The following is a 115343-nucleotide window of genomic DNA, read 5'->3' on the forward strand; positions in this document are numbered from 1 at the left end:
CGCGCGCGCTTTACCAGCGGTGTTGACGTGCTCCACCGTCATGCCCTGGGCCGTCAGCCCGGCCACAATTCCGCTGGCAATCAGTTCATCGTCTTCGCAAACCAATACGTGCATGCAGATACCCGCGTAAAGAGGCCGATTTAAGGGCGCTGGGATTAAGGGCCGATTATGCCGTTTTTAACACTCGGTTAATCAAGTGCCGCCAAGGTAGCGTCAATTCGAATATCCAGGGTCTGGCGCATGTCTCGTTTGATGGTGTTTTTTTTCCTGCTGCTGACGGGCTTGAGTCAGGCGTACGCCAGTGACAACCCGTTTGAACAAAAAGCCGATTTCCTGCCGGCCAACAAAGCCTTCGTGTTCACTTCCGAGCTGTTGCCTTCAGGCGAAACCCGGCTGCACTGGCAAATCACCGATCAGTACTACTTGTACAAAAAACGCTTCAAATTCGACGGGCTGGATGCCGCGCAGACGCCCGTGCTTCCTCAAGGGCAAGAACACAGCGACGAGTTTTTCGGCGCCACCCAGGTGTACCGCAACAGCCTAGAACTGCTAATCCCGGCAGGGGCCAGCGGTCAGGTCAAAGTCAGTTGGCAAGGCTGCGCCGATGCCGGGCTGTGCTACCCGCCACAAAGCCAGACCGTGGACCTGGGCGGCACACAGCCCGCTGCCGAGCAGGGGCAAGCTCAAGACCAATCACTGGCGTCCAGCTTGCAGCAGCGTTCTTTGGGCTGGAGCTTATTACTGTTTTTCGGCCTCGGCCTGCTGCTGGCGTTCACCCCGTGTTCCTTGCCCATGCTGCCAATTCTCGCCGGTCTGGTGGTCGGCAGCGGCGCCAGCCCCGGCCGCGGCTTTGCGGTTGCCGGCAGTTATGTGCTCAGCATGGCGCTGGTGTATGCCAGCCTCGGCGTACTGGCCGCGCTGCTGGGTGCCAATTTGCAGGCGCTGTTGCAACAACCCTGGCTACTGGGCAGTTTTGCCGCGCTGTTTGTCCTGCTCGCTTTACCGATGTTCGGTTTTTTCGAACTGCAATTGCCTGGCGCCTTGCGTGACCGGCTGGAAAGCGCCGGACGCGGACGCAAAGGCGGCAGCCTGATCGGGGCCGGGGTCCTGGGTGCCCTTTCGGGCTTGCTGGTCGGGCCGTGCATGACCGCTCCGCTGGCGGGCGCGCTGCTCTACATCGCGCAAAGCGGCAATGCCGTGCAAGGTGGCCTGGTGCTGTTCACCCTGGGCGTCGGTATTGGCATGCCGCTGTTGCTGCTGGTCACGGTCGGCAGTCGTTTCCTGCCCAAGCCGGGGGCCTGGATGAACCTGATGAAGGGGCTGTTTGGCTTCCTGTTCCTGGGGACCGCGCTGCTGCTGGTGCGGCCGGTGCTGGATGAATCGCTGTGGCTGGCCTTGTGGGGCGTGCTGTTGCTGATTGTGGCCGGCAGCCTGTGGCAACAGGCGCAACAGTTTCTGCGCGTCAAAGCGCTGTTTGCCCCCCTGGGCCTGCTGGCCGGTCTGTGGGGCAGCCTGATGCTGATCGGCGCCGCGGGCGGCAGCACCGACCCATGGCAACCCTTGCAGGTGTACACCGCGAAAACCGTGGCCGGCAGCCCTTCGCAAACGGCCCACGACGCGTTCATAACGGTTAACACCCCGGCCGATCTTGAGCGCGAACTGGCAGCCGCCAGGGCGCAAGGCCAATGGGTGATGCTCGACTACTACGCTGACTGGTGCGTGTCCTGCAAAGTGATGGAGAAAAAAGTCTTCGGCCAGCCGCACGTCATGCAAGCCCTCAACGGTGTACGTTTGTTGCGCCTGGACGTGACCGACGATACTGTCGCCAGCCGCGACCTGCTCAGCCGCTATCAAGTACCCGGTCCACCCACGTTTATCTGGATCGGGCCGAACGGGATTGAGCGTCGCGCACAGCGCATCACTGGCGAAGTGAATGCCGAAACCTTTTTGAATAACTGGCAAGCCACCCGGGAACTCCTCTAAATGCTGACCCTGACCATCGGTTCGTTTGCGCTGGCAATCAACCACCTGCTGCTGATCCTGGCCCTCGCTCTGGCGACGCTGGTGGGGTGGCGGGTGGCCAAACGCGGTGGCGAAAACCCGGAGTCAGTCCTTTTCAGCCTGTTCCTGTTGGGTTTACTGGCGGCGCGTATCGGTTTTGTCATCGCTTACTGGCGTTACTTCCATCAAGACCCGTTGCAAATGCTCGACCTGCGCGACGGCGGCTTTGTAGTGTGGGCGGGGCTTTTGGCTGTGGTGGTGGGCGCCGTGATCTGGGGCTGGCGCCGCGCCGGACTGCGACGCCCGCTGGGCTGGGGGCTGTGCAGCGGCCTGGCGTTCTGGCTGCTGGCGAGCTTGTCTTCCAACCTGTACGAAAAAGGCACGCAGTTGCCCGACATGGTGCTGCGCAATGCCAACGGCGAATCGGTGCAACTGGGCAGCTACAAAGGCGGCCCGCTGGTGATCAATCTGTGGGCCACCTGGTGCCCGCCATGCCGACGCGAAATGCCCGTTTTGCAGAACGCCCAGCATCAGCACGAGAACGTGACCTTTCTGTTCGTCAATCAGGGCGAGAGCATGCAGAGTGTCAGCACCTTCCTTGAAACCCAAGGCTTGAACCTCAGCAACGTGCTGTTCGACAGCGGCGGCCAGTTGGGGCAGAAAGTCGGCTCCATGGCCCTGCCCACCACCCTGTTCTACAACGCGGACGGCCGTCTGCTGGCCAGCCATCTGGGTGAGTTGTCCGAAGCCAGCCTGGCACGAGCCCTCGAACGTTTTGACCCGAACATTTCACCGTCAGCCCGCCAGGGCGACCCTGCAAGGAATACCCAATGCGTAACCGCACACTGTTAAACCTGAGCATGAGCACCCTGCTGGGCGCAGCCCTGCTGCAATCCCCGTTGTTGCACGCCGAAGAACTGCCACCGGCAATCAAGAAAATCGAAGCCAAGGGCGCGAAAATCATCGGCAGCTTTGATGCCCCGAGCGGCCTGCGCGGGTATGCCGCGCAGTATGAAAACCGCGGCATGGCGCTGTACCTGACGAAGGACGGCAACGTGTTGGTGGGCAATTTGTATGACGCCAACGGCAATGACCTGAGCCTGGCGCCGCTGCAAAAGATGGTCTACGAACCGATGGCCAAGCAAGTCTGGGCCAACATGGAAAAGACCCACTGGATTGCCGACGGCAAAAAAGATGCCCCGCGCATCGTGTACTTGTTCAGTGACCCCAACTGCCCGTACTGCAACATGTTCTGGGAACAGGCCCGCCCGTGGGTGGACGCAGGCAAGGTGCAGTTACGCCACATCATGGTTGGCATCATCCGTGAAGACAGCCCCGGCAAGTCGGCCGCACTGCTGGCGGCGAAAAACCCGCAACAAGCCCTGCACGACCACGAAAAGGCCGGCAAGGCCAGCACCCTCAAAGCACTGGGCAGCATCCCGGCTGACGTGCAGGCCAAGCTCGACGCCAATATGCAGTTGATGTCCGAACTGGACGTCGCCGCCACCCCGGCGATTTTCTACCTCGACGAACACGGCAACCTGCAACAACAGCAAGGCGCGCCATCGCCGGAAAAACTGGAGAAAATCCTCGGTCCCAAGTCGTAGTGCATGTAAAACGCAATCGACTGGAAATATCCTGTAAATGACTGCGTGAATCCCTGCTGAATCGTTTCAAGACAAGAGAGCGGCCTACTTGTTATGTTCGCCGCCCTGACGTCAAACGATGAAAAAACAGGGACACCCGTGACAAACAATACCGATAAAGGCGCAGCGGTTTATTCCCCACTGACGTTAAAACTCTATGACGCTTGGGTGCTGGGCGTATCTAACCGTTATCCCTGGAAATGCAAGACGCGCCAGGTTCTTTTGCCTTTCTTTCAGAAGAACTTGAGCGCAAGGCATCTGGATATAGGCGTCGGCACAGGTTATTACCTTGCCAAAGCGCGACTTGAAACCGGCAGCCGGGTCACGTTGATGGACCTTAATGCAAGCAGTCTGTGTGCCGCTCAGGGCCGCCTCAAGCACCTTGCGGTCCACACTGTTCAGCATGACGTCATGACGGCCTTGCCTTCACAGTTTGAAGGCGGTTTCGACTCCATCTCCATGTTCTACCTGTTGCATTGTTTGCCCGGTAACTTCGCGGATAAAGGTAAAACCTTTGCGCATTTAAAGAGCGCACTGAGCAAGCATGGCGTCCTGTATGGGGCCACCATTTTGGGCGAAAGCGTTGAACACAACGGATTCGGTCGCACACTGATGCAGCTCTATAACCGCAAAGGGATTTTCGGCAATCAGCGTGATGACCTGGAAGGCTTGCGGGAACAATTGCAGCAACACTTTGCTCAGGTGCAGATTCGCCTGGAAGGCAAAGTTGCCCTGTTCGAAGCGCGCCAACCCATCGTGTAGCCTGAAAAAAGTGGAGGCCCATCGACCTCCACGCTCAGGTTTAATCCGCGATCATTTCAATCCCTGCCCCCTTGCAGGCCAGGGCATGTGCGTTTTGAACGCGCTCCAGCCACTAGAGCCCCTCCAGTTCCGCCATCAAGTCACTGAGACGGTCGACCTTCTCTTCGTTGATCTCGCTGTTTTCCAGCCCCTGGATGTACTGCGCCAACGCTTGTACGCAACTGCACTCAAACATCGCCCGCAGCGGTACGTTACGTTGCAACACCTTCTGCACCCGTGAGGCGATTTGCGTGGCCAGTAACGAATGCCCGCCCAACGCGAAGAAATTGTCGGTGACCCCCACCCGGTCCACCTGCAACACCTCGGCCCAAATATCGGCCAGGGTCTGCTCCAGCTCCGTGCGCGGCGCCAGGTAATCTTCGCGCGGCTGTTGGCCGATCTCGAGTGCCGGCAACGCCTTGCGGTCCAGCTTGCCGTTGGCATTGAGCGGCAGCCGCTCCAGCCACGTCCAGTGCAGCGGCACCATGTACTCCGGCAGTTCGGCACGCAGACGCTGCTGGATGCGCTGCAACGCCTCGCCATGGCTCAACGCCGACGGTGCGGCCACCAAATACCCCACCAGGTACTTGCCATTGGCGCCCTCCTGCACGCCAACCGCCGCGTCGCGCAACTGCGGCTGTTCATGCAGACGCGCTTCGATTTCCCCCAGCTCGATGCGGTAACCGCGAATTTTCACCTGATGGTCGATGCGCCCCACGTATTCCAGCACCCCGTCCAGGCGACGTCGGGCCAGGTCGCCGGTGCGGTATAAACGCTCACCCGGCGCGCCGTACGGGTTCGGCACAAAGGCGATGGCGGTGCGCAGCGGATCACTCACGTAGCCGCGCCCCACCCCGGTGCCCGCCACACACAACTCGCCCACGGCGCCCAGCGGTACCAGTTGCAGGGCGCTGTCCAGCACAAACAAGCGGTTGTTGTCGGTCGGGGTGCCGATCGGCAGATAGCTGCCCTGGGTCGATGCCTGATCGACACGGAAAAACGCCACGTCGTCCGAACATTCCGCCGGGCCATAGGCGTTGACCAGCCCGATCCCCGGATACCGCGCCAGCCATTGCTGGGCCAGTTCCGGCGGCATCGCCTCACCTGTCGGCAACATCCAGCGCAAGCCGTCGAGGGCCACAGGCGCCTGCGCCAGCATCCCTTGAATCAGCGACGGCACGCTTTCCAGCACGCTGATGCGCTGCGCAGTGACCTGCGCCAACAACGCCTGCGGGTCATGGGCAAGGGTGTTCGGCACGATCGCCACCCGCGCCCCGAACAACGGGGCCGCCAGGAACTGCCAGACCGAGATGTCAAAGCTTTGCGAGGCCGTCTGGGCAATCACGTCCCGCTCGGTCAGTTGCAGGTACGGCACTTTGCTCAACTGGTTGTTGAGCATGCCGCGCTGTTCCACCATCACGCCTTTGGGCAAACCGGTTGAGCCCGAGGTGTAGATCACGTACGCGAGCTGGTCGGGCTGGCTGTAGACCTGCGGGTTATCCCCGGCGAGCGCTGCGGCCTGTACCTCTTCCCAGACCAGCAGGCGCGGACGGATCGGGCACCCGGCGTCGTCGATCAACCCTTGGGCCTGTTCCCGGCACGCTTCGGTGCACACCAGTAACGGCGCGCGGCTGAGGTCGAGGAGTCGGCTCAGGCGCGCGCCCGGCAGCCCCGGGTCCAGCGGCAAATAACCGGCCCCGGCCTTGAAGCTGCCAATCATCATGCCCAGCAACGGCAAACCGCGCTCCGCCAGCAACGCCACAGGTTGGTCCGGGCGCACACCGGCGTTGATCAGGGCATGCCCCAGACGGTTGCTGACCGTATTGAGCTCGCGGTAGCACCATTGCTGATCGAGGCAGTTGGCCACAATCCGCTCCGGGTGCGCCGCCACCTGCGCTTCGAACAACTGGACATAACTGTGCTCCAGCGGATAGTCGCGCTGGCTCTGGTTGCAGCCGTCGATCAAGAAGTCACGCTCACGGTCGCCCAGCAAAGGCAACTGCGCCATGTCACCCTCCAGCCCGTCCATTAACGCCAGCAGCAGGCGCTTGAATTCCGACAACAGCCGTTCGACGCTGCTGCGCTCGAAGTAACGCTGGTCATAAGACAGATGCAGGCCCAGGTCATCACCGGGATAGCACACAGCCGTCAGCGGGAAGTTGGTATGGGTACGGCCCGAGTCCGAGGTGGCCTTCAGGTGCTGGGCCCGGTCCATGACCGACATGTCCACGGGCGCGTTCTCGAACACGAACAAGCTGTCGAACAGCGGTTGGCCTTTTGGCAACTCACTGCGCTCCTGAATCGTCACCAGCGGCAGGTATTCGTACTCGCGCAGCTCCATGTTGTGCGCCAGCAGTTGACTCAACCATTGACGCACGCCCAGCGCCTGACCGTCCTCCGGCATCTGCACCCGCAGGGCCACGCTGTTGATGAACAACCCGACCGTGTGTTGCATCTGTGGCAGCTCCACCGGACGACCGGCCACGGTCACGCCGAACAACACGTCACGCTCGCCGCTGAATCGGCGCAGCACCAACGCCCACGCTGCCTGAGCAAAGGTGTTGATGGTCAACTGATGCTGTTGCGCCAGTTCCCGCAGCCGCACGCCGTCCTGCACCTCAAGGCGGGTGTAGCAATCGCCCACCAGCATGCCGCCGCTGTCGCCCGCATGCTCGCGCAGGAATGGACGGTCGCTCGGGATGTAGGTGGTGTGTTCAAAGCCTTGCAGGTTGCGTTGCCACCACTGGTTGGCCTGGTGCAGGTTTTGCTGTTGCAACCAGCCGATGTAGTCACGGTAGCGCGGCGCCAGCGCCAACTGCGGCGCACGGCCCTCACCCAGCGCGCTGTAGATTTCAAAGAAATCACTCATGAGCAGTGAGCGGCACCACGCATCGATCAGGATGTGGTGGTTGCTCATCATGAACCAGTAGCGCGCCTCCCCGACCCGGATCAGCCGCAGGTGGAACGGCGCCTGGTTGAGCAAGTCGAAACCGGCTTCACGTTCCTGCTTGAGCAACGCTTGCAGCCGCGCTTCGTGGCCTTCCTGCGGCGCATCGCTCCAGTCCTGATAGTCCACGGCGGTGGCGCCGGGGCGATGAATGATTTGCAGCATGTGCTCACCGGCGTTCCAGCAGAACGAGGCACGCAACGCTTCATGCCGTGCGACCACGGCTTGCCAGGCCTGAGCAAATCGTTGCGGGTCCAGCGCGCTGTTGATGCGGTAGCGGTCCTGCATGTAATACAACCCGGTGCCCGGCTCCAGCAAGGTGTGCAACAGCATGCCTTCCTGCATGGGGGTCAGCGGGTACACGTCTTCGATGCACTCGGCGGGCACCGGCAGCGCGTCCAGCTGCGCCTGAGTGAGCGCGGCCAGCGGGAAGTCCGACGGCGTCAGGCCCCCGGCACCGTCGCTCACGCAATGCGCAATCAGCGCCTCAAGCTCGCGCAGGTAGTCCTGCGCCAGCGACTGCACGGTGGTCGTGTCATATCGGTCAGCGCTGAAGGTCCAGCGCAGCAGCAACTCGCCGCCGTAGACCTGACTGTCGATGCTCAACTCGTTGGGCAACGGCGCCTGCGGGTCATGGGCCGCTCCCACCGGTTCATCCAGCGGCCGGAATAACGCATCGCTGGCAAAACTCTGGTCGAACTGACCCAGGTAATTGAACGTGACCGCCGCTTCGGGCAATGCGGCCAGTGCCTGGCGGGTTGCGTTGTCGGTGAGGTAACGCAGCACGCCATAGCCCAGGCCCTTGTGCGGGATGCTGCGCAGGTGTTCCTTGATGGCCTTGATCGAAGCGCCCTGATCGTCGCTCAGCGGCGGGGTCAGGCGCACCGGATAGGCACTGGTGAACCACCCCACGCTGCGGCTCAGGTCGATGCCGTCGAACAGCGTTTCCCGGCCGTGGCCTTCCAGTTGCACCAACGCCGAGGGTTGCCCCGTCCAGCGGCACATGACCCGTGCCAACGCAGTCAGCAACACGTCATTGACCTGTGTGCGGTACGCGCTCGGCGCCTGTTGCAGTAATTGACGGGTACGCTCGGCATCCAGACGCACGCTGACCGTCTGCGCGTGCAGGTTTTGCCGGCTGCCCTGCGGCCGGTCGCAAGGCAACACGACCTGTGGCCCGTTGAGTTGCGCTTGCCACTGGCTCAGCTCTTCGCGCAAGGCGTCGCTGCCGGCATAGGCCTGCAAACGTTCGGCCCAGTCACGCAGGGCGCTGGTTTTGGCGGGCAGGTTCAGCGGCGCCTGCGCCGCCCGTTGGCGATAAGCGGTTTGCAGATCGTCCAGCAGCACCCGCCAGGACACACCGTCAACGACCAGATGGTGAATCACCAACAGCAGGCGTTGCTCACCCTGCGGCCCGTCGATCAATAGCGCCCGCAGCAACGGCCCGCGGTCCAGGTTGAGGCTGCGCTGGGCCTCGTCAAACAGGGCCTCGCAGGCGTGCCAGTCATTCACCTGGGCCTGCCACAGCAGCGCCTGATCGGCATCGCTCCGGTATTGGGCACGCCATTGCCCGGCGTGGCACTCAAAACCAAGGCGCAAGGCATCGTGATGCGCCCGCAATGCCACCAGCGTCTGTTCCAGCAGCTCGGGCTCAAGGCGCCGGGTCGGCTGCAACAGCACCGACTGGTTCCAATGCTCGCGGTGCGGCATGTCGGTGTCGAAGAACCAGTGCTGGATCGGGGTCAACGCCGATTCGCCCGTAAGTGGCCCTTGTTCGGCCGTGGTCTGCTCGGTGCGGGTGGCCACGCTCGCCAACGCTTGCACGGTTTGATGCCGGAACAAATCCCGCGGGCTGAAATGGATGCCCAGTTGCCGGGCGCGGCTGACCACCTGAATCGACAGGATCGAGTCGCCGCCCAACTCAAAGAAGTTGTCGTTGAGCCCAACCTGCGCCAGGTTCAGCACGTCACACCAGACCTGCGCTAGGTGCTGTTCCAGCGGGTTGCTGGGGGCCACGTATTGCTGACGGTTCAGCTCGGGGTCCGGGCTGGGCAAAGCACGCCGATCCAGCTTGCCGTTGGCCGTCAGCGGCATGCTGGCCAACAGCATCAGGTGGGTCGGCACCATGTAATCGGGCAACTGCACCTTGAGCCGGGCCTTCAGCGCTTCACGCAAGGCCGCTTGCCGGGCCTCGTCCTGCTGCGCCGGGTCGCACACCAGGTAAGCCGCCAGTTGTTTACCGCCGGGCAGGTCCAGCGCCAGCACCACGGCTTCGCGCACAGCCGGGTGTTCCAGCAGGCGACTTTCGATTTCTCCCAGCTCGATGCGAAAGCCTCGGATTTTGACCTGATGGTCGACCCGGCCCACGTATTCGACCTGCCCGTCGGCGCGTTGGCGCACCCGATCGCCGGTTCGGTAGAGCCGTCCGCCCACGTCAGAAAACGGGTCAGCCACAAAGCGTTCGGCGGTCATGCCCGGGCGTTGGTGATAGCCCTGCGCCAGACCGGCGCCGCCCACGTACAGTTCGCCCGTGGTGCCCTGCGGCACCTGTGCCAGCCCGGCATCGAGAATGTACGCCACGCGGGCACCGATCACGCGGCCGATGGCCACGCTGCCCGCGCCCTCCTCCAGTTGCTTGGGCGCCAAGCTAGCCAGCGGCATGACCACGGTCTCTGTCGGGCCATAGGCGTTGAAAAACTGTTGCGGCCGGAACGCGGCCCGAATCCGTTGCACATGTTCACCGGTCAGGGCTTCGCCGCCCGTGATGCACAGGCGCACCGGCAGGGTCTGCTGTTGCGTGGCCAGCCACTGCGCCAGTTGGCTGCCGTAGCTTGGGGTGAACCCCAGAATGTTGACCTGCTGTTCGCTAATCAGCTGGCAGATCTCTTGCGCGTCCCATTGCCCCTGAGCGCGCAACACCACCCGTGCGCCGCACAGCAACGGCACCAGCAACCGCTCGGTCGCCGCATCGAAGTTGATGGAGTAAAAATGCAGTTCACAGTCGTCCGGGCGCATGCCGAAGCTATCGATCACCGCACGGCAATGCATGGCGATTTCGCCGTGGGCCACCACCACCCCTTTGGGCTGGCCGGTGGAACCCGAGGTGTAAATGAGGTAGGCCTGATGCTGCGCCAGGCTGATAAACGGCAACTCGGCAGTCGGGTAGGCGGCCAGTTGCGCGCCGTCTTGCTCGGCACACCAGCGCGCCACGCCTTGCGGCAATGGCCCCAGGGCCTCAAACAAAGCGCGGTGGCTGAGCAGCAAGCCGATGCCGCTGTCTTCAATCATGTAATGCAAGCGTTCGAGCGGGTATTCAGGGTCCAGCGGCACGTAAGCGCCCCCGGCCTTGAGAATGGCCAGCAGGCCGACCACCATCTCCAGCGAGCGCTCCAGCGCCAGCCCCACCCGCACCTGCGGGCCCACGCCGCGTTCACGCAGCATCCACGCCAGACGGTTGGCGCGGCTGTCCAGCTCGCCGTAACTCAGGTGTTGCCCGGCAAAGGTCAAGGCAATGGCCTCGGGCCGCGCCAGCGCCTGTTCGGCAAACAGCGTGTGAATACACAGGTCCGGGGCGTAATCACCTGCCGGGGCGGCCATGGCCTCAACCTGTTGCTGTCGTTCGTCGGCGTGCATCAGCGGCAAGTCGCTCAGGCGTTGTTGCGGATCACCCAGCAACCCCTCCAACAGCGTGCGCCAATGCGCGGCCATGCGAGCGATGCGCGGTTCATCAAACAGGTCCGTGCTGTACGTCAGGCAGCACCCCAGCCGATGGTCGAGGTCGGTGACTTCCAGATTCAGGTCAAACTTGGTGGCCCGCGCGTCGTTGGCCAGGTACTCGACGGTCATGCCCGCCAGCTCCCGGCGCTGCTGGAATTCCCAGCGCTGGACGTTGCACATCACTTGAAACAGCGGGTTGTAGGCCGCGCTGCGAGGCGGTTGCAGCGCTTCGACCACGTGATCGAACGGCAAGTCCTGATGGGACTGCCCTTCAATCACCGTGTGGCGCACCTGTTCGAGCAACGCGCCGACACTCATGTGCGCATCGAGCTGGCAGCGCAGCACCTGGGTGTTGAGGAAGGCGCCGATCAGCCCTTCACTTTCGGGCCGAATGCGGTTGGCCACCGGCGCGCCGATGCGCACGTCGGTCTGGCCGCTGTAGCGATAGAGCAACACGGCCAGGGTGGCGGTCATGGTCATGAACAGCGTCAGGCCGTGCTCGGCATTGAAACGGCGCACGCGGGCCGCCAGCTCATCACTCAGGTCAAAGCGAAACAACTCACCCTGATGGCTCTGCACCGGGGGCCGTGGGCGATCACTCGGCAACTCCAGCAGCGGGTGCTCATGCCCCAATTGGGCGGTCCAGTAATCGAGCTGGCGCTGACGCTCGCCCGATTCCAGCCACTGGCGCTGCCACACGCTGTAATCCAGGTACTGCACGGCCAACGGCGCCAGCGGCGATAACCGGTCATCGAGAAAGGCTTCATAGAGCTGACCCAGCTCGCGGGCGAAAATATCCATCGCCCAGCCTTCGGTGACGATGTGGTGCAAGGTCAGCACGAAGTAGTGCTCGCGCTCCCCGGCCTTGACCATGCACGCCCGCAATAACGGGCCGGTTTCCAGATCGAACGGGCGATGCGCTTCGGTGTCGGCCAACGCCTGCAAACGCTGCTGTCGGGTGGCTGGGTCCAGGGCGCTGAGGTCGAGCCAGGCCATGTGCAGGCCGGTTTCACGGTGAACCTTCTGACAAGCCACCCCGTCCACGCTCGGGAACGTGGTGCGCAGGGTTTCGTGACGCAGGATCAGCGCCTGCAAGGCCGCCTCGAAACGGTCCACATCCAGCACACCGTTGAGCCGCGCCATTCCGCCGACGTTGTAAGCCGGGCTGTCGGGCTCCATCTGCCAGAGGAACCACATGCGCTGCTGGGAGTACGACAAGGGTACGGGCTGGCTGCGATCGACCGTTTCAATCGGCAAGTGCGTGTTGTGCGTGCCGGTGGCCTGAATCAGCGCCACGGCGTCCACGAACGCCCCCAGCTCACTGGCTTCAAACAGTGTGCGCAACGCCAATTCGACGTCACAGGCCTGCCGGACCCGCGACACGATCTGCGTGGCCAGCAGCGAGTGCCCGCCCAGGGCGAAGAAATCATCGCGCAGCCCGATGCGCGCCTGCCCCAGCACTTCGCGCCAGATGGCGGCAATGTGCTGTTGCAGCGCGGTGACGGGCTCGACGTGTTCACGCACGCACCATTGCGGTGACGGCAAGGCGCGCGGGTCCAGCTTGCCGCTGGGGCTCAAGGGCATGGCCGCCAGTTGCATGAGCTGCGCAGGCACCATGTACTCCGGCAGTTCCCGTGCCAATGCGGCACTCAGTGACTGGCTGTCGAGCGCGTGGTTTTCAACGCAGGTGTAGTAACCGATCAACTGCGGCCCGGCGACCGTGTCGCGAATCACCACGGCGGCGTGTGCCACGCCCGGCTGCGCCAGCAAGCGTGCTTCGATCTCCTGCGGTTCTACCCGGAACCCGCGCAACTTGACCTGCTGATCGAGCCGACCGAGGTATTCCAGCGCCCCCTCAGCGCCCCAGCGCACCCGATCGCCGGTGCGGTACAGGCGTGAGCCGGGCTCGCCCAGCGGGTCAGCGATGAACCGTTCGGCGGTCAGCCCCGGACGCTGCTGGTAACCCCGCGCCAGACCGATGCCGCCGATGCACAGCTCACCCGGCACCCCGGCGGGTAGCGGGTTGAGTTCGCTGTCGAGCACGCGGCACAGCACGTTGCCCAGCGGCCGACCGATGGGCGAGCGTTCTCCGTCGGCCGGGCTGCACGCCCAATGGGTGACGTTGATCGCGGTTTCAGTCGGCCCGTAACGGTTGTGCAATTGCACGTTCGGCAACTGCGCCAGCACCCGGTCACGCAATGCGGCGGGCAACGCTTCGCCGCCGGAAAACAGGCGACGCAAGCTATGGCAGTGCACGGTTTGGGGCTCGTCGACGAACACACGCAGCAGTGGCGGCACAAAGTGCAGCGTGGTCACGCCAAATTGCTGCACCAATTGCGCAATGCGCTGCGGGTCGCGGTGTTCGCCAGGCCCGGCCAATACCAGCGGGCAACCGGTCATCAGCGGCCAAAAACATTCCCACACCGACACGTCAAAACTGATCGGCGCTTTTTGCAGCAGCACGTCATCGGCCTGCAGTCCGTAGGTGGCCTGCATCCAGTGCAGACGCTCACTCAGCGCGGCATGGGTATTGCCCACGCCTTTGGGCAAGCCGGTGGAGCCGGAGGTGTAAATCACATACGCCAGGTTATCGCCGTGCAGGTGCAGGCCCGGCGCATGGCTGGGCCAGGTGTCGAGCTTGAGCAGGTCCATCGCAATCACGCTCACGCCTTGCACCGCCGGCAAGGCTTGCAGTAGCGGGCTCTGGGTCAGCAGCAACGCCGCGCCGCAGTCCTCCAGCATGTAGGCCAGACGCTCTGCAGGGTAATCCGGGTCCAGCGGCACATAGGCGCCGCCCGCCTTGATGATTGCCAACAGGCCGATTAACAGTTGCGGGGATCGCTCGGCCGCAATCGCCACCGGCACGTCCGGCCCCACCCCTTTGTCACGCAGGTAATGGGCCAAGCGGTTGGCCTGGGCATGCAGCCCGGCAAAGTCGAGGCTGCCGCCGTCCCACTGTAATGCCACGGCGTCGGGCGTGTGCTGGGCTTGTTGCTCCAGCAGTTGCGGCAACCACTCAGACGCCGGAGGGCAAGGCGCGGCGCCCCAGGCCTGTTGTTCGGCGGATTGCCCGGGCGTCACGAGGTGCAGGTCGCCCACTGCCTGTTCCGGGGCGTTGCTGACTTGGCGCAGCAGGCTGACGTAATGCTCGGCCAGGCGCGCAATGGTGCTGGCTTCGAACAGTTCGTCGGCGTAATCAAACGACAGTGTCAGCCGGCCCTGGCGATCTTCTTCACTGTGCAATTGCAGATCGAACTTGGCTTCGCGGCTGTGCCAGTCCAGCTCTTCGGCCAGCAACCCCGGCAGCCGGCGCAAGGCCGCCGGATCGCGTTGCTGGTGGTTAAACATGACCTGAAACAACCCCTGTTCGCGGGCCTGCGGCAGTGCCTCGATCAGTTGTTCAAACGGCACGTCCTGATGCGCCTGTGCCTCCAGGGTGACCTGCCGGGTTTGCGCCAACAGTTCAGTGAACGGCAAACGCCCGTCCAGTCCGGCCCGCAGCACCAGGGTGTTGATGAAGAAACCGATCAGGCCGTGGGTTTCCTGGCGCGCACGGTTGGCGCTGGGCACACCAATGCGAATGTCGCGCTGGCCGCTGTAGCGGTAGAGCTGCGTTTGAAACGTCGCCAGCAGCCACATGAAAGACGTGGCGTTGTGCGCATGTGCCGCAGTGCGCACCGCGTCGCTCAAGGCGGCATCCAGCTTGAGGGTGTGACGGGCCGCGCTGGACCGTTTAAGGGCCGAACGCGGGTGATCGGTGGCCAGACGCAACACCGGGTGTTCATCGCCCAATTGCCGGGTCCAGTAATCGAGCTGGCGCCCCGCCTCGCCTTGCGCCAGCCATTGACGCTGCCAACTGCCGTAGTCGGCATATTGCAGGGCCAAAGGGGCAAGTTGCAGCGACTGCCCCAGGCAAGCCGCCGCGTACAGCCGGGAGAACTCGTCGACCAACAGGTTCAGCGACCAACCGTCGGCAATGATGTGGTGCAGGGTCAGCAGCAGGTGGTGCTCGTGTTCATCGAGCTTGACCAGCATCACCCGATACAACGGCCCCTGCTCCAGGTCGAACAGGATGCAGGCTTCCTGCTCGCGGATCTGCCGCGCACGGGCCTCCTGCTGATCGGCTGGCAGATCGCTGATGTCGATGAGGTGCAGGTCGAAGCCAGCCGCTTCGTCGACGCGCTGCATCGCCTGCCCGTCCCGTTCGTAAAAGCGCGTTCGCAATGCCTCGTGGCGCTCGATCAACTGCGCAAAACTGCTGCACAGCGCGGCCTGATCCAGCTCACCGCGCAACCGCAACGCGCCGGGGATGGTGTACGCGCGGCTGGTCGGGTCCAGTTCCCACAAGAACCACAGGCGGTGTTGCGCCAAGGATTGCGGCAAGCCCTCTGCACGCGGCAACGCACGTATGGCGCCCTGCGCCGGGCCGCCTGCATGTTGCAACGCGGCAACCTGCGCCGCGAACGCGCCCAGCGTCGGTGCTTCGAACAGCAAGCGCAGGCTCAGCTCCAGCTTGAGTTCTGCTTGCAGGTGAGCGATCACCTGCGTGGCCAGAATCGAGTTGCCACCCAACAGGAAAAAGTGGTCGTCGGCGGCCACTTGCTCGACCTGCAAATGTTCGCACCACACCCACGCGATCAACGCTTCCAGCTCGCTGCCGCGCCCGGCGTCCGCTTCGTCCGCCTGCGCAGGGCCGCGGGAGGGGAACTGCGCATAACCGTCGAGGCTGCCATCGGCCAGACGATTGCGGCAGGCAGAACGTTGCAATTTGCCGCTGGAGGTTTTGGGCAATGCGCCGGGGTTGAGCAACACCACCACACTCGGCGCCTGCTGGCAGGCCTCGGCCACGGCCTGGCGAATGGCGTTGATCAGCGCATCGGGCGGCAGGATTTTTTGCACACTGCGGCTGATCTCGGCCGCAATGCCAATCCCCTCTTCGCCTCTGACATTCACCGCGAACGCCGCCACGCGACCTTTGCGCACCACCTCCACTTCGCGCTCGATGGTTTTTTCGATGTCTTGCGGGTAGAGGTTTTGCCCGCGCACGATCAGCAGGTCTTTCAGGCGTCCGGTGATAAACAGTTCACCGTCATGCAGAAAGCCCAGATCGCCGGTGCGCAGCCAAGTCTGACCTTCGAATTGAACGAAGGTGGTGGCGCTGGCTTCAGGGTTGCGCCAATAGCCGTGCGCAATGCTCGGGCCGCTGGCCCAAACTTCGCCCACGCAATCGTCTGCCAGTACGCACAGACGGTTGGGCTCCACGATCATGACTGCGTGTTCCGGCTGATGGGTGCCGCAGCTCATGACCGCGCTGCCGTCACCGGCCACGATGCGGTTGTCAGCCAGCGCCAGTTCGTCCAGACGCAACGCAGGAATGCCTTGCCCGCGCTGCCCGCCTGCCACAAACAGCGTGGCCTCGGCCAGGCCATACGAGGCGAAATAGCTGCTGGCACTGAACCCACAGGGCGCGAATTTTTCAGCGAAGCGCTCCAGGGTGTCCTGACGGATCGGCTCGGAACCCGAGTACGCGACGCGCCAACGGCTCAAGTCGAGACCGGCCAGCGCACTGTCGCTGACCCGCTCGCTGCACAGTCGATAGGCGAAATCAGGGCCGCCGCTGATGGTGCCGCCGTACTCGCTGATGGCTTCCAGCCAGCGCAGCGGACGGGTCAAAAAATACGCCGGCGACATGAGCACGCACGGCAAGCCGCTGAAAATGGGCTGCAACAGGCCGCCGATCAGGCCCATGTCGTGGTACAGCGGCAACCAGCTGACGATCACATCGTCCGGATTGAGGTCGATGCCGAAGCCGCGACGGATCAGCAGTTCGTTGGCAACCAGGTTGCCGTGGGTCACTTGCACACCTTTGGGCAAGGCCGTGGAGCCTGAGGTGTATTGCAAAAAGGCAATGTCATCGGCCTGCACCGCCACGGGCTGCCACTGTCGGGCCAGGCCGGGCTCAAGCGCATCCACACACAGCAACGGCGGCGCGTCGGCTGCGGTCAACGCGTCCAGCTGCATCAGCGGCGGGCGCAGGTCGCTGTGGGTCAGCAGGACGCGGGGTTGGGCGTCGGCCAGAATCGACAGCAAACGCTCCTGATGATGACGGCGCGCCGATTCAGGCGGATACGCCGGAACCGCAATCACGCCCGCATACAGGCAACCAAAAAACGCCACCACGTAGTCCGGCCCGCTGGGGAACAACAATACGGCGCGGTCGCCCGGCCCGGCCGTGGCCTGCAAGGCTGCGGCGATGGTCCGCGCGCGCTGGTCCAGGTCGCCATAGCTCAACACCTGCCCACCCTGCGGATCGTCTGCAAGAAAGCGTAAAGCCAGGCGGTCCGGGGTGCGGGCTGCGCGGTGTTGCAGGGCTTGAGCCAATGTACCGGGGAGTTCGAACGCGTCCATCTTGGGGTTTCCTGTAGAGGGCCGACGGGGTTTCGCGGTGACGGCGAAACGCCAACAGGCTCCAGGCTTGAAAAAAATCGGTCTGCTTGAAGTACGAGAAGCCGGGGCTGCGCTTTACACGTGGGGGCTGGCTATTGGCCGGGCCTGATGGTTGCGCCAGCGCGCCAGATGTTCTTCGGCGTAGCGGCGCAGGCAACGCAGCAAGGGTTGCTCCTGCTCCACCAGAAAGAAGTGATGCCCCTCAAACATGTCGAGGGAAAACCTGCAGCAGGTGTCGGCCTGCCAGTCGAGCAGTTGATCGGCGCGAACGCTGTCCTGCTTGCCGCCAAAGACGTGAATCGGCAGCGCCAGCGGCGTGCGCTGGCCATAGGTGAAACTGCCGCACAGCAAAAAGTCGGCGCGCAGGATGGGCAGCATCAATTGCATCAGTTCGGTATTGGCCAGCACGGCGTCGTCGGTGCCTTTCAACTCGCGCAGGCGGGCGAGCAGTTGCGCATCGGACTTGGCCACGGCGTATTCGCTGACATCGCGCCGGGCCGGGCCCGCCGTGGCCGACGCAAACAGCGCTAACGGCGCTGGCAGGCCGCGCTCACGCAAGGCATGCACCAGCTCGAAGGCCAGCAAGCCGCCGAGGCTGTGGCCGAAAATGGCGAAGGGTCGATCCAGCTCGGGGCTGATTTCGTCCGCCAGTTGATGGGCCAGGCGTTTGATGTCGCATTGCAGCGGTTCGTCCATGCGCATCCCGCGCCCCGGCAGCTCCAGCGCACGCACGTGCAGCCACTCAGGCAATGAACGCCGCCAGCGGTTGTAGGCCATGGCACTGGCGCCCGAGTGGGGCAGGCAAAACAGGCGCATGTTGATCACCTTACTCATCGCCCGACGCCACTGCCTGAGGCCTGATGGAGGTGCGCAAGGTGCACGTGTGCCCCCTCTAAACTCGCTGCGTGTTTACGGTCCTTTCCCATCTCGCCCTCCTGTCCGAGCCATTATTTGGCCAGCCCTGATCCCGACCCATGTCCATTGAGAACGGTTGGCCGACGCAAATAATTAGTCCCGCGAGAGGGGGTGATTTTGAACGGACGGTGCGTGATGTGAGGCGTTTCTCAAAGTGAGGTAATCGGCTTCATTAATTCTCTTTCTCAATTGACAATCATTATCATTCAACCTAATTTGTTGCGAGCTGTGTAGGACGCGGCTTGTCCAGACGCCCACACTTTTTCAATTGCAACAGGTGATTTCCATGACGGAACAAGTGTCCACAAGCAGGTGCGATTCACCCTTACTTCAGGCCTTTGTTGAAAACCGGCTCATCCTGGTCAAGATTGCAGCACGCATCACCGGGTGTCGGTCCAGGGCTGAAGATGTGGTGCAAGACGCCTTCTTCCGTTTGCACGCTGCGCCGCAGATCACCTCATCGTTCAAGGCGCAATTGAGCTACCTGTTTCAGATCGTGCGTAACCTGGCGATCGATCATTACCGCAAGCAGGCGCTGGAGCAGAAATACTCCGGCCCGGAAGAGGAAGGCTTGAATGTGGTCATCCACGGCGCATCGCCCGAAACCTCGCACATCAACTTTTCAACCCTGGAAAACATTGCCGACGCACTGACCGAACTGCCCAGCCGTACGCGCTATGCCTTCGAGATGTATCGCCTGCACGGGGTTCAGCAAAAGGACATTGCCAAGGAATTGGGGGTGTCACCGACGCTGGTGAATTTCATGATCCGCGACGCCCTGATCCACTGCCGCAAGGTCTCGGGCACCCCACGCGATACCTTCGCGCGCCGCTGAGCGTCAACGCCACTTGCAGGAGCGTGCCCGCCCCTGCAAGCCCCGGCCAGCCGCTAGACCAACTCGCACCCTTCGAAGAAACGCTCGCGGCTTTGCATCATCAGCGCTGCACGCTTGTGCGGGAAGTTGAACTCTTTCTCGCAGTGAAACCCGTGAGACTGCATATAGCCGATCATCTTCGCGTTATCGGCACGCGGCTCAGCCACCACGCGCTGAGTACGTGGGTCGTCCAGAAACACGTAGTGCGTCAGCGCCGACAGCCAACTGGCGACTTTATGCGGCCCGCGATGCGCCTGCTCCCCCACCAGCATGTGAATGCCCCGGTCGTAATCGTCCACGTCATAAAACGGCGCAATACGGTCTTCTTTCGCCCAGTACACTTCGAAATACGCAAACGGCTGGTCATCGATGCAGCCAATCAAGGTCACGGTGTGCGGGTCAGCGGCCAAGGTCTCGAGGAATTGGCGGTGGCGCCCAAGGGTGCCGCCCTCCTCCCAGAAATCCATGACCCGGGGCGTGTTCTGCCAGCGGTTGAAGCGTTCAAGGTCGGCTTCGATATCCAGGGTGCGCAGGGATATCCAACTGCCCAGCCGGGCATCAAAACGCCGATACACCTCGCCCACCGGTTTGGGTGCGCGCAGCGGATGACGTTTACCCCCGCTGATGACCATGTGCTGCGGGTACGCCGCCACGGGCGCATCGCCGGTCCATGGACGGGGCTGTTGCCAAAACAGACTGCGCAGGCATTGGTAGTGCCCGGCAACCTCGGTGGCACGCAACAGCCCGCTGCGCAATGCCGCGGGCGGGGGCGGATCGAGATGCCAGGTCAATTGCTGACACGCAGGATCACTGGCAAACAACCAGTAACAAGCCGCCCACACGCCTTGCAGCGAGGCGCCGGGTTGGCCGTCTTGCAGGTGCAGTTCAAGGGTGTCGCCACGCTCAAGGCGCAGGTCGATCAGTGGGTGTTGCCCGTCAGTCAGGCTCAGGCGGGTGTCGGTCAGGTCGGCACTCAGATCGCGCCAGCGGGGTTGAAACGGGAAAACAGCAGTCATGGCTTGGGCTCACGATTATCGTCAACAGTCAGGCTGTTTGACGTTAGCCGACCCGCAGAATTTAGGGCAGCACCTCAGCCAGTGGCCGACGCATGGGCACCACGGCCACTTGAAACGGCTCGAAGATCGCCTTGATCTGGCCGTTGTCACGCAGCTGTTGCAGCAGGGCCGCCAACTGCGGGGCGGCAATTGGCGCCTGTGGCCGCAGCAAGGCGTAGTGGTGGTAGATCTGGTCAATGCGCTGGGACACCAGCACCTGGGACTTGATCTTCGGGTTGCGGGCGAGCAGCTCGGTGAGGTTGGAACGGGTAATCAACGCCACATCGACCCGGCCACGCAGCACCATCAGCAGGTTACTTTCGTGGGAGTACGTGAGCGTGGCATTGAAGTGCTGCGCCAGGTAACGGGGTGAAGGGTTAAACCCGGCAAACGCGTAGTGATAGCCGCTAAACAGCGCCAGCCGTTTATTGCTCAAATCGTCGAAGTAATCCTGTTGGCGGTCCGGCTGTTGCCTGGCAACGAACACCTCGGCATCTTCAAGGCCCATGTCCACCGCGCTGTAGGCAATGTCCTGCCAGCCCCAGGCCGGGTTCTCGAACATCACCATATCGACTCGCCCCTGATCGAAATCACGGAAGCGACGGGGGATGGAACTGGGCACCGGAACAAAACGGAAGTCGTTTTGCAGTTGGTTGAGGGCATCGAGCAATTGCGGCAACAAGCCAGTGTCGACGCCGCTTTCGGGGCGCACTGTGTAGGGGGGAAAGTGAGCAGCACCGACCCTGACTTCCTGCACGGCCCACACGGGCGTCAGCAACGTCATGCCAAAGGCCAGCAACATGCTGTGAGCCATCCGTACTGGCAAACACTTCAAACCGTATACCTCTGGTTACGCCTTTGGCTGGAACTTATTGTTCTGTGCACGACCTTACATCGGGCGCGATGGCCATTCAAACCCGCGTAGCCTACCAAGGAAGCCCTTGACTGGCCCACACAAAAAAGAGCCTAGGCGGATCTCACTGCTTTGGCTACGCTCCACTGCTCAACACCGATGCTGTTTAAGGAAGCCGCACATGCCGCACTGGCTGGTAATTGATCTGGAAGCCACCACCGACGACGGCGGCTGGCCTCTGGAGGAAATGGAGGTGATTGAAATCGGTGCCAGCATCGTCACCCGTTCGGGCCGTGAGGTTGACCATTTTCAACGGTTTATACGGCCCGTGCGCCGCCCTTTACTGACGCCCTTCTGCCGCCAGCTGACGCGCATTACCCAGGCCAATATCGACTCCGCCATGCCGATGACGCAGGTCTGGGAGCAGTTTGAACGCTGGCTGGGCCAGCACTTGCCCCACCTTGAAGCCTGGGCCAGCTGGGGCGACTACGACCGCAAGCAACTGCAGCAGGAATGGCAGCAAAAACAGCTCAACAGTGCATTGGCGCATCTGGCGCATCACAACCTTAAACAACAGTTCGCACAGGCACGTCACTTGAAGCAGGCCTTGGGGCTCAACAGCGCGCTGCAACTGGCGGGCCTGCAGTTTCACGGCCAGCAGCACCGGGCACTGGAAGACGCGCGAAATACCGCACGTTTACTGCCGCTGATTCTGGCCGATTAGCACCCTTAAAAGGGCGTGACGGGATAAAACGGCTTCTGCATACTGGCCAGCCTTTTTAAGCCCCTACCGAGGAATCGCCATGTTTAAAGTCAACGAATACTTCGACGGCACCGTCAAGTCGATTGCCTTCACGCAAGCCGAAGGCAAGGCCACTATCGGCGTCATGGCCCCGGGCGAATACGAATTCGGCACTGCCGAGCGTGAAATCATGCACGTGGTGTCGGGCGAGCTGAACGTCAAATTGCCGGGCAGCGAGGCCTTCGAAACGTTCAAGACCGGTAGCCAGTTCAACGTACCGGCCAATAGCAAGTTCCAGCTCAAGGTCGTGGTTGAAACCGCCTACCTGTGCGAATACCGCTAACCGGCGGTTGAAGCGCCCCCCTCGCCAGCCATGACCCGGCATCCCGCCGCGGTGATCGCTGGCGAGGGCGGCGAAGGATGTCAACCCACTCCGCTCTCCCGACCTGATCGCTATCCGTTTACCCCTGCACATTGAACTGCAACGCTGCCAACCGCGCATACAGCGGGTTAGTGGCAATGAGCTGCGCGTGGGTGCCGATTGCTATCAACTTGCCCTGATCCATCACCGCAATGCGGTCCGCATTCTGCACGGTGGCCAGGCGATGGGCGATGACCAGCGTGGTCCGGCCTGACATCAGGCTGGGCAAGGCTTGCTGAATCAAGTGTTCGCTCTGGGCATCCAGCGCACTGGTGGCCTCATCGAGCAACAGGATCGGCGCGTCCACCAACAGCGCGCGGGCAATCGCCAGGCGCTGACGCTGGCCGCCGGACAATCCCAGCCCGCCCTCCCCCAAATGGGTGCTGTAACCCTCGGGCATTTGCAAAATGAAGTCATGGGCATGGGCAATGCGCGCCGCCGCTTGCACCTGTTCCAGCGTGGCGTCGGGATTGCCGTAGCGGATGTTGTCCTCCACCGAACCAAAGAACAGCGCCGGGCTTTGCGACACCAACGCGAAGCAGCGGCGCACGTCCTGCGGGTCCAGTTGCGTGACGGGTAGCCCGTCCAGCAGGATCTGACCGTGCTGCGGGTCGTAAAAGCGCAACAGCAAATCGAACAACGTCGACTTGCCCGCCCCCGACGGCCCGACCAGCGCCAGCGTCTCGCCTGCATGGACGGTCAGGGTGAGGTCTTCCAGGGCAAAGCGTTCCGGGCGCGAGGGGTAGGCAAACGACACACCTTGCAGCTGCAGAGTGCCCGCCACCTGTTCGGGCAGTGCGAGCAACCCGCTGGCCGGCGCCGAGATCAGGCTTTTGGATTGCAACAACTCGGCGATCCGCTCTGCGGCCCCGGCCGCTCGCTGCAATTCACCAATGACCTCACTCAAGGTGCCAAAGGCGCTGCCGACAATCAGGCTGTAAAACACAAAGGCTGCCAGTTCGCCACCGGTAATGCGTCCGGCAATCACGTCCATGCCGCCCACCCATAACATCACCCCGACCGCGCCCAGCACCAGCAGGATCACCAAGGTAATCAGCCAGGCACGCTGCACGATAAGCTTGCGCGCGGTGGCGAAAGCCTGTTCAACGGTGTGGGCAAAGCGCTGCCGGTCCTGCTGTTGGTGGTTGTAGGCCTGGACGGTTTTGATTTGCCCCAGGGCTTCGGACACATAGCTCCCGACATCGGCAATCCGGTCCTGGCTTTGACGCGACAGGCTGCGCACCCGGCGGCCAAAAATCAGGATCGGCGCCAGCACCAGCGGCAAGGCCACCACCACGATGCTGGTGAGCTTGGGGTTGGTGATGAACAACAGCACGATGCCCCCGATCACCATCAGGCTGTTGCGCAAGAACAATGACAGCGAAGAACCGATCACCGATTGCAGCAACGTGGTGTCCGCCGTCAGCCGCGACTGGATTTCCGAGCTGCGGTTGTTTTCATAAAAACCGGGGTGCAAGTCAATCAGGTGGTTAAACACCTGACGCCGGATGTCGGCCACCACCCGCTCACCGATCCACGACACCAGATAAAAGCGCACGAACGTCCCTACGGACAGCGCCAGCACCAGGAGCAGGAACACGCCGATGGACTGATTGAGCAGGTGCGGGGACTGAGTCATAAAGCCCTTGTCCACCAGCAGACGAATGCCCTGCCCCATCGACAGCGTGATGCCGGCCGTCACAATCAGTGCCAGCAAGGCGCCTGCGGTGTGCCAGCGATAAGGCGCTACAAAATGAGTCGCCAGACGAAGCGCCCGGCGATGACGAGAAGAAAGCATCCAGAACACCCGAATAAACAAGAAATGCCCCACATGGGCAGTGGACAGCCTACAACGAAAAAACGGCCTTCGATGTAAACCTTTCTCACTCGGTTTGAATATGACCGGCTCATGCCAACCCTAGGTCGGATTGGTCTAACGTGAGACTGGAAGTTTCAGGATATTTCTGTTTGAGTAAATGGCCGCCAAGGGTTGTCACAGCTTGGTCACTAAATGGAACTACATTAGCGCTACACCCTGATGAGGAGACAAGCCATGGATTTGCAACACAATGTTCAATCAGTACCGGTGATTCGTACCCAGCCCAACCAGTCTGTGGGGTGCGCAATCATTGATGCGCAAGGCAAAGAAGTCGAGATCACCGAAGCGATGATTCAACAGGCGTGCGAAGAGCTGGATAAACGCCTGGTCACACCCAAGCACAAGAACTGACAGACCCCCGTCTTTTGAAAACCGGCCCAAGTGGCCGGTTTTTTATACGCGGTTAAACCACCACGCAGCCGAGGGCGGCGGCCATTTTCGTCAACGCGGGGTTGTGCCCTTCGATGTGCACGGTCAGCCCTTCAATTTCACGCCGCACCGGGTAGTGCTTGCGCAAACCATCGAACGCCTGCTTTTGCTGATCGACCGGGCCAGTCAGGGTACGTCGAAAATCAGCGTCATCCCGACGCGGGTCATAGACGCCACGGCACACCATGGCCAAGGCCCACGCCTGATCGCTGTTGGCGCTCAATTCAACCTTGGCCAGCCAGGGCGCCGGCAGTAAATCCGCCAGTTGCACCTGCGGCGTCTGACCGAGGAACGCGCACAGCGCCTGATAGATCTGCGCGGTGCCGCGCTGCTTGCCGTCCAGGCTGTAACCGGCGATGTGCGGTGTGGCCAAGACGCACAAGTCGGCCAGTTCCACGTCAACCTGCGGCTCGCCTTCCCACACATCCAAGACGGCTTGCAGGTCTTCACGGGCGTTCAGCACGTTGCGCAGCGCAGCGTTGTCCACCACCGGGCCACGGCTGGCGTTGATCAGCCAGGTGCCGGGTTTGAGCCGGTTCAACCGGGTCTCATCCAATAAATGCCATGTCGCGAAATCGCCGCTTTTACTCAACGGGGTGTGCAAGCTGATGACGTCACACTGCTCAATGATCTGCTCCAGGCTGACGTAATCTGCGCCTTCAGCCGCCTGACGCAGGGGGTCACACACCTGGACCTTCCAGCCCAGATCACGCAACACCCGGACCAGCCGACCGCCCACCTCACCCGCGCCAATCACGCCATAGGTGCGCTGTGCAAGGTCGGCACCTTCGATGTCAGCCAGTGTCAGCAGGCTGCCAAGCACGTAATCCACCACGCCGCGGGCGTTGCAACCGGGGGCGCTGGCCCACTGAATGCCGGCGTGTTCGAAGTCGTCCAACGCCAGGTGATCGGTACCGATGGTGCACGTGCCGACAAACTTCACGGCGCTGCCTTCCAGCAGTTCGCGGTCGACCCGGGTGACCGAGCGAACCAGCAGCACATCGGCGTCATGCACGTCGGCGCGGGTGATCTGACGCCCCGGCAAACGGCGTATTTCACCGAATGAGGCAAAGAATTCTTCGATCAGCGGAATATTTTCATCAGCAACAATCAACATGGCAGGCTCCTTTGGCGGAGCAGCAGTGTAGGCGTTGTTGTACACAATGAGCCAGCAAGGTGTCGCACCGCTTCAGCCCCGGTGCTTACAAACGCACTACAACTGCACAGTTGCCCGGCGGTGCCGGGCGCGTACAATCCCCGCTTTTGCGCCTACTACACGCTGGATGCACACTTGTGAACGCTGTTTCTCCTGATTTTGCTACCCCCCCTGTCAGCCGCCCTGCGCGGGTGCGCACAGAAGTGCGCGCCCTGCTTGCCCTGGCGCTTCCCATCATCATTTCCCAAGTGGCCACGACGGCCATGGGGTTTGTCGACGCCGTGATGGCCGGGCGCGTCGGGCCGCGCGATCTGGCAGCGGTGGCGCTGGGCAACTCGGTGTGGGTGCCGGTGTTTCTGTTGATGTCTGGGATTCTGCTGGCCACCACCCCGAAAGTCGCCCAGCGTTATGGCGCCAACACCCACGGCGAAATCGGCCCGATTGTGCGCCAGGCCCTGTGGCTGGCGTTCATCACCGGGCTGTGCGCGGCCGGGATCCTGATGGTTGCCGAACCGTTGCTGCACTGGATGAAGGTCGCCCCCGACTTGATCGAGCCGTGCATGGGCTATTTGTACGGGATTGCCAGCGGCATGCCCGCGGTGGCGATTTACTGCGTCTTGCGCGGGTTCAGTGACGGGCTGGGCAAAACCCGGCCGAGCATGGTGCTGGGCCTGATCGCGCTGGCACTGAACATTCCGCTCAACTACATCTTCATCTACGGCCATTTTGGCGTGCCGGCCATGGGCGGCGTGGGTTGCGGCTGGGCCACGGCGATCGTGATGTGGTTCATGGCCCTGGGCATGGTGGTCTGGACGATGCGCGGTGCGATCTATCAGTCGAGTCAGGTGTACAGCCATTTTGAATGGCCGAAGTGGCCGATTCTCAAGCGACTGCTCAGTGTCGGCCTGCCCATCGGTATCGCCGTGTTCGCTGAATCCAGCATCTTCGCGGTGATCGCCCTGTTGATCGGCAGCCTCGGCGCCACCGTGGTGTCGGGTCATCAGATTGCGCTTAACTTCAGTTCGCTGGTGTTCATGATCCCGTATTCGCTGGGCATGGCCATTACCGTGCGCGTCGGTCAGGCACTGGGCCGCCAGCAACCGCGCGAAGCCCGGTTTGTGGCCGGCGTGGGCATGGGCACGGCGCTGATTTGGGCGTTCATCTCGGCCAGTTTGATTCTGTTGCTGCGCGGGCCAATTGCCAGTATTTACACCGCCGACCCCCAGGTGCTGGAAGTCGCCACGTTGTTGCTGGTGTTCGCGGCGCTGTATCAGTTTTCGGACGTGATTCAGGTCACGGCGGCAGGCGCCTTGCGCGGCTATCAAGACACGCGGGTGACGATGATCATGACCTTGTTTGCGTACTGGGGCGTGGGGTTGCCCGTGGGGTATGCGCTGGGCCTGACTGACTGGCTGGGCGAGCCGAGCGGCCCGAGCGGGTTGTGGCAAGGCTTGATTGCGGGCCTGACCTGCGCGGCGCTGATGCTCAGCGTGCGCCTGGTGAGCAGCGCGAAAAAACGCATTCGCGCCGCCGGCAAATAACCGGCTGGCGCTTCGACCAAACGCGTGCTTGGACGGGGTGCAGTGCAACCCTTCGCAGCCCTTGATAGCGGCTGCGGGTCACCTTGGGGTTCAGCCCTGCTTCTTACGGATCCAGTAGAGGTAAGTCCCCGCTTCTTCTGTCTGACCGATCAGTTCATGGTCGAGAAATGCGCAGAATTTTGGAATGTCCCGGCGCGTGGACGGATCGGTGGCGATCACCTTCAACAGGCCGCCCGGCACCAAGTCCCGGATGTGTTGGTGCAACATCATGACAGGCTCCGGACAGTTGAGCCCGGTGGCGTCCAGCGTGCCGTCAACCGGCAGGTCAGCAACATTCATCATGTGACTCCTGAATCAGCGAGATTTGGTTTTTTTGACGTCTATTCGACGCAAATGGCAGGTGACTTCTTCACGGTCGTGGTACAGCTGCTTGCAGCCGATCTCCACCGTGATGCCACGCGCCTTGAAGCCCTCAGCGATACGGTCGAGCAAACGCCGGACTTCGGCATAGCGCTGTTTCATCGGCAATTTGAGGTTGACCACCGCCTCACGGCAATGACCTTCGCCGATCCACTCTTCCAGCATCGCCGCATTGCGCGCGGGCTTTTCAACGATATCGCAGACCATCCAGTCCACCGGTTGACGCGGCTTGAAAGTAAAACCGTCGGCCATCAAGTGCTGGACCAGGCCGGTGTCCATCAGGCTTTCGGCCATCGGGCCGTTGTCGATAGCCGTGACCAGCATGCCGCGATTGACCAGCTGCCACGTCCAGCCGCCGGGCGCGGCGCCGAGGTCAACCCCGGTCATGTCGCTGTGCAGGCGCTCGTCCCACTGGTCGCGAGGGATGAAATGGTGCCAGGCCTCTTCCAGCTTCAAGGTCGAGCGGCTCGGCGCTTCACGGGGGAACTTCAGGCGCGGTATGCCCATGGGCCACATGGCGCTGTTGTCGGACTCAGCCAGACCGAGAAACAACTCACGGCCACTTTTGACCGTCAGCAACAGGCGCGGCTTGCTGTCATCGTCTTCCACCAATTTGCCGGCTTTAATCAGCGCCTTGCGTAAATGGGCGTCAAACTTTTTACAGAAATTGGACAGCTCTTTGCCGTCATTGGTGTCGACCATTTCCAGCCACAGACTGCCGCATACCGGAAAACCGTCCATGCGGTCGAGGATCACGCTGATACGGTCGGTTTCGGGCAGGTCGACGAACGTGCCCCGCGCCCACTGGCGGGGGAAAATCAACTCGGCAAAACGCAAACCGCGCATCAGCCGCTCAGCGCCGCCTTCTTCGGTGCACACAAATTCGGCGCAGGCACTGGCCGGTTTGGCTTTGGCGTAGCCGGACACATTGAGGCGCGCGGCGTGCTCGGCGATTTCCGAGCAGACTTCACCCTCAAAACCGGGGCGGCAGTGCATAAAAACGGTGTTCATTGAATCACTCCTGGGCAGCTGACAAGGATTGGTCCGCTGCACAACCCTGCTTTGGAGCAAGGACTGTCACAAAAAGGCCGGCATGATAACTGAGATTGGAACCTTGAACTTGCCTAGGCAGTCCAGTTATTAGCCAGTTTGATGAATCAGGGCTAGGGTCTGTTCACGTTGCATAGCCGCCGCCCTATACCCCGTGGGCTTTCGTCCCTTCGGAGCGCGGCGTGCAATGACACGCGACCAGCCCCTAGGTTAGAAGCTCAGTTTGTTCCACACGATCCGTTACCGTGCGGATCTAAGGAGTCATTTCATGTCCTCCCTCGATAGCCTGAAGACCCTCTCTACCTTAAAAGTCGACGATAAGACTTATCACTATTTCAGCCTGCCATTGGCCGCCAATACCCTTGGCGATTTGAGCACGCTCCCCATGTCGCTCAAGGTGCTGCTGGAAAACCTGCTGCGCTGGCAAGACGATAAAACCGTCACCGAGTCCGACCTCAAGGCGCTCGCCGCCTGGCTCAAAGAGCGCCGTTCGGACCGCGAAATCCAGTACCGCCCGGCGCGGGTGTTGATGCAGGACTTCACCGGCGTGCCCGCCGTGGTCGATCTGGCAGCCATGCGCGCCGCGATGGCCAAGGCCGGTGGCGACCCGCAGCGGATCAACCCGCTGTCGCCGGTGGACCTGGTGATCGACCACTCAGTGATGGTCGATAAATTCGCCAGCCCCAGTGCCTTTGAACAGAACGTTGATATCGAGATGCAGCGCAACGGCGAACGTTATGCGTTTCTGCGCTGGGGCCAAAGTGCCTTTGACAACTTCAGCGTCGTACCGCCGGGCACCGGCATCTGCCATCAGGTCAACCTGGAGTACCTGGGCCGCACGGTCTGGACCAAGGAAGAAGACGGCCGCACGTACGCCTTCCCCGACACGCTGGTGGGGACCGACTCTCACACCACCATGATTAACGGCCTTGGCGTACTGGGCTGGGGCGTGGGCGGTATCGAAGCGGAAGCGGCGATGCTCGGCCAGCCGGTGTCGATGCTGATCCCGGAAGTGGTGGGTTTCAAACTCAGCGGTAAGCTCAAAGAAGGCATTACCGCCACCGACCTGGTGCTGACCGTCACGCAAATGCTGCGCAGCAAAGGCGTGGTCGGAAAATTTGTCGAGTTTTATGGCGACGGCCTGGCGGATTTGCCACTGGCCGACCGCGCCACGCTGGCCAACATGGCGCCCGAATATGGCGCAACCTGCGGCTTTTTCCCGGTGGATGACATCACGCTGGACTACCTGCGCCTGTCAGGTCGCCCCGAGGCCACGGTAAAACTGGTCGAAGCCTATTGCAAAGCGCAGGGCCTGTGGCGCGAGCCGGGTCAGGAGCCGGTGTTCACCGACACCTTGTCCCTCGACATGGGCACCGTGCAAGCCAGCCTGGCCGGGCCAAAGCGCCCGCAAGACCGCGTGTCGCTGCCGAACGTGGGTCAGGCCTTCGATGACTTCCTGAGCCTGCAATTCAAACCCACCAATAAAGAAGAAGGCCGCCTTGAGAGTGAGGGCGGTGGTGGCGTGGCGGTGGGCAATGCCGATTTGGTGGGCGAGGCCGAATACAGTTGGGAAGGCAAAACCTATCGCCTGAAAAATGGCGCCGTGGTGATTGCCGCAATCACCTCTTGCACCAACACCTCCAACCCGAGCGTGATGATGGCGGCCGGTCTGGTGGCCAAGAAAGCCGTGGAAAAAGGCTTGATGACCCAGCCCTGGGTCAAAACCTCCCTTGCGCCCGGCTCCAAAGTGGTCACCGACTACTACAAGGCTGCCGGGCTGACGCCTTATCTGGATCAACTGGGCTTCTCACTGGTGGGCTACGGCTGCACAACTTGTATCGGCAACTCCGGGCCGCTGCCTGAACCCATTGAAAAAGCCATCACCCAGAACGACCTGACCGTGGCTTCCGTGCTGTCGGGCAACCGCAACTTCGAAGGCCGTGTTCACCCGTTGGTGAAAACCAACTGGCTCGCCTCGCCGCCCCTGGTGGTGGCTTATGCGCTGGCTGGCAGTGTGCGCACGGACATCAGCAGCGAGCCGCTGGGCATGGGCAAGGATGGCCAACCGGTCTACCTGCGCGACATCTGGCCCAGCCAAAAAGAGATCGCCGACGCCGTGGCGCAGGTCAGCACCGCGATGTTCCACAAGGAATACGCCGAGGTGTTTGCCGGGGACGAGCAGTGGCAAGCCATTGAAGTGCCGCAAGCGGCCACTTACGTGTGGCAAGAGGACTCGACCTACATTCAACACCCGCCGTTCTTCGACGACATCAGCGGACCCTTGCCGGTCATTACCGACGTCAAGGCCGCCCGGGTGCTGGCCTTGCTCGGGGACTCGGTCACCACTGACCACATCTCCCCTGCCGGCAATATCAAGGCGGACAGCCCGGCCGGGCGCTACCTGCGCGAAAAAGGCGTCGAACCCCGGGATTTCAACTCCTATGGATCACGCCGCGGCAACCATGAAGTCATGATGCGCGGCACGTTCGCCAACATCCGCATTCGCAACGAAATGCTCGGCGGTGAAGAAGGCGGCAACACGCTTTACATCCCCACTGGCGAGAAGCTGTCGATCTACGACGCAGCCATGCGCTATCAGGCCTCCGGCACGCCGCTGGTGGTGATTGCCGGTCAGGAATACGGCACTGGCTCCAGCCGTGACTGGGCCGCTAAAGGCACCAACCTGCTGGGGGTCAAAGCGGTGATTGCCGAAAGTTTCGAGCGTATTCACCGCTCCAACCTGGTGGGCATGGGTGTGTTGCCGTTGCAGTTCAAGCTGGACCAGAACCGCAAAAGCCTGAACCTGACCGGCAAGGAAACCCTCGACATTCTCGGCCTGACCGGCGCCCAGTTGCAGCCGCGCATGAACCTGACCCTGGTCATCACCCGTGAAGACGGGAGCCAGGAACAGGTCGAGGTGCTGTGCCGCATCGACACCCTGAACGAGGTCGAGTACTTCAAAGCCGGAGGCATTCTGCATTACGTGCTGCGTCAACTGATTGCCTCCTGACATCCGGGCGGCACTTACGACGTTTATTGATAAATCCGTAAAAGCCTGATCGTTATACTGACGCGCCCCGAACGCCCTTCGGGGCGTTTTTTTTAACGATCACTCAAGGGATTTTCATGCGTGCACTGCCTTGGCCTTATCTGGCCCTCTTAACCTTGGGCTACGGCCTGGCCCTGAGCTACGGCCAATTAAGCCTGCAAGTCATCACCGCCTTGTCATTGCTCATCATCAGCGGGCTCGCGGTGTTACAAACCCGTACTCCATACCTGCGCTATGCCGGGCACGGCCTGTTTGTGCTGCTGGCCCTGGCGCTGGCCCTGCACTGGCTGCCGGGTTTTCACAACGGCCGCGCCATCGCCCCCGAACGGCTGACCGCCGATGCGGTGCCCTTCTCGATGTACCTGAACCTGGACAAACCGCTGATCGGGTTCTGGTTGCTGCTGGTGTGCCCGTGGATTGCCACGCGCTTCAACTGGCGTGCCACGCTGGGCGCGACCTTGATGGGGCTGGCGCTGGCGGCAATGGGTGCGCTGGGCGGCGCCTTACTGCTGGGCATGATCGCCTGGGCACCGAAATGGCCAGCGCAGGGTTGGCTGTGGCTATTGAACAACCTGCTGCTGGTGACCCTGGTCGAAGAAGCGCTGTTTCGCGGCTATGTGCAAGGCGGACTGAGCCGCTGGTTCAAACAGCTGCCCTATGGCCAGACCCTCGCGCTGGTGATCGCCTCGCTGTTGTTTGGCCTGGCGCATTTTGCCGCAGGCTGGCAATGGATGCTGTTGGCGGGAATCGCAGGGCTCGGCTATGGTCTGGCCTACCGTTTTGGCGGCCTGGGGGCAGCGATTGCCACCCATTTGGGACTCAACGTGCTGCACTTTGTTTTTTTTACCTACCCGATGCTGATGCCCTGAGCACCGAATCGCGGCCTGCGCGGCGCCTTCAATGGCGCCCGTTGACTGAAATATAAATTAAACAAATCCCACCCGGCGCCGACACCCTTTCAAAGCCTTGCGGATTGAAACGACATGCGTAATAACCAGCCCATCACACAACGCGAACGCACATTCCCCGCTCAGCAACGGTTGATTTCCACGACCGATGCCAAAGGTGTGATCACGTATTGCAACGACGCCTTTGTCGAGATCAGCGGCTTCTCGCGTGATGAGCTGATGCGCGCGCCGCACAACCTCGTGCGCCATCCCGATGTGCCGCCAGCGGTCTTTGACCACATGTGGACCACCCTGAAAAAGGGCCTGCCGTGGATGGGCATCGTTAAAAACCGCTGCAAGACCGGCGACCATTATTGGGTCAATGCCTATGTCACGCCGGTGTTTGAAAACGAGCGTGTGGTGGGGTACGAGTCGGTGCGGGTCAAACCGACCGCCGAACAAATTCGTCGCGCCGAAGCCCTGTATTCGCGGATCAACCGCGGCAAGCCTGCAATTCCGCAGCGCGACAAGTGGCTGCCGGTGGTGCAGGACTGGCTGCCGTTCATTCTGGTCAGCCAGTTGAGCTTCATGATTGGCGCCCTGCTCACCTCCAGTTGGGGGTTTGCACTGGCGGCATTGTTGTCCATTCCGCTGGGCCTGCTGGGCCTGACCTGGCAGCAACGCGGGATCAAACGCTTGCTGCGCCTGGCGGAACAGACCACGTCTGACCCGCTGATTGCACAGATGTACACCGACAGCCGTGGCCCGCAGGCGCGACTGGAGATGTCCATTCTCAGCCAGGAAGCCCGCCTGAAAACCTGCCTGACGCGCTTGCAGGACACCGCCGAGCACTTGAGCGACCAGGCCCGTCAGTCCGACGCCCTGGCGCATCAAAGCTCCAGCGGGCTTGAGCGCCAGCGCCTGGAAACCGAGCAAGTGGCCACCGCCGTAAACCAGATGGCGGCCACCACGCAAGAAGTGGCCAGCCACGTGCAACGCACCGCGGACGCCACCCAGGAAGCCAATCGCCTGACCAGTCGCGGCCGCGACATCGCCGGGGAAACCCGCGAAGCCATCGAGCGCCTGTCGGTGGTGGTCGGTGAAACCGGCGCGACCGTTACCCAGCTAGCCAAGGACAGCGATGAAATCGGCGGCGTGGTCGACGTGATCAAAGGCATTGCCGACCAGACCAACCTGCTGGCCCTCAATGCCGCTATTGAAGCGGCCCGCGCCGGGGAAATGGGCCGTGGCTTTGCCGTGGTGGCGGATGAAGTGCGCCAACTGGCGCAACGCACCAGCACCTCGACCGGCCAGATCCACAGCCTGATTGCCAAGCTGCAACAGACGGCAGCCAGCGCCGTGCAAACCATGGACGCCGGGCATCGTCAGGCCGAAGAAGGCGTGGCACGGGTCCTGGAAGCCGATCAGGCGCTGGTGGGGATCAGTGAAGCGGTGGCCAACATCACCGACATGACCACGCAAATTGCCGCCGCCACCGAAGAGCAAAGCTCGGTCGCAGAAGAAATCAGCCGCAACATCAGCACCATCGCTGACCTGGCTGACCAGACCTCCGATCAGGCCCAGCGCTCGGCGCAATTGAGCGAAGAACTGACCCAGACCGTGAACGTGCAGTACTCGCTGGTGGAGCGGTTTAACCGCTAAAGCCGATACCGTGTCGCCGCCGAACGCAGCCTCGTGCTGCCCGGCCGCGACTAGGCGGGCTTCAACCCGCTCACAATCCTGTCTGCCGCAGCCTCCAGATGCTGTGCATGGCTATAGCCCGATGCTTTAAGCGGCTTCAAGTCATGGTCACCGGCCACTAACCAGTGCACCTCAATCGCCGGTGACAACGTATACGCCTCTACCGCTTCACGGTTGCCCAACGCATCGCGTTCGCCCTGCACGATCAGGGTCGGCGTCTTGACGTGCGCCAGGTGCGCCACCCGTGGTTTTTCCGGTTTGCCAGCCGCATAAAACGGGTAGCCCAGGCACACGAGCGCATCCGCGCCCAACTCATCTGCCAGCAGGCTGGCCATGCGCCCGCCCATGGACTTGCCACCGATGGCAATTGGCCCAGCGACATGCCGTCGCACCTCACTAAATACCTCACGCCAACATTCGAGTAACACCGGCTGCGGATTGGGAGGCCTTTTGCCACCATCGCGCCTGCGTTGCGCCATGTACGGGAACTCGAAGCGAAGTACGTTAACCCCGCGAACGGCAAGGCGTTCAGCCATTTCAGCCATCCACTGACTGTCCATCGGCGCGCCTGCACCATGGGCCAGGATCAAGGTCCAACCGGCGCCTTGTACAGCGCCATTCCAGAGCCAGCCGCGTTGCTGCACGCACTGCGCCCATTGATCCCCGTCAATACCGACATCACCCGCTACCCCCATGCTTGCCTCGCTTTTAGTCTGCCTATAACTCCAGGCGCGCGTTTGCACGCACCTGATCCGTGGATGGGGAACCATGAACACTTCTACAAGTACCGCCTACAACTACAAGGTGGTCCGCCAATTTGCCATTATGACGGTGGTTTGGGGCATCGTCGGTATGGGGCTCGGCGTTTTTCTCGCCGCGCAGTTGGTCTGGCCAGAACTTAACTTCAATTTGCCTTGGACAAGTTTCGGGCGCCTGCGCCCACTGCACACCAATGCTGTGATCTTCGCCTTCGGCGGATGCGCACTGTTCGCATCGTCGTTCTATTCGGTGCAACGCACCTGCCAGGCGACCTTGTTCGCGCCTAAAATCGCCGCGTTTACCTTCTGGGGTTGGCAGTTGGTGATTTTGCTGGCGGCAATCAGCCTGCCGCTGGGCTTTACCAGCTCCAAGGAATACGCCGAGCTGGAATGGCCGATCGACATCCTGATCACCATTGTCTGGGTCGCGTACGCCATCGTGTTCTTCGGCACGATCATGAAGCGCAAGACCAAGCACATCTACGTGGGCAACTGGTTCTTCGGCGCGTTTATCGTGACCGTGGCGATTTTGCACATCGTGAACAACCTGGAAATCCCGGTCAGCTTCACCAAGTCCTACTCCCTCTACGGTGGTGCCACTGACGCCATGGTGCAGTGGTGGTACGGGCATAACGCTGTAGGCTTTTTCCTGACAGCGGGCTTCCTGGGGATGATGTACTACTTCGTGCCGAAACAGGCCGAACGTCCGATCTATTCCTATCGTTTGTCCATCGTGCACTTCTGGGCGCTGATCACCCTGTACATCTGGGCCGGTCCGCACCACTTGCACTACACCGCGCTGCCGGACTGGGCACAGTCGCTGGGCATGGTGATGTCGCTGATTCTGCTGGCGCCAAGCTGGGGCGGCATGATCAACGGCATGATGACCCTGTCGGGGGCGTGGCATAAGTTGCGCAGCGACCCGATCCTGCGCTTTTTGGTCGTGTCGCTGGCGTTCTACGGCATGTCGACCTTCGAAGGCCCGATGATGGCAATCAAGACCGTCAACGCCCTCTCCCACTACACCGACTGGACCATCGGCCACGTACACGCCGGCGCTCTGGGCTGGGTGGCCATGATCTCGATTGGCGCGCTCTACCACATGATCCCGAAAATCTTCGGTCGCCCGCAGATGTACAGCCTGGGCCTGATCAATGCCCACTTCTGGCTGGCAACCATCGGCACCGTGTTGTACATCGCCTCGATGTGGGTCAACGGCATCGCGCAAGGCCTGATGTGGCGCGCCGTCAACGAAGACGGCACGCTGACCTACTCCTTCGTCGAAACACTGGTGGCCAGCCACCCTGGGTTTGTCGTCCGCCTGATCGGTGGTGCGATCTTCCTCAGTGGCATGTTGCTGATGGCTTACAACACTTGGCGCACCGTGCGTAACGCCGAGCCCGCTGAAGTCGTAGCCGCCGCGCAGATGGCCTGAGGAGTTCGTGATGAAACATGAAGTCGTAGAGAAGAACATTGGCCTGATGCTGTTGCTGATGATTCTGTGTGTGAGTGTCGGCGGCCTGACGCAGATCGTGCCGCTGTTTTTTGAAGACGTGACCAACACCCCGGTGGAAGGCATGAAGCCTTACACCGCGTTGCAACTGGAAGGCCGGGACATCTACATCCGCGAAGGCTGCGTTCAGTGCCACTCGCAGATGATTCGTCCGTTCCGTGCCGAGACCGAACGTTACGGTCACTACTCGGTCGCCGGTGAAAGCGTCTGGGATCACCCGTTCCTGTGGGGTTCCAAGCGTACCGGCCCGGACCTGGCCCGCGTCGGCGCCCGGTACTCCGATGACTGGCACCGTGCGCACTTGTACAACCCGCGCAACGTCGTGCCCGAGTCGAAGATGCCTGCCTACCCATGGCTGGTGGCCACGCCGGTCGATGACAGCCATACCCAAAAGAAACTGGAAGTGATGCGCATGATGGGCGTGCCGTACACCGACGAAGACATCGCCGGTGCCAAGGATGCGGTCAAGGGCAAGACGGAAATGGACGCCTTGGTGGCTTACCTGCAGGGCCTCGGCACTGCGATCAAGAGCAAGAGGTGAGCCATGGTCTTCGAGATGAGTAGTGGAATGATTCGCGGCCTGGGCACTGTCGTGGTGGCAGTGGCCTTTATCGGCCTGGCGTTGTGGGTGTTCAGCCCGCGTCGCAAGTCGGAATTCGAAGACGCGACCTTGCTGCCATTCAAGGACGATCCGCAAGCCATCAAACACGTCGAGCAAGAACAAGCGTCTAGGAGTAACAAAGCATGACCACCTTCTGGAGTATCTATATCAGCGTGCTGACCATCGGCACGTTGATTGGCCTGACCTGGCTGTTGGTCGGTACGCGCAAGGGTGAAACCAAGGGCGAAACCGTCGAGACCATGGGCCATGCCTTTGACGGCATCGAGGAATACGACAACCCGCTACCGCAATGGTGGTTCATGTTGTTTGTCGGCACGCTGGTGTTTGGCGTCGGCTACCTGATCCTCTACCCCGGCCTGGGCAACTGGAAAGGCCTGCTGCCGGGTTATGAAAACGGCTGGACCGGCGTCAACGAATGGCAAAAGGAAATGGACAAGGCCGATGCCAAGTTCGGCCCGATTTTCGCCAAGTACGCCGCCATGCCTGTGGAGCAAGTCGCTCAGGACCCGCAAGCCCTGAAAATGGGCGGTCGCCTGTTCGCCTCCAACTGCTCGGTATGCCACGGTTCGGATGCCAAAGGCGCGTTCGGCTTCCCTAACCTGGCCGACAACTCATGGCGTTGGGGCGGCGATGCCGACACCATCAAGACCACCATCATGGGTGGCCGTATGGCTGCCATGCCGGCCTGGGGCGAAGTGTTGGGCGAAGACGGGGTCAAAAACGTAGCGGCTTATGTGCGTCATGACCTGGCAGGCCTGCCGTTGCCGCAAGGCACCACGGTGGATCTGGCCGCAGGCAAGCAAGCGTTCGACACCACGTGTGTGGCGTGCCACGGGGCAACCGGCAAAGGGACACCGATCATGGGTGCGCCTGACCTGACCCAACCGGCTGCCTTCATCTATGGCACCAGCCTGGCGCAGTTGCAGCAAACCATCCGTCACGGCCGTCAAGGTCACATGCCGGCGCAGAACGAATTGTTGGGCAACGACAAGGTGCAACTGCTGGCGGCCTACGTGTTCAGCTTGTCCCACGGTAAGCAAGAGGAAAAATCAGCGGAATAATTTCCGGACATTTCCTGCCGCATCATTTTGGTGCGGCAGTTCCCGCCTCAAAGCGCGACCAAGTGTCGCACCTCTCAGCCGTCCTTCATTGCTCTCTCGCCATTCAGGACTAAGCTCTTAATTCTGTGATTCGGCGTGCGCCGGGTTCAGGTCAAGCGAAAAAAATCGGTCAGTTGAAGGGCAGTGTTTCCGGCCACACGGTTGGGTTTATACCGGCTATCGTCGATTGCGGTCTTCGCCATGATGTCGCCGTGCCTTATTCCCGCCCGGTTTTGTCCGTCTCACCCCCCTTCGCCTGCGTGCTCCATGCGGTTGATTTTCGTGGCGGATTTTATCCCTACGATACGTGTGGAAAGGGCGCAGAATCAGCGTTGGAAAGCATTGACCGAGGTCATGCTGCGTTGCAATAACCCTACGCTTTATACATACTTGCGCCCGATTTTTACTCCTAATAAAACACCTAAACCGTGGAACCTTAGAATGAGCACAGCAATCAGTCCGACTGCTTATAACTATAAGGTAGTCCGCCAGTTCGCCATCATGACGGTGGTCTGGGGGATCCTTGGCATGGGGCTCGGGGTTTTCATCGCTTCACAACTTGTGTGGCCTGAATTAAACCTTGGCCTTGAGTGGACGACCTTCGGCCGTCTGCGTCCCTTGCACACCAACCTGGTGATTTTCGCCTTCGGTGGTTGTGCATTGTTCGCCACCTCTTATTACGTCGTGCAGCGCACCTGCCAGACGCGCCTGATCTCCGATACCCTCGCCTCCTTCACCTTCTGGGGTTGGCAAGCGGTGATCGTCGGCGCCCTGATCACGTTGCCGCTGGGTTACACCACGACTAAAGAATACGCAGAGCTGGAATGGCCTTTGGCTATCCTGCTGGCCATCGTTTGGGTGGTCTACGGCATTGTGTTCTTCGGGACCATTACCAAGCGCAAAACCAAGCATATCTACGTGGGTAACTGGTTCTACGGTGCATTCATCATCGTGACGGCCATGCTGCACATCGTGAACCACGCTTCTCTGCCCGTGACGTTCTTCAAGTCCTACTCGGCCTATGCCGGTGCGACCGACGCCATGATCCAGTGGTGGTATGGCCACAACGCCGTGGGTTTCTTCCTGACCACAGGCTTCCTGGGGATGATGTATTACTTCGTTCCCAAGCAGGCCGAGCGTCCGATCTACTCGTACCGCCTGTCGATCGTGCACTTCTGGGCACTGATCACCCTGTACATCTGGGCCGGTCCGCACCACTTGCACTACACCGCACTGCCGGACTGGGCTCAGTCGCTGGGCATGGCCATGTCGATCATCCTGCTGGCACCCAGCTGGGGCGGCATGATTAACGGCATGATGACCCTGTCGGGCGCTTGGCATAAGCTGCGCACCGACCCGATCCTGCGCTTTTTGGTGGTTTCGCTGGCGTTCTACGGCATGTCGACCTTTGAAGGTCCGATGATGGCCATCAAGACCGTCAACTCGCTGTCGCACTACACTGACTGGACCATCGGCCACGTTCACGCCGGCGCTCTGGGCTGGGTGGCCATGATTTCGATCGGCGCCCTGTACCACATGATCCCGCGCCTCTACGGGCAAAAGGCCATGTTCAGCACCAGCCTGATCAACACCCACTTCTGGCTGGCCACTATCGGTACGGTGTTGTACATCGCCTCGATGTGGGTCAACGGCATCACCCAGGGCCTGATGTGGCGCGCCATCAACGACGACGGCACCCTCACGTACTCGTTCGTCGAAGCGCTGCAGGCCAGCCACCCGGGCTTTATCGTTCGCGCCATCGGCGGTGCTTTCTTCGCCAGCGGCATGCTGTTCATGGCGTACAACGTGTTCCGCACGGTACGCGCCTCGAACCCGGTAGAAGCTGAAGCAGCCACCAAGATCGCTGTCGTTGGAGCCCACTGATGAAGCACGAAACAGTCGAGAAGAACATCGGCCTGATGGCCTTCTTCATGGTCATCGCCGTGAGCATTGGTGGTTTGACCCAAATCGTTCCGCTGTTCTTCCAGGACGTGACCAACACGCCCGTCGAAGGCATGAAGCCGCGCTCGGCACTTGAACTCGAAGGCCGCGACATCTACATCGCCAACGGTTGTGTTCAGTGCCACTCGCAAATGATCCGCCCGTTCCGTGCTGAAACCGAACGTTACGGCCACTACTCGGTCGCCGGTGAAAGCGTCTGGGATCACCCGTTCCTGTGGGGTTCCAAGCGTACCGGTCCGGACCTGGCCCGCGTCGGCGGCCGTTACTCCGATGACTGGCAGCGTGCGCACTTGTACAACCCGCGCAACGTGGTGCCTGAATCGGTCATGCCCGCGTATCCGTTCCTCGTGGAACGCAAGCTGGACGGCAAGGACACCGCGAAAAAAATGGAAGTCTTGCGCACGCTCGGCGTCCCTTACACCGACGAAGACATCGCCGGTGCCAAGGATGCAGTGAAGGGCAAAACCGAAATGGACGCACTGGTGGCTTACCTCCAGGGCTTGGGCACTATCATCAAAAGCAAACGGTGATCTAGATGGATATCGGGATGATTCGTGGCCTGGGCACTGTCGTCGTGATGGTGGCTTTTATCGGTTTGGCGCTGTGGGTATTCAGCCCGCGGCGCAAGTCGGAGTTTGAAGACGCAACCCTGTTGCCGTTCAAGGATGATCCCGAAGCCATCAAGCACGTCGAGCAAGAGCAAGCTTCTAGGAGTAACAAAGAATGACTACGTTCTGGAGTCTGTACGTTACAGTCCTCACTCTGGGTACCATCTTCGCCTTGACCTGGTTGTTGCTGGCCACCCGCAAGGGGCAACGCAGCGAACAGACTGACGAGACAGTTGGGCACTCTTACGACGGGATTGAAGAGTACGACAACCCGATGCCGAAATGGTGGTTCATGCTGTTTGTGGGCACCGTGATTTTTGCCTTGGGCTACCTGGTGTTGTACCCGGGCCTGGGTAACTGGAAAGGCCTGCTGCCGGGCTACCAGTACCTCGACCTACAAAAGGAAACGCCGTTTGCCAATGGCCAGACGGGCTGGACCGGGGTTCACGAATGGGAAAAGGAAATGGCCAAGTCGGACGCCAAGTTTGGTCCGATCTTCGCCAAATTCGCTGCCATGCCCATTGAAGAAGTCGCTAAAGATCCGCAAGCACTGAAAATGGGCGGCCGTTTGTTTGCGTCCAACTGCTCGGTGTGCCACGGCTCCGACGCCAAGGGCGCGTACGGCTTCCCTAACCTGACCGACGCCGACTGGCGCTGGGGTGGTAGCCCGCAAGAGATCAAGGCCACCATCATGGACGGCCGCCACGCGATGATGCCGGCTTGGGCAGACGTGATCGGCGAGCAGGGCGTAAGCGACGTAGCCGCTTACGTGCTGACCCAACTGGACGGACGCAAGCTGCCAGAAGGCGCCAAGGCTGATCCGGCCAAAGGCAAAGAGCTGTACGCCACCAACTGCGCCGTGTGTCACGGCCCAGAAGGTAAAGGCAACCCGCTGATGGGCGCACCCAACCTGACTCACCCGGGCGCGTTCATTTACGGTTCGAGCTTCGCTCAACTGCAGCAGACCATCCGTTACGGCCGTCAGGGTCAGATGCCTGCTCAAGCGGATCTGCAAGGGAACGACAAGGTTCACTTGCTGGCCGCTTACGTGTACAGCCTGTCCCACGGTGAAGACGCCAAGGCCGCTGAATAACCCAGTGGTTTGACCGCGTTGACAAAGAGCCCCGCCACCCTGTGTTGGCGGGGCTTTTTTACGTCCTCAGAAACGGCACGTCACCCAACGAAACCGCTCTGGCCAAGCACGCTGCGGGGTTTTCCGGCCTGTAGGCAGGCACTGAAGTCAATTGATCTGTGTCATGACTTGTTACAACTGCTATACCAAGTTCTGTTTTTTCGGAACGCGACCAAAGGTCGCACCCTTGAGCTAGAGTCACAGGCGTATCATTGCGCCACTGCAACACCTTCTGACTGCGGCCGGCACGCACTGGTCGCGGCATTTTTCCACTGCCGTGGGACGCACTAATGAGCAATCAGATTCCAGTACACGATGTAACGCCACCTGCCAAGAAGGCACCTGAAAGCGTCAACCTCTATGCTGCCCGGGAAAAAATCTACACCCGCGCATTCACCGGTTTGTTCCGCAATTTACGAATGGTCGGGGGGGCTGTGCTGTTTTTGCTGTACTTCGGCACTGTCTGGCTCAACTGGGGCGGCCACCAGGCTGTCTGGTGGAACCTTCCGGAACGTAAATTCTTCATTTTTGGCGCCACCTTCTGGCCACAGGATTTCATCCTGCTGTCGGGCTTGCTGATCGTCGCCGCCTTCGGCCTGTTCTTCATTACCGTGTACGCCGGGCGTGTGTGGTGTGGCTATACCTGCCCGCAGAGCGTGTGGACCTGGGTCTTCATGTGGTGCGAAAAAGTCACTGAAGGTGACCGCAACCAGCGCATCAAACTCGACAAAGCGCCGATGAGCGCCAACAAGTTCGTGCGCAAGCTCAGCAAGCACAGCCTGTGGCTGCTGATCGGCTTTGTCACTGGCATGACCTTTGTCGGCTACTTCTCCCCCATTCGCGAACTGGTGATCGATTTCTTCACCGGTCAGGCCGATGGCTGGGCGTATTTCTGGGTCGGTTTCTTCACCCTCGCCACCTACGGCAACGCCGGGTGGCTGCGCGAACAAGTGTGCATTTACATGTGCCCGTATGCGCGCTTCCAGAGCGTGATGTTCGACAAAGACACGCTGATTGTTTCCTACGACCCGCGTCGCGGTGAAGTCCGTGGCCCGCGTAAAAAGGACGCGGACTACAAGGCTCAAGGCCTGGGCGACTGCATTGACTGCACCATGTGCGTGCAGGTGTGCCCGACCGGGATCGACATCCGTGACGGCCTGCAGATCGAATGCATCGGCTGTGCGGCCTGCATCGACGCCTGCGACAGCATCATGGACAAGATGAACTACCCGCGCGGCCTCATCAGCTACACCACCGAGCACAACTTGTCCGGGCAAAAAACCCATAAGCTGCGCCCTCGCCTGATCGGTTATGCGCTGGTGCTGCTGACGATGATGGGCCTGCTGGCTGCTGCCTTCTTTACCCGCAGCCTGGTCGGGTTCGATGTCAGCAAAGACCGCGTGCTGTACCGCGAAAACGCTGAAGGCCGGATCGAAAACGTCTACAGCCTGAAGATCATGAACAAGGACCAGCACGACCACACCTACGTGCTCGATGCCACGGGTCTGCCGGACCTGAAACTGCAAGGCAGGCGCGAGATCAAGGTCGCGGCGGGCGATATCGTCAGCATGCCGGTCGAGTTGTCGATTGCCCCAGAAGCACTGCCGTCCAGTACCAACGAGGTGTATTTCATTCTCAAGGACGCGGACAACAGCGACATCAACGTAAAAGCCAAGAGCCGCTTCATCGGCCCCCAAATCAGATAAGAGAGCCTTGCCATGCCAGCACCAAAACCCTACAGCCCTTGGTACAAACACCTGTGGCCGTGGATCATCATTGCCATCCTGGCCTGCTCGGTGACGCTCACGCTGTCGATGGTCACCATCGCCGTGAACAACCCCGATCATCTGGTCAATGACAACTACTACGAGGCTGGCAAAGGCATCAACCGTTCGCTCGACCGCGAACTGCTGGGTCAGCAGCTCAACCTCAAGGCGACGTTGCACCTGGATGGCATGACAGGTGAAGTGGTGCTGCTGCTCGACGGCAGCAGCCACCCGAAAACGATTGAACTGAACCTGATTTCCCCGACCCAGCCCGAAAAGGACCGCAAGGTGCCGCTGACACAGAGTGAATCGGAGCCGCGCCGTTACATCGGCCAGCTGGATGACAAGGTTGAAGGGCGCCGTTTCGTCGAGCTGCTGGGCGTTGAAGATGGCAAGACCTGGCGCCTGTTTGAGGAAGAAGAAGAAGTCGGTCACGACAAAGACCTGTTGCTGGGTGACGAGCCCCTGCAAGGCGCTGAAGTCCACTCCAAACAGTAACAACGTTGCCCGCAAGGTCGCCGTGACAGGGAAACGCGAACCCTGCCACGCTGGCCTCGCGGGCAATGATGTATGTTCAGCGCACAGCCTCGCGACAGACTGCCATGACCACTCCCGTACCCTGCTATCACTGCGCCCTGCCCGTTCCGCCCGGCAGTCGCTTCACTGCGGTCGTTCTCGAGGAAACCCGCGAGTTCTGCTGCCCCGGCTGTCAGGCCGTAGCCGAAGCCATCGTCGCCGGCGGGCTGGAAAGCTATTACCAGCACCGCAGCGAAGCCTCCGCCAACCCTGAAGCGCTGCCGGTGCAGTTGGTCGAAGAACTGGCCCTGTATGACCGCCCCGACGTGCAACAACCGTTTGTGCGGCATGAAGGCGAGCAGGCTGAAACCACCCTGCTGATTGAGGGCATCAGTTGCGCGGCCTGTGGCTGGCTGATTGAAAAACACCTGCGCCGCTTACCGGCCGTGAGTGAGGCACGGCTGAACCTGTCCAATCACCGCCTGCATGTGCGCTGGGCCGACAGCCAGTTGCCGCTGAGCGAAGTGCTCAGCGAACTGCGCCACATCGGCTATGCCGCCCACCCCTATCAGGCCGACCGCGCCACCGAACAACTGGCCAGCGAAAACCGCCTGGCCCTGCGCCAATTGGGCGTCGCCGGGTTGCTGTGGTTTCAGGCAATGATGGCAACCATGGCCACCTGGCCCGAATTCAACATCGACCTCAGCCCCGAGATGCACACCATCCTGCGCTGGGTCGCGCTGTTTCTGACCACCCCGATCGTGTTTTACAGCTGCGCGCCCTTTTTCAAAGGCGCCATGCGCGACGTGCGCACCCGACACCTGACCATGGACGTATCGGTGTCGCTGGCCATCGGCGGTGCTTACATCGCCGGTATCTGGACTGCCATTACCGGCATTGGCGAACTGTATTTCGACGCCGTGGGCATGTTTGCGCTGTTCCTGCTGGCGGGGCGCTACCTCGAACGACGTGCCCGGGAGCGCACCGCCGCCGCCACCGCGCAGCTGGTCAATCTGCTGCCCGCCTCTTGCCTGCGCCTGAGCCCTGACGGGCAAAGCGAGCGCATTCTGCTGACCGAACTCAAGGTCGGTGACCAGGTACTGGTGCATCCCGGCTCGATCCTGCCCGCCGATGGCAAGATCCTCGACGGGCAATCCAGCATCGACGAATCACTGCTGACCGGCGAATACCTGCCACAGCCCCGCAGCCCCGGCGACGCGGTCACGGCGGGCACGCTGAACGTCGAAGGCGCCCTGACCATTGAAGTGCTGGCTCTGGGCCAGGACACGCGCCTGTCGGCCATCGTGCGCCTGCTCGACCGCGCCCAAAGCGAAAAACCGCGCCTGGCGGAAATAGCCGACAAGGCCGCGCAATGGTTTTTGCTGTTCTCGTTGCTTGCGGCGGCCGCCATCGGCGTGGTGTGGTGGCAACTGGACCCGTCCCGCGCGTTCTGGATTGTGCTGGCGATGCTGGTAGCAACCTGCCCGTGCGCCCTCTCGCTGGCGACCCCCACCGCGCTCACGGCGGCCACCGGCACGTTGCATAAGCTGGGCCTGCTGCTGACACGCGGGCACGTGATCGAAGGCTTGAACCAGATCGACACCGTGATTTTCGACAAAACCGGCACCTTGACCGAAGGCCGTCTGGCGCTGCGGGCCATTCGCCCCCTGCGTGACCTGGACAGCGACCACTGCCTGGGGCTGGCCGCTGCGCTGGAAAATCGCTCCGAGCACCCGATTGCCCGCGCGTTCGGTCGCGCGCCCCACGCCGCAGAAGAAGTGCACAGCACGCCCGGCCTGGGTCTCGAAGGGCGCGTGGGTGCGCAGCGCTTGCGCATCGGCCAGCCGGGGTTTGTCTGTGAACTGAGCGGGACGGCCGTGCCGGACATGCCGCAGGAGCCTGGCCAATGGCTGCTGCTGGGCGACGCTCAGGGGCCGCTGGCCTGGTTTGTCCTCGATGACCGCTTGCGCGCCGACGCCCCGGCGCTCCTGGCGGCCTGCAAGGCCCGGGGCTGGCGCACGCTGCTGCTGTCGGGCGACACCTCCCCGATGGTCGACAGTGTGGCGGCCGAGCTGGGGATTGATGAAGCGCGCGGCGGCCTGCGCCCCGACGACAAACTTCACGTGTTGCAGCAGTTGCATGCCCAGGGCCGCACCGTGTTGATGCTCGGTGACGGGGTCAACGACGTGCCGGTGCTGGCCGCTGCCGACATCAGCGTGGCCATGGGATCGGCCACTGACCTGGCGAAAACCAGCGCCGATGCCGTGCTGCTGTCCAATCGGCTCGAGGCATTGGTGCAAGCCTTTGGCCTTGCCCGGCGCACACGTCGGGTTATCATCGAAAACCTGTTGTGGGCAGGCCTGTACAACGGCCTGATGCTGCCCTTTGCGGCGCTGGGCTGGATCACTCCCGTGTGGGCCGCCGTGGGCATGTCCATCAGTTCACTGATCGTGGTGTTGAACGCTTTGCGCCTGACGCGCATGCCGAAGCCCGCCAGCCTTCAACCTACCCTCGATCCTCAGCCGATGCCGGCCTGAAACGGCCGTCCGGAGTTCTTATGCCAGCGCTTTACGTCATGATTCCCGCGGCCTTGCTGATTGTCGGGGTCGCCATTTACATCTTCTTTTGGGCGGTGGACAGCGGCCAGTACGACGACCTGGACAGCCCGGCCCACAGCATTCTGTTTGACGACCAAGACCCGCAGCACACCGCCGCCGTCGACGAGGCCAAAGGCCTGCACCCGGACGCGCCCAAAGACGACGATCAAACAGCGCCGCCCCATGCTTGAATTGGCGCCGCTGCTGGTTTCAGCCGTCATCCTCGGCCTGTTGGGCGGTGGCCATTGCCTGGGCATGTGCGGGGGGTTGATGGGCGCCCTGACTCTGGCGATTCCGAAAGAACAACGCAGCCGACGCTTCAGGTTGCTGCTGGCCTACAACCTCGGTCGAATCCTCAGCTATGCCGCAGCCGGTTTATTGCTCGGCCTCGCAGGCTGGGCCGTGGCCAATAGCCCGGCGGCGCTTTTCATGCGCATCCTCGCGGGCGTGCTACTGATTTGCATGGGCTTGTACCTGGCGGGCTGGTGGAGCGGTCTGACGCGCATTGAAAGCCTGGGGCGCGGCCTGTGGCGTCATATCCAGCCGATTGCGACGCGACTGCTGCCGGTATCGAGCCTGCCGCGCGCTTTGCTGCTGGGCGCACTCTGGGGCTGGCTGCCGTGCGGGCTGGTGTACAGCACCCTGATCTGGTCAGCCAGCCAGGGCAGCGCGACCGACAGCGCACTGTTGATGCTGGCGTTTGGCCTTGGCACGTGGCCCGTGTTGCTGGCCACGGGGCTGGCGGCCGAGCGTGTCACGGCCCTGCTGCGCAAGCGCAGCGTGCGCATGACAGGCGGCGTACTGGTGATCCTGTTCGGCATCTGGACCCTGCCCGGCCCGCACCAGCATTGGTTAATGGGGCATTGAGTCGAGCAGCGTGCCGCCCCGTGCGGTGTCAGGCTGCTACAAAGCTGCAACCACAGCTCTTGATGCAAATCAAGATGCAACAGTGACCCACCCCCTAGACTGCCGAGCATTGCCAGCCATCCCGGGGGAATGCCCGCATGCTCGACGCCATTCGTTGGGACTCAGATTTAATTCGCCGTTACGACATGGCCGGACCGCGCTATACCTCGTATCCCACAGCCATGCAGTTCAACAGCCAGGTCAGCCCGTTTGACCTGTTGCATGCGTTGCGAGAAAGCCGCAAGGCGTTGCGTCCTCTGTCGTTGTATGTGCACGTGCCGTTCTGCGCCAACATTTGCTATTACTGCGCCTGCAACAAAGTGGTGACCAAGGACCGGGGTCGCGCACAGCCCTATTTGCAACGCCTGGAGCAGGAAATCCAGCAGATCGCCTGCCACCTCGACCCCCATCAAAAGGTCGAGCAGTTGCACTTTGGCGGTGGCACGCCGACGTTCCTCAGCCATGACGAGCTTCGCCAGTTAATGGCCAAGCTGCGCCAGCATTTCAACCTGCTGGACGATGACTCCGGCGACTACGGCATCGAGATCGACCCGCGCGAAGCCGACTGGTCGACCATGGGGCTGTTGCGCGAGCTGGGGTTCAATCGGGTCAGCATCGGCCTGCAAGACCTCGACCCGCAGGTACAACGGGCCGTGAACCGCTTGCAAAGCCTGGAAGAAACCCGCGCGGTGATTGACGCGGCGCGCACCCTGCAATTTCGCTCGATCAATATCGACCTGATCTACGGGCTACCGAAACAGACGCCCGAGGCATTTGCGCGCACGGTCGACGAAGTGATTAATCTGCAGCCGGATCGTTTGTCGGTGTTCAATTACGCGCACTTGCCTGAGCGCTTCATGCCACAGCGCCGGATCAATGCCAGTGATTTGCCGTCCCCTGCCGACAAGCTGCAGATGCTGCAAAACACCATCGAGCAACTGACCAAAGCCGGTTACCGCTACATCGGCATGGACCACTTCGCCCTGCCGGATGACGAACTGGCCATTGCCCAGGAAGAAGCCACGCTGCAACGCAATTTCCAGGGCTACACCACCCACGGTCATTGCGACCTGATCGGGCTCGGTGTGTCGGCCATCAGCCAGATCGGCGATTTGTACTGCCAGAACAACAGCGATCTGGCGCAGTACCAGACCACGTTGGCCAGCGCCCAACTGGCCACCAGCCGCGGGCTGATCTGCAATCAGGATGACCGGATCCGCCGCGAAGTGATTCAGCAAATCATCTGCAACCTGCACCTGCCGTTTGCGCGCATCGAGCAGGCGTTCAACATCGACTTCAGGGGGTATTTCGCAGCCCAGTGGCCCGCACTGGAAGCAATGGCGCAAGACGGCCTGATCGCACTGGACAGTGACAAGTTGACCGTTCTGCCGGCGGGGCGGTTATTGGTGCGCTCGGTGTGCATGGTGTTTGATGCGTACCTGGAGCAACAAAACCGCCAACGCTATTCGCGGGTTATTTAGCGGCTAACGAAGCGGCCTTGAGCGCGTCGTCGCTGCTCATGTCTTTCATGGCCTTGGCCAGGCTCGCGTTCAGCGTGATCAGACTGGCCGTCAGGCTGGAAATTTCACCCTGTAACGCCGACGCTTGAGCCTTGGCCTGCTCCGGGCTCAGGCTGCTGTTGGTCAACACTTGCTGCAGTTGCTGCTGCTTCTCGGCGATCTGCTTTTTGACGTCGCGAATCATCTTCAGCAGTTTCTGAATATTGTCGGGCAAACCGCTGTCTTCAATGTCGCTGTTGTCAGCTTTCTGCGCACCGGCGGCTTTCAGGGCAGCGCCCGAAATGGTGACCGACACGCCTTCAGCGGGAGTCGTGGCGTCCACGTCAAGTTTCGCGTCTTTGTCGGCTGTTTTCTGACCCTGCGTGTTCTGCACAGGCGCCGGGATGTGCAACATCCCACTTTGCCCCAGGGTTACCCCTCCCATCGACGACATCTTCCCTGCTCCGTTTATCTGCGATACCCGTTTATCGGCCAAATCCTACATTTCTTGAGCGTTCCGCCCAGAGAAGGCGCACTGGTCTGGATTCCCTTGCTGAGTTACCCTTGTAACTTATGTGTGTTTTCCCACAAGGATTAAAGAAATGTCCGAGCCAGTAAAACTGCGCGCTCATAACCAGGCACACTGCAAGGACTGCAGTCTGGCGCCTCTGTGTTTACCACTTTCATTGAATCTGGAAGATATGGACGCGCTGGATGAGATCGTCAAGCGAGGCCGCCCCCTGAAAAAAGGGGAGTTCCTGTTTCGCCAGGGCGATACGTTTGGTTCGGTGTACGCAGTCCGTTCTGGCGCGCTCAAGACCTTCAGCCTGAGTGACAGCGGCGAAGAGCAAATTACCGGCTTCCATTTGCCCAGCGAACTGGTCGGCCTCTCCGGCATGGACACAGAATCCTACCCGGTGTCAGCACAGGCGCTGGAAACCACGTCGGTGTGCGAAATCCCGTTTGAACGCCTGGACGAGCTGGCCCTGCAATTGCCGCAACTGCGTCGCCAGTTGATGCGCGTGATGAGCCGCGAAATCCGCGACGACCAACAAATGATGCTGCTGCTGTCGAAAAAGACCGCTGACGAGCGTATTGCCACGTTCCTGGTCAACCTGTCTGCCCGCTTCCGGGCCCGCGGTTTCTCGGCCAACCAGTTCCGCCTCAGCATGTCGCGCAATGAAATCGGCAACTACCTGGGCCTGGCCGTTGAAACGGTCTCGCGGGTGTTCACGCGCTTGCAGAACGACCATTTTCTGATCGCGGAAGGCAAGGAAGTCAACATCCTTGACCCGATCAAGCTGTGCGCACTGGCAGGCGGGTCTTTGGAAGGCTAAAGCCGCTATACTGGCGCGCTTTACGCACGCCAGGACACACCCACACCATGGTCTTGAACGACTTCTGCCTAAAATCGCTGATCCGCCCGGTCATTGACTTCCCCAAGCCGGGCGTGATTTTTCGCGACATTACCCCGCTGTACCAGTCCCCTCGCGCCATGCGCGTGATTGCCGATTCGTTTATCGAACGCTACGTCGAAGCCGACTTCACCCACATCGGCGCCATGGATGCACGCGGGTTTTTGATCGGATCAGTACTGGCTCACCAGCTCAACAAGCCCCTGATCCTGTTTCGCAAGCAAGGCAAACTGCCGGCGGACGTGATCGCTGAAGGCTATCAGACCGAATACGGCGAAGCGTTTTTGGAGGCGCACGCTGACAGCCTGTGCGAAGGGGATTCGTTGCTGATCGTGGATGACCTGATTGCCACAGGCGGCACGCTGATTGCGGCGGCCAATCTGGCACGGCGCATGGGGGCAACGGTCTTTGAAGCGGCGGCCATCATCGACCTGCCTGAACTGGGCGGCTCAAAGCGCCTGAATGACATCGGCATTTCGACCTTTAGCCTGACTGAGTTTTCGCTGACCGAATAAAGCGTCGCCCTTGCTGTCACGTTCGCCAGCAAGGGCGATGGGTCTCACAATGCGATGGGTTTGCGTCCGGCGAACGAATGCGCCAGCGTTCCGCCATCCACCAACTCAAGCTCGCCACCCAACGGCACGCCGTGGGCGATGCGTGACGCGATCAAACCTTTGCTGTGCAGCAGCTGCGCAATGTAATGCGCGGTGGCCTCGCCTTCGACGGTCGGGTTGGTGGCCAGGATGACCTCGGTAAAGGTGCCTTGCGATTCAATGCGCGCCATCAGTTGCGGAATGCCAATCGCCTCTGGCCCCAGGCCATCCAGCGGCGATAAATGCCCCTTGAGCACGAAATAGCGCCCGCGATACCCCGTTTGCTCCACGGCATAGACGTCCATCGGGCCTTCCACCACACACAGCAGGGTGTCATCGCGACGCAGGTCCGCGCACTGCGGGCACAGATCGTCTTCGGTCAGGGTGCGGCACAACCGGCAATGCCCTACCCCTTCCATCGCCTGACTCAACGCCAGCGCCAGACGCGAGCCACCACTGCGGTCACGCTCCAGCAACTGCAGGGCCATACGCTGCGCGGTCTTTTGACCCACGCCCGGCAAAGTGCGCAAGGCATCAATCAGTTGGCGAATCAGGGGGCTAAAGCTCATAGGGAAAAGTCCGACAAAACAACGAGAGGCGGTTTATACCCGCCCGGTCAGGCAGCGTCAAATGCTCTCGTCACCCCCACAGCCCGCGACAGCGACGACAAAAAACGCGCAAAAAAAAGCCGGGCGCGATGCCCGGCTTTCTCACAGCACCTTAGAACGGCAGCTTCATGCCCGGTGGCAATTGCATGCCGGCGGTCACGCCGCTCATTTTGTCCTGGCTGTTGGCTTCGATCTTGCGCACGGCGTCGTTAACGGCCGCGGCGAACAAGTCTTCCAGCACTTCACGGTCATCATCGCTCACGCCTTCCAGCAGGCTGGGGTCGATGCTCACGCGCTTGATGTCGTGACGACCGGTCATCACCACGCTCACCATATCGCCACCTGCCTTGCCGGTGACTTCTGCGTTGGCCAGTTCTTCCTGCATCTTGGCCATTTTTTCCTGCATCTGCTGCGCCTGCTTCATCAGGCCGGCCATGCCACCTTTCATCATGGGAATCACCTCAAACGGTATATGCACAATATGCCCATGGCCTTCGACCACGGGCTGTAATTTTTTATCCGCCGCTACGACGCCTGGGGCTCGACCACGTCGACAGGCTGGATCGTATCGTCACGCACGGCGGCGTCGAACTGTTCAATCATGTGTTGGACCAACGGGTCGGCATAGATCGATTCCTCCGCCAGTCGCTGACGCTCGGCGCGCAGACGGGCAGCCGCTTGCGCCGGGGTTTCCTGTTCGGGCTTGATCAGCTCGATGGTGACTTTAAGCGTGCGCTGCAAGTGCTGGTTCAGGGCATCGTTCAAACGCCGCTGCTGGGTCGCGTTAAACAACGCACTGTGCGCCGGGTCCAGGTGCAGCAGCCACTCATCCCCTTCGGCCGAGATCAGCGTGCAGTTGGCACCAATGCTTGCTGTCATCCCCGACACCGGTAATTTGGGGAACATGTTGAGCCATTCAAGGGCCAGACCGGTCGCCGGCATCGCGGCGGGCTGCGGTTCAGGCTCCGGCGCTGGCTCATGCTCGGCCGCATGCTCACTGGCCAGCTCGTCCAGATAACTGTAGGCCGCCGAGTCCATGTCCGGCTCAATGTAGTCTTCGTCCAGCGGCGGCTCGTCATCACGATCCATGCCTGACAGGGCCGCATCGACTTGCTCAGCGGTCGGCTCGGGGATCGGTGCGGCCGTCCACTGCGGCGCGTCGGGCACCACGCTGTCCGGGGTAGGCAATGGCATCGGCGGCAACGCGGGGGCCTCGCTGACGGTCTCCAGCACCGGCTCGGGGGCAGGCGCTTGCTCGACGACCGGCACAGCGGGCTCGTTCCACGGCAGATCGACTTCTGCGACCACAGGCGCCCGTGGCTCAACCACTGGGGCGGGGGCAGGCGTCGGGGACGGGGCAACCTGGGGTTCAGACGCCGCGACGGGTTCCGGCACCGGTGTCGCGACCGGCGTTAGCGCAGCAGCCGTCGCCACGGCTTGAGCGGAATCAACTGTGGCCTGGCTGATCCCCACCGGCTTTAGCGGCTGACTCGGTGCGTCCCCGGTGTCGGCAGGACGAAAGGCCAACATGCGCAGCAGCACCATTTCGAAGCCGCCCCGCGGGTCGGGCGCGAGGGGTAAATCGCGGCGACCGATCAGGCCCATCTGGTAATAAAACTGCACATCTTCGGCCGGCATCGCCTGCGCCAGCGCCAACACCCGATCCCGGTCGCCGTGGCCATTGTCGACGCCTTCAGGCAATGCCTGGGCAATCGCCACGCGGTGGAACACGTTGAGGATTTCCGACAGCACGCCATTCCAGTCCGGCCCCTGCTCGGCCAAATGGCGCACGGCCTCAAGCAAGGCTTTTGCATCGCCCTGGATCAAGGCGTGAAGCAGGTCAAACACCTGGCCGTGGTCCAGCGTACCGAGCATGGCCCGCACATCCGCAGCCAGCACTTTGCCTTCACCGAACGCAATCGCCTGATCGGTCAGGCTCATGGCATCGCGCATCGACCCGTCTGCGGCACGCCCGAGCAGCCACAGGGCATCGTCTTCAAAAGGAACGTTTTCGACACTCAGCACATGGCTCAGGTGTTCAACCACGCGCTCCGGGGTCATGTTCTTGAGCGAGAACTGCAGGCAGCGCGACAAAATGGTCGCCGGCAGCTTTTGCGGGTCGGTCGTCGCCAGGATGAACTTGACGTAGGGCGGCGGCTCTTCGAGGGTTTTAAGCAGCGCATTGAACGAATGGCTGGAGAGCATGTGCACTTCGTCGATCAGGTAGACCTTGAAGCGCCCTCGGCTCGGCGCATACTGCACGTTATCGAGCAGCTCGCGGGTGTCTTCGACCTTGGTGCGGCTGGCGGCGTCGATTTCGATCAGGTCGACAAAACGGCCTTCGTCGATTTCGCGGCACACCGAACACTCGCCACACGGGGTCGAGGTGATACCTGTTTCACAGTTCAGGCATTTGGCGATGATCCGCGCAATGGTGGTCTTGCCCACGCCACGGGTACCGGTGAAAAGGTAGGCGTGGTGCAAGCGCTGACTGTCCAGGGCGTTGATCAGAGCCTTGAGCACATGGGTCTGGCCGACCATTTCGCGGAACGAGCGCGGACGCCATTTACGTGCAAGAACCTGATAACTCATTGATAACCGTCGCGTCTGAAAAGCGGAAGGCGCTAATGCTAGCGGAGCAAGGGCAAAATTGCATCCGATGTGGCCGCCTAATCTGGCTATGCTGCTGCCTGACGGGCTATTTATATCGTTTTGGCCCCCCTGCCGGAGACCTTATGCGCTGGACCCCCTTGATATTGATACTGGCCACCGTGCCCTGCCTCGCGGAACTGCCGCCCTTGCGCTTCGCCATTGCAGACAGTTGGGCGATGCCGATGGTGCGGCACGAGAACGGCCAGCCCACCGAAGGCATCCTGTTTGACGTCATGCAAAGCCTGGCGCGCCAGATTGGCTACCCGGCGCAATTTCAGGTACTGGCCCGGGCACGGGTTCAGAGCGCCATGGACCATGGCGAAGTGGATGTGCGCTGTTTTGTCACCCCCGCCTGGGTCGGCCCGAACGCCGACCAGTACCTGTGGAGCGAACCGCTGCTCGCACAACGCGATGTGCTGGTCGGCACACGCCAGCGCCCGGCGCCGGTGAATCTGCAAACCCTGGAGCGACAGTCGGTCGGTACAGTGCTCAGCTACACCTATCCTTCCCTGCAACCGTTGTTCGATGCAGGCAGGCTGCAGCGCGATGACGCCCGCAGCCAGGAACAAGTCCTGCAAATGCTGATCATCGGACGCTTCAACTATGCGGTCAGTAATCAATGGGCGGTGGACTGGATCAATAAAGACCTCGAACCGGCAGACCAACTGCACGACGTGGCGCTGGTGCAAGAGCAAATGCTCAGTTGCATGGTGCGTAACGACCCGCAGCTGCCCACGGAAAAAATCCTCAGCACCCTGTCTGCCATGCGCCAGTCCGGTGAAATAGAGCGCATCATTTCGCGTTACACCGCACCCTCGACGCTGTGACCGCTCAGGCGCAAGCGGCCTGCAACCATGCCCCGGGCGGTTCGAAACCGGCCACCCAATTGGCCACTTCGCGAATCGGCATGGGCCGCGCAATGAAATAGCCCTGCGCCACTTCACAGCCCAGCTCCATCAGCAGGCAACCCTGCGCTTCGCTCTCCAGCCCTTCGGCAATCACGTTGCGCCCAAACGCGCGCGCCAGCCCGACCACTGCCGTGGTCAGGGCCAGGTCATCCTGATCGTGGAGGATGTCACGCACAAAGGATTTGTCGATCTTGATGGTTTCGGTCGGCAAGCGCTTGAGGTAGCTCAGCGAGGAATAGCCCGTACCGAAATCGTCCAGCGAAAAACGCACGCCTAAAGCCTGACAGGCTTTAAGGCATTGACTGACATGCTGCATGTTCTCAATGGCCGCCGACTCAATGATTTCGAGGTCCAGTTTTTCGGGCGCCACCTCCGCATACCGCCCCAGCAACAGCTTAAGCCGCGCCACAAAATCCGCGCGCTGAAAGTGCCGTGCCGCAATGTTGACACTGATCGACCAGTGCGCCCCAGCCCTTTGCCATTCGTGCATTTGCCGGATTGCCTGATCGATCACCCATTCCCCGATGTCGATAATCAAGTCGGTCTGCTCGACCACCGGTAAAAAATCGCAAGGCTCAATCAGCCCTTTCTTCGGATGATGCCAACGCAACAAGCCTTCAAAACCCAGCACCTCGCCGGTACGCATGTTGACCTTGGGCTGGTAGTGCAAACACAACTCACCCGCTGCCAAGGCCTGGCGTACACGCTCGACCTGTTCGTGGGTGGCCTTGATCTCGCGCCCCTTGAGCACATCGAACACGTAATAGCGGTTGCGTCCGCTTTGCTTGGCCACGTACATGGCCTGATCGGCATGGCGCAACAGCGTGTCGGCGTCTTCGTTGTCGAGCGGGTAAAGCGTGACACCAATGCTGGCACACACACTCAGGCTGTTTTCACCCACCGTGTAGGGCCGGGAAATGGCGGTCAACACCCGCTGCATGGCCCCGTGCAGCTCATCCGCATCGCGCACATGGCGCAGGATCAGGACAAATTCGTCACCGGCCAGACGCGCCACGACATCTTCACCGCGCATGATGCTTTTTAAACGCTTGGCCACCTCGATCAGCAGCAAGTCGCCGCTGGCATGCCCGTAACCGTCATTGACTGCCTTGAAGCCGTCCAGATCGAGCATGCACACCGCCAGCGGAATGCCATCGGCGCGCGAAGATTCGAGGGCCTGATTCAACAGGTCGGAGAGGTAGGCGCGGTTGGGCAAGCCAGTCAGCACATCGTGCCCCACGCGCCATTGCAGGGTGTGCAGCAACTGACGCTTTTCGCTGACATCAAAACGGATCGACAAATACTTGCGCACTTGCCCCGTCGACTCATCCACCAGCGGCACCATGGTACTGTCCACCCAGTAGACCGTGCCGTCTTTACCCCGGTTGCAGATTTCGCCTTTCCAGACCTGCCCCCGGGAAATGGTGCGCCACATGCCGACAAAGAACTCGGGCGGATGAAAACCCGAGTTCAGGATGCGATGGTTGGCCCCCAGCAATTCCTCACGCGGGTAACCCGACACTTCACAGAACTGCTCGTTGACGTAGGTGATGCGCCCACTTAAATCGGTTTCAGAAAAGATCGCCGCAGCATCTACAGCTTTGCGGTACATATCGTCCATGATTCACTTCACGCCTTGCCAATTACCGATTGAAACGATCCACCAGGGCGCGAAGCCCTGTAGAGATTCGTTTGAGTTCGCCACCACGCACGACTGCCGCATTGGCGTTTTGCGCGGTATTTTGCACGGTTTGAGCAACATTGTTGATTTGGCGTGAAACATCTTCGGCCACCGAGGACTGTTCTTGCGACGCAGCGGCCATCTGCTGGCTCATGTCAGTGATGCGCTCTACGGCCTGACGAATGCCCTGCAGCGCTTCCTGCGCTTGCAGCACCTGACGCACGCCCTGCTCGGCCTCCTGAATGCCCAGACTGGCAATATTGACCGCCTCCTCGGCGCCTGTTTGCAGGTTTTCGATGATGCCCTGGATTTGCTCGGTCGACTCCCGGGTCTTGCCCGCCAGCGCCCGCACTTCATCCGCCACCACGGCAAACCCGCGCCCTTGCTCGCCTGCGCGTGCTGCCTCGATCGCAGCATTGAGTGCCAACAGGTTAGTTTGATCGGCAATCGCGCGAATCATGCTGGCAGCCAGCATGATTTCCTGGGTTTGGCCGGCCAGATTGCCCACCGCGCCATTGATTTGATTCACCGTATTGGCCAGCAATTGAATGGCGTCACGGGTGGTGCCGGCCACCAGACTGCCCTCTTGGGCCAACTGGTTCGCGGTTTTGGCCTCTACCGCCGTGTGCTGAACATGCATCGCCACCTCGGAGATCGACGCGGCCATTTCGGTCATGGCGGCCGCGGTCATGTCTGTCTCGGCACGCTGCTGCAACAAGGCGCTTTCCGTGTCGCTGGACAACTGACTGGAGTCCGCCGCCGCTTCGGCCATCTGGTTGGCCAAATCCAGCAAGCGGGTCAGTGCGGTCTTCAGACGCGCTTCTTCGCTGATCAAAATCATGTGCAACCGGGCGACAGCACCGTCGGCGTCGCTGTACACCCTGGCGCTGATCGGGTCCGAAAATGAATCCGCAGAAGCGTTGAGGATGTGCTGGAATTGCTGGCCCACGCGCCGGTGCCCCCACACCCCCACTCCGATAAACAGCGCGGCCGTGAGACTTTGTGCGGCCAGCGTCGGGAGCACATAAGCACTGGCAACCGACACGATGGCCGCGGTGACCGGCAGTAACAGGGCGCCCGCGGTGTGGGTGACGCGGTGCAACGCCGGCACCGCAGGTTTGCCTTCACGCAAGCGCGCATAGAGCGCCTCAGCGCGGGCCACCTGCTCCCGGGTGGGCTTGACCCGCACCGACTCGTACCCGACTACACGACCGCCTTCCAGAATCGGCGTGACATACGCGCTGACCCAGTAATAGTTGCCGTTTTTGCAGCGGTTCTTGACCACCCCCATCCAGCTTTTACCGGCTTTGAGGTAGCGCCACATCAATTCGAAAACCGAGGCTGGCATGTCGGGGTGGCGAACCAGATTGTGCGTACTGCCGATCAACTCATCCTGAGTAAAACCGCTCATGGCGGCGAATTCGGCATTGCAGTAAGTGATATGGCTGTGGACATCCGTGGCTGAGATCAACCGCTGATGCTCGGGAAATGTTTGTTCGACACCGGTCACGGGAAGGTTAATGCGCACGGTAAAACTCCACCTGTGGATAGCACGCACAGGCGCGCCATGTAAGAACAGAACAACCCCAAGGCTCACCGCACATACACTTAATACGCACCGGGCAATATTAAGGAGACGTGCAACAACACCCCACATCTTTGAACAGGTGCGGGCTTGAAGAAGATCAAAAGTGGCGCAATTCTACAAAGTAATCTCAGCTTTGCAAGTAAGACGACCAGACAACAACCCGACCTTGACCCTATGCTTTATAACAACACATTAACTCAACAGCCCGTCACAACAGACAAATACAGAGTCCAGCGCGACAAAGAACGATGCCCGAGTTGCACGAATACCTCTCAACAACATTCGCGAAAAGCCCCGATAAAGGCCGAGCTAGAGCCGTATGCAGAGCTTTGACAACTCTAATTATTGGATCCAATAATTTTTAAGAATTGTCTTAAAGACATATTCACTTCAGCGCCCATAACATCAAGCCATTTAAATGGAAGTGCGAACACTAGACGCTGGATGCCAATAACTTACACCTGTAAACGCGTCTTTTAAAACCGTATGCCCGTCATCTAAAGTCCCTGCAAGCGATCCAGGCGGCCTCATTAACTTTCTCATGGCCGCTGAAATGACTTATACAAAATCTAGACGACGCCATAAAAGACGAAAGACAAATTCGAAATATGAAAACTGAAATCTGAGCAAGTGCACTCATTAACTGTTCTTCATATCGCGTGATTCAACACCTGACTGGGCGCAAAAAAGACGACAAAACGAACACGCACACAAAAAAATCGCAAGGTCGTAACCGGCGTTGAGAGGAGATATAAAAAGGGGGATTCAAAATGGAGGCAACCCCACCAGCCACACCCCGGCACACAATGTTCCCGCTGTGGCTGCTTCCTTCCGGATCTGACCAGGTTCACGGGTAATCGTTGCGGAGGGACCGATAGGGTCACCATAACAACATTCGCTTAGCAGCGAACGGCGCCATTGTACCTGTCTGAAGAAAAGTTACAACCGCCTATTCAAGAATAAAAAAATGAATGGGCTCAAGTACTTGGATTACCGGGGCAGCGTCCGCGAATCTCAGGCTAGGGTCGGGCGTCCTGCGGGGGAAATCAGCAGCACGCGAATCCCTTCGAGCGACAAACACGGCTTTTTTGACCCGGCTACGCTGCCGGACGCCGCCCGGCAGCGCCTGCACAGATTTAGAGGCTGATGCCCTGCTGCGCCAGGAAGGCGACAAACGCCTGCTCATCCAGCACCTTGAGCCCCAACTCATTGGCCTTGACCAGCTTGGACCCCGCACCCGGTCCCGCCACCACGCAATGGGTCTTGCCCGAGACCGAACCCGAGACCTTGGCGCCGAGGCTTTCGAGCTTGTCCTTGGCCACATCGCGACTCATCAGTTCCAGCGACCCGGTCAGCACCCAGGTCTGCCCCGCCAGAGGCAAACCGGCCACGACTTTTTTCTCGCTGTGCCAGTGCATGCCGAAATCTCGCAACTGCGCCTCGATCGCCAGCGCAAGGTTTGCATTGTCGGGGTTGTCAAAAAACGCTCGCACCGCCTTGGCCTGCTTCTCCGGCAAGGCCTGGCGCATGTCGAGCCAGTCCGCATCGATCACGCCTTGCAACGAACCAAACTTGTCGGCGAGCTTTTGCGCGCCGCCCGGCCCCACAAACGGGATATGCAGTTTGTCGATCAAGCCGCCCAACGTCGCGCTCGCGGCAAATTCAGCCCCCAGATCGCCCTGATCCTGCAACTCAAGGCCGCGCTCCAGCAACTGCTGAATCACCTGCCGGTTATGTTCATCACTGAAGAAGCTGTGAATCTCATGGGCGACTTCCAGACCGACATCCGGCAAGTACGTGAGCACCTGCGGCAACGCCTGCTGGACACGCTCCAGCGAAGCCAACGAGCGCGCCAGCACTTTGGCGGTTTCCTCTCCCACGTCCGGAATGCCCAAGGCATAGATAAAACGGGCCAGTGTCGGCCGCTTGCTGTCAGCGATGGCGGCCAGCAGGTTGTTGGTCGACAACTCGGCAAAACCCTCCAGCTCGACAATCTGATCGAAGTTCAACATGTACAGATCTGCCGGCGAACGCACCAAACCTTCGTCCACCAACTGCTCAACGCTTTTCTCGCCCAGCCCTTCAATATCCATCGCCCGGCGCGAGACAAAATGAATGATCGCCTGCTTAAGCTGAGCACCGCAGGCCAGACGACCGACGCAACGGTACACCGCGCCTTCAGTGACCGTTTCGCGGCCTTTGCTGCGCTTGACCAGCTGCGTGCGCTCGACATGCGAGCCGCACACCGGGCAGTTGTGCGGAATGTGCACCGGCCGGGCATGGTCCGGACGGCGATCCAGCACCACTTGCACCACCTGCGGAATTACATCGCCAGCACGGCGAATGATCACGGTATCGCCGATCATCAACCCCAGTCGCGCCACTTCGTCCATGTTGTGCAACGTGGCGTTGGAGACCGTCACGCCCGCCACCTTCACCGGTTTCAAACGCGCCACCGGGGTCACCGCGCCGGTTCGGCCCACCTGAAACTCCACATCCAGCAGCTCGGTCAGCTCTTCCATCGCCGGGAATTTATGGGCGATGGCCCAACGCGGTTCGCGGGCACGAAACCCCAGCTCACGCTGCGAGGCCAGGCTGTTGACCTTGAACACCACGCCATCGATTTCATACGGTAGCGAAGCGCGCCGCTCACCGATGTCACGGTAATAATCCAGGCACTGGGCAATGCCCTTGGCCAGTTTCAGCTCATGGCTGATGGGCATGCCCCATTTTTGCAGCTGCTTGAGGTTGCCGATGTGCGTGTCAGCAAATTCTTCAGACACCTGGCCCAAGCCGTAACAGCAAAATTCCAGCGGACGGCTGGCGGTGATCTTCGAGTCGAGTTGCCGCAGGCTGCCCGCCGCCGCGTTACGCGGGTTCGCGAAGGTTTTTCCGCCAGCCGCCATTTGGGTTTCGTTCAGGCGCTCAAACCCGGCCTTGGACATAAACACCTCACCCCGCACCTCCAGCACGGCGGGCCAGCCACTGCCGTGCAGCTTGAGCGGGATGTTGCGCACGGTCCGCACGTTGATGCTGATGTCTTCACCCGTGGTGCCATCACCTCGCGTGGCACCGCGTACCAAATGCCCGTCCCGGTACAACAGACTGACCGCGAGGCCATCCAGCTTGGGCTCACAGCTGTATTCGACCTCGGCACCACCACCAAACAGGTCGCCGGAGGGCAAATCCAGCCCTTCATTGACCCGGCGGTCGAACTCGCGCATGTCCGCCTCATCGAAGGCGTTGCCCAAACTCAGCATCGGCACTTCATGGCGCACCTGAGTGAAGGCCGACAACGCAGCGCTGCCCACCCGCTGGGTCGGGGAGTCCGGCGTGACCCACTCGGGATGCTCGGCTTCCAGCGCTTTGAGCTCATGGAACAGGCGATCGTATTCGGCGTCCGGGATGCTCGGCTCGTCGAGCACGTGGTAGCGATAGTTGTGCTGATCCAGTTCAGCGCGCAGCGCTAGGATTCGGTCATGGGCGGCGGTCATGGGGTGTTCTCTCACAATGCAAAAGAGCAGCCGAGGCTGCTCTTGAGTTAATTCGTTCGCGCTGGAGTGGGAGCAAACAGGCTGACTCCCACAGGGCTTAGCGTTTTTGAGTCAATGCGCGACGTTCAAATTCAACGATGCGCTGGCGGTAATGCTCGATGGTTTGCGCCGTCAACACGCTGCGCTGGTCATCTTTGAGCTCGCCGTTCAATTCCTGCGACAGCTTGCGCGCCGCGGCCACCATCACATCAAACGCCTGCTTGGGATGACGCGGCCCCGGCAGCCCCAGGAAGAAGCTCACGGCAGGCGTACTGAACAGGTCGATATCGTCCAGATCGAATACACCCGGCTTCACAGCGTTGGCCATCGAAAACAGCACTTCGCCATTGCCGGCCATGCTTTCGTGGCGGTGGAAAATATCCATCTCGCCAAAGCGCAGGCCGCTTTCCAGAATGTTCTGCAACAGGGCTGGCCCCTTGAAGCCCGCCGGGTCGCGGCTGATGACACTAATGACCAGCACTTCTTCTGCCGCTTGCGGCGCTTCTTTCTCTTCAGCCACTGCCGATACCGACGGGCTGGCCGTGGCACGACCGCGGGCCGGTTTGGATTCTGCCGGGAAGTCATCACGGGCGGCGCTGAGGCTCGGGCCGTCGTCTTCCAGGTCCAGATTGAGGTTCAAGTCGCCCTGGCTTGGCTCGCTGCCACGCTTGCCGCGCTTGGCGCCTTTCTCACGAGGCGGCATGCTCACCGATGGCAGGTCGTGCTCATCAAGTTGCGGCTCTTTGTGATGCGGGGTGTCCAGCACTCGCGGAGGCCCGAGCAACTCGGCGCTGGTCTCCTCCTCGTCGGGCAGGTTTGAGAAGCTTCGATCAAGACGAAACTTGAGCTTGCCTTTGCCACCGCGCATGCGGCGCCAGCCATCAAAAAGAATACCGGCGATGACCACTATGCCGATGACGATCAGCCACTCGCGCAGACCGATTTCCATGTAATCCCGTGCCCCTAAAAAATGATTCTATGAAGAAGAGCCTAAAGCCCTTTAAAACGTGGCGCCAACTCTATGTTCTGAATGGCGTTTTACCCACGTATAAAAAAATTAGACGCTAAATTAGCACGACCAAAGATAACTTTACACCGTCTGTCGCATTGAGCTATGCCGAAGCCCTACAAGCATGCAAACCAAATCGGTCAACTCTTTGGGAAATATCTTACACAAAGATTTTTTTGTCCCTCTTTGCTTATAGCTCAAGCATCCACCATTGCCATGGCCTCCTCGACATCAACCGCCACCAGACGCGAACAACCGGGCTCGTGCATCGTCACCCCCATCAACTGATCGGCCATTTCCATGGCGATTTTGTTGTGGGTGATGTAGATGAACTGCACCGTCTGTGACATCTCTTTAACCAGACGGGCATAACGCCCTACGTTCGCATCATCAAGCGGCGCATCCACTTCATCGAGCATGCAAAACGGTGCCGGATTCAACTTGAAGATGGCAAAAACCAGCGCCAGCGCAGTCAATGCCTTCTCACCACCGGACAACAAATGGATGGTGCTGTTCTTCTTGCCTGGCGGCCGCGCCATGATCGTTACCCCTGTATCGAGTAAATCTTCGCCCGTCAGTTCCAAGTAAGCGCTGCCGCCACCGAAAACTTTTGGGAAAAGTGCCTGTAATCCACCATTTATCTGATCAAAGGTGTCTTTGAAACGGCTGCGGGTTTCTTTGTCGATCTTGCGAATGACGTTTTCAAGCGTCTCAAGTGCTTCAACCAGATCCGCATCTTGAGCATCCAGATAGCGTTTGCGTTCGGACTGCTGCTGGTACTCATCGATGGCCGCCAGGTTGATCGCCCCCAAGCGCTGAATTCGTGCGCCAATGCGCTCCAGCTCTTCTTCGGCCTGCTGCTCGTTCAACTCGCTGCTCAAGGTGGCCAGCACGCCGTGCAGGTCATAGCCATCAGCCAGCAATTGGTCTTGCAACGCGGTGCGCCGCACGGTCAGCGCTTGCCATTCCATGCGCTGCTGTTCGAGCTGGCCGCGAATCAGTTGCGATTGTTGCTCGGCCTGATTTCGGCGTTTTTCGGCCTCGCGCAATTCGCGGTCGGCGTCTTCAAGGGCGGTTTGCGCGACCTTGAGCTCTTCATCCACGCTCAGGCGTTTATCGAGCAATTCTTCGAGCTTCAGACGCAGCTCTTCCAGAGGCGCCTCGCCCTCTTCCAGGTTCAGCGAAAGTTGCTCGCGTTTTTCGGCCAGCCGCTCCGACTGCAACTCCAGACGTTCAAGGGCCTGACGCGTGGAATCGTGCTGCGCCTTGAGCGACCCCAGCCGAACGGCCAACTGATGAGCGTGATCCTTGTGCTGACGAGCGTCCTGACGCACCCGGTCCAGACGCTCACGCAAGCTGTCGCGCCGGGCCAGTAACAACTCGCGTTGCTCGGTATCGGTGGCCATGGCGTCCAGCGCTTCCTGCAATTGCAGGCGCGCTTCACCCACCTGCTCATGCTCCAGGGCGCGCTGCTCAGCCAATTCAGCCAACTCTTCATCCAGACGACGACGGCGCAGGGTCAATTGCTCGACCTTGGCTTTACTGGCCGAAAGCCTGGCTTTGATCTCACCCTGTTGACGCGCTTCATCCTGCAAACGCCGACGCACCTGCTCACGGGCTTCTTCCTGGGTCAGTTGCTGCTCGCGCAAGCGCTGTAACTGCTCCTCAAGGGTTGCCAACGTAGCTTCGCGCTCATCGCGCTCATGCTCCAGACGCTGTATTTCCTGGCCGCGGGCCAGCACCCCGCTTTCCGCTTCACTGGCACGGCGCACGCGCAAAAACGTGCGCCCCACCCAAAAACCATCGCGACTGATCAGGCTCTGCCCTTCAGCCAGCTGCGGGCGTAGGACCAGCGCCTGTTCAAGGGTATCGACCGGCTTGACCCGCCCCAGCCAGGGTGCAAGGTCGAAATCCGATTCAACCTTGTCGAGCAAACTGCCTGCTTCAGCGTGGCCGGGCGTGCCGGCACTGAACAGGCGCAAATCGCCCTGAGTAAAGCCGGCCAGATCGAGCGGGGCAAAATCGTCAACCAGCACCGCTTGCAGGTCGGCGCCCAGCACGGTTTCAACCGCCAGTTCCCAGCCCGGCTCAACGCGCAAGCCCTCAGCCAGACGCGGTTGCTGGTTGAGTTGATGCGCACGCAGCCATTCACCCGTGCCGGTGCCCGGATCGAGGGCCGCCTGTTGCAAGGCTTCCAGCGATGCCAAACGGCCATTAAGCCGCTGCAATTCGCCCTGAGCCTGTTGCTGACGGTGGGTCGCCTGCTGCAAGTCGTGGCGCACCTGCTCCAGACGCTCGACGAGCTGCTCTTCAGTGCCCTGCAGCTCTTCGTGGGTCAGCTCGCTGGTGGCCAGTAATTCGCTCAACGCCAGAATGGCCGCATCTTCAGGGTCGGCCGCGAGCAAGGCACGCTCTTCAGCCAGTCGACGCTGGCGCTCGGCCACGCGCTCCATGCTGGTTTCCAGTTGCTGAATCCGCGCCTGCAAGACTTCAGATTGACGCTGCGGCTCGGCGCTGCGCAGGTTGAAGGCATCCCACTGCTCTTGCCAGGCCTGCATGGTGACTTCGGATTCTTCGAGCGCCGCACCCGCCTCTTCGGCGGCGGCACTGGTGAGCGCCTGCTCGGGCTCCAGCATCGCCAGTTCTTCACCCAGCGTGGCCAGCAGCGTGCGGTCGTGCCCCAAGTGCGATTCGGTTTCAAGGCGCGAACGCTCAGCTTCACGCAAATCGTCCTGCAACTGGCGCAAGCGTTGCTGACCGTGCTGAATGCTCTGCTCGACGCGGGCAATGTCGCCCCCCACGGAGTAGAAACGGCCCTGCACTAGATTGAAGCGCTCTGACAGATCATGGTGCCCGTCGCGCAGACGCTCGATGCTCGCATCGGCATTACGCTGCTCGGCCACCAGGGCTTCAAAGCTGACTTCCTGATTACCGATGACCGCTTCGCGCTGGCCAACCTGTTCATTCAGGGCCTGCCAGCGCAGCGCCGACAGTTGCGCCTTGAGCTGACGTTCCTCGGCTTTGTATTCCTGATACTTCTCCGCCGCCTGGGCCTGACGGTGCAAGCGCTCCAGCTGACGCCCCAACTCTTCACGCAGGTCAGTGAGGCGGGCAAGGTTTTCGTGGGTGCGGCGGATGCGGTTTTCGGTCTCGCGACGGCGCTCCTTGTACTTGGAGATACCCGCTGCTTCTTCGATAAAGTTACGCAGGTCTTCGGGCTTGGACTCGATCAGTTTCGAGATCATGCCCTGCTCGATGATCGAGTAGCTGCGCGGTCCCAGGCCGGTGCCGAGGAAGATGTCAGTGATGTCACGGCGTCGGCACTTGGTGCCATTGAGGTAATACGTGGTCTGGCTGTCGCGGGTCACTTTGCGCCGGATCGAAATCTCGGCGTAGGCCGCGTACTCGCCCAGCAGCGTACCGTCGGAGTTATCAAACACCAGCTCGATGCTCGCCTGACTCACGGGCTTGCGGCTGGTGGAGCCATTGAAGATGACATCGGTCATCGACTCGCCGCGCAAGTTCTTGGCCGAGCTTTCGCCCATCACCCAGCGCACGGCGTCGATGATGTTCGATTTGCCGCAGCCATTGGGGCCGACCACCGCCGCCATGTTGCTCGGAAAGTTAACCGTTGTCGGGTCGACGAACGACTTGAAACCGGCCAGCTTGATGCACTTGAGCCGCACGCTCAGGCAACCGTCAAGGCAGTCAGCACCAAATCGCAACTGCGCTGGGCGTAGCTGCCGAGCACCAGGCGGATCTTGGGCAGATCACGCGCCAGTACTGCGTCGAGCAACTGCGCAAACAGGGCCAGGAATTCGCTCATTGCCGCCTTGCGTTGCTCCAGTGCCAGGTAATAGGCACGGCTCATGGCGGGATGCAGGTTCTCGACGGTTTCTTGCAGGTACGGGTTGTTGGCAAACGGATAGGCCGCGCGCATGACATTGAAGCTGTCTTCGACAAATGCGCTGATGTCCTGGCGCTCAAGGCTGGCGGTCAGGCGCTGCTGGATTTGCAGGAACGGCCCGAGGTCGGCCTGGACCGCCCAACGTTGCGCCACGGCATTGCCCAGCAGGATGTACAGCTCGCTCATCAGCGTGCACAGGCTTTGCACCTTGTGCGCACTGAGTTCGGTGACGTGCGCGCCGCGTCGCGGCAGGATGGCGATCAGGTGCCGACGTTCGAGGATCAGCAACGCTTCGCGCACAGAGCCGCGACTGACATTGAGCGCCAGCGTCACCTTCTGTTCCTGAATGCGTTCCCCTGGCTGTAACTCGCCCCGAATGATCCGTTCGGCGAGGTGATGAGCGATTTGCTCGGCGAGGCTATCCGGCGCCTTGAACGTCATGTTTTACCTTCAAAATCTTTGATCAGTGCAGGCGGCGAAGTGTAACGCACTTGCCGGGCTCTAGCGGAGTGCCCACAACAGTGAATTTGGCACGAAACCCGCAAATAAATGGCTAATCGCCGTTGCAGAACACCATTTTGCAGGCCTTTGTTCATTTTCTTGACCCGCGAGTCAGTTATGACTAAATTCAGCCCATCCCGCTCGATAACAATAATGATTTTGCGAGGCCTTCCGTGATCCAGTTCCTACTCAACCAGACGCTGCGTACCGAGCACGCGCTGGACCCTAACCTGACCGTGCTCAATTACCTGCGCGAGCACCTGCATAAACCCGGAACCAAGGAAGGCTGCGCCAGTGGCGACTGCGGCGCCTGCACGGTGGTCGTGGGCGAAATCCAGACCGACCCGCAGGGCCAGCAGCGCCTGCGCTATCGCAGCCTCAATGCCTGCCTGACCTTTGTGTCGGCCCTGCACGGCAAGCAATTGATCAGCGTGGAAGACCTCAAGCATCAAGGCCAATTGCACAGCGTGCAGCGCGCCATGGTCGAGTGCCACGGCTCGCAGTGCGGGTTCTGCACGCCTGGGTTTGTGATGTCGCTGTTTGCGCTGCAAAAGAACAGCACTGCACCCGACGCCCATCAGACCCATGAAGCGCTGGCGGGCAATCTGTGCCGCTGCACCGGGTATCGGCCGATTCTGGCAGCCGCCGAACGCGCCTGTTCGGTGCAGGGGGGTGACCAATTTGATGCACGCGAGCAGGCCACCCTGGCCGCACTCAATGCCATCGCCCCCCAACAGACCGGTGAACTCAACAGCGGCGACAAACGCTGCCTGCTGCCCCTGACCCTCAGCGACCTGGCCGATCTGTATGAGGCGTGCCCGCAAGCGCGGCTGCTGGCCGGCGGCACCGACCTGGCGCTGGAGGTCACGCAATTGCACCGCCCGCTGCCGGTGATGATCTACGTGGGCCACGTGGCCGAAATGAAGCGCATTGAATTCATTGAAGACCGCATCGAGATCGGTGCGGCCGTGACCCTCACCGACGCCTACTCCGTCCTCAATGCCCAATACCCGGACTTCGGCGAATTACTGCAACGCTTCGCCTCGTTGCAAATCCGCAATCAGGGCACGCTGGGCGGCAACATTGGCAACGCCTCCCCGATTGGCGACACGCCGCCCTTGCTGATCGCCCTGGGGGCCAGCCTCGTGCTGCGCAAGGGCAACACCTGCCGCAGCCTGCCACTTGAGGATTACTTCATTGATTACCGGGTAACCGCCCGACAGGAAGGCGAATTCATCGAGAAAATCGTCCTGCCACGCGCCACCGCAGCCCGCATCTTCCGCGCCTATAAAGTGTCAAAACGGCTGGACGACGACATCAGCGCCGTGTGCGCCGCCTTCAACCTGACCCTCGATAACGGCATCGTCACCGCCGCGCGGATTGCGTTCGGCGGCATGGCCGCTACCCCAAAGCGCGCCTCGGCCTGCGAAACCGCGCTGATTGGCAATCCTTTTGACAGCGCCAGCGTCGAACGCGCCTGCCGGGCACTGGCCGAAGACTTCACACCGCTGTCGGATTTTCGCGCCAGCAAGGAATACCGCTTGCTGACCGCGCAAAACCTGCTGCGCAAGTACGCCCTCGAACTGCAAACCCCAACTTTCGACACGCGGGTGACAGCGTATGTCTAACCATCACAAGGCCGAGCTGTCCCAGGCCGAACTCACCGCCCTGTTCGCGCAAGACCTGACAACCGGCGTAGGCCGCAGCGTCAAACACGACAGCGCCGAAAAGCATGTGTCCGGCGAAGCCCAATACATTGACGACCGGCTGGAATACCCCAACCAGTTGCATCTCTACGCGCGCCTGTCGGATCGGGCTCACGCCAAAATCCTCAGCATCGACACCACGCCCTGCTACGCCTTTGACGGCGTGCGACTGGTCATAACCCATGAAGACATCCCCGGCCTGAAAGACATCGGCCCGCTGCTGCCCGGCGACCCGCTGCTGGCCATCGACACCGTGGAGTTTGTCGGCCAGCCCGTGCTGGCCGTGGCCGCCCGCGACCTGGAGACCGCGCGCAACGCCGCGATGGCCGCCATCATCGAATACGAGGACCTGGAACCGGTGCTCGACGTGGTGCAGGCCTTGCGCAATCAACACTTTGTCCTCGACAGCCACACCCATCAGCGCGGCGACTCGGCCACGGCGCTGGCCCACGCCGACCATCGGCTTAAAGGCACGCTGCATATCGGGGGGCAGGAACACTTCTACCTGGAAACCCAAATCTCTTCGGTCATGCCCACCGAAGACGGCGGCATGATCGTTTACTGCTCAACCCAAAATCCCACCGAAATCCAGAAACTGGTGGCGCTGGTGCTCGACGTACCGATGAACAACATCGTGGTCGACATGCGCCGCATGGGCGGCGGCTTCGGTGGCAAGGAAACGCAGGCCGCCAGCCCAGCGTGCCTGTGCGCCGTGGTCGCGCGCCTCACCGGGCAACCGGCCAAGATGCGCCTGCCGCGGGTCGAAGACATGCACATGACCGGCAAGCGCCACCCGTTTTACGTCGAATACGATGTGGGCTTCGACGCCAGCGGGCGCTTGCAAGGCATTGAACTGGACCTGGCAGGCAACTGCGGCTATTCCCCTGACTTGTCCGCCTCGATTGTCGACCGCGCCATGTTCCACGCCGACAACGCTTACTACCTGGGCGATGCCACCATCCATGGTCATCGCTGCAAAACCAACACGGCTTCCAATACCGCGTACCGGGGGTTCGGCGGCCCGCAAGGCATGGTGGCCATCGAACAGGTCATGGACCACATCGCCCGCCATCTGGGGCTCGACCCGCTGGCCGTGCGCAAGGCCAACTACTACGGCAAGACCGATCGCAACGTGACCCACTACTACCAGACCGTGGAGCACAACCTGCTGGAAGAAATGACCGCCGACCTCGAAGCCAGCAGTCAATACGCCGAGCGGCGCGAGGCGATCCGGGCGTTCAACGCCAACAGCCCGATCCTGAAAAAAGGCCTGGCGCTGACACCGGTCAAATTCGGTATTTCCTTTACCGCGAGTTTTCTCAATCAGGCGGGCGCGCTGATCCACATTTACACCGACGGCAGCATCCACCTCAACCATGGCGGCACCGAGATGGGCCAGGGGTTGAATATCAAGGTCGCGCAAGTGGTGGCCGAAGTCTTCCAGGTGGACATCAGCCGCGTGCAGATCACCGCCACCAACACCGACAAAGTGCCCAACACCTCGCCCACGGCGGCCTCCAGCGGGGCAGACCTGAACGGCAAGGCCGCGCAGAACGCTGCCGAAATCATCAAGCAACGGCTGATTGCCTTTGCCGCCGAAAAATATGCGGTCAGTGAACAGGCCGTGCAGTTTCACAACGGCCAGGTGCGAGCAGGCGACCTGTTACTGAGTTTCGAGACCCTGATCCAGCAGGCGTATTTCGGGCAGGTGTCCCTGTCGAGCACGGGTTACTACAAGACCCCGAAAATCTACTACGACCGCAGTCAGGCCCGGGGCCGTCCGTTTTACTATTTCGCATTTGGCGCGGCCTGCGCCGAAGTGATCGTCGATACGCTGACCGGCGAGTACAAAATGTTGCGCACCGACATCCTGCATGACGTCGGCGCTTCCCTGAACCCGGCCATCGACATCGGCCAGGTCGAAGGCGGCTACCTTCAAGGCGCGGGCTGGCTGACCATGGAAGAACTGGTGTGGAACGCCAAAGGCAAGTTGCTGACCAGCGGCCCCGCCAGCTACAAAATCCCCGCAGTCGCCGACATGCCGCTGGACCTGCGGGTAAAACTGGTGGAAAACCGCAAAAACCCGGAAGACACCGTGTTCCATTCCAAGGCCGTGGGCGAGCCGCCCTTTATGCTCGGCATTGCCGCGTGGTGCGCGATCAAAGATGCCGTGGCGAGCCTGGCGGACTACCGCGTGCAGCCCGCAATCGACGCACCTGCCACCCCCGAGCGCGTGCTGTGGGGCTGCGAGCAAATGCGCCAGCACGGTGAACGCCATGCATAACTGGATCAACGCCCTCGCCGACCTGCAGCGTCAGGGAGAACCCTGCGTGCTGGTCACCCTCATCGAAGAACAGGGCTCCACGCCGCGTAACGCCGGGTCGAAGATGGTCATCAGCGCCACACAGACCTTTGACACCATCGGCGGCGGCCATCTGGAATACAAGGCCATGCAGATCGCCCGCGACATGCTGGCCAATGGCAAGCAGGCGCCCGACCTGCAACGCTTCAGCCTCGGCGCCAGCCTCGGGCAATGTTGCGGCGGCGTCGCCGTGCTGTTGTTTGAGCCGATGGGCCAGGTGCAAGCGCAAATCGCCGTGTTTGGCGCGGGGCATGTGGCCCGGGCGCTGGTGCCACTGCTGGCCGGCCTGCCGTGCCGCATCCGCTGGATTGATGAACGCGAACAGGAATTTCCGGCACTGATCCCGGCAGGCGTGCAAAAAATCGTTACCGATGAGCCCGTGGATGAAATCAAAGGGCTGCCCGCGGGTTGCTACTGCATCGTCATGACGCATAATCACGCCCTGGACCTGGAACTCAGTGCAGCTTTGCTCACGCGCAACGACTTTGGCTACTTCGGCTTGATTGGTTCTCGCACCAAACGCATGAAGTTCGAGCATCGCCTGCGTGCGCGAGGCATCAGCGCCCCCCATTTGCAGCGCATGCGCTGCCCCATGGGGTTGAGCGAAGTCAAAGGCAAACTGCCGATTGAAATCGCCATCTCCATCGCCGGCGAAATTATCGCCACCTACAACGCCCACTTCGGCCAACCGAGTGCCAGCGTTGAACCCATTAAACAACTGCTGCCGTCCTCACGACGCAGCCAGGCCACGAACTGAGAAACATGATGACTTGTAAAGCCTACCGCGCCGCCCTCCTGCACAGCATCGCCGACCCGGCGCAGGTCGGGATCGATGCCTCTTATGAATACTTCGAAGACGGCTTGCTGATCGTTGAAAACGGTCAGATCAAAGCCGTGGGCAACGCTTGCGACTTACTGGCGTCCTTACCGTCAGACGTCGAAGTGACCACGTACAGCGACGCGCTGATCACACCGGGTTTCATCGACACGCACATCCATTTTCCGCAGACCGGCATGATCGGCTCCTACGGCGAACAGCTCCTTGACTGGCTCAACACATACACCTTCCCGTGCGAAAGCCAGTTCGCCGACAAAGGCCACGCGCAAGAAGTCGCAGAAGTTTTCCTCAAGGAACTGCTGCGCAACGGCACGACGACAGCGCTGGTCTTTGGCAGCGTGCATCCGCAGTCCGTGGATGCCCTGTTTGATGCGGCACAGCGTCTGGACCTGCGCCTGATCGCGGGCAAAGTGATGATGGACCGCAATGCGCCGGACTATCTGACAGACACCGCAGAAACCGGCTACAGCGAGAGCAAAGCACTGATCGAGCGCTGGCATGGCAAAGGGCGCCTGCATTACGCCGTCACCCCGCGCTTCGCCCCCACCAGCACCCCGGAGCAACTGACGTTGGCCGGCAAGTTGTTGGGCGAATACCCGGACCTGTACTTGCACACCCATATCAGCGAGAACCTTCAGGAAATTGAGTGGGTGAAATCCCTGTTCCCTGAACGCAAAGGCTATCTGGACGTGTATGACCATTACCAACTGCTGGGTGAACGCTCGGTATTTGCCCATGGCGTGCACCTGTGTGATGACGAGTGCGCACGTCTGGCCGAAACCGGCTCGGCCGTGGCCTTCTGCCCAACCTCAAACCTGTTCCTCGGCAGCGGTCTGTTCAACCTGCCCATGGCTGAGAAGCACAACCTTAACGTAGGCCTGGGCACGGACGTGGGCGCCGGCACCAGCTTCTCGTTGCTCAACACCCTGAACGAAGCCTACAAAGTCATGCAACTGCAAGGGCTGCGCCTGAACCCGTTCAAATCGTTGTACCTGGCGACCTTGGGCGGCGCGCGGGCACTGCGCCTGGAAGACCGCATCGGCACCCTGCAACCGGGCACTGAGGCGGACTTTGTGGTGCTGGACTACAACGCGACCCCGTTGCTCAGCTATCGCCTCAAGCAATCCAAGAGCATCGCGGAAACCCTGTTTGTGCTGATGACATTGGGCGACGACCGCACCGTTCAGCAGACCTTCGCGGCGGGCAACAAGGTGCATCAGCGCTGACAGACTCGCCCTGCGACGTCGCTGACGCGCAGGGCGCAGTGGTCCGTCATGTGTTTGGGATATCGGGGCCAGGGTTTACGGACGCTGGCGCCCGTTCACCGCCTGCACGCACCCCGTTACAGCTTGGCCGAGGGACGTGCCGGTTTGCCTTTGGTTTGCAGCAAATGCGAAAACACAGCGTGCAAATCGTCCGAGGCGCTTTCTTCGTCGAGGTTGAGTTTGCTGTCGATGTGATCCATGTGGTGCATCATCAGGCTCACGGCCAGCTCGCCGTTACGCGCTTCAATCGCGTCGATCAGTTGCATGTGCTCGTCATAAGAACAGTGGGAACGGTTGCCGCTCTCATACTGCGCAATGATCAGCGAGGTCTGGGACACCAGGCTGCGTTGAAAGCTGATCAGCGGGGCATTTTTTGCCGCTTCGGCCAGCTTGAGGTGAAACTCGCCCGACAGCCGAATCCCTGCGCCTCGGTCCCCGCGCGAGAAACTGTCGCGCTCGTCCTGGACCATCTTGCGCAAGTCGGCAAGGTCTTCGGCAGTGGCGTGCTCGACGGCCAGTTCGGTGATGGCTTTCTCAACCAGACGCCGGGCAAAAAACACCTGCCGCGCTTCGTCAATGCTGGGGCTGGCCACCACGGCACCGCGGTTGGGGCGCAACAACACCACACCTTCATGGGCCAGACGCGACAATGCACGGCGAATGATGGTGCGGCTCACCCCAAAAATTTCACCCAGCGCTTCTTCACTCAGCTTGGTGCCCGGCGCCAATCGCTGTTCGAGGATGGCCTCAAAAATGTGCGCGTAGACAATATCGTCCTGAGTGCCGCTGCGACCGGCCTTGCCAGTGCGGGTGGGTTTCTTGAGGGGCTGCAACTGTTCGTTCATGAGGTCTCGTGTGGGATAGCGGCGGCGTAAGAGGGTTTACGTTAGTCGGTAAACGGGCACCGCTGGTAATGAATTAATACTAAAAAACAGCGCGCATTGTACACAACCCAGATTGCCAGTACGACTGTACGGCTGTTTGCAGTCACGGCTGTATTGCAATGAAGTGTAACTTTTGCGTTTAGGCTGGCGCCCTGCTCCATCCTTTTAAAGAATAAGGAATCCCTTTTGATGACTGACGCCACCCCTCTGCGTTTACGCCCTTTGGCAGACAGTTCGCCTAGCGCCGTGGTGGCCGGTTTCATCGCGATGATGACCGGCTACACCAGCACGCTGGTGCTGATGTTTCAGGCGGGTCAGGCGGCCGGCCTGACCAGTGGGCAAATTTCCTCATGGATCTGGGCGCTGTCGATCGGCATGGCGATTTGCAGTATCGGCCTGTCGCTGCGCTACCGCACTCCGATCACCATTGCCTGGTCTACCCCCGGCGCTGCCTTGCTGATTACCAGCCTGGGCGGTGTCAGTTACCCCGAGGCGATCGGCGGGTACATCACGTGCGCGGTGCTGGTCATCATGTGCGGCGTGACTGGCAGTTTTGAGCGTCTGGTCAAACGCATTCCGGCCTCACTGGCCTCCGCCCTGCTGGCCGGGATTCTGTTCAAGATTTGCAGTGAAATCTTCGTCGCCGCCCAGCACCAAACCGGGCTGGTGTTGGGCATGTTTTTCACCTACCTGATCGTCAAGCGTGTGGCCCCGCGGTACGCGGTGCTTGGCGCGTTGTTGATCGGGACGCTGATTTCAGGGTTGATGGGGCTGCTGGACTTCAACGGTTTCGCCCTTGAGGTGGCGGTACCGGAATGGACCACGCCGTCCTTCTCGCTCGCCGCCACGATCAGCATCGGCATCCCCCTGTTTGTCGTGGCCATGACCTCGCAAAATATGCCGGGGGTGGCGGTGTTGCGCGCAGACGGCTACACCGTGCCCGCCTCCCCGCTAATCACCACCACCGGGGTGGCATCACTGCTGCTGGCACCGTTTGGCTCCCACGGCATCAACCTGGCTGCCATTAGCGCTGCCATTTGCACCGGGCCGCACGCCCACGAAGACCCGAACAAGCGTTACACCGCGGCCGTGTGGTGCGGCATTTTTTACGGGATTGCGGGGATTTTCGGGGCAACACTGGCCGGCCTGTTCGCGGCCTTTCCCAAAGAACTGGTGCTGTCGATTGCGGCGTTGGCGCTGTTCGGCTCAATCATGAACGGCCTGACCATCGCCATGAACGAATCCAAAGAACGCGAGGCCGCGCTGGTAACGTTCATGGTCACGGCGTCGGGCATGACGCTGTTCTCGGTGGGCTCGGCCTTCTGGGGGATTGTGGCGGGCGTGCTGACTTTAATGATTCTGAGCTGGAAGGGTAAATAACCGGCCTCTGCAACCGTGTAGCCGCACGTTGGCGGCTGCACGCTCGGGGGCGATCAGATCGCCATTGTCCCGCCATCCACTGCCAGCGCATGCCCGGTGATGAACGCAGCGCCCTCAGAGCACAGGTACAACACGGCACTGGCGACCTCCTCCACAGTGCCAATCCGCCCGACCGGGTGCACCGCCGCGGCATAGTCGGCCTTGCGCGGGTCGGCCTCATAGGCACGGCGAAACATATCGGTGTCGATCACCGCCGGGCACACCGCGTTCACGCGGACTTTTTTCTTCGCATACTCGATCGCTGCGGATTTGGTCAGCCCGATGACCGCGTGCTTGGACGCCGCATAAATACTCATCTTCGGCGCCGCCCCCAACCCGGCGACAGAAGCGGCGTTAACGATGACACCACCTCCCTGCGCCACCATCAGCGGTAACTGATATTTCATGCACAGCCACACGCCTTTAACGTTGACCGCCATGATCGCGTCGAACATGTCCAGCGTGCCGTCTGCCAGGCGTCCGTGCTCAATTTCGATCCCGGCATTGTTAAAGGCATAGTCCAGACGCCCGAACGCACTGATCGTCTGCTCCATCAGGTGCTGGACATCGGCTTCCTGCGTGACGTCGCACCGCACAAAAACTGCTGTCCCCCCGGACGCCTCAATTTGCCGGACCGTCGCTTCGCCGCCCACGACATCCACGTCGGAGACCACCACCGTCAGGCCCTGTGCGGCAAACGCCAACGCGGTGGCGCGCCCTATGCCTGCCCCGGCACCGGTCACGACCGCCACACGCCCTGCAAACGTCATGCTCATTGTTTTTATCCTCCTCAGCCCAGACAGTCATTCGTTTATTTATCTCAGTGATAACGCACTGCCCACTACCATCATCACCACTGATAAAAAACCATTCGTGAACACACATTCACTTGATGTCCGACCGCATAACGTCTATCAACACCCTTTGCCTTTTAAAGAGTCTGTGCCATGACCGATTTGACCAACCGCCAGTTCCTGCTCGCCAAACGCCCAGTCGGTGCAGCAACGCGTGACACCTTTACCTATCAGCAAGTGCCGGTGGGCCAACCCGCCGAAGGGCAGGTGCTGGTTAAAAATGAATACCTGTCCCTCGATCCGGCCATGCGGGGCTGGATGAATGAAGGCAAGTCCTACATTCCACCGGTGGCCTTGGGCGAAGTCATGCGCGCGCTGGGTGTGGGCAAGGTCATCGCCTCCCAGCATCCCGACTTCAAGGTGGGCGACTACGTGAATGGCGCACTGGGCGTGCAGGATTATTTCCTCGGCGCACCTCGCGGCTTCTACACCGTTGATCCGACACTGGTGCCGCTGCCGGTGTATTTGTCCGCGTTGGGCATGACTGGCATGACCGCCTACTTTGCCTTGCTCGAAGTCGGCGCGCCCAAAACCGGAGACACCGTGGTGATCTCCGGTGCGGCCGGTGCAGTCGGCAGCATTGCCGGGCAAATCGCCAAACTCAAAGGTTGCCGCGTGGTCGGCATTGCAGGCGGTCAAGAGAAGTGCGCCTACCTGACCGACGAGCTGGGCTTTGACGGCGCTATTGACTACAAAAACGAAGACGTGATTGCTGGCCTTAAACGTGAATGCCCTAATGGGGTCGACGTGTTTTTCGACAACGTGGGCGGCGACATTCTCGATGCCGTGCTGAGTCGTCTGAACGTCAAGGCGCGGGTGGTGATTTGCGGTGCCATCAGCCAGTACAACAACAAAGAGGCTGTGAAAGGCCCGGCCAATTACTTGTCGTTGCTGGTTAATCGCGCACGCATGGAAGGCTTTGTGGTGATGGACTACGCCGATCGCTATGCAGCGGCCGGGCAAGAAATGGCGGGATGGCTGGCCAAGGGCCAAGTGAAAAGCAAGGAGGACATTGTCGACGGGCTGGAAACCTTCCCGGAGACCCTGATGAAACTGTTCAACAGCGCAAACTTCGGCAAGCTGGTGTTGAAAGTCTAAACGCGCTCGTCAACAGTCTTAAGTCGCACAGGTGTCGATACGTTCATTGCGAAGGCATCGACACCTGCAAGGCAGCGTCAGCGCTTACGCCAACTCTGCGACCACCGCGGCCAACGCCTTGGCAGGATCTGCGGCCTGGCTGATGGGACGCCCGATAACCAGGTAATCCGAACCGGCCTCCAGGGCCTGACGCGGCGTCAGGATGCGACGCTGATCATCCAGCGCACTGCCCGCAGGACGAATCCCCGGCGTCACCAGTTGCAACGAAGGGTGCGCGGCTTTCAAAGCCTGGGCTTCCAGCGCAGAACACACCAGACCGTCCATCCCGGCTTTTTGTGCCAGGGCTGCCAGGCGCAGCACTTGCTCTTGGGGTTCGATGTCCAGACCGATACCTGCAAGGTCTTCGCGCTCCATGCTGGTCAACACGGTGACACCAATCAGCAAGGGTTGCGGCCCGGAGCGCTGGTCCAGCACCTCACGGCACGCCGCCATCATGCGCATGCCGCCCGAGCAATGAACGTTGACCATCCACACGCCCATCTCGGCAGCCGCTTTGACAGCCATCGCCGTGGTGTTTGGAATGTCATGAAATTTAAGGTCCAGAAAAACGTCGAAACCTTTGTCACGCAGTGTCCCGACGATTTCCGAGGCACAACTGGTGAACAACTCTTTGCCCACTTTCACGCGGCACAGCGCGGGGTCCAACTGATCGGCCAGTTTCAATGCGGCGTCACGCGTAGGGAAATCCAGGGCGACGATAATAGGAGTCTGGCAATCGGACATTAGCGGGTTCTCAGGCTGGTCGAAATCGGCGCGCATTGTAGCGGAACCAACCGCTCACCGGCACCCGATGATCGTAAATTCACCATATTAGTCGGTGCCGAACATTAAACATGCGTCGCGGTATAAGCGGCCTACAATTGAACCACTGACGCCTGCGGGCACTCACAGCTACATAACGCCACTCGCCGGGCCCCTGAAGCCCGGATGAACGATCATTCAAGGAGAGTCTTATGCCGTGGTATGCCTGGTTAATTCTGATTGTTGCAATTGGCGCCATCGTGGGCGGCCTCATGACCCTGCGTGACACCGCCAACAAAGTCGAACTCACAGACGAACAGCGTAAACGCGTGGCGCAACGCAACGCCGAAATGGACGCCAAGGAGTCGAAAGACAACTAACGTCCCGGCCGGCGCAAGGGATGAGTCGTGCGCTCTCATAGCCAATTGCCTACACGCGTTTGGATGAATAGACCACTGCGCTGCTCACGCACTGACGCATATGATGGCTGTTTGAAATCAAGAGACAGCCGTCATGAGGTACTCCCAACACCATAAGGCCCAAACCCATCAGCGCATCATTGAGGAAGCGTCCACACGCTTTCGACGTGACGGCATAGGCGCCACGGGGTTGCAACCTCTTATGAAGGCATTGGGACTGACCCATGGCGGCTTTTACGCCCACTTCGCCTCCAAGGATGAGCTGGTCGACAAAGCCCTTCAGCACGCGGCGGAGGAAGTGGATGGACGCTGCGCTGAACTCTTCAACGGTCCGAGCCCGCTGCCTACCTTCATCGATACGTATTTGTCCGACTGGCACCTCACCTCCCCCCATGAAGGCTGCCCACTGCCGACCATGTCGGTCGAGATGGCGCAGAACGGCAACCGCAGTGCCATCACCGACAACGTCATCAACGCTCGCCTCAAACAAATCCAGGCCGAACTTCAAGGGCCAGATGCCGAAGATCAAAGCATTGTGTTGTTTGCCGCGTTGGTGGGAGCACTCGTACTCGCGCGCGGTGCGCAAAGCGAAGCGCTTCGCGGGAAAATCCTCGAGGTCACCCGCACATCGTTGAAAGCCTCAGGCAAGTCGGCCTGACCCCCAACATGCAAAAAGGCCAGTCAATGACTGGCCTTTTTCATTCAACGGGATCGCTTAGTTAATCGCGACTTTGTCCCGGTTTTTCTCGAATATCGCCTTACCAATGCCCTTGACCTCCATCAACTCATCCGTTGACGCAAAATCACCGTTGGCTTCGCGGTAAGCCACGATCGCCTTGGCTTTGGCAGCCCCGACGCCCAACAATTCACGCTGCAGGGTTGCTTCATCAGCGGTGTTCAAATTGATGGTCACGACTTGGGCTTCAGGGCTGATCACGGCTTCAGACACCACGGGGGCTGGCGACGCCGGGGCAGTGTTGGCCACAACAGCCCCCGAAAAACCCAACAAGACAGCCATGACAAACGAAGGAACAAGGGTGATACGCATAATTGACACTCCAATACATCGTTAAATGGAAACAGCTTTCCTGAGCTGTCCTCAAAACCTAGACGATGGCTTGCGAGTGTCAAAAATGTGTCAATTGCAGGGTATGTCCTCAGGAAGGCTCAGAACGACGCTGCTGGTAGATCCAGTCCACGATCTCACCTTCTGGGGCATAACCGCTGACGGTATCGCGCAACAACTGACGAACGCGGGTGTAGTCATCGTTATCGACAGCTTCCAGCAAACTGGACAATCGGTTCTTCAGCTCTTCCCACGACAACATGTCTTCGTTGGCACTCATGATCATCGGATGCTGAGTCGCAACCACGTTGTCGCCTATCAGCAATTCCTCGTATAGCTTTTCACCAGGGCGCAGGCCGGTGAATTCAATCTCGATGTCGCCATGCAGGTTCTTGTCAGAACGGATGCTCAGGCCGGACAAATGAATCATCTTCTCGGCCAGTTCCACGATGCGTACCGGCTCGCCCATGTCGAGCACAAACACATCACCGCCCTGCCCCATGGAGCCCGCCTGAATCACCAACTGCGCGGCCTCGGGTATGGTCATGAAATAGCGGGTGATTTTCGGGTGAGTGACGGTCAAAGGCCCACCGGCTTTGATCTGCTTGTGAAACAACGGAATCACAGACCCCGAAGAGCCCAGTACATTGCCAAAGCGCACCATCGTAAAGCGGGTTTTATTGACGTGCGACACATTGGCTTTGTCGCCGAACAACACCGGAGCCACTTCCCGACTCAAAGCCTGCAATGTCATTTCCGCCAGACGCTTGGTGCTACCCATCACATTGGTCGGCCGCACGGCTTTATCGGTCGAGATCAGTACAAAGTTAGCCACGCCAGCCTGCAACGCCGCCTGAGCCGTGTTTAACGTACCGATGACATTGTTCAGCACACCTTCGGCGATATTGTGCTCGACCATCGGCACATGTTTGTACGCCGCCGCGTGATAAACCGTGTCCACATTCCAGGTGCGCATCACATCCAGCAATTTCGACTGGTTGCGTACAGACCCGAGAATCGGCAACACCCTGACCGAAAGCGATTCGCGATTAACCCGCTGCTCAAGCTCCGACAAGATGCTGTAAAGGTTGAACTCACTGTGTTCAAACAACAGCAACGTGGTCGGGCGCAAAGCCAGAATCTGACGGCACAGCTCGGAACCGATGGAACCGCCTGCGCCCGTAACCAGGACGCTCTGGCCTTTGATGCAATGCTCAAGCAGCTCGCCCTGGGCCGGCACCGCGTCTCTTCCGAGCAAGTCAGCGATATCCACTTCCTGAATATCGTCAACCTTCACCCGGCCACTGGCCAAATCCATGAAGCCGGGAACACTGCGTACGTGCAGCGGGAACCCTTCAAGCAGGCCGAGAATCTCGCGGCGTCGACCACGGGAAGAAGAAGGAATTGCCAGCAGCAGCTCTTGTGCGCCGGTGCGATCAATCATCTGCTGAATATGATCAGGCTTGAACACCTGCAACCCTGAAATCACCCGATCGGCAATGCTCTCGTCATCATCGATGAACGCCACAGGCCGCATGACCCGCCCCATACGCAACGCCGCGACCAACTGATTACCGGCAGCGCCTGCGCCATAAATGGCAACACGCGGCAGACCGTCATCACGGCTGGTAAAGGGCACATGCTGAGCAGCGGCGAACCAGTCACCGAGAAAATACTGACGCATCCCCAGACGCAAGCCCCCGAGCATGATCAGACTCAACCACCAATAGTTGAAAATGATCGAACGCGGGACGACATTGTCGTGATTGCTGTACCAATACACGACGACGGCCAATATTAAAGAAGAAAGACTGACCGCTTTGATAATGGCGATGAGCGCGTCGTTACCGAAATAACGCATCACGGCACGGTACATGCCGAAGCGGATGAACAGAGGGATGGCTACGAGCGGCGCGGCGACAAACAGCCAAAAGTGCAGCTTGACCGGATTGATCATATCGTCGACGCCCAGGCGCACGAGAAATGCCAGCAAGAGTGCAAGCCAGACCAGTACTACATCTGTGCCTATCTGTAAAACACGTTTATAACGCCGCGGTAAAGCTAGCAAGTAAGACCGAAGTTTATCCATAAGTTCCTCTACCACCGTTAACCGCGTAAAACGGATTACAAAAAGCTATAACCTGAACAGGTCCGCACACACGTTAATGCTTGGCAACTTCCAGCTCGCCCGCCTGAAACTTGACAGCCAACAAAATCAAAGGCAAATACGCCAACAGCACACCCAGCAGACCATCTAGCCCCAACAAGGTGACACAAAGAGCGATGGGCAGTAGCCAACACACATTGATCACTGCCACCGCCAAGGTCACCGGCAGATGTTTACCGTAGCGACGCGAGGCAAATTGGTAACCATGGCTGCGATGCGCTTCATACACTTTGTCACCGCGAACAAGGCGTCGAATCAAGGTAAACGTGGCATCAACAATAAAAACGCCCAGTAAGATAATCCACGCCCAAAACAGGTTAAAGGATACCCATGAGGCCTGCAGCGACAGAATACCGAGGGTTATGCCGAGGAAGCCGCTACCGGCATCGCCCATGAAAATTTTGGCCGGTGGAAAGTTCCAGCACAAGAAACCGGCCACAGTGACTGCCAATAAAGCAGGCGCCCAGATCAAATCAGCAAAACCACACAGGCTGTAAATGAGCACGATACTCAAACACGCAGTGATGGCTTCGACACTGGCAAGCCCGTCTATACCGTCCATGAAGTTATACAGATTAAGCATCCACACCAGGTACAAAACGGCACCGATATGCCCTAACCAGACAAGGTCAATGCTTGCCCCGAAGACTGTGACCGCAGGTAAGCCCCCGAGCCAGAACAGAGCCCACACAGAACCTAGCACATGCCCCAATAACCGCCAGCGCGCAGCAATATGGCCGTGGTCATCCAGAAAACCCAGCACTGCGATGCCAATGCCAGCCCCCAGCAGCGCCAACGTCATGGCCCCATCAATCACGCCCATGAACGCGAACACAGGGAGCATTACACAAAAACTGATGACAATGGCTACGCCCCCACCGCGAGGCGTAGGGACAGTATGCGAACTACGAGCATTGGGAGTGTCAATCAAGCTGTTGGCCAAGGCGTAGCGCCTTAGCGCACCCGTCAAAAGCAATGCAGCCAAACCTGCAACCAATAAAAGTACCCACATCATTTACAACACTCCATAAAGCACTGCCCCTGTCCTTTCATTTCACGATCGAATTGATCTGGCGTTAATGTACTCACGACCTGCCTGGACCAGTGCTTGCTCAGTGGTAACGGGAGGAATCCACCCCAAAAGTTGACGAGCCTTGGTGGAATTAACCGTCAATGAGCGACACAACTGTGTGTACAGATTCTGCTTGCCGATGCATGAAGCCATGAGCCGCATCATCGGGTCCGGAATCGTCAACATCACAATCCGGCGCCCCATACCGCGGCCGATGCACCGGACCAAGTCAGGCGTTGAGATATCTATGCCATCACTGACGAGAAAAAGTTCATTTGCAGCCCGTGGATGGACCATACAAAGCGAAATGAAATCAACCAGATTCTCCAATGCGACCATGCTTCGGCTATTACGCACGCCTCCAAATGGAAGAGGCACACCCGTAGAAGCCAGCTTTAGCAAACGCTGAAAATTACCTGGTGCATGGGCTGCATACACCAATGGAGGCCGAATAATGACTAGCTCCATGGCATGCGAATCACACAACGCCTTCAGGCTTTCTTCAGCCTCAAATTTAGAAATCGCGTAATCGGCATGGGGATTCGCCGGACAGGTTTCATCAAACGCCGTTGACGGTGTATAGGCGCCATTAACCCCTATTGAGCTGATGAAAACGAATCGCTGAACACCCTTTTCAATCGCGTGGCGAGCCAGTACGAGGGTTGCATCCGTATTCGCTCTACGAAAGAGTGAGAGCGCATCTTTTTCGCGTGCCATCACATGCGCACGCCCCGCCATATGAACGACGCAGTCGACACCTGCGAGTGCTTCCCCCCAGTCTGGGCTGGATGAAAAATCGCCTACGTTGAATGTTTTGAACGTTTGTGCCAAATCTGCAGCAGGCTCAGACCGGGTAGCAACGCGCACCTCATACTGAGTCTGTGCACAGAGATGCGTCAACAAAGCAGAGCCTACAAAACCAGTTGCTCCGGTTAACAATAGGGTTTTCATGGGCTTCACTTGAAGATATAACTGGCGAGCTTGAAAGGAATCTTCATTGCAACCATGAAAATATTGGTATAGATCCCGTTTTCTTTACAGGCACGTACAATCTCCATGTTTTGATGAACTTTCCACCAAAACCCCGTTGTGCTGATACCCCCTTCCCGCATTTTTACCATCACTGCATCATGGCGTTGCAAGTTGATACGGCGGGTAATAAAGCGCGCCATCAATTCAAAATCGGCTGACACTCGGTAGCCCAACTTGTAAACACCATACTGCTCAAACAGCTTTTTGCGGGCATAGAACGTCGGATGAGGCACCATGAAGCCAAAGCGCACCTTCCAGGGCGAGAAACTCTTTGACGAGTATCTACGGGTTACCGAATCCGTATTATCGCGTTCAACAAATACCAAATCCGCATAAGATGCGTCACAACCGGGGTTGGCAAGCAAAAACTCAACAAGCTTTTCGATCGTCGTTGCACTGGCGAAAATGTCATCCGAATTCAAAATTCCGACAAAATCGCCCGTTGCCAGGTTGACGCCTTTATTCATGGCATCGTAAATACCTTTGTCAGGTTCACTGACAATTGTCGATATCCGGCCTGCGTACTCATTCACAATGTCGAGCGTGGAATCCTTAGAAGCCCCATCAACAACAATATATTCAATATTGTTGTAAGTCTGTGACAGTACGGACTCCAGCGTATCGCGGATCGTGGCAGCGCTGTTATAGCAAACGGTAACAATGGAAATTTTCAACGCATCAACCCTTCACACGACCATAGATATCTTCGAAGCGGACAATATCGTCCTCACCCAAGTACGAACCCGACTGAACCTCAATCAATTCAAGCGGGATCATGCCAGGATTCTCCAACGCGTGAATTTGCCCTATCGGAATGTAGGTAGACTGATTTTCGGTCACAAGATACGTTTTATCACCATTGGTGACGCTCGCCGTGCCACTCACGACAATCCAGTGTTCTGCGCGATGGTGGTGCATTTGAACAGAAAGCTTTTCGCCGGGTTTGACCGTTATCCGCTTGACCTGATACCGCTCACCGTTATCGATTGAATCGTAAACACCCCAAGGGCGGTACACCTCGCGGTGATTGACCTGTTCGTGGCGCTTGGAACTCTTCAATTGATCGACAATTTTCTTGACGTCTTGTACATGATCTTTATGAGCAACCAACACTGCATCTTTGGTTTCAACAACAATCATGTTCTCTATACCCACCGTTGTGACTAATCGATGAGTAGCGTGAACGTAACTCCCAGTTGTGTTTTCTGAGAGCACATCACCTTTGATGACATTGCCGTCAGCTGATTTCTCACCAGCATCCCAGAGTGCAGACCAGGAACCGATATCACTCCAACCCGCGTCAAGTGGCACCATGACAGCATGCGCCGTCTTCTCCATCACCGCATAATCAATCGAATCATCCGGGCAAGCCCCAAAGATGTCGCTGTTCACGCGGGTGAAAAACATGTCCGTTTGGCCTTGCTCAAGAGACGCGCGGCAAGCAGCCAAAATATCAGGCTGGAACACCTCAAGCTCTTGAAGGTAGCGGCTTGCTCGGAACATAAACATGCCGCTGTTCCAGTAATACCCACCGTCTGCCAAGTACGCCTGGGCTGTGCTCAGATCCGGTTTTTCGACGAACTGGCTGACTTCGAAACCGCCCTCACCTACGCTTTGCCCCATTTGCAAATAACCGTAACCGGTTTCCGGGTGTGTAGGCGTGATCCCAAAGGTCACTAACTTACCCGTCTGTGCAAGATTCAAGGCGATGAGGACACTTGCCTGAAACGCTGCTACATCTTTAATCAGATGGTCTGCAGCCAGCACCAACATAATCGGGTCAGCGCCGTCACGCGTAGCCTGCATCGCAGCCAGGGCGATCGCAGGCGCCGTATTACGGCCTACTGGCTCAAGAATGATGGTGGCCTGTTCCATACCGACTTGCCGAAGCTGTTCTGCCGCAAGAAAACGATGGTGCTCATTGCAAATCAGCACAGGCATCGATTGATCCAATCCCTCAAGACGCTTGAGCGTAGCCTGAAGCATGGTGGAATCAGCATCAACAAGCGGCAGGAACTGCTTGGGGTTCAACTGCCTGGACAGTGGCCACAAACGGGTGCCCGAACCACCCGCCATAATTACTGGAACAAACATCGAAATCATCCTTTGATTCTTACTGGGTCAACGCGGCCAAATAGGCACGAGTGTAATGGTGAACAAGTGGGCTGTCTTTTATTTCGTCAAGCGTCCACCACACATAGGCCGCATGCTGATCAGAAGGCAGGTTTAACTCCACCGACTCCGCCAGGTTCACATGATGCGCCATGACCACGTAGTGAGTACTTACTTGCACCGGTTGAGCTTCAAACACACTGTTGTCATAAAAATGCTCGTAAACACCTAAAAAAGCACTGTTAGTGCGTTCAAAAGAGGTACCAAGCTCAAGTGCCGTCAAACGTGAGAATGCCGCATCCAGTGACTCGTTTTTAAAGACTCGGCCGCCCGGAACAAACCAATAGCCCTGCGCCGGTCGATTGACTCGACGGCCGAGCAGAACTCGACCGTCGCTACGCGTGATGACCAGGTCGATAGAAACCAGGCATGTGGAGTCGACAACCGTTTTGAAGGTGTCATGCTCCAAATACATATCAGCCTCGCACCGCTTGCCGGTGAGTAACAAACCACTCATAGGCATTTGCCAGACCCGTCTCCAGATCAATACTTGCCTCCCAACCCATAGAGCGCAAGCGTGATACATCCATCAACTTGCGGGGTGCGCCATCAGGCTTGCTGGCATCAAAAGTCAGTGTCCCCGCAAACCCGGTAACCTTGGCGATCGTTTCTGCCAGCTCACGAATGGTGCAATCAATGCCGGTACCCACATTAATGTGCGACAGCATTGGCTGGGTATTGGCCTGGTAAATATCAGCATCCAGCTCCATGACATGAACACTGGCAGCAGCCATGTCATCAACATGGAGAAACTCACGCATCGGTTGCCCACTGCCCCAGATCACGACTTCCTCTGTACCTTGCTGAACAGCATCATGAAAGCGGCGCAATAAAGCAGGGATGACGTGACTGTTATCCGGGTGATAATTGTCATGCGGGCCATACAGATTGGTAGGCATCACACTTCGGTAATCACGACCGTGTTGACGGTTGTAACTCTCACACAGTTTGATACCGGCAATCTTGGCAATGGCATACGGTTCGTTTGTTGGTTCCAGAGTGCCTGTGAGCAACGCCTGCTCGGTCATTGGTTGCTCAGCGTGCTTGGGGTAAATGCACGAAGATCCGAGGAACAGTAACTTCTGTACGCCTACGCGATGAGCGGCCTCAATGACATTGGCCTGAATCATCAGATTGTCGTAAATAAAATCTGCGGGATACGTGTTATTCGCATGAATACCACCCACTTTTGCAGCAGCCAAATACACCTGATCAATCTGATGAGCGTTGAAGTAAGCCTTGACCGCTTGCTGATCCAGTAAATCCAAATCTTCACGGCCAACAGTCAAAACATTCTGATAACCCAGATCCCGCAAACGCCGCACAATGGCCGAACCGACCATTCCGCGATACCCGACTACCAGTACTGCTTCATTAAGATCCCGGGACACAGATCAGTTCTCCGTGGCGACAGGGACATCATGCCCGTGCTGCTTCAGCAAGGCGTGGCGCTGAGCGACTTTAAGGTCTTCACGCACCATTTCGGCGCACATTTCTTGTACAGTGATTTCCGGTGTCCAGCCCAACTTGGTCTTTGCCTTGGTCGGATCGCCCAGCAACGTCTCAACTTCAGCGGGACGGAAGTAACGCGGATCGACACGCACCACGACATCACCCACGTTGAGGGCAGGAGCCAATGCGCCATCGATGGATTCGACCACACCGATTTCTTCAACACCGGTACCTTCAAAACGCAAGGTAATGCCCAACTCAGCGGCCGACCAGCTGACGAATTCACGCACCGAATATTGCACACCGGTCGCGATCACAAAATCTTCAGGCTGTTCCTGTTGCAGCATCATCCACTGCATGCGCACGTAGTCTTTTGCATGACCCCAGTCACGCAACGCGTCCATGTTGCCCAAGAAGACACAGGACTCCAAGCCTTGTGAAATATTGGCCAAGGCACGGGTAATCTTACGGGTCACAAACGTTTCACCACGACGTGGGGATTCATGGTTAAACAAAATGCCGTTACAGGCGTACATGCCATAAGCCTCACGGTAGTTAACCGTGATCCAGTAGGCGTACATTTTAGCGACTGCGTAAGGCGAGCGAGGATAGAAAGGCGTCGTTTCCTTTTGGGGAATCTCCTGCACCAACCCATAAAGCTCAGATGTCGAAGCCTGATAAAACCTAGTTTTCTTTTCAAGACCTAACAGGCGAATAGCTTCGAGAATCCGTAGGGTCCCCATCGCATCGACGTCAGCTGTGTACTCAGGTGACTCGAAACTGACCGCAACGTGGGATTGAGCACCCAGGTTGTAGACTTCATCAGGTTGAACTTCCTGAATGATACGGGTGAGATTTGAAGAGTCCGTCAAATCGCCATAATGAAGAACAAAATTCTGATTATCGACATGCGGATCTTGATAGATGTGGTCCACACGTTGCGTGTTAAAGGACGAAGCCCGGCGTTTGATACCGTGAACTTCATAACCTTTTTCCAGCAGAAACTCCGCCAGATAAGAACCGTCCTGGCCTGTGACACCTGTGATCAACGCTATTTTTTTACTCACGTGCTTCTCCACACAACTCTTTGTAAATACCAATGATTTCCTGGGCGTTTTTTTCCCATGAAAATCTGGATGAATTTTTTAAACCCTTAAGGATATACGACTCTCTAAGCGATTTATCTTCGAGTGATTCTATAGCACCTTTAATGGTCTCTGGCAAAACCTCAGCCAATAGTATTGCGGCATCAGCACATATCTCAGGCAAAGATGAGAACGCAGCGGCTACCACAGGGCAACCCGCCCTCATTGCCTCTAAAGCAGGTATACCAAACCCCTCATATAAAGAGGGGTAAACAAGGCAGAAAGCTTGATTATAAAGTTTATTCAATTGCTCATTAGTCAAATAGCTTTCATGCTTATATCTGCCCGGTATTAAAGCATCTAGCTGTGCTAATTCCTGTTGCTTAAACGCCCCCCCTCCCACACACACCAAACTATATTGGGGTAAATGTTCCAGAGAAGCCACTAAGCATGAGAAATTTTTATACCCAGAGCGCGCTCCTACAAACAGCACAAACGCTGTGGAAGGCTCATCTACGCAATTAAGGATTCTATAGTTAGGAGAAACCCCATTATAGATAACTCGAACATCTTTCCCTCGGGCTTCAGGTATGAATTCATACAAGTCATTCTTAGTGTTTTCAGATATACATATGACAACATCACTATTTAAAATAGCACGACGCTTTTGAAAGGTATGTACTACGCGCCTAGCTCCGACCTCAAAATGCTCGTAGGTGAAGTCATGCACTGTAGTGACTGTCTTGATTTTCTTATTCTTAGGGAGTCTATAATAACTTGAGTGAAATATCTTTATATCTTCAGAGACAGGCTGATCCATATAGCGCTCTAAACGCCGTAGATAACAAGGGGATTTAGAGGCAACCTGCTGAAACTCAGGAATGCATGACACATCAAACATGTCATTCCCTCCATACGATAAAAATTTGAATTTCACATCATCCGAAATCAGGAATCCTATCAACTCCTTAAAACAAGCAGATATACCACCAGAGCGTTGAAGTGAAAACACAATGCCGTCTATGAGAATCAAATTACACCTTCTTAACTAGAAAAATAGCAAAAAATGAGGCCAACAAAACTGCTAAGACAAACTCAACACCACGAATGACAGGAACTGTAAACAAAGAGGCAACCGCATACAAAAATACAAAATAGAGTGAAATCAGGACCTTGCTATTATTGCGTTTAACCCCCGTATCAAAGAAAGCACTTAAAGCTCCTAAAAAGGCATATAACAGCAACACAAAATACCCAAAATCCAGATACCCATAAGAAGCGAAATATAATGCCGGATTCCAAAACCACTTATAATCTTGAAACTCAATACCCAATGAATCGTTTACGCCAGGCCAAACATATGTTAGAAAGTGAAAAATTGTTTGAAAACCAAAAGTATAGTCATAATCGACTTGCAACAGTAATTGCAAATTTATAAGCCCTAGCTTCATATACATAAATACAAAATCAAAAACGCTATACCCCTGCATTCGACTCATGGAAAGTATATTTGCTATAACCAACAAAAAAAACAAAACAGAAACTTGCTTAAAAGTAAAACCTTTCCTAGCGCCATAATCAAAGTAACACAGCATCAGAGCCAATATAGTAATTCTATCCAGAGACAAGAAGGTCTTAAATACTACAAAAAAGAATGAAAAAAACAATAATCGTTTCATTTGCCTCATTGAGGCCTGATCTAAATTTAAATAGTTAACCGCTGCACATGCGAACAGAAAAACAGCTAACGGGGCGTTATTAAATATCTTAATATAACCCGGCAAACCTCCACTACGACTATCCAACAGATATGCATCTCTAACTTCAGCGCCAGCCTGACCAGTTAGCATGGAGGAAAAATAATCCATAATTGGCAGGGTTTGCTGAATCTGCCAGATCGAAGTAAAAACTCCAAGAACACTCAGCGACATCAAAACAACAAATACTGGACCTCTTAAAGTGTAGCATCTATTAACATAACTTTTTCGAGAAACCAAGAAGGTAAAAAAGTATCCAGCAAGAAAAAAAACAGTACACAAAACATGTAAAACAATAGCTTCACTTAATGAGAAATCAACACTTACAAGTCCGTTAGGATCATTGTAAAAATACGCATATAGAAAAGGAATATTTGTAAGTAAAAAAACAAACAAAAAAGTTTTATTGATTTTTATCACCCCCCTCTCCTCACTATCAACTCAAGGACCTAAAGAAAATACCGCTAAAAAAACCTTTTAGCCGAGAAGCGCACACCTTTCTCTTAGAAGAAAAAAGCAAGCCCGCAGCACTTCTCACAACAACCCGCACCACTTCTAACATCAACAAACCATGTGAACTTAGCATGTATTTTTTAATAACTACAGCATAACCAATTGCATACATCTGATATTTTTTAGGTAGAATATCAGACCCACAAAAATCATCATCGTGAAATACGGAAGCCTTGTCACTGAAATAAGCTTGATAACCGTACTTTATCAATCTGAAAAACAGTTCAGTTTCTTCAGAACCACCTAGATTAGTACCAGCCCCCAACCTTTCATCAAATCTGATGTGAGATCTATCATCGAGCGACCGCAATGAAATGAATGTCCCCACACTTAATGAGTATTTAATTACACCCAGATAGTTAAGTTTTTTGAATTTTGCTGGATAGGAGCGTGAGGCATAAGCTTTTCCAGTTACACCATCTCGCACAGGAAATGAAATAACAGCGCCGCGCTCTAAGCCACCAACTAATTCTGCAAGAATATCATTATTATAATAAGCATCGTCATCACAAAAACCGATAACCTCACCTGATGCATAATCAAGAGCTATATTTCGGGCAACAGACAACGGGCAAGGCTGACTCTTTAACAACTTGAAGTTTACGACACCAAAAAAATCATTGAAAATAGTTTGTAATTTGTCACCAGAAGTTTGGTCTACAAAGATTATCTCTAATGAATCAAAGTAGCCTACCAAACTATTTAATAAACGGCGTACTTCTTTCTCGCGCCCACCCTGACTTGTTCCAATTAACGACAACCGCACGTCACTCATCTCACACGCATCCTTATTTTTTCAAAAAAATCTTGGCAACTTTAACAATAGATTTAGGAAGTAACGATTTGACAAGGTACAGGCAGCGCAAGCGATAACTTTCACCCTTAGCTGACCTGATCATTGCGAGGGTAAATGGGACATCGGGAACACTACTGGCCTCCGCTGCAGACGTTAAATACGCCCGATTGACGGCACGAGAATAAAGATGACTCTGTGTAAAAAAGCTGAGTATTTTCAATCGTTGCTCATGCATCAACTTGTATTTTTTTGCGGTGTTATTTTCATGTAACCGGTATTTGACAACGGGTTCTTTGATCGATCGCAAACGCTGCCCGGTGTTGGTTAACGTCAACCACATGTACCAATCTTCGACACTCAAGGATTCAGGGTACCCACCTACACGTTTTAATGCAGGCGTTCTCATCAGCCCGGCAGGCGCTCCGGGGACTGTTTCCCCCATGATGATCTCATCAAATGTGTGAACTTTATCAGCCCCGTACACACTAGCAACAGGACGGTTAAGATCATCAATCAATTCAAGGCCGCCAAAGGCTGCCACGATGGAATCGTCTGTCCTTAAAACGTCAACCAATACGCTGGTTTTATTCTCCAGCAAAATATCATCACTGGCGATTAATGAAAAAAATTCACCTTGAGACCACTCCAAGGCTTCATTGAGGGTGGCGCATAAACCTTTATTGGGTCGCGAGCGAAACTCGAATCGCTTGAAGCGTTCACGGCAAGTGTCAAGCATGGATTCAATTCTAGACACTGAACCATCCGTTGAGCCGTCATCAATAATAATCAACTCAACGTTATTATAGGTTTGAGACACCACCCCTTTTATACTATCCACGACATAGCGTTCATGGTTATAGGATGGAATCACAATGGTTACTAACGGTTCAGAACTCATAAATTGCCTACTCAGTTAATGTCGGACTGCTTATTCAGGACTCAAGACGATCGATTCTTTTCCAGACGATAGACCCCATCACAAGCCAATATAAAAAGTATGTGAAGGCATATCCAACAGCAGCGCCCTGAAAACCCAATAGCAAAGTGAAAAACTTAACACTCGCGACAAAAACTAACGCACAGATTATTTCGGAAACAATGTATAACCGAATCATTGCCTTGCTGATCATTAGATAACCAATGATCCAGCTGCCAATTTTTAGCGTATCACCTGTTAACTGCCATGCAAAAAGGTCGCGCATGGGATAAAAATCAGGCGTAAACAACACACTGATGATGAAATCCTTCAAAACATAAACACTGACACCGATAATAACAGCGACCGGTAGTATGTATTTATAACCATTGATGATTTCAGCACGAATGTCCGTTGATGCTTTCAATTCAGATAATTTTGGAAGGTAATACACCCCTAATGTCGTCGTGACCAACATGAGATACGCGGTGCTCAAGCGCCACATTGCTTCCCAATAACCAGCACTGTCCCAGCCAAAATGTTCGCCAAGGGTGTTACGAATTAAAATTGACGTGAGGGGTAAACATGCTGCGGACGTGAGTGCCATCGCTGTAAATTTTGAGAGATTAAGGGCAATCGTTCCATCAATACGCCCGATCATATCCTTCACACGGAACCAGGGTTTTCGGCCACAGATCGCTAATGTGACAAAAAACGAAATCGACTGGTAAATAGCCAACGCGACTAAAGCACCGTAGAGCTTGTAGTACATCGTCATTAACACGGTTACGGCTAAAGAAAATATACTCCCTGCAATGTTGGCCAATACATAACTATGGATTTCTTTTTTTCCATTAAGAATAGCGAGTAGCAAGGCATTGAATGTAAATAATACCAAGGTCGCTGCAAACCAGAGAAATACACCAGACAACGTCACATCATTGAGAAAATAGCGTGCAAGCGGAACACAAAAAATGGCAACCAAGAGTGCGACTGCAGTAGAGGCACAGATCACAATCATGCCTGCCGTTTTCCATAACCGGCGTGTCAACTCAATATCGCCTTGGTATTCGGCAGTATATTTTGTAACGCCAGTATTGATTGCCCCACTGGAAAAAGCGGTAATCATCTGTACAGCGTTTTGAAACTGCCCTATCGCTGCATATCCAGAAGGACCAACGTACACGGCAAGCACCTTATTGATCCCCAGCAAGGTGAGCATTTTTATGATGACTGCAATCGCATTGAGCAGGCTGGTTTTAATTAGGGTCATACTTAATGTTTGACGCTAAAGCTATTGCAGACTGACACAATATGACGTGCTTCTTCGGAACTTAACTCAGGACCAATAGGCAAACTTAGCACTTCAGCGTGCAGTTGTTCACTCACGGGCAGTTGGAGGTGCGCAAACTCTTTATAAGCATCTTGCTTGTGAGGTGCTATCGGGTAATGAATTAAAGTTTGCACGCCATGTTCTTGCAAATGGTGTTGCAAGGCTGCGCGGTGTTTAGTCCTGATGACGAATAGATGCCAAACCTGGTTCGACACATCCACGCCAGGCAAACTGATTTCCGGATTTTTAATTTCACTCAGATACAGAGAGGCGATGAGTTGTCTATGTGCAGTCTGGGCATCGAGGTACTTCAACTTAACACTTAGCATCGCAGCCTGAATTTCATCCAGACGGCTATTCACACCCTTGTATAAGTTTTTATACTTTTCTTGAGATCCGTAGTTTCTAAGCGCTCTCAGTGTGTCAGCTAACGCATCATCATTGGTAGTAATAGCACCCGCATCCCCCAAAGCGCCCAAATTCTTCCCTGGGTAGAAACTGAAGCCTGAGGCATGTCCCCAACTACCTGCCTTTTTTCCATGCAAGCTTGCACCATGGGCTTGAGCGGAATCTTCAAGAACAAGCAAATTGTATTCTTCGGCGATCTGCATGAAAGCAGGCATATCAGCTAAATGCCCGTATAAATGCACGGGCAAAATGGCTTTGGTCCTGGGTGTTATTGCCTGCCTGGTGTTTTCAGGGCATAGATTATAAGTACTGGGATTTGGTTCAACCAATACTGGTGTCAATCCATTCTCGCTGATTGCCAAAATGCTAGCTATATAAGTATTCGAGGGCACAATGACTTCATCGCCATCTGTCAGTTTCCCAAGTTCCTTCCAAGCCCTAATGGTCAATACGAGCGCGTCGAGACCATTGGCCACTCCCACACAATGTTTAACCCCACAATAATCAGCGAACGCCGTTTCAAAAGAAAGAAGCTCCGCACCTCCAATATACCAACCCGAATCAATTACGCGCTTACAGGCGGCGAGAAGCTCTTCACTAAATACTTTATTTATTTGTTTCAAATCGAGAAAAGGTATCATTACAAGTCACCCGCGTGCGTCAAACTAACCAACAGCTCTTTGTACTGAGCAGTTGAGACATATTCTTTTAATTTTTTGCCTGCTGCGTCTCTATGCTCAAGATCGGCACCATGCTTGACTAATATAGTGAATATTTTTTTACAGCGCCCTGAAAAATAAGCATCTTTGGCATACATTAACGGCGTCGTACCTTTGCGATTGGGTCTGTTTACATCAGCACCTAGCCCAACAAGATATTTGACTACTTCTAAAGACCCAGCGTAACAAGCCACAATCAAAGGTGTCCATCCATGACTGCCTGCATCATTGTAGCCAGCACAATTGGATATCAGTCTACGGACTGAGCTCACATCATTTTCTCGACATGACTCTAATAACGAATCTAATCTGTCAAAATAAAGCTCAATATCATAGTCAATCGTTGATATCACAACACTATCGGACTTTTTACATACAACTTCTCCAGCCTTTAGTCCTGAAGAAGTACTCAATAGCGTGGCAGAAACAACTGCTTCTCCATCAAAGCGCAAAAATTGATACTCACGAAATGAGAAGGCACGAATATATTGCTGAATTTCCCATGCTGTTTTTTTTACAGGCAGTTTCACCTCGGAAAAAACAATAGAGCCTGCTGAATAGTATGTAGATCTTACACTGTCCTGAGGACTGGAAACGGATTGTCCAGCGATCAAATCTGAGAAGTTTCTGGCCAAGACTTTTATCGCGGTGTTTGTGTAAGCAAAATAGAGATCTCTGGACACCCACCATGGCAAGATCTCAAATTCACATTGATCTACTACGCCACCCGTATCGATCCCTTGATCAATACGATGCAATGTGACACCTGAATGAGATTCGTAATTTAACAACGGCCAAACTGAGGTAAACATACCTTTATATTTAGGCAGCAGAGAGAAGTGAATATTGAACACATTCTTAATACTGAACTTTTCTGGCACCACGATCCTATCGAATTCCAAGGACAGAAATAGGATGTTTGCCTGCACATACGCTTCTTCAAGGCTTATCTCTTTTACACCATGGAACTGTGCTGCTTTTCTCAAAGAGCGCTGCCACTCATCAGCTCCTGATTCGTTGCGATTACAAACAACTGCCACTTTCTCTTTCGGCAAAAAAGAAAGTGCCAACTCCAAACCATGAACAGCAATATCATTTTTGCCGGCAATAATTAACATTCATGACCTCTTGCGACGCGCAAAAACTCTTCATAGTTCCGAATATAATCAGACTCATCATAATGAGCGCTCGCCAACACAAGAAGCACGCAATTTTCACTAAAGCTGTGCATTTCCCGCCACATGAAGCTTTCGATCAATAAACCTTTGGTTGGGGAACACAAGTGTACATCCAACCGTGAAAAACCATCATCTAAAGTAATATTACAGCTTCCAGATATACAAATAGCCACTTGCTTTAAAGTCTTGTGCGCATGAAAACCGCGACTTACACCTTCGCCCGTACGATAGATATAATAAACACGCTTTATTTCAAAGGGCACTTCTTGCTGCTGGCCTATTTCTAAAGCAACCAAATCGCCACGCTCATCGCCTAAACGTTGAAATTCAATCCACTTCTCAAGTTCCATTAGCGAATACTCTTTGCAAGCGTTAGCAAGTATTGTCCATAACTGTTCTTGGACAGCAAATCACCTTGACGTTGCAAATGTGAAAGCTCAAGCCAGCCATTATTAAATCCAATCTCTTCCAAACAGGCGACTTTGAAACCTTGCCTTTTCTCAATGGTTTCAACAAAGTGACTTGCTTCGAGCAGGCTTTCATGAGTACCGGTGTCTAACCAGGCAAAACCACGACCGAGCAATTCAACGTTCAGTTTATTACGATCCAGGTAGGCTTGGTTGATACTGGTTATTTCAAGCTCACCCCGCGCCGAAGGCTTGACTGACTTAGCAATTTCAAGCACTTCATTGTCGTAAAAATAAAGCCCAGTCACGGCATAGTCAGATTTCGGTTTAAGTGGCTTCTCTTCAATCGAAATAGCTCGCTTTTCTTTATCAAATTCAACCACACCGAAACGCTCAGGGTCTTTAACCTGATAACCGAAAACTGTAGCGCCATCGGTTATTTTGGCTGCATTACGCAACATGGTACCAAAGCCATGACCATAGAAAATATTGTCGCCTAGCACTAAACACACTGAATCCTGACCGACGAATGATTCCCCGATAATAAAGGCTTGCGCCAGCCCGTCAGGTGATGCTTGCTCCGCGTAACTCAAGTTAATCCCGAAGTCTGAACCATCTCCTAAAAGGCGCTTGAAGCTATCAATATCTTGCGGGGTACTGATGAGCAGCACATCTTTAATGCCCGCCAACATCAATACCGAAAGCGGGTAGTAAATCATCGGCTTGTCGTAGACAGGTAAAAGTTGCTTAGAGACGCCTTTAGTAATCGGGTACAACCTTGTACCCGATCCGCCGGCTAAAATAATGCCTTTCATGACTTAGTCGTCCGTAATAATTTTCAGCGCTTGGTGAGCACTCAACCAACCGAAGTGTCAGCTTAAAGTTTAAACACGCTACCGCCCCAGGATTGATCGTCAATTTCCTGAGAACGGTTTAATCCATAGCTGCCCAGGATGCGATCCTGAGTATTGCTTTAGCGACTGGCGATACTCGCCAGAGGCAAACTGATCTGTTGCTGCCGATTTAGCAGATTGATAAGCAAAATGACCCTTTCATCTCCCTCCATTGCCATGAAGATGGACTCAATGCCTTCAAATCCGTGATCCTTGATGACAACGTGCTCACCTGGCGTGAACTGGGAGATAAGCTGCGTTTTGACACGCGACTGGAGAGTTTCGATGAGCTCGTCAGCAACTGCCAAGGGGCGTCCACCAAACGCAACAATACGTGCCACACCTCGCGTCGAGCGCAGGGGAGCCCAGTTTGAACCGGCTGGCATGTGGATGAAGAGATAGCCTGGAAACAACGATTCTTCGATGATTTGACGCTTGCCTCTTAGCATGCGCTCACGGCGGCAGACTGGACGTGAACATCCAAAGCCCTGACGCATAAGGTTTTCTTCTGCGCGCTCATCTTGTTGAGGTTTGCACTGCACCAAGTACCAGTTGCCCTGCTTTGGCGCAACAGATGTCGGGGCATTGTGGTTGCTTCTCAGGTCCATGGGTCAATCATCAAGCGGTCTTCCGTGGTTTGCCATCGTGCCTGTCATGATTGCGCGGGCAAACCGTCAGGGTCTTTTAGTAGTGGCGATATGTCATCGCACGTGTTCAGGTTTAATATTCAGGAATCAGTAGCTCGAGTGATTGGCTTCGAGTGTTGTAGAGCTTGTAGAGTTCATTCCCTAAGGTTTCTTTTGCAAAAAGCTCGCCGTGCACCAAGCGTATTTGTTTGGGCAACGGGTCGATACCGGATACAAAATTGAGCAAATCTTGTTGGTCAGCATGGGCAGAATATCCGCCTAAGCTCGAAACGCCTGCACGGATAATACAGCGCTCACCTTCTAACTCAACAAAACCACCTGTCGATCCGTATTTTTGAATATTTGCGCCAACTGTACCCTGCGCTTGATAACCCACAAAAAGTACATTATGCCTTGGGTCTGAAAGCATGGCTTTGAGGTAATTAACAATTCGACCGCTGGAGCACATGCCACTTGCCGCTATCACAATGGCGGGGCGACCCGTGCTGCTTAGATAGTTGACTGTTTGCAGGTGTTTTGCGTGGCTATCGATAGTGATTAATTGTTCAAAAAGCAGAGGGTTACGATTATCGCTCAAGTGCTCACGTGCAGACCCATCCCAGTAAGGTTCCAGTTGGCGATATGCAGCTGTTAGCCGACCTGCCAGGGGGGAATCGACGATGACAGGCAATTGCGGCCAATTGACCGGCAAGGATTGATCCTTGTTTGCCGCTGCAGGATTCACTGCAAGCATTGCTTTTCGGTGCAGGATGTCTTCAATTTCGCAGAGCAGTTCTTGGGTACGGCCTATGCTGAATGCCGGAATCAACAAAGTGCCGTGGTCTGCCAATGCCTTGTCGATGGCGTGTTCAAGCTTGAACTGACGGCAAGCCCTGCCCTCATGTAAACGATCGCCGTAGGTGCTTTCCAGGACCAGTACATCCGCACGTTCGGGAGATTGAGGAGACGGTAACAAAGGGGTATGCGGGGCACCTAAATCGCCAGAAAACACGATCCTCAGGTTCTGGTCATGAGCCGGGTAGCTCAGATCACATTCCACATACGCCGAACCCAGGATGTGGCCTGCGCGCTGTAAGCGGATTCGCGGCAGTACATGCTCACCGGATTCAATCGCGTGCCATTGGCCGTAAGGCAACGCCACAATGCGGGCATCTACATACTCTAGATAACGCTCAACTTTTTTGGAGTCGCGACTTATTTCAAGCTTGAAAGCATCCTCAAGAACCAATGGCAAAAGCTTGGCCGAGGGTTCGCTACAAATGATTGGCCCCTCGAAACCCGCTGCCAGCAACCAAGGAATTCGACCCACGTGGTCAGCATGCACATGCGTAACCACCAACGCCTTGATACCTTCCAGGCAAAAATCGATGCCTTGCTGCTGGCTATGAACGCTGGCATTGGCACTTTTTTCAGTTCCCTGAAAAAGGCCACAGTCAATCAACAGACTGGCGTCAGCATCCATCACCAGTTGGTGGCATGAACCTGTGACGCCATTAACGGCCCCATGGTGAATGATGTGTGGATACGGCATAGGCTTGCTCTCGGCTCAACTCCATGAAGAGGCAATTAGTCCACAAGTCAGGTCGAGATGCATCCAGGCATCTAACCGATCAGCGACGATCACTTTGCAAGACTTTTCCGTTACCGCTCACCACACCCTGTGCTCCACTTAACGTCGCAGAGAGCACCGGGGACAGTCTTTGCTGCTGAAGTCGATGCGACTTGACCAAGTACCGCATTAGCACAATGAAGACTCCAAACATGCCACCGAGCAACAAACCCATCACTACAATCAACGACTTTTTGGGTTTAACAGGCGCCATCGGTTCCAACGCTTTACGGTCGATGGAAACAAGCTTCAGGTTTGTGAAATCCAGATTGTTCAAGTTGCCCAACCGTACGACTTCTGCACGCAGAGGTTCAACCCCACTCAAAAACACGTCTTCATTTTGACGCTGCTTGAGCACTTCTACTTCCCTGTTGCTTTGCAGTAATTGCAACTCACGGGCGATCTGTGCAATGCGCCCTTCGGTGAAGTCATCCGTTTTACGCTGCTGCAAGGCCGCACGCTCCGCCTCCAGGGCTTCAACACCCATAAAGTAGAGAGGAATCTGCTGGTTGTTGATTTCGGTGCGCATGACGCTGGTATCGCCCGAACGTACAGAGTCGCCCAAGGCAGAAGGCGTAGTCGGCTTTTGAATCCCCAAGGTTTTGGCAATGCCAATCGCTTCTGACAATTGCGCCATTCTGTCTGAACGCGCTACTTTCAGCTGCTGACGCAAGGCTTTCAACTCGTCTTGTAGCTGAGCACGCTTGAGGTTATCTGCTTCCTGCAACGTGGCGATACGAGCTGCCTTGTCATTTTCATAACTTGAGCGGGCAGCGTCGATCTTGCCTTTGAGCTCAGTCAGACGGTTATTGACGATGACTTTCAGGTCAGCAGCGATCTGCTCGCGCTCTGCATTGATTGCGTAATCAACAAAGCCATTGAGAATCTGCACACCATCCACGCCCTTAGGGTAATTCAGCTCAAGACCAATGAACGCACTGAGTGCATCCGCTTTTTTAGGGTCTGGCAGAACCAGCTTGAGCGAGTCACGGTTGAACTCTTCAAAACTTTGCTCAAGTGTCCGGCCTGGACGCTTGAATTGTCTGAAGAGTTCCTGATTGTCCCGGAAGAAGCCCAGGCGCGAATCGTATGACTCCAGGCTGGCCCCCACTTTCATCAACGCTTCGCTGGGCGGCAGCGTGTAGACGCCTGAGCGATTGAGCGCGTCCAGCTCGTTGATCGCCGCAGGGCGAAGAACGCTGGTGACTTGATATTCAGGCGTTGCGTAATAGGCATAGCCCAGTGCTATCATCCCGCTGATGATAGTTGTGGCAATGATAATTTTCTTTTGCTGCCAAATCGCCTGAAACAAAGCAATCAGGTCAATCTCATCCGATGATGAGCCACTGGGTATACGAGAAATACTGGTCACAACAAGGGCCTGCCTTCAAAAGAAACTGCGGGCTCGTCATGCAGAAATTTTTCTTGCGTGCTTGAAATACGATTTATTTTCAACCGGGTAATGGCATCACTGCGCACCTGGTGAAGCACAAAAAATAGCTGGCAATCGAGAACAGCCCGCATTCTGCCAGTATTACAAAACAATACAAGGCTTGAGCATAAGTAGGGATTCTCCTGAGAAATCACTTACACAGAAAAAGCCGTATTTCTTACACCGCCTCACTCAACGCGCCTGACTCGCCTCGTAAAAGCTCAAGCGCATGAACGTTGAACGCGTAGGTCAGTTAAGGTGCATGCGGCGCTTCAAGCCGGCGGATTTTCGCCAGTAGGCAAGAAAGCCTATAAGCGGGCCAATCGCTAGCCCTAACAACAGCGCACCGACAAAGAACAATGCTGCTGGCAGCTGTGGCGTATTCCAGCCAAGAAACGTCAGTGATGTCGCTTGCTGATTTTCAAGAATGAAAATAATCACGCCAAAGAAAATCAGCAGACACACCACCACGACGGCTGTGCGCTTAATAGCACGCATGAGCAGCTCCTTTACTCTTCAGGATTAAAGTCATCTTCCTCGTCCTCATTCACCCGATCCCGCAATTCCTTGCCCGGTTTGAAATGAGGGACGAACTTGCCGTCCAAGCTGACAGACTGTCCGGTTTTTGGGTTACGCCCCACACGAGGTGCACGGTAGTGCAGCGAAAAACTACCAAAACCGCGGATCTCTATTCGATCTCCGGTCGCCAGGGACTGTGACATTTGTTCAAGCATAGTCTTGATGGCCAGCTCCACATCCTTGGATGAGAGTAGCCCTTGATGGGTGACAATTCGTTCGATCAACTCCGACTTCGTCATATTTTTCCCTTCTTTTTCAAGCAGCTAGATCAGCGCTTGAAAGGTTTTAGCATGATCAAGTGACTTTGAACAGCCCAGGGATTGACTTATCTGAAGAAATATTGAAGGGGAACTTTTAGGTAGGTTCGGGTTAATGAAGAGAACCACAGACACGCTGCGATCAGCCCTGCAATAAGCGACACCTGGATTGGCTTGAATTCGACTCAACCAGCGAGAACGCTACACAACCTCGCAGGCATGAGAACCCCAGGAAAGCAAAGCACAGAGGATAGAAAACACTATCAAACTCGCGCGCACAAAAAAGGGCGACCGAAGTCGCCCTTTTTAATGGTCAATCAGAACTTAGTTCTGCTTTTCCATTTGTGCACGCAGCAGGTCGCCCAAAGTGGTCGGACCAGCAGCAATGTCAGAGGTAGCTGGCTTGTCGCGCAGGCTCTGGATTGCTTCTTTCTCTTCAGCATCATCTTTCGACTTGATGGAGAGTTGGATTACGCGGCTCTTACGATCAACGCTGATGATCTTGGCTTCTACTTCTTCGCCTTCTTTCAGAACGTTGCGCGCGTCTTCAACGCGGTCACGGCTGATTTCGGAGGCTTTCAGAGTCGCTTCGATATCGTTGGCCAGAGTGATGATGGCGCCTTTAGCGTCAACTTCTTTCACGATGCCCTTAACGATTGCGCCTTTGTCGTTCTCTTGTACGTACTCGGAGAACGGATCGCTTTCCAGCTGCTTGATACCCAGGGAGATGCGCTCACGCTCTGGGTCAACAGACAGGATAACGGTGTCCAGCTCGTCGCCCTTCTTGAAACGACGTACGGCTTCTTCGCCCACTTCGTTCCAGGAGATGTCGGACAGGTGAACCAGACCGTCGATGCCGCCGTCCAGACCAATGAAGATACCGAAATCGGTGATCGACTTGATGGTGCCGGAGATTTTATCGCCCTTGTTGAACTGGCCAGAGAAATCTTCCCATGGGTTAGATTTGCACTGCTTGATGCCCAGGGAGATACGACGACGCTCTTCGTCGATGTCCAGAACCATAACTTCCACTTCGTCGCCGACTTGTACGACTTTCGAAGGGTGGATGTTTTTGTTGGTCCAGTCCATTTCGGACACGTGTACCAAACCTTCAACGCCTTCTTCCAGCTCAGCGAAGCAGCCGTAGTCGGTCAGGTTGGTTACACGAGCGGTAACGCGAGTGCTTTCTGGGTAACGGGCTTTGATAGCAACCCATGGATCTTCGCCCAGTTGCTTGAGGCCCAGGGAAACACGATTGCGCTCGCGATCGTACTTCAGAACCTTTACATCAATCTCGTCGCCAACGTTGACGATTTCGGAAGGATGCTTGATGCGCTTCCACGCCATGTCAGTGATGTGCAGCAGGCCGTCAACGCCACCCAGATCCACGAACGCGCCGTAGTCGGTGAGGTTTTTAACGATACCTTTAACTTGCTGACCTTCTTGCAAGGATTCCAGCAGCGCTTCGCGCTCTGCCGAGTTCTCTGCTTCCAGTACGCTGCGACGCGAAACAACAACGTTGTTGCGCTTCTGGTCAAGTTTGATGACCTTGAATTCCAGCTCTTTACCTTCCAGGTGCGTGGTGTCGCGCACTGGACGAACGTCAACCAGAGAACCTGGCAGGAACGCACGGATGCCGTTAACGTCGACAGTGAAGCCGCCTTTAACCTTACCGTTGATAACGCCCTTGACCACTTCTTCTGCTGCGAAGGCTGCTTCCAGAACGATCCAGCATTCAGCGCGCTTGGCTTTTTCACGGGACAGTTTGGTTTCGCCAAAGCCGTCTTCGACCGCGTCCAGCGCAACGTGAACTTCATCACCGATGTTGATGTTCAGTTCGCCAGCGTCGTTGTGGAACTGCTCCAGCGGGATGAGGCCTTCAGACTTCAAACCAGCGTGAACGGTAACCCAACCAGCTTGGTAATCGATATCAACGATGATAGCGGTGATGATCGAGCCAGCCTGAAGATTCAGGGTTTTTAGGCTTTCTTCAAAGAGTTCTGCAAAGCTTTCGCTCATTTTAATTCCTGTTGAATAAGGGCGAAGGAATACGCCCATCTGCCACATTCCAGACAATGTGGGTTACGTTCATATAAAAGAAGGCATACAGGACTATTTCTGGTCTCCTGCATGCTTTCTTGGTCATCCAGCGATATCGCGCAGGGCGATTTCACTTCTGATGCGTTCAAGCACCTGCTCGACAGACAACTCCGTAGAGTCAAGCTGTATGGCATCAGCCGCCGGCTTAAGCGGGGCTATTGCACGCTGCGTATCACGCTGATCGCGGGCACGTATCTCGTCCAGCAGACCCGGGAGACTAACATCATCGCCCTTTGCCTTCAACTGCAAGTAGCGACGCCTCGCTCTTTCTTCGGCGCTGGCGGTGAGGAAGATCTTGAGCGGAGCGTCCGGAAAAACCACCGTCCCCATATCACGACCATCTGCGACCAGGCCCGGCAACTCCTTAAAATTTCGCTGACGCTGCAGCAAAGCCTCACGAACAGCGGGCAACGCCGCCACAGCGGATGCACCCGCCGCTACCGCTTCATTGCGAATATCCAGTGTGACATCCGTCCCCTCCAGGATGATCTTGGCAGGTTGACCATTTGTCGCTCCGACGAACTGCACATCCAGATGCGCCGCCAACTGCTGCAGCAACGTCTCGTCATTCAGCGCGACACCATGATCCCGGGCTGCCAGCGCCAGCAGACGATACAAGGCACCTGAATCCAGCAGCTTCCAGCCCAACTCCGTGGCCAGCCGCCCCGCTACGGTGCCTTTACCCGAACCGCTCGGTCCGTCAATGGTAATCACCGGCGCCAACGGATTCACGACTGCGCCTCTTCAGCGACATTCATGCCGACCTGCTTGCACAGCGCCAGGAAGTTGGGGAAGGACGTGGCAACGTTTGCGCAGTCATGGATGCGAATAGGTGCAGTGGCACGCAACGAAGCCACGCTGAACGCCATCGAAATACGATGATCACCATGGCCATGGACTTCGCCGCCCCCTATCGCGCCACCGTCAATGATGATGCCGTCCGGGGTCGTCTCGCACTTTACGCCCAGTGCTTGCAAGCCATCAGCCATCACCTGAATACGGTCCGACTCCTTCACGCGCAACTCTTCAGCGCCTCGCAGTACAGTCCGGCCTTCTGCCACCGCAGCCGCCACAAACAATACCGGGAACTCGTCAATAGCCAGTGGAACCAATGCTTGCGGGATGTCGATACCTTTGAGCTTCGCTGCACGCACATGCAGGTCTGCAACCGGCTCGCCACCCACCTCGCGCAGGTTCTCGAGGGTAATATCGGCCCCCATCAAACGCAGAATGTCGATCACACCGGTACGGGTCGGATTAATCCCGACATGCTCAAGCACCAGATCCGAACCTTCAGCGATCGAAGCGGCAACCAGGAAAAACGCAGAGGAGGAGATATCACCCGGCACTTCAATGTGTGTTGCTGTCAGCTTATGGCCTGACTCAACATAAGCAGTGGCACCGTTGACTGTCACCGGATAGCCGAAGCCACGCAGCATGCGCTCGGTATGGTCGCGGGTTGGTGCAGGCTCGGTCACCGAGGTCTTGCCTTCAGCGTATAAGCCAGCCAGTAGCAGACAGGACTTAACCTGGGCACTTGCCATCGGCAGGGTGTAATTCATGCCCTTGAGCGCATGCCCGCCTCGAATCGTCATTGGCGGACGCCCTTCGGCGGCGGTTTCAATGACGGCGCCCATTTCACGCAATGGATTGGCCACGCGATTCATTGGACGCTTGGTCAGCGAGGCATCCCCGGTCAGGGTGGTATCAAACGGTTGCGCCGCCAACAAACCTGACAGCAAGCGCATCGAGGTGCCGGAATTGCCCAGATAAATAGGCCCCGGTGGCGCTTTCAGGCCGTGCAGCCCAACACCGTGAATCGTGACGCGCCCCTGATGCGGCCCTTCAATGACCACGCCCATGTCACGAAAAGCCTGCAATGTTGCCAGCGCATCTTCGCCTTCAAGGAACCCTTCCACTTCGGTCGTGCCTTCAGCCAGCGAGCCAAGCATGATCGAGCGGTGAGAAATGGACTTGTCGCCTGGTACACGGATGCGGCCGGTTGCGTGTCCACCAGGATTTGCCAGGAAAATCAGATCATTCGTATTCATAGGGTCCACATATGCCCGGCGGGCCAGGATTTTACCGAAATGCTCGCGAGCAACACGAGCGCGTGTGAACACGCCCAATAATTGATGCCCGTCCCCTGCATCGACCGCGTCGCGCAAGGCGTCGAGATCTGTGCGAAATGTATCCAATGTGCGCAGCACTGCCTCGCGATTGGCGAGGAAAATGTCATGCCACATCACCGGGTCGCTGCCCGCGATTCTTGTGAAATCGCGAAAGCCACCCGCAGCGTAGCGAAAAATATCCAGATTCTCGTTGCGCTTGGCCAGAGAATCCACCAGACCAAATGCCAGCAAGTGTGGCAAATGGCTAGTCGCCGCAAGGACTTCATCGTGACGCTCAACCTGCATGTGCTCGACGTCAGCCCCAAGGGCGCGCCACATCGCATCCACAACCTTGAGCGCTCCGGGGTCCGTGTCGGCTACCGGGGTCAAAATAACTTTGTGCCGCTCGAACAGACGCGCATTTGACGCTTCTACCCCACTTTGCTCAGAGCCCGCAATCGGATGGCCCGGGACAAAGCGCGGCGGCATGCTGCCAAACGCTTGCGTAGCTGCGCGCACAATATTGCCTTTGGCGCTGCCGACATCGGTCAGGATGGCCTGGCCCAGATCCATGCCCGCCAATTGAGCGAGCATTTTTTCCATGGCCAGGATCGGCACCGCCAACTGAATCACATCAGCGCCGCGGCAGGCTACTGCCAGATCCGCCTCACAGCGATCAACCACGCCCAGCTCTACGGCCAGGGCACGGGATGCAGCATTGAGATCGACGCCGACCACTTCCACGCACAACCCGCTTTCACGCAGCCCCTTGGCAAAGGAGCCGCCGATGAGCCCCAATCCGACCACTACCAGTCGGCCCACCAAGGGCTTGGCCGACTGTTTCGAGATGACATCACCCACGAGCAAGAACCCTGGTCAACGCTTCAAGCAAGCGGGTGTTTTCAGCGGGCAGCCCCACGGTGATGCGCAGGTGGTTCGGCATGCCGTAGTTGGCGACAGGGCGCACAATCACCCCCTCCTGCAGCAACCCGTGATACACGGGCGCTGCGTCTTGCCCTACATCCAGCGCAATAAAATTGCCTTTGGACGCAATCCAGCTCAGGCCCAGCGCCTGGAAACCATCTTGCAACTGCTGCATACCGGCCTGGTTCAGACGCCGGCTTTGTGCCAGATACTCCACATCGCGTAACGCAGCGCAGGCAGCCGCCAATGCCAGACTGTTGACGTTGAAGGGCTGACGCACGCGGTTCAGCACATCTGCCACGCCGGCCGCTGACAGGCTGTAACCCACACGCAAAGCCGCCAAGCCGTAAGCCTTGGAGAAGGTACGCGATACCAGCAGGTTTGGATAAGCAGACAGGAATTCCAGACCATCTGGCAAATCGCCGCCATCCGCGTATTCGATGTAGGCCTCATCCAGTACCACCAGCACCCGTTGCGGAACATCCTGCAAAAACTCGTTCAACGCATTCGCATCGAACCAGGTCCCGGTCGGGTTGTTCGGGTTGTTCGGGTTGGCAATGAACACCACTCGCGTGGACTCGTCGATCGCGGCCAGCATGGCGGGCAGGTCATGGCCCCAGGCTTTGGCTGGCACTACGCGCGCTTGCGCACCCACAGCCTGCGTGACGATCGGGTAAACCGCAAACGCATGCTCGCTGAAGACGGCATTCAGGCCCGGCCCCAGGTAGGCTCGCGCCACCAATTCCAGAATGTCATTGGAACCATTCCCCAGCGTGACCTGATCCAGCTCGACGCCACACTGCTCTGCCAGCAATGTCTTGAGGGCGAAACCGTTGCCATCGGGATAACGCGTGAGTTCTGCCAGCGCGTCGCCAATAGCCGCCAACGCTTTAGGGCTGGGCCCCAACGGGTTTTCGTTACTCGCCAACTTGACGATCGTGTCCGGGTTAATCCCCAGCTCACGCGCCAGCTCGTCCACAGGCTTGCCCGGGACGTAAGGCGAAAGTTGTTGCACGCCCGGCAATGCCAGGGCGAGAAAATCACCGCTCATGTGAAATCGCCTTAAAGAACCGCTTTCGGGTAGGAACCCAACACTTTGAGTGCTACCGCTTCCTGACTGATCTGTTCCAGCACGCTTTTGACCAACGGATCTCGGTGGTGGCCAGCAAAGTCAATGAAGAAAACGTAAGTCCATTTACCACTGCGCGAGGGACGCGTCTCGATGCGCGTGAGATCGATGCCGTTTTCATGAAACGGCACCAGCAACTCATGCAGCGCACCCGGCCGGTTGCTCATGGACACAATGATCGATGTTTTGTCATCACCGGTCGGTGGCACTTCCTGATTGCCGATCATCAAGAACCGCGTGGAGTTGTCCGGGCGGTCTTCAATCTTTTCGGCCAGTCGCGTCAACCCGTAGAGGCCCGCTGCCATATCGCCAGCAATGGCTGCCGAGTTCCACTCACCTTTCACGCGCTTGGCCGCTTCGGCGTTGCTCGATACAGCAATACGCTCGACGTTCGGATAGTGCGCGTCCAGCCACTTGCGGCACTGGGCCAGCGACTGGGCATGGGAATAGATACGGCTGATGCTGTCGGTCTTGGTGTTCTCGCCCACCAGCAAGTGATGGTGAATGCGCAGCTCAACCTCGCCGCAAATCACCATATCGTGCTCAAGGAAGCTATCCAGCGTGTGGTTAACGGCCCCTTCAGTGGAATTTTCCACCGGCACCACACCAAAATTTACTGCCCCGGCCGCCACTTCACGAAACACCTCATCGATGGCAGCCATTGGCTTGCTGATGACGGCATGACCGAAGTGTTTCATTGCGGCGGCTTGCGTGAAGGTCCCTTCAGGCCCCAGGTAAGCCACTTTAAGCGGCTGCTCCAGCGCCAGGCACGACGACATGATTTCGCGGAACAAGCGCGCCATCTCTTCGTTCCCCAGCGGGCCTTTGTTGCGCTCCATCACCCGCTTGAGTACCTGCGCCTCACGCTCAGGCCGGTAAAACACCGGCACCTCGCCCTCAGCCAGCGAGCCCATTTTGACGCGCGCGACCTCTTGCGCGCAGCGCGCACGCTCACTGATCAGCTCCAGGACCTTTTCATCCAGGCTGTCAATGCGCAAACGCAGGGCTTTAAGTTCCTGTTCGGACATTAGCCGTGTTCCTTCTCGAACGCCGCCATGTAATCCACCAGCGCATTGACGGCGTTGATGTCCACAGCGTTATAGATCGAAGCCCGCATACCGCCTACCGAACGGTGACCCTTAAGGTTCAACAGGCCGCGTGCCTCGGCACCCGCCAGGAACGGTTTGTCGAGACGATCATCGGCCAGACGGAACGGGACGTTCATCCACGAGCGGTCGGTCTTGTTGATCGGGTTGCTGTACAGGCCGCTGGCATCGATGAAGTCGTAAAGCGTGCGCTTTTTCACTTCATTGAGCTTGCCAATGGCTTCTACGCCACCCTGCTCTTTCAGCCACTCGAACACCAGGCCAGACAAGTACCACGCCAGGGTCGGCGGCGTGTTGTACATCGAGCCATTATCGGCCGCGACCTTGTAATCAAGCATCGTCGGGCAGATGGAGCGCGCACGCCCCAGCAGGTCTTCACGGATGATATTGACAACGATGCCGCTCGGACCGATGTTTTTCTGCGCGCCGGCGTAAATCATGCCAAAGCGCGATACATCCACAGGGCGCGACAGGATGTCAGAGGACATGTCGGCCACCAGTGGCACATCACCGGTTTGCGGAATCCAGTCAAACTCCAGACCACCAATGGTTTCGTTAGGCGCGTAATGCACATAGGCCGCGTCCTTATTCAGATTCCACTCGTTTTGACCCGGGATCGCGAAGTAGTCATAAGGCTTGGCCGTGGCAGCCACATTGACCGCACCAAAACGCGACGCTTCTTCAATGGCCTTCTGGGACCAGATGCCCGTGTCGATGTAATCGGCCTTGCCATTTTCCGGCAGCAGGTTCAGCGGGATCTGAGCAAACTGCTGACTTGCGCCGCCTTGCAGAAACAGAACCTTGTAGTTCGAGGGGATAGACAGCAGGTCACGCAGGTCCTGCTCAGCCTTGGTGGCAATGGACACGAACTCATCGCTGCGATGGCTCATTTCCATGACCGACAGGCCTTTGCCATGCCAGTCGAGCAACTCGGACTGGGCACGCAACAGGACAGCTTCAGGAAGCGCAGCTGGACCTGCGCAGAAGTTATAGGCTCGTTTGCTCACATCCACTCTCGCTCTGATTTGGTGGGTCATGCAATAAATCGGTTCTCGGCACTGCGGTTGAACGCGAGACCGCGCCCACGGGGATGCCGATTTTTCATACGGGACAAACAACAAGGGGGCGAATTCTCATCCGCCCCCTGTGTGTCCGCTTATTCTTGCGGTGCTTCTTCGTCAGCGGCAGCCTCTAGCGGTTGCTCGTCGTCAGCGCCGTCCCGGAGGACCTCGCCTTCGATCTCGATACCGTCTTCGCCCTCACCTTCGAGTTCTTCGCCTTCGACTTCCGAAGGCTCCTGAACCCGCTCAAGCCCGACCAGCGTTTCATCGCTTGCCAGCTTGATCAAGGTGACGCCCTGTGTGTTACGTCCCAGGCTCGATACTTCATCGACCCGGGTACGCACCAGAGTGCCCTGATCAGAAATCAGCATGATCTCTTCACCGTCCAGCACCTGAACCGCACCGACCAGACGGCCATTGCGCTCGTTGCTGACCATGGCAATCACGCCCTGACCGCCACGCTTGTATTCAGGGAACTCACTGATCGGGGTGCGCTTGCCATAACCACGCGCCGAAGCCGTCAGGATCTGGCTGCCCTCTTCAGGAATCAGCATCGAAATCAGCTTCTGGCCTTCCGGCAGACGCATGCCGCGCACGCCTCGCGCCGTGCGGCCCATGGCACGCACGTCAGACTCTTTGAAGCGCGTCACCTTGCCGCCATCGGAGAACAGCATGACTTCGCGCTCGCCGTCAGTGATCGCGGCGCTGATCAGCACGTCGCCTTCATCCAGTTCCAGGGCGATCAGGCCGACGCTGCGCTGGCGGCTGAAGGCTTCCAGAGGGGTCTTCTTCACAGTGCCGTTGGCAGTGGCCATGAAGATGAAGTGACCTTCGGTGTATTCCTCGACCGGCAGCATGGTGGTGATGTATTCGCCATCATCCAGCGGCAGCAGGTTGACCAGCGGACGACCCCGGGCTGCACGGGAGGCTTCCGGAATTTCATAAGTCTTGAGCCAGTACACCTTGCCTTTGCTGGAGAACAGCAACAGCGTGGTGTGGCTGTTGGCTACCAACAGGTGAGCGATGTAGTCTTCATCCTTGACACCGGTAGCCGACTTGCCCTTACCGCCACGGCGCTGAGCCTGATAAGCCGCCAGTGGCTGGGTCTTGGCGTAACCACCGTGGGAAATGGTGACCACACGCTCTTCTTCCGGAATCATGTCGCCCAGCGTCAAGTCGAGACGGGCATCCAGGATTTCAGTACGACGCACATCACCGTATTCGGCGCGGATCACTTCCAGCTCTTCGCGAATCACTTCCATCAGACGCACAGCGCTGTTGAGGATACGGATCAGCTCGCCGATCTGATTCAGGATTTCCTGGTATTCGGCCAGCAGCTTCTCGTGCTCAAGACCGGTCAGGCGGTGCAGACGCAACTCAAGAATGGCCTGAGCCTGCTCAGGCGACAGGAAGTATTTGCCATCACGCAGGCCGTATTGCGGGTCCAGGTTTTCCGGACGGCAGGAATCGGCACCTGCGCGCTCGACCATGGCCACCACGGCAGTGGACTCCCAAGGCGTGCTGATCAACGCTTCCTTGGCTTCCGACGGCGTAGGCGACGCTTTGATCAGGGCAATCACAGGGTCGATGTTGGACAGTGCAACGGCCTGACCTTCAAGTATGTGACCGCGCTCGCGAGCTTTGCGCAGCTCGAATACCGTACGGCGGGTGACGACTTCGCGGCGGTGGCGTACGAAGGCTTCCAGCAGATCCTTGAGGTTCAGGATGCGCGGACGACCGTCGATCAGGGCCACGATGTTGATGCCGAACACGCTTTGCAGCTGCGTCTGGGCATACAGGTTGTTCAGGATGACTTCCGGGACTTCACCGCGACGCAGCTCGATCACGACACGCATACCGTCTTTGTCGGACTCGTCGCGCAGCTCGGTAATGCCTTCAAGCTTCTTCTCTTTGACCAGTTCGGCGATCTTTTCGATCAGACGCGCCTTGTTCAACTGGTAAGGCAGCTCGGTGATCACGATCTGCTGGCGACCACCGACCTTGTCGATGTCTTCGATGATCGAACGGGCACGCATGTAAATACGGCCACGACCGGTGCGATAGGCTTCGATAATGCCGGCACGGCCGTTGATGATGGCCGCTGTCGGGAAGTCCGGCCCAGGGATGAACTGCATCAGTTCATCGACGCTCAGCTCAGGGTTGTCGATCAGCGCCAGGCAGCCGTCGATCACTTCACCCAGGTTGTGCGGGGGAATGTTGGTGGCCATGCCCACGGCGATACCGCTGGAGCCGTTGACCAGCAAGTTGGGAATACGGGTTGGCATGACCGCCGGGATCATTTCCGTGCCGTCGTAGTTCGGCACCCAGTCCACGGTCTCTTTGTGCAAGTCGGCCAGCAGTTCGTGGGCCAACTTGGTCATGCGCACTTCGGTGTATCGCATGGCGGCGGCGTTGTCGCCATCGACCGAACCGAAGTTACCCTGACCGTCTACCAGCAGGTAGCGCAGGGAGAATGGCTGAGCCATTCGAACGATGGTGTCGTACACCGCAGTATCACCATGCGGGTGATACTTACCGATTACGTCACCGACCACACGGGCAGATTTCTTGTACGGCTTGTTCCAGTCGTTGTTCAGTTCGCTCATTGCAAACAGCACACGCCGGTGCACGGGCTTCAAGCCATCGCGTGCATCAGGCAGTGCCCGCCCGACAATTACGCTCATTGCGTAGTCGAGGTAGGACTGTTTCAGCTCGTCTTCGATATTGACCGGGAGGATTTCTTTGGCCAGTTCGCCCATGAGAAGCCTGATTCCTTTTTCGGGTGAAACTTCGCCACATCCATTCGGGACGAACGAAGCTCGCCGATGCTGGCCACGTGCCAAGCAACGACTTACGACAAATCAACGAGTTATGACACGGATTTGCGCATTAAGGGCAACCCCTACGGGCCACCCTGGAAACCGCCGGATGTTATCACAATCGCCGCCACGCACCTATCCCCCAGATGCGCATGGCACACAGTAAGCGCACCAATTATCGGCTTAAACGCGCTCTGGGGAGCCGAGAGCGTCTTAATGCAGCCGTTTGCGACACATTAACTGGGCCATTTTGGCGGCATCCGGACGTTCGACGATGCCCTTTTCGGTCACGATCACATCGATCAGGTCCGCGGGCGTGACGTCAAACACCGGGTTGAACGCTGACACCTGCGCGCCCACGCGCTTGCCGCCCACGCTCAGCAATTCTTCGCCGTCCCGCTCCTCGATCGGGATCGACTCACCGCTGTCCAGCGCCATGTCAATGGTCGAGCTAGGGGCGACCACCATAAACCGCACGCCATGGTGCATGGCATTGACGGCCAACTGGTAGGTGCCGATTTTGTTCGCCACATCGCCGTTTGCCGTGATGCGGTCAGCACCCACAATCACCCAGGTCACCCCTTTGGTCTTCATGATATGCGCCGCCGCCGAGTCGGCATTCAACGTCACCGGAATCCCTTCATTGGCCAATTCCCAGGCAGTCAGGCGCGAACCTTGCAGCCACGGCCGGGTTTCATCGGCATAGACCTGCTCAATCATGCCTTCCAGGAAGGCCGCACGAATCACCCCCAGCGCCGTACCAAAACCGCCGGTCGCCAGCGCACCGGTATTGCAGTGGGTCAACACCGCCTGGGCGTTGCCTTGATGCCGACGAATCACATCGACACCCAGTTGCGCCATGGTCAGGTTGGCTTCGCGATCACTGTCGTGAATGGCCAGGGCTTCGGCTTCGAGCGCCTCCAGCGCATCCTCGCGATGCTGCACGCGGGCCAGGCGCTCGCGCATACGGTTCAGCGCCCAAAACAGATTGACCGCCGTCGGCCGCGAATCAGCCAATAGCAAAAAGTCGGCTTCCAGCGCCGCCACCCAAT

General features: G+C 57.9%; 91 protein-coding genes, 1 other RNA gene and 1 pseudogene (2 of these 93 cut by a window edge). 37 read left to right on the plus strand and 56 right to left on the minus strand.

The features are described from left to right. A protein-coding gene (locus tag BKD70_RS16900; protein ID WP_047275179.1) for a response regulator crosses the window boundary here: on the minus strand, positions 1-114 show its 5' end (the start). 567 nt of this gene lie to the left of the window's left edge; 114 of the gene's 681 nt are visible here — the first part of the coding sequence; its start codon is at positions 112-114; the stop codon falls past the left edge of the window. A 126-nt stretch (positions 115-240) separates the two neighbouring features. Here BKD70_RS16900 and dsbD point away from each other — a divergent pair, with 126 nt between their 5' ends. The 4 genes from dsbD to BKD70_RS16920 all read left to right on the plus strand — a co-directional run bounded on the left by dsbD (position 241) and on the right by BKD70_RS16920 (position 4409). Next, entirely contained in the window at positions 241-1983 is a 1743-nt protein-coding gene (gene dsbD / locus BKD70_RS16905; protein ID WP_047275180.1) for a protein-disulfide reductase DsbD, read from the plus strand. Next, a complete protein-coding gene (locus BKD70_RS16910; RefSeq protein ID WP_047275375.1) occupies positions 1984-2853 on the plus strand; it encodes a TlpA disulfide reductase family protein in 870 nt (289 codons plus the stop codon). Next, positions 2832-3608, plus strand: a complete 777-nt coding sequence (gene dsbG, locus BKD70_RS16915) for a thiol:disulfide interchange protein DsbG (RefSeq protein ID WP_047275183.1) — start codon at positions 2832-2834, stop codon at positions 3606-3608. The genes BKD70_RS16910 and dsbG overlap by 22 nt, the downstream gene beginning before the upstream one ends. A 138-nt stretch (positions 3609-3746) precedes the next feature. Then, positions 3747-4409: a bifunctional 2-polyprenyl-6-hydroxyphenol methylase/3-demethylubiquinol 3-O-methyltransferase UbiG gene (locus BKD70_RS16920; RefSeq protein WP_047275378.1), complete on the plus strand. Its 663-nt coding sequence runs from the start codon at positions 3747-3749 to the stop codon at positions 4407-4409. A gap of 112 nt (positions 4410-4521) precedes the next feature. On the opposite strand, the gene BKD70_RS16925 is transcribed toward BKD70_RS16920, so the two are convergent. Together BKD70_RS16925 and BKD70_RS16930 are read right to left on the minus strand one after the other, a co-directional pair. Next, positions 4522-17520: a non-ribosomal peptide synthetase gene (locus tag BKD70_RS16925; RefSeq protein ID WP_047275185.1), complete on the minus strand. Its 12999-nt coding sequence runs from the start codon at positions 17518-17520 to the stop codon at positions 4522-4524. Between the two features lie 114 nt (positions 17521-17634). Beyond that, entirely contained in the window at positions 17635-18393 is a 759-nt protein-coding gene (locus tag BKD70_RS16930; RefSeq protein WP_047275187.1) for a thioesterase II family protein, read from the minus strand. A gap of 367 nt (positions 18394-18760) precedes the next feature. Here BKD70_RS16930 and BKD70_RS16935 point away from each other — a divergent pair, with 367 nt between their 5' ends. Next, positions 18761-19309 carry an RNA polymerase factor sigma-70 gene (locus BKD70_RS16935; RefSeq protein WP_047275189.1) on the plus strand — a complete coding sequence of 183 codons (549 nt, stop codon included), beginning with the start codon at positions 18761-18763 and terminating at the stop codon, positions 19307-19309. 53 nt (positions 19310-19362) lie between these two features. On the opposite strand, the gene BKD70_RS16940 is transcribed toward BKD70_RS16935, so the two are convergent. Beyond that, a complete protein-coding gene (locus BKD70_RS16940) occupies positions 19363-20364 on the minus strand; it encodes a GNAT family N-acetyltransferase (protein ID WP_047275191.1) in 1002 nt (333 codons plus the stop codon). 61 nt (positions 20365-20425) lie between these two features. Further along, positions 20426-21205 (minus strand): ABC transporter substrate-binding protein, encoded by a 780-nt coding sequence (locus BKD70_RS16945; RefSeq protein WP_240478024.1) that lies wholly within the window; start codon positions 21203-21205, stop codon positions 20426-20428. A 232-nt stretch (positions 21206-21437) separates the two neighbouring features. Here BKD70_RS16945 and BKD70_RS16950 point away from each other — a divergent pair, with 232 nt between their 5' ends. Both BKD70_RS16950 and BKD70_RS16955 read left to right on the plus strand, forming a co-directional pair. Beyond that, positions 21438-21980 (plus strand): exonuclease domain-containing protein, encoded by a 543-nt coding sequence (locus BKD70_RS16950; protein ID WP_047275195.1) that lies wholly within the window; start codon positions 21438-21440, stop codon positions 21978-21980. 79 nt (positions 21981-22059) lie between these two features. Then, complete coding sequence (locus BKD70_RS16955) at positions 22060-22341, plus strand: pyrimidine/purine nucleoside phosphorylase (protein WP_047275197.1); 282 nt, start codon at positions 22060-22062, stop codon at positions 22339-22341. Positions 22342-22459: 118 nt separating this feature from the next. Here the strand turns inward: BKD70_RS16955 and BKD70_RS16960 are convergent, their stop codons facing one another. Continuing rightward, positions 22460-24217 carry an ABC transporter transmembrane domain-containing protein gene (locus BKD70_RS16960; RefSeq protein ID WP_047275199.1) on the minus strand — a complete coding sequence of 586 codons (1758 nt, stop codon included), beginning with the start codon at positions 24215-24217 and terminating at the stop codon, positions 22460-22462. A gap of 255 nt (positions 24218-24472) precedes the next feature. Here BKD70_RS16960 and BKD70_RS25080 point away from each other — a divergent pair, with 255 nt between their 5' ends. After that, positions 24473-24649: a PA1571 family protein gene (locus BKD70_RS25080; RefSeq protein WP_047275201.1), complete on the plus strand. Its 177-nt coding sequence runs from the start codon at positions 24473-24475 to the stop codon at positions 24647-24649. Positions 24650-24701: 52 nt separating this feature from the next. Here the strand turns inward: BKD70_RS25080 and pdxB are convergent, their stop codons facing one another. Continuing rightward, entirely contained in the window at positions 24702-25844 is a 1143-nt protein-coding gene (pdxB, locus tag BKD70_RS16965; protein WP_047275203.1) for a 4-phosphoerythronate dehydrogenase PdxB, read from the minus strand. Positions 25845-26020: 176 nt separating this feature from the next. Here pdxB and BKD70_RS16970 point away from each other — a divergent pair, with 176 nt between their 5' ends. Then, on the plus strand, positions 26021-27424 hold the full coding sequence (locus tag BKD70_RS16970; protein ID WP_047275204.1) for an MATE family efflux transporter: 1404 nt from the start codon (positions 26021-26023) through the stop codon (positions 27422-27424). A gap of 90 nt (positions 27425-27514) precedes the next feature. Here the strand turns inward: BKD70_RS16970 and tusA are convergent, their stop codons facing one another. Beyond that, complete coding sequence (gene tusA, locus BKD70_RS16975; RefSeq protein WP_047280404.1) at positions 27515-27763, minus strand: sulfurtransferase TusA; 249 nt, start codon at positions 27761-27763, stop codon at positions 27515-27517. A gap of 15 nt (positions 27764-27778) precedes the next feature. Then, a complete protein-coding gene (rlmM, locus tag BKD70_RS16980) occupies positions 27779-28855 on the minus strand; it encodes a 23S rRNA (cytidine(2498)-2'-O)-methyltransferase RlmM (protein WP_047275210.1) in 1077 nt (358 codons plus the stop codon). A gap of 307 nt (positions 28856-29162) precedes the next feature. Between rlmM and acnA the strand changes: the two genes are divergently transcribed. From acnA to BKD70_RS16995, 3 genes are all read left to right on the plus strand, one after another. Continuing rightward, the gene (gene acnA, locus BKD70_RS16985; protein WP_047275212.1) at positions 29163-31904 is read left to right on the plus strand and encodes an aconitate hydratase AcnA; all 2742 of its coding nucleotides are present in this window, start codon (positions 29163-29165) and stop codon (positions 31902-31904) included. A gap of 116 nt (positions 31905-32020) precedes the next feature. Further along, positions 32021-32812 (plus strand): CPBP family intramembrane glutamic endopeptidase, encoded by a 792-nt coding sequence (locus BKD70_RS16990; protein ID WP_047275215.1) that lies wholly within the window; start codon positions 32021-32023, stop codon positions 32810-32812. Positions 32813-32926: 114 nt separating this feature from the next. Continuing rightward, a complete protein-coding gene (locus BKD70_RS16995; protein ID WP_047275216.1) occupies positions 32927-34492 on the plus strand; it encodes a PAS domain-containing methyl-accepting chemotaxis protein in 1566 nt (521 codons plus the stop codon). Positions 34493-34542: 50 nt separating this feature from the next. On the opposite strand, the gene BKD70_RS17000 is transcribed toward BKD70_RS16995, so the two are convergent. Beyond that, a complete protein-coding gene (locus tag BKD70_RS17000) occupies positions 34543-35226 on the minus strand; it encodes an alpha/beta family hydrolase (RefSeq protein WP_047275218.1) in 684 nt (227 codons plus the stop codon). 73 nt (positions 35227-35299) lie between these two features. Here BKD70_RS17000 and ccoN (BKD70_RS17005) point away from each other — a divergent pair, with 73 nt between their 5' ends. The 14 genes from ccoN (BKD70_RS17005) (at position 35300) to hemN (ending at position 49492) form a co-directional block, all read left to right on the plus strand. Then, entirely contained in the window at positions 35300-36724 is a 1425-nt protein-coding gene (ccoN, locus tag BKD70_RS17005; protein ID WP_047275220.1) for a cytochrome-c oxidase, cbb3-type subunit I, read from the plus strand. 10 nt (positions 36725-36734) lie between these two features. Further along, positions 36735-37343: a cytochrome-c oxidase, cbb3-type subunit II gene (ccoO, locus tag BKD70_RS17010; RefSeq protein ID WP_047275222.1), complete on the plus strand. Its 609-nt coding sequence runs from the start codon at positions 36735-36737 to the stop codon at positions 37341-37343. A gap of 15 nt (positions 37344-37358) precedes the next feature. Next, a complete protein-coding gene (locus tag BKD70_RS17015; protein WP_080960194.1) occupies positions 37359-37550 on the plus strand; it encodes a cbb3-type cytochrome c oxidase subunit 3 in 192 nt (63 codons plus the stop codon). Continuing rightward, entirely contained in the window at positions 37547-38485 is a 939-nt protein-coding gene (gene ccoP / locus BKD70_RS17020; RefSeq protein WP_047275226.1) for a cytochrome-c oxidase, cbb3-type subunit III, read from the plus strand. Before BKD70_RS17015 ends, ccoP (BKD70_RS17020) begins: the two co-directional genes overlap by 4 nt. A gap of 480 nt (positions 38486-38965) precedes the next feature. Then, entirely contained in the window at positions 38966-40408 is a 1443-nt protein-coding gene (gene ccoN, locus BKD70_RS17025) for a cytochrome-c oxidase, cbb3-type subunit I (RefSeq protein WP_047275228.1), read from the plus strand. Further along, positions 40408-41016, plus strand: a complete 609-nt coding sequence (gene ccoO / locus BKD70_RS17030; protein WP_047275230.1) for a cytochrome-c oxidase, cbb3-type subunit II — start codon at positions 40408-40410, stop codon at positions 41014-41016. Before ccoN (BKD70_RS17025) ends, ccoO (BKD70_RS17030) begins: the two co-directional genes overlap by 1 nt. Positions 41017-41021: 5 nt before the next feature. Then, complete coding sequence (locus BKD70_RS17035) at positions 41022-41213, plus strand: cbb3-type cytochrome c oxidase subunit 3 (protein ID WP_080960189.1); 192 nt, start codon at positions 41022-41024, stop codon at positions 41211-41213. Beyond that, positions 41210-42187, plus strand: a complete 978-nt coding sequence (gene ccoP, locus BKD70_RS17040; RefSeq protein WP_047275233.1) for a cytochrome-c oxidase, cbb3-type subunit III — start codon at positions 41210-41212, stop codon at positions 42185-42187. The genes BKD70_RS17035 and ccoP (BKD70_RS17040) overlap by 4 nt, the downstream gene beginning before the upstream one ends. A 329-nt stretch (positions 42188-42516) precedes the next feature. After that, positions 42517-43932 carry a cytochrome c oxidase accessory protein CcoG gene (gene ccoG / locus BKD70_RS17045; protein WP_047275235.1) on the plus strand — a complete coding sequence of 472 codons (1416 nt, stop codon included), beginning with the start codon at positions 42517-42519 and terminating at the stop codon, positions 43930-43932. A gap of 12 nt (positions 43933-43944) precedes the next feature. After that, the gene (locus tag BKD70_RS17050) at positions 43945-44490 is read left to right on the plus strand and encodes a FixH family protein (RefSeq protein WP_047275237.1); all 546 of its coding nucleotides are present in this window, start codon (positions 43945-43947) and stop codon (positions 44488-44490) included. 104 nt (positions 44491-44594) lie between these two features. After that, positions 44595-47045: a heavy metal translocating P-type ATPase gene (locus tag BKD70_RS17055; RefSeq protein ID WP_047275239.1), complete on the plus strand. Its 2451-nt coding sequence runs from the start codon at positions 44595-44597 to the stop codon at positions 47043-47045. 20 nt (positions 47046-47065) lie between these two features. Next, positions 47066-47296: a cbb3-type cytochrome oxidase assembly protein CcoS gene (gene ccoS, locus BKD70_RS17060; protein ID WP_047275241.1), complete on the plus strand. Its 231-nt coding sequence runs from the start codon at positions 47066-47068 to the stop codon at positions 47294-47296. After that, positions 47289-47972: a sulfite exporter TauE/SafE family protein gene (locus BKD70_RS17065; RefSeq protein WP_047275243.1), complete on the plus strand. Its 684-nt coding sequence runs from the start codon at positions 47289-47291 to the stop codon at positions 47970-47972. Before ccoS ends, BKD70_RS17065 begins: the two co-directional genes overlap by 8 nt. A 137-nt stretch (positions 47973-48109) precedes the next feature. After that, positions 48110-49492 (plus strand): oxygen-independent coproporphyrinogen III oxidase, encoded by a 1383-nt coding sequence (hemN, locus tag BKD70_RS17070; RefSeq protein WP_047275245.1) that lies wholly within the window; start codon positions 48110-48112, stop codon positions 49490-49492. Here hemN and BKD70_RS17075 read toward each other — a convergent pair. Further along, positions 49485-49925, minus strand: coding sequence for a hypothetical protein (locus BKD70_RS17075; RefSeq protein WP_047275380.1), 441 nt, complete (start codon positions 49923-49925; stop codon positions 49485-49487). The two genes, hemN and BKD70_RS17075, sit on opposite strands and share 8 nt — an antisense overlap. A 187-nt stretch (positions 49926-50112) precedes the next feature. Here BKD70_RS17075 and fnr point away from each other — a divergent pair, with 187 nt between their 5' ends. Together fnr and BKD70_RS17085 are read left to right on the plus strand one after the other, a co-directional pair. Continuing rightward, a complete protein-coding gene (gene fnr / locus BKD70_RS17080) occupies positions 50113-50847 on the plus strand; it encodes a fumarate/nitrate reduction transcriptional regulator Fnr (RefSeq protein WP_047275248.1) in 735 nt (244 codons plus the stop codon). A gap of 47 nt (positions 50848-50894) precedes the next feature. Then, complete coding sequence (locus BKD70_RS17085; protein ID WP_047275250.1) at positions 50895-51440, plus strand: adenine phosphoribosyltransferase; 546 nt, start codon at positions 50895-50897, stop codon at positions 51438-51440. Positions 51441-51484: 44 nt separating this feature from the next. Here the strand turns inward: BKD70_RS17085 and recR are convergent, their stop codons facing one another. The 3 genes from recR to dnaX all read right to left on the minus strand — a co-directional run bounded on the left by recR (position 51485) and on the right by dnaX (position 54718). Beyond that, positions 51485-52087 (minus strand): recombination mediator RecR, encoded by a 603-nt coding sequence (gene recR / locus BKD70_RS17090; RefSeq protein ID WP_047275252.1) that lies wholly within the window; start codon positions 52085-52087, stop codon positions 51485-51487. A gap of 151 nt (positions 52088-52238) precedes the next feature. Beyond that, positions 52239-52577, minus strand: a complete 339-nt coding sequence (locus tag BKD70_RS17095) for a YbaB/EbfC family nucleoid-associated protein (RefSeq protein ID WP_017527493.1) — start codon at positions 52575-52577, stop codon at positions 52239-52241. A gap of 74 nt (positions 52578-52651) precedes the next feature. Then, the gene (gene dnaX / locus BKD70_RS17100) at positions 52652-54718 is read right to left on the minus strand and encodes a DNA polymerase III subunit gamma/tau (protein WP_047275255.1); all 2067 of its coding nucleotides are present in this window, start codon (positions 54716-54718) and stop codon (positions 52652-52654) included. Positions 54719-54861: 143 nt separating this feature from the next. On the opposite strand from dnaX, the gene BKD70_RS17105 reads away from it, so the two are divergent. Continuing rightward, entirely contained in the window at positions 54862-55605 is a 744-nt protein-coding gene (locus tag BKD70_RS17105; RefSeq protein ID WP_047275257.1) for an ABC transporter substrate-binding protein, read from the plus strand. Positions 55606-55609: 4 nt separating this feature from the next. On the opposite strand, the gene BKD70_RS17110 is transcribed toward BKD70_RS17105, so the two are convergent. The 8 genes and pseudogenes from BKD70_RS17110 to BKD70_RS17145 all read right to left on the minus strand — a co-directional run bounded on the left by BKD70_RS17110 (position 55610) and on the right by BKD70_RS17145 (position 67845). Then, positions 55610-57307, minus strand: coding sequence for a bifunctional diguanylate cyclase/phosphodiesterase (locus tag BKD70_RS17110; protein ID WP_047275259.1), 1698 nt, complete (start codon positions 57305-57307; stop codon positions 55610-55612). Positions 57308-57329: 22 nt separating this feature from the next. Further along, positions 57330-57842, minus strand: a complete 513-nt coding sequence (locus BKD70_RS25715) for a methyl-accepting chemotaxis protein (RefSeq protein ID WP_371264273.1) — start codon at positions 57840-57842, stop codon at positions 57330-57332. A 771-nt stretch (positions 57843-58613) separates the two neighbouring features. Then, a pseudogene (locus tag BKD70_RS25720) lies at positions 58614-59024 on the minus strand (PAS domain-containing protein); the annotation flags it as partial. A 711-nt stretch (positions 59025-59735) separates the two neighbouring features. Next, positions 59736-59832, minus strand: an RNA gene (gene ffs / locus BKD70_RS17120) — signal recognition particle sRNA small type. A 259-nt stretch (positions 59833-60091) separates the two neighbouring features. After that, a complete protein-coding gene (gene ligA / locus BKD70_RS17130) occupies positions 60092-62449 on the minus strand; it encodes an NAD-dependent DNA ligase LigA (protein WP_047275265.1) in 2358 nt (785 codons plus the stop codon). Positions 62450-62546: 97 nt separating this feature from the next. Next, on the minus strand, positions 62547-63437 hold the full coding sequence (zipA, locus tag BKD70_RS17135; RefSeq protein ID WP_047275267.1) for a cell division protein ZipA: 891 nt from the start codon (positions 63435-63437) through the stop codon (positions 62547-62549). A 257-nt stretch (positions 63438-63694) separates the two neighbouring features. Further along, complete coding sequence (gene smc, locus BKD70_RS17140) at positions 63695-67183, minus strand: chromosome segregation protein SMC (protein WP_047275269.1); 3489 nt, start codon at positions 67181-67183, stop codon at positions 63695-63697. 2 nt (positions 67184-67185) lie between these two features. After that, on the minus strand, positions 67186-67845 hold the full coding sequence (locus tag BKD70_RS17145; protein ID WP_047275271.1) for a GntR family transcriptional regulator: 660 nt from the start codon (positions 67843-67845) through the stop codon (positions 67186-67188). 233 nt (positions 67846-68078) lie between these two features. Here BKD70_RS17145 and xdhA point away from each other — a divergent pair, with 233 nt between their 5' ends. Genes xdhA through guaD form a run of 4 tightly spaced genes read left to right on the plus strand, consistent with a single transcriptional unit; the run spans position 68079 to position 74037 of the window. Continuing rightward, positions 68079-69533, plus strand: coding sequence for a xanthine dehydrogenase small subunit (gene xdhA, locus BKD70_RS17150; RefSeq protein ID WP_047275272.1), 1455 nt, complete (start codon positions 68079-68081; stop codon positions 69531-69533). After that, the gene (gene xdhB / locus BKD70_RS17155) at positions 69526-71895 is read left to right on the plus strand and encodes a xanthine dehydrogenase molybdopterin binding subunit (RefSeq protein WP_047275274.1); all 2370 of its coding nucleotides are present in this window, start codon (positions 69526-69528) and stop codon (positions 71893-71895) included. The genes xdhA and xdhB overlap by 8 nt, the downstream gene beginning before the upstream one ends. Further along, a complete protein-coding gene (gene xdhC / locus BKD70_RS17160) occupies positions 71888-72730 on the plus strand; it encodes a xanthine dehydrogenase accessory protein XdhC (protein ID WP_047275275.1) in 843 nt (280 codons plus the stop codon). The genes xdhB and xdhC overlap by 8 nt, the downstream gene beginning before the upstream one ends. Positions 72731-72738: 8 nt before the next feature. After that, the gene (gene guaD / locus BKD70_RS17165) at positions 72739-74037 is read left to right on the plus strand and encodes a guanine deaminase (protein WP_047275277.1); all 1299 of its coding nucleotides are present in this window, start codon (positions 72739-72741) and stop codon (positions 74035-74037) included. Positions 74038-74153: 116 nt separating this feature from the next. On the opposite strand, the gene BKD70_RS17170 is transcribed toward guaD, so the two are convergent. Beyond that, entirely contained in the window at positions 74154-74921 is a 768-nt protein-coding gene (locus BKD70_RS17170) for a GntR family transcriptional regulator (protein ID WP_047275278.1), read from the minus strand. A gap of 228 nt (positions 74922-75149) precedes the next feature. On the opposite strand from BKD70_RS17170, the gene BKD70_RS17175 reads away from it, so the two are divergent. Further along, entirely contained in the window at positions 75150-76340 is a 1191-nt protein-coding gene (locus BKD70_RS17175; protein ID WP_047275280.1) for a benzoate/H(+) symporter BenE family transporter, read from the plus strand. 53 nt (positions 76341-76393) lie between these two features. On the opposite strand, the gene BKD70_RS17180 is transcribed toward BKD70_RS17175, so the two are convergent. Further along, positions 76394-77155 carry an SDR family oxidoreductase gene (locus tag BKD70_RS17180; protein WP_047275281.1) on the minus strand — a complete coding sequence of 254 codons (762 nt, stop codon included), beginning with the start codon at positions 77153-77155 and terminating at the stop codon, positions 76394-76396. Positions 77156-77326: 171 nt separating this feature from the next. Here BKD70_RS17180 and BKD70_RS17185 point away from each other — a divergent pair, with 171 nt between their 5' ends. Then, a complete protein-coding gene (locus BKD70_RS17185; protein WP_047275283.1) occupies positions 77327-78331 on the plus strand; it encodes an NADP-dependent oxidoreductase in 1005 nt (334 codons plus the stop codon). A gap of 84 nt (positions 78332-78415) precedes the next feature. Here the strand turns inward: BKD70_RS17185 and pyrF are convergent, their stop codons facing one another. Further along, positions 78416-79114, minus strand: coding sequence for an orotidine-5'-phosphate decarboxylase (gene pyrF, locus BKD70_RS17190; protein WP_047306953.1), 699 nt, complete (start codon positions 79112-79114; stop codon positions 78416-78418). Between the two features lie 230 nt (positions 79115-79344). Here pyrF and BKD70_RS17195 point away from each other — a divergent pair, with 230 nt between their 5' ends. Together BKD70_RS17195 and BKD70_RS17200 are read left to right on the plus strand one after the other, a co-directional pair. Further along, positions 79345-79512, plus strand: coding sequence for a DUF2897 family protein (locus BKD70_RS17195; protein ID WP_070413256.1), 168 nt, complete (start codon positions 79345-79347; stop codon positions 79510-79512). A 133-nt stretch (positions 79513-79645) separates the two neighbouring features. Next, positions 79646-80209, plus strand: coding sequence for a TetR/AcrR family transcriptional regulator (locus BKD70_RS17200; RefSeq protein ID WP_047275287.1), 564 nt, complete (start codon positions 79646-79648; stop codon positions 80207-80209). Between the two features lie 57 nt (positions 80210-80266). Here BKD70_RS17200 and BKD70_RS17205 read toward each other — a convergent pair whose 3' ends face one another. The 31 genes from BKD70_RS17205 to mtnA all read right to left on the minus strand — a co-directional run. Then, a complete protein-coding gene (locus tag BKD70_RS17205; RefSeq protein WP_047275289.1) occupies positions 80267-80599 on the minus strand; it encodes a helix-hairpin-helix domain-containing protein in 333 nt (110 codons plus the stop codon). Between the two features lie 109 nt (positions 80600-80708). After that, entirely contained in the window at positions 80709-82706 is a 1998-nt protein-coding gene (locus BKD70_RS17210) for a nucleoside-diphosphate sugar epimerase/dehydratase (protein WP_047275291.1), read from the minus strand. 73 nt (positions 82707-82779) lie between these two features. Beyond that, entirely contained in the window at positions 82780-83799 is a 1020-nt protein-coding gene (locus BKD70_RS17215) for a glycosyltransferase family 4 protein (RefSeq protein ID WP_047275293.1), read from the minus strand. A 39-nt stretch (positions 83800-83838) separates the two neighbouring features. Next, positions 83839-84807 carry an NAD-dependent epimerase/dehydratase family protein gene (locus BKD70_RS17220; protein WP_047275382.1) on the minus strand — a complete coding sequence of 323 codons (969 nt, stop codon included), beginning with the start codon at positions 84805-84807 and terminating at the stop codon, positions 83839-83841. 5 nt (positions 84808-84812) lie between these two features. Continuing rightward, the gene (locus BKD70_RS17225) at positions 84813-85562 is read right to left on the minus strand and encodes a glycosyltransferase family 2 protein (RefSeq protein WP_047275295.1); all 750 of its coding nucleotides are present in this window, start codon (positions 85560-85562) and stop codon (positions 84813-84815) included. A gap of 4 nt (positions 85563-85566) precedes the next feature. After that, entirely contained in the window at positions 85567-86982 is a 1416-nt protein-coding gene (locus BKD70_RS17230) for a mannose-1-phosphate guanylyltransferase/mannose-6-phosphate isomerase (RefSeq protein WP_047275296.1), read from the minus strand. A 19-nt stretch (positions 86983-87001) separates the two neighbouring features. Beyond that, positions 87002-87517: a GDP-mannose mannosyl hydrolase gene (locus BKD70_RS17235; RefSeq protein WP_275296557.1), complete on the minus strand. Its 516-nt coding sequence runs from the start codon at positions 87515-87517 to the stop codon at positions 87002-87004. Next, entirely contained in the window at positions 87477-88451 is a 975-nt protein-coding gene (locus tag BKD70_RS17240; RefSeq protein WP_047275300.1) for a GDP-L-fucose synthase, read from the minus strand. Before BKD70_RS17240 ends, BKD70_RS17235 begins: the two co-directional genes overlap by 41 nt. 3 nt (positions 88452-88454) lie before the next feature. Continuing rightward, on the minus strand, positions 88455-89579 hold the full coding sequence (gene gmd, locus BKD70_RS17245) for a GDP-mannose 4,6-dehydratase (protein ID WP_047275302.1): 1125 nt from the start codon (positions 89577-89579) through the stop codon (positions 88455-88457). Then, positions 89572-90630, minus strand: coding sequence for a glycosyltransferase family 1 protein (locus tag BKD70_RS17250; RefSeq protein WP_047275304.1), 1059 nt, complete (start codon positions 90628-90630; stop codon positions 89572-89574). Before BKD70_RS17250 ends, gmd begins: the two co-directional genes overlap by 8 nt. A gap of 1 nt (position 90631) precedes the next feature. Next, positions 90632-91774, minus strand: a complete 1143-nt coding sequence (locus BKD70_RS17255; protein WP_139047511.1) for a hypothetical protein — start codon at positions 91772-91774, stop codon at positions 90632-90634. A gap of 16 nt (positions 91775-91790) precedes the next feature. Continuing rightward, positions 91791-92642: a glycosyltransferase gene (locus BKD70_RS24405; protein WP_080960190.1), complete on the minus strand. Its 852-nt coding sequence runs from the start codon at positions 92640-92642 to the stop codon at positions 91791-91793. 13 nt (positions 92643-92655) lie between these two features. Beyond that, on the minus strand, positions 92656-93561 hold the full coding sequence (locus BKD70_RS17260; RefSeq protein ID WP_047275307.1) for a glycosyltransferase: 906 nt from the start codon (positions 93559-93561) through the stop codon (positions 92656-92658). A gap of 34 nt (positions 93562-93595) precedes the next feature. Beyond that, positions 93596-94852, minus strand: a complete 1257-nt coding sequence (locus tag BKD70_RS17265; protein WP_047275309.1) for an O-antigen translocase — start codon at positions 94850-94852, stop codon at positions 93596-93598. A gap of 2 nt (positions 94853-94854) precedes the next feature. Further along, positions 94855-95961: a DegT/DnrJ/EryC1/StrS aminotransferase family protein gene (locus tag BKD70_RS17270; protein ID WP_047275311.1), complete on the minus strand. Its 1107-nt coding sequence runs from the start codon at positions 95959-95961 to the stop codon at positions 94855-94857. Next, positions 95961-97157: an ankyrin repeat domain-containing protein gene (locus BKD70_RS17275; protein ID WP_047275313.1), complete on the minus strand. Its 1197-nt coding sequence runs from the start codon at positions 97155-97157 to the stop codon at positions 95961-95963. The genes BKD70_RS17270 and BKD70_RS17275 overlap by 1 nt, the downstream gene beginning before the upstream one ends. Next, positions 97151-97567, minus strand: coding sequence for an FdtA/QdtA family cupin domain-containing protein (locus BKD70_RS17280; protein WP_047275315.1), 417 nt, complete (start codon positions 97565-97567; stop codon positions 97151-97153). Before BKD70_RS17280 ends, BKD70_RS17275 begins: the two co-directional genes overlap by 7 nt. Beyond that, complete coding sequence (gene rfbA, locus BKD70_RS17285; protein ID WP_047275317.1) at positions 97567-98439, minus strand: glucose-1-phosphate thymidylyltransferase RfbA; 873 nt, start codon at positions 98437-98439, stop codon at positions 97567-97569. Before rfbA ends, BKD70_RS17280 begins: the two co-directional genes overlap by 1 nt. Before the next feature lie 158 nt (positions 98440-98597). Beyond that, entirely contained in the window at positions 98598-99125 is a 528-nt protein-coding gene (rfaH, locus tag BKD70_RS17290) for a transcription/translation regulatory transformer protein RfaH (protein ID WP_047275319.1), read from the minus strand. A gap of 112 nt (positions 99126-99237) precedes the next feature. Continuing rightward, a complete protein-coding gene (locus BKD70_RS17295) occupies positions 99238-100695 on the minus strand; it encodes an MBL fold metallo-hydrolase RNA specificity domain-containing protein (RefSeq protein WP_047275321.1) in 1458 nt (485 codons plus the stop codon). Between the two features lie 79 nt (positions 100696-100774). Further along, positions 100775-102145, minus strand: a complete 1371-nt coding sequence (locus BKD70_RS17300) for a Wzz/FepE/Etk N-terminal domain-containing protein (RefSeq protein WP_099421416.1) — start codon at positions 102143-102145, stop codon at positions 100775-100777. A gap of 309 nt (positions 102146-102454) precedes the next feature. Further along, a complete protein-coding gene (locus tag BKD70_RS17305) occupies positions 102455-102703 on the minus strand; it encodes a lipopolysaccharide assembly protein LapA domain-containing protein (RefSeq protein WP_047275324.1) in 249 nt (82 codons plus the stop codon). An 11-nt stretch (positions 102704-102714) separates the two neighbouring features. Beyond that, positions 102715-103023 (minus strand): integration host factor subunit beta, encoded by a 309-nt coding sequence (gene ihfB / locus BKD70_RS17310; protein WP_047275326.1) that lies wholly within the window; start codon positions 103021-103023, stop codon positions 102715-102717. A 342-nt stretch (positions 103024-103365) separates the two neighbouring features. Continuing rightward, on the minus strand, positions 103366-105060 hold the full coding sequence (rpsA, locus tag BKD70_RS17315) for a 30S ribosomal protein S1 (protein ID WP_016780248.1): 1695 nt from the start codon (positions 105058-105060) through the stop codon (positions 103366-103368). 123 nt (positions 105061-105183) lie between these two features. Next, the gene (cmk, locus tag BKD70_RS17320; RefSeq protein ID WP_047275329.1) at positions 105184-105873 is read right to left on the minus strand and encodes a (d)CMP kinase; all 690 of its coding nucleotides are present in this window, start codon (positions 105871-105873) and stop codon (positions 105184-105186) included. Continuing rightward, positions 105870-108077: a bifunctional prephenate dehydrogenase/3-phosphoshikimate 1-carboxyvinyltransferase gene (locus BKD70_RS17325; protein ID WP_047275386.1), complete on the minus strand. Its 2208-nt coding sequence runs from the start codon at positions 108075-108077 to the stop codon at positions 105870-105872. The genes cmk and BKD70_RS17325 overlap by 4 nt, the downstream gene beginning before the upstream one ends. Positions 108078-108105: 28 nt before the next feature. Continuing rightward, complete coding sequence (gene hisC / locus BKD70_RS17330) at positions 108106-109227, minus strand: histidinol-phosphate transaminase (RefSeq protein ID WP_047275331.1); 1122 nt, start codon at positions 109225-109227, stop codon at positions 108106-108108. Between the two features lie 11 nt (positions 109228-109238). After that, entirely contained in the window at positions 109239-110333 is a 1095-nt protein-coding gene (pheA, locus tag BKD70_RS17335) for a prephenate dehydratase (RefSeq protein ID WP_047275333.1), read from the minus strand. Continuing rightward, a complete protein-coding gene (serC, locus tag BKD70_RS17340; RefSeq protein WP_047275388.1) occupies positions 110333-111418 on the minus strand; it encodes a 3-phosphoserine/phosphohydroxythreonine transaminase in 1086 nt (361 codons plus the stop codon). The genes pheA and serC overlap by 1 nt, the downstream gene beginning before the upstream one ends. A 149-nt stretch (positions 111419-111567) precedes the next feature. Beyond that, positions 111568-114231 carry a DNA gyrase subunit A gene (gene gyrA, locus BKD70_RS17345; RefSeq protein WP_047275335.1) on the minus strand — a complete coding sequence of 888 codons (2664 nt, stop codon included), beginning with the start codon at positions 114229-114231 and terminating at the stop codon, positions 111568-111570. Positions 114232-114504: 273 nt separating this feature from the next. Beyond that, positions 114505-115343: the 3' portion of an S-methyl-5-thioribose-1-phosphate isomerase gene (gene mtnA, locus BKD70_RS17350; RefSeq protein ID WP_047275390.1), read on the minus strand. The gene runs 238 nt beyond the window's last position; the window shows 839 of its 1077 coding nt (coding positions 239-1077); the start codon falls outside the window, past its right edge — the gene reads right to left on this strand; the stop codon is at positions 114505-114507.

This window comes from Pseudomonas sp. BS-2016 (assembly GCF_001806145.1).
Lineage (GTDB): Bacteria > Pseudomonadota > Gammaproteobacteria > Pseudomonadales > Pseudomonadaceae > Aquipseudomonas > Aquipseudomonas lundensis.

Bases quoted from the DNA above. Each gene is read 5' to 3' on its own strand.
- dsbD (WP_047275180.1), top strand. From the start codon at position 241: ATGTCTCGTTTGATGGTGTTTTTTTTCCTGCTGCTGACGGGCTTGAGT.
- BKD70_RS16910 (WP_047275375.1), top strand. From the start codon at position 1,984: ATGCTGACCCTGACCATCGGTTCGTTTGCGCTGGCAATCAACCACCTG.
- dsbG (WP_047275183.1), top strand. From the start codon at position 2,832: ATGCGTAACCGCACACTGTTAAACCTGAGCATGAGCACCCTGCTGGGC.
- BKD70_RS16925 (WP_047275185.1), bottom strand. From the start codon at position 17,520: ATGGACGCGTTCGAACTCCCCGGTACATTGGCTCAAGCCCTGCAACAC.
- BKD70_RS16930 (WP_047275187.1), bottom strand. From the start codon at position 18,393: ATGAGTAAGGTGATCAACATGCGCCTGTTTTGCCTGCCCCACTCGGGC.
- BKD70_RS16935 (WP_047275189.1), top strand. From the start codon at position 18,761: ATGACGGAACAAGTGTCCACAAGCAGGTGCGATTCACCCTTACTTCAG.
- BKD70_RS16940 (WP_047275191.1), bottom strand. From the start codon at position 20,364: ATGACTGCTGTTTTCCCGTTTCAACCCCGCTGGCGCGATCTGAGTGCC.
- BKD70_RS16945 (WP_240478024.1), bottom strand. From the start codon at position 21,205: ATGTTGCTGGCCTTTGGCATGACGTTGCTGACGCCCGTGTGGGCCGTG.
- BKD70_RS16950 (WP_047275195.1), top strand. From the start codon at position 21,438: ATGCCGCACTGGCTGGTAATTGATCTGGAAGCCACCACCGACGACGGC.
- BKD70_RS16955 (WP_047275197.1), top strand. From the start codon at position 22,060: ATGTTTAAAGTCAACGAATACTTCGACGGCACCGTCAAGTCGATTGCC.
- BKD70_RS16960 (WP_047275199.1), bottom strand. From the start codon at position 24,217: ATGCTTTCTTCTCGTCATCGCCGGGCGCTTCGTCTGGCGACTCATTTT.
- BKD70_RS25080 (WP_047275201.1), top strand. From the start codon at position 24,473: ATGGATTTGCAACACAATGTTCAATCAGTACCGGTGATTCGTACCCAG.
- pdxB (WP_047275203.1), bottom strand. From the start codon at position 25,844: ATGTTGATTGTTGCTGATGAAAATATTCCGCTGATCGAAGAATTCTTT.
- tusA (WP_047280404.1), bottom strand. From the start codon at position 27,763: ATGAATGTTGCTGACCTGCCGGTTGACGGCACGCTGGACGCCACCGGG.
- rlmM (WP_047275210.1), bottom strand. From the start codon at position 28,855: ATGAACACCGTTTTTATGCACTGCCGCCCCGGTTTTGAGGGTGAAGTC.
- acnA (WP_047275212.1), top strand. From the start codon at position 29,163: ATGTCCTCCCTCGATAGCCTGAAGACCCTCTCTACCTTAAAAGTCGAC.
- BKD70_RS16990 (WP_047275215.1), top strand. From the start codon at position 32,021: ATGCGTGCACTGCCTTGGCCTTATCTGGCCCTCTTAACCTTGGGCTAC.
- BKD70_RS16995 (WP_047275216.1), top strand. From the start codon at position 32,927: ATGCGTAATAACCAGCCCATCACACAACGCGAACGCACATTCCCCGCT.
- BKD70_RS17000 (WP_047275218.1), bottom strand. From the start codon at position 35,226: ATGGGGGTAGCGGGTGATGTCGGTATTGACGGGGATCAATGGGCGCAG.
- ccoN (WP_047275220.1), top strand. From the start codon at position 35,300: ATGAACACTTCTACAAGTACCGCCTACAACTACAAGGTGGTCCGCCAA.
- ccoO (WP_047275222.1), top strand. From the start codon at position 36,735: ATGAAACATGAAGTCGTAGAGAAGAACATTGGCCTGATGCTGTTGCTG.
- BKD70_RS17015 (WP_080960194.1), top strand. From the start codon at position 37,359: ATGAGTAGTGGAATGATTCGCGGCCTGGGCACTGTCGTGGTGGCAGTG.
- ccoP (WP_047275226.1), top strand. From the start codon at position 37,547: ATGACCACCTTCTGGAGTATCTATATCAGCGTGCTGACCATCGGCACG.
- ccoN (WP_047275228.1), top strand. From the start codon at position 38,966: ATGAGCACAGCAATCAGTCCGACTGCTTATAACTATAAGGTAGTCCGC.
- ccoO (WP_047275230.1), top strand. From the start codon at position 40,408: ATGAAGCACGAAACAGTCGAGAAGAACATCGGCCTGATGGCCTTCTTC.
- BKD70_RS17035 (WP_080960189.1), top strand. From the start codon at position 41,022: ATGGATATCGGGATGATTCGTGGCCTGGGCACTGTCGTCGTGATGGTG.
- ccoP (WP_047275233.1), top strand. From the start codon at position 41,210: ATGACTACGTTCTGGAGTCTGTACGTTACAGTCCTCACTCTGGGTACC.
- ccoG (WP_047275235.1), top strand. From the start codon at position 42,517: ATGAGCAATCAGATTCCAGTACACGATGTAACGCCACCTGCCAAGAAG.
- BKD70_RS17050 (WP_047275237.1), top strand. From the start codon at position 43,945: ATGCCAGCACCAAAACCCTACAGCCCTTGGTACAAACACCTGTGGCCG.
- BKD70_RS17055 (WP_047275239.1), top strand. From the start codon at position 44,595: ATGACCACTCCCGTACCCTGCTATCACTGCGCCCTGCCCGTTCCGCCC.
- ccoS (WP_047275241.1), top strand. From the start codon at position 47,066: ATGCCAGCGCTTTACGTCATGATTCCCGCGGCCTTGCTGATTGTCGGG.
- BKD70_RS17065 (WP_047275243.1), top strand. From the start codon at position 47,289: ATGCTTGAATTGGCGCCGCTGCTGGTTTCAGCCGTCATCCTCGGCCTG.
- hemN (WP_047275245.1), top strand. From the start codon at position 48,110: ATGCTCGACGCCATTCGTTGGGACTCAGATTTAATTCGCCGTTACGAC.
- BKD70_RS17075 (WP_047275380.1), bottom strand. From the start codon at position 49,925: ATGTTGCACATCCCGGCGCCTGTGCAGAACACGCAGGGTCAGAAAACA.
- fnr (WP_047275248.1), top strand. From the start codon at position 50,113: ATGTCCGAGCCAGTAAAACTGCGCGCTCATAACCAGGCACACTGCAAG.
- BKD70_RS17085 (WP_047275250.1), top strand. From the start codon at position 50,895: ATGGTCTTGAACGACTTCTGCCTAAAATCGCTGATCCGCCCGGTCATT.
- recR (WP_047275252.1), bottom strand. From the start codon at position 52,087: ATGAGCTTTAGCCCCCTGATTCGCCAACTGATTGATGCCTTGCGCACT.
- BKD70_RS17095 (WP_017527493.1), bottom strand. From the start codon at position 52,577: ATGATGAAAGGTGGCATGGCCGGCCTGATGAAGCAGGCGCAGCAGATG.
- dnaX (WP_047275255.1), bottom strand. From the start codon at position 54,718: ATGAGTTATCAGGTTCTTGCACGTAAATGGCGTCCGCGCTCGTTCCGC.
- BKD70_RS17105 (WP_047275257.1), top strand. From the start codon at position 54,862: ATGCGCTGGACCCCCTTGATATTGATACTGGCCACCGTGCCCTGCCTC.
- BKD70_RS17110 (WP_047275259.1), bottom strand. From the start codon at position 57,307: ATGGACGATATGTACCGCAAAGCTGTAGATGCTGCGGCGATCTTTTCT.
- BKD70_RS25715 (WP_371264273.1), bottom strand. From the start codon at position 57,842: ATGCTGGCTGCCAGCATGATTCGCGCGATTGCCGATCAAACTAACCTG.
- ligA (WP_047275265.1), bottom strand. From the start codon at position 62,449: ATGACCGCCGCCCATGACCGAATCCTAGCGCTGCGCGCTGAACTGGAT.
- zipA (WP_047275267.1), bottom strand. From the start codon at position 63,437: ATGGAAATCGGTCTGCGCGAGTGGCTGATCGTCATCGGCATAGTGGTC.
- BKD70_RS17145 (WP_047275271.1), bottom strand. From the start codon at position 67,845: ATGACGTTCAAGGCGCCGGATAGCCTCGCCGAGCAAATCGCTCATCAC.
- xdhB (WP_047275274.1), top strand. From the start codon at position 69,526: ATGTCTAACCATCACAAGGCCGAGCTGTCCCAGGCCGAACTCACCGCC.
- xdhC (WP_047275275.1), top strand. From the start codon at position 71,888: ATGCATAACTGGATCAACGCCCTCGCCGACCTGCAGCGTCAGGGAGAA.
- guaD (WP_047275277.1), top strand. From the start codon at position 72,739: ATGACTTGTAAAGCCTACCGCGCCGCCCTCCTGCACAGCATCGCCGAC.
- BKD70_RS17170 (WP_047275278.1), bottom strand. From the start codon at position 74,921: ATGAACGAACAGTTGCAGCCCCTCAAGAAACCCACCCGCACTGGCAAG.
- BKD70_RS17175 (WP_047275280.1), top strand. From the start codon at position 75,150: ATGACTGACGCCACCCCTCTGCGTTTACGCCCTTTGGCAGACAGTTCG.
- BKD70_RS17180 (WP_047275281.1), bottom strand. From the start codon at position 77,155: ATGAGCATGACGTTTGCAGGGCGTGTGGCGGTCGTGACCGGTGCCGGG.
- BKD70_RS17185 (WP_047275283.1), top strand. From the start codon at position 77,327: ATGACCGATTTGACCAACCGCCAGTTCCTGCTCGCCAAACGCCCAGTC.
- pyrF (WP_047306953.1), bottom strand. From the start codon at position 79,114: ATGTCCGATTGCCAGACTCCTATTATCGTCGCCCTGGATTTCCCTACG.
- BKD70_RS17195 (WP_070413256.1), top strand. From the start codon at position 79,345: ATGCCGTGGTATGCCTGGTTAATTCTGATTGTTGCAATTGGCGCCATC.
- BKD70_RS17200 (WP_047275287.1), top strand. From the start codon at position 79,646: ATGAGGTACTCCCAACACCATAAGGCCCAAACCCATCAGCGCATCATT.
- BKD70_RS17205 (WP_047275289.1), bottom strand. From the start codon at position 80,599: ATGCGTATCACCCTTGTTCCTTCGTTTGTCATGGCTGTCTTGTTGGGT.
- BKD70_RS17210 (WP_047275291.1), bottom strand. From the start codon at position 82,706: ATGGATAAACTTCGGTCTTACTTGCTAGCTTTACCGCGGCGTTATAAA.
- BKD70_RS17215 (WP_047275293.1), bottom strand. From the start codon at position 83,799: ATGATGTGGGTACTTTTATTGGTTGCAGGTTTGGCTGCATTGCTTTTG.
- BKD70_RS17220 (WP_047275382.1), bottom strand. From the start codon at position 84,807: ATGAAAACCCTATTGTTAACCGGAGCAACTGGTTTTGTAGGCTCTGCT.
- BKD70_RS17230 (WP_047275296.1), bottom strand. From the start codon at position 86,982: ATGTTTGTTCCAGTAATTATGGCGGGTGGTTCGGGCACCCGTTTGTGG.
- BKD70_RS17235 (WP_275296557.1), bottom strand. From the start codon at position 87,517: ATGAGTGGTTTGTTACTCACCGGCAAGCGGTGCGAGGCTGATATGTAT.
- BKD70_RS24405 (WP_080960190.1), bottom strand. From the start codon at position 92,642: ATGAGTGACGTGCGGTTGTCGTTAATTGGAACAAGTCAGGGTGGGCGC.
- BKD70_RS17260 (WP_047275307.1), bottom strand. From the start codon at position 93,561: ATGAGTTCTGAACCGTTAGTAACCATTGTGATTCCATCCTATAACCAT.
- BKD70_RS17265 (WP_047275309.1), bottom strand. From the start codon at position 94,852: ATGACCCTAATTAAAACCAGCCTGCTCAATGCGATTGCAGTCATCATA.
- BKD70_RS17270 (WP_047275311.1), bottom strand. From the start codon at position 95,961: ATGATACCTTTTCTCGATTTGAAACAAATAAATAAAGTATTTAGTGAA.
- BKD70_RS17275 (WP_047275313.1), bottom strand. From the start codon at position 97,157: ATGTTAATTATTGCCGGCAAAAATGATATTGCTGTTCATGGTTTGGAG.
- BKD70_RS17280 (WP_047275315.1), bottom strand. From the start codon at position 97,567: ATGGAACTTGAGAAGTGGATTGAATTTCAACGTTTAGGCGATGAGCGT.
- rfbA (WP_047275317.1), bottom strand. From the start codon at position 98,439: ATGAAAGGCATTATTTTAGCCGGCGGATCGGGTACAAGGTTGTACCCG.
- rfaH (WP_047275319.1), bottom strand. From the start codon at position 99,125: ATGGACCTGAGAAGCAACCACAATGCCCCGACATCTGTTGCGCCAAAG.
- BKD70_RS17295 (WP_047275321.1), bottom strand. From the start codon at position 100,695: ATGCCGTATCCACACATCATTCACCATGGGGCCGTTAATGGCGTCACA.
- BKD70_RS17305 (WP_047275324.1), bottom strand. From the start codon at position 102,703: ATGCGTGCTATTAAGCGCACAGCCGTCGTGGTGGTGTGTCTGCTGATT.
- ihfB (WP_047275326.1), bottom strand. From the start codon at position 103,023: ATGACGAAGTCGGAGTTGATCGAACGAATTGTCACCCATCAAGGGCTA.
- rpsA (WP_016780248.1), bottom strand. From the start codon at position 105,060: ATGAGCGAAAGCTTTGCAGAACTCTTTGAAGAAAGCCTAAAAACCCTG.
- hisC (WP_047275331.1), bottom strand. From the start codon at position 109,227: ATGAGCGGTGATTTTCTCGCCCTGGCATTGCCGGGCGTGCAACAACTT.
- pheA (WP_047275333.1), bottom strand. From the start codon at position 110,333: ATGTCCGAACAGGAACTTAAAGCCCTGCGTTTGCGCATTGACAGCCTG.
- gyrA (WP_047275335.1), bottom strand. From the start codon at position 114,231: ATGGGCGAACTGGCCAAAGAAATCCTCCCGGTCAATATCGAAGACGAG.